The organism is Rufibacter sediminis, from assembly GCF_014269285.1.
In the GTDB taxonomy this organism is placed as follows: Bacteria; Bacteroidota; Bacteroidia; order Cytophagales; family Hymenobacteraceae; genus Nibribacter; species Nibribacter sediminis.
This window is the reverse complement of record NZ_JACOAF010000026.1, coordinates 1-114,351: the sequence shown is the minus strand read 5'-3', so window position 1 is coordinate 114,351 and position 114,351 is coordinate 1. Positions and strand designations below refer to the sequence as shown.

Genomic DNA, 114,351 nt, shown 5'->3' with positions numbered 1-114,351 from the left:
AAGTTCTCTTTGCTGCCCCCTGATAACGCCACTGGTAACTTCGTGAAAGTAGTACAGCGGGTGCCGGTTAAAATCAAAATAAACGCTACCCCAGAACTGATGAAAAGACTGCGCCCCGGCATGAGCGTGAAAACATCGGTGCTTATTCAGGATTAACCGATGGCAGAAACTGGTTTAAAAAAATGGGCCATCACCATTACGGTGATTGCGGCGGCGCTGCTGGAGCTGATTGACACCACCATTGTGAACGTGGCCATGCCCCAGATTCAGGGGAACCTGGGCGCTACGCTGGAAGACGTGGCCATGATTGTGACAGGCTATGCCGTGGCGAACGTGATTATTCTGCCCATGTCGGGATGGTTGGGCAGTAGGTTCGGGCGGAAGAACTACTTCCTGTTCTCCATCATCGTCTTCACCACCGTTTCCTTCCTGTGCGGAAACGCCACCAGCTTAGAGGAACTGGTCATCTTCCGGATTCTGCAAGGTTTGGCCGGGGGCGGTTTGTTATCCACTTCTCAATCCATCTTGCTGGAAACCTGGCCCAAAGAACAGGTAGGAACCGCCACCGCGTTATTCGGACTTGGAGCCGTGGTTGGACCAACTCTTGGACCAACTATCGGCGGCTACATCACCGACAACTACTCCTGGCCCTGGATTTTCTACGTGAACATTCCCGTGGGTATTCTGGCGGCTATTGCCACGTACCTGTTTATTAAGAAAACTCCGCGAGAGCTGGGCGGCAAACCGGTGGACTGGTGGGGAATTGCCTTGCTGGCCATTGCCGTAGGAAGTCTGCAGATTGTACTGGAGAAAGGCGAGACCGAGGATTGGTTTGCGGCTACCTACATCATTGTGCTGTCAGCCACCGCGGTTATTGGTACGTTGCTGTTCATCTGGCGCGAACTCACCTTTGAGTACCCCATTGTGAATTTCAGGATTATGCGCCACCGGAGTTTCTCGGTGGGAATGTTCACGTCCTTCGTTCTAGGCTTCGGGTTGTACAGTTCCATGTTCGTGTTCCCGGTGTTCACGCAGGGGCTGCTGGGCTTCACGGCGCAGCAATCCGGCAAACTGTTGCTGCCGGGCGGGGTGTTCACCATCATGATGATGCCGTTCATCGGGAAGATGTTGCAGAAAGGCGTGCCGGCCCAGTTTATGGCCACCGGCGGCATGTTGCTGTTCTTCGTCTTCGCGATGATGATGAATCACTCCACCTTGCTCTCGGGCACCGGCGACTTCTTCTGGCCGCTGGCCATCAGAGGTATCGGGATGGCCCTGCTGTTCGTGCCGCTCACTACCCTGGCGATTCAGGACTTGAAAGGCGCCGAGGTAGGGCAGGGGACGGGTCTGAACAACATGATGCGCCAGTTGGGCGGCTCCTTCGGGATTGCGGCCCTGACCACGCTCATCCACGTACGCTCAGGTTTCCACCGCAACAACCTGTTGGTAAATATCAATGAGTACAATCCAGCATTTTCGCAGCGTTTCCAGGGACTCATGCAGAACTTCATCAGCAAGGGCTACACGTTCATGGATGCCCAGAAAGCTTCTTATAAAGCGATTGAGGGCATGGTCATGAAACAGACCGCGCTGCTGTCGTACACCGATGCGTTCTGGGTATCGGGTATGATTATGCTGTGTTCCATTCCGCTGCTGTATTTGCAGAAATTCAAGAAAAATACCAATGTGCCGGTAGACGTCCACTAAGGTAACATCCATAGATTAAGAATGCTGTTTAGGGCCTGGTTTTGAGAAATCAGGCCCTAACTGCTTTTCAGCAGGACCGCAATCTGACAGAGCGCCCGCGCAGAGGTCAAAGAGGCGGGGTGCGTTTTGGGCTTGTTTCTGGGAAATAACTCTAAAAACCCGAGGCACTTTCCTGAAACGCGTGTACTTTTGCTTTTTCTATCATCTCTCATTCCAGTACCCATGACCCTTTTAGACGGAAAGAAAACCTCAGAAGCCATCCAGAGCGAGATTGCGGCCGAGGTAGCCCACATCAAAGAACAAGGAGGAAAGGTACCACACTTAGCCGCGATTCTAGTAGGCCATGACGGTGGTTCAATGACGTATGTGAACAACAAAGTGTTGGCCTGCGAGCGCGTAGGGTTTGAATCAACGCTGCTCCATTACGAGAACGACATCACAGAAGAAGCCCTGCTGGACAAAATCAGGGAAATTAACCAGGATGATGCCATCGACGGCCTCATTGTTCAGTTGCCGCTGCCCAAGCACATCAACCCGAACAAAGTGCTGGAGGTGTTGGATTACAAGAAAGATGTAGATGGTTTCCACCCCGTGAACGTGGGCCGCATGGTAGCCGGTTTGCCCGCGTACCTGCCCGCCACGCCGTACGGCATTATGCAATTGCTGGAGCGCTACAACATAGAGACCAAGGGCAAACATTGCGTGGTGGTGGGCCGCAGCAACATTGTGGGCACGCCCATCAGCATCTTGATGAGCAAATGCACCATCCCCGGCGAAGCCACCGTCACCATCTGCCACCGCAACACCGTAGATTTGGCGCACCATACCCGTCAGGCCGATATCCTGATTGTCGCAGTCGGAAAACCCGGCCTCATAACCGAAGACATGGTGAAAGAAGGCGCCGTGGTCATTGACGTAGGCACCACCCGCGTCACCGATGCCACCCGCGAACGGGGCTGGCGCCTGCGCGGCGATGTAGACTTTGACAACGTGGCCCCCAAGTGCAGCTACATCACCCCGGTTCCCGGCGGCGTAGGTCCCTTGACCATTTCCATGCTGTTGAAGAACACGCTTCGGGCGGCTAAAAAAGAAGTGCACGCGTAACATATCCTAGGAGCAGAGTAGCCTCACCTTTCTATAAAGTGAGGCTTCTCCGTTTTTGAGGTGTTTTCCCGAAAACAGCCCTAAAGTAGCCGCAACGTTTCCAATTACTGGCGCGAGTCTCCAGATTCATGCCAAAAGATGAGGGGAGTCTCCAGACTCCCTCCCTACGCATGGCTGGAGGTGCGCACTCTAATCGTGGTTCTCGGCGAGTCTTAAGACTCGCGCCAATAAAGGGAAAGCCTCATCTAAGCTATAGATGAGGCTTTTCTGCTTTTGGGCTGTTGTCTGTAAAAAGGCCTCAAAACGCTTTACAAGGTTCCTTCTTTGTGTTCCTGCATCAGGAGCAGTTTGAAAATGGCGAAGTCGTTGGGTAAATCAGTGACTTGTTTCTGTTTTCCCAGAAAGGCTTGCAGCTGTTCCGGTAGTTCTATTTCCTGACCCAGCACTGCTTCCATGCTTTGCTTGAATTTGGCCGGATGGGCGGTTTCCAGGAAAATGCCCGGGGTTTTCAGCTCCGGAAGTAACTGGCGCAAACTCAGGTACCCGATGGCGCCGTGCGGGTCCAAGGTGTAGCCTTTCTCCTGGTGTACCAGTTTGATGGTGCCTTTTATTTCCTCGTCATCGGCCCAGAAGCCTTTCACTACTTTTTGCAGGTTTTCCAGATGATGCCCGTAAAGCTCCTGAATGCGCGGGAAGTTGTTAGGGTTTCCCACGTCCATGGCATTGGCAATGGTCGCAATGGAAGGGGCAGGGGCGTAGTGACCTGTCTCCAGATAATCGGGTACCATGCGGTTGCGGTTGGTGGCCGCCACGAAGTAGGTGACCGGCAGTCCCATTTGCTTTGCCAGCAAACCAGCCGCCAGATTCCCGAAGTTGCCGCTGGGTACGGAGATGGTAATTTCAGTGGCCTCGGGGTGCTGCTTTTTCCATTGGCCCCACGCGTGGAAGTAGTACACCATCTGCGGTAACCAGCGCGCCACGTTGATGGAATTGGCCGAGGACAGGTTCTTCTTCTGGTTTAACTCTTCGTCTGAAAAAGCCTGTTTCACCAAGGCTTGGCAATCATCAAAGGTGCCTTCAATGCCCACGGCGCTGGTGTTCTGGCCCAGCGTGGTGAACTGCATCTCCTGGATTTCGCTCACGCCCTGCTGCGGATACACCACCACCACATCAATGTTGTCCAGGCCCAGGAAACCGTTGGCTACGGCACTACCCGTATCGCCGGAGGTGGCTACCAGCACCGTCACCGGTCGGTCCGGCTCCGCAAACAATTGCAGGCAGCGCGACATAAACCGAGCCCCTACATCTTTGAAGGCGCAGGTAGGTCCGTGGAAGAGCTCTAGGGCGTAGATATCTTTTTCTACCTCCACCAATGGAATAGGGAAGTGGAACACCTCACCGCAAATTTTGCGGAGTTCCTCGGGCGAAATATCTGGGCTGACGTACGGTTGCAGCACTTCAAAGGCAATCTCGGGCAGGGTGAGGGAGGGGAGCGACTCAAAAAAGTCTTCGCCCAAGGTGGGAATCTCCCGCGGGAAGAAGAGTCCTTTGTCCTTCGGTAGGCCTGTGATAACGGCTTCCTTGAAACTCATCTCCGAAGAGTAATCGTTGGTGCTATAGTAGTTCATAGGGGAAGTGCGGGTTGAATGGTTGAGGGTGCCACCAGGCGAACACCTTGTTCCGGCACCTGTGCTACATACGTTTTCGTGTCGATGCCGCTGCCTGCGTACACCGCTTCCATGGCTTGTCTTACGGCATACGCCTGTTCTTGGCTAGCGGATAAGGCAAAAATAGAAGGGCCGGAACCCGAGATACCGGCCCCTAAGGCTCCCGCCTGCAAAGCGGCTTCTTTCACTTGCTTGAACAAGGGAATCAGCACGGAGCGCTCCGGCTCGAAAATTTCATCGTGCAGACTGCGGCTGATGAGGTTATAGTCCTTTTTAAGTAAACCGGCCATTAAACCCGCCAGGTTCCCCCACTGCCGAATGCCTTTCTTCAACGGAATTTCCTGCTTGAGAATACTGCGGGAAAGCGAGGTTTTCAGTTCTATCTGCGGATACAGAATGGTGCAATACAACTCCAGCGGCACGCCCAACGGTACCACGTCCAACGGCTCGTAATCACGCACCAGCACAAAACCGCCCAGCAGGGAAGGGGCCACGTTATCGGCGTGCGCGGAGCCCGAGGCTTTGCGTTCGCCTTCCATGGCATACACCACTAACTCCTGAACTGTGAAGGGTGAGCCCAACAGCTCATTCACCGCGAACGCGGCGGCGGCCGAGCTGGCTGCGCTGCTGCCCAGGCCGCTGCCTACGGGCATTCCTTTGTGAAGCTGCAACTCCAGACCGTGGGTGACTTGCAGCGCCTCCAACATCTTCTGGGCTACCACGCCAATCACGTTTTCAGCGGGATTTACGGAAAGTCCGTCAATTCCGTGAATGGCGGAAATGGTGATGCCGGGCTGCTCGGTTTTCCGGGCCCATACTTCATCGCCGGGCTGGTCAAGCGCAAACCCGAGCACGTCAAAACCACAGCAGACGTTGGCCACAGTAGCCGGGGCGTAGGCTTTGACAAAATCGTTGTTCTCCATAAATAGGGGGTTAGGCCACCGGGGCCGCTGAGGATTCTGGGACAGTTACAAAGAAGTGGTCGTGGAGCAGGTTCACGGCGCGGTGCGCATCGTTGGTGTTCAAAACCACGGAAATAATCCGTTCCGTGGCGCCTTGGGCAATGGCCCTGATGTTGATGCGATGATCGCCCAGCAACGAAAAGGCTTTCCCGGCGATGCCCGGTTGCTGAATCATGCCGTTGCCCACAATAGCCACAATGCTCATGGGCGTTTCCAGGCTCACCGGGTTCAGTAGCTGCTGATTGATGTCCTCGGCAAATTCCTGGGAGATGGCCTGCACTGCTTTTTCCCCGTCCACTTCGGCCAACCCGATGGTGATGCTCTGCTCTGAGGACGACTGCGTGATGAAGTAAATGTTGATACACTCCACGGCCACGGCTTTGAACAACCGCATGGCCACACCGGGCACGCCCACCATGCCGCTGCCGCTCACCGTCAGTACGGCAATGTGATCTATGCAGGAAATTCCTTTCACGTTCTGGGGACTGGGAGCAGGGTTGGCAGATATCAGCGTGCCTTTGTGCCCGGGGTTGAAGGTGTTCTTGAGCACCAGCGGAATTTTGGCGGCCACCAACGGAGCGATGGTGGGCGGGTACAGCACCTTCGCCCCGAAATAGGCCAGTTCCATGGCTTCCTCGTAGCTCAATTCTTCAATGGAGTAAGCGGCGGCGGCTTTGCGCGGGTCGGTGGTGTACATGCCGTCCACGTCTGACCAGATCTCCAGCAAATCAGCCTGTAAGGCGGCGGCGTAGAGAGAAGCCGTGTAATCAGACCCGCCGCGGCCTAAGACCGTGGTTTTGCCATCGGCGGAGCGGGAGATGAAACCGGGCGCGACAATGAGATTCGCCTGCGGAAGGTTCTCCTGCATGAGCGCGTACGTGGCTTTCAGATTGACTTTCGCGTTCAGGTAGTTGTTGTCGGTTTGGATGTAGTCGCGGCTGTCTACCAGGGTGTTAGGCAGCTGGTGGTGCTGGAATGCCACTGAGACAATCTCTGAGGACAGGCGTTCACCGTAGGCCATCACGCGGGCTTTGGTGCCGTCACTCAGTTCATCCAGCAGGTACACGCCGCGGCAAACGTCCTCCAGTTCCCGGAAAATCATCTTGATGCGGCCTTTGATGTCAATTTGCTGGCTCATGGGCACCAATTGCTCAATGGCTTCCATGTGTTTGGTTTCCAGTTGGGTGAGCAGGTCCAGGTACGTGACATCATGGGCCGCAGCCTTCTGGTAAAGGCTAATCAAAGTATCCGTGACTTTGGACATGGCGGAAACCACCACCAGCATCCGGGGTTGCTTTTTCTCCAGGAGAATGGAGATCAATTGACGGATGGCGTCTGCATTGGCCACAGAGGTGCCTCCAAATTTCAAAACCAGCATGGGTTCAGGCGTTAAGGGAAACGATAAGTAGTACGATGGATTCTGGCCGTAGGCCGAAAAGGCCAAATAGGATTTGGCCATGAGAACGGACGATATGTGTTGCTATACCCCCGGAGGGGTAATCGTAATAATAGTCGTAGCAACGGAAATTGCAAAAACAACAGTAGCCGTTTCTTCCTGGGAAGAAGAAAGTACCGGGGTTGCTATGTTGTGAGTTTTTGCCATTGGTGCCGGCAATATCTGAAAAATATTCAGAGAACAAACAGAAACAGTGGAAATTTTTTAATGAGCCAGAGAGAGGCGGGCTGAAAAGGCGTTCTGCGCTTTCTGGTCAGGAATGGTTAACTTTGCACCGCCCAACAGGCGCATTACCGTGAAAGCCCGTCTCGGCGGCAACTTATCACGGTGAATGCATGTTGCAGTACTACAATATTTTCCGTTGTGGCGGTGTTTTAGAGAAACCAGCCGTAAAACGGGTCAGTTTATTTAGAGAAATTGGAAGCTTCATTCGATATAAAAATTGCCTCCGTGCACACCGTACCCAAAGATGGCACCAAACTGCCCTTGATGGAACATTTCTACACCATTCAGGGCGAAGGGTACCACACCGGCAAAGCCGCCTACTTTATCCGGCTGGGCGGTTGTGACGTGGGATGCCACTGGTGCGATGTGAAAGAGTCCTGGGATGCCAACCTGCACCCGCTCACCGACACTGACTGGATTGTGCAGCAGGCCGAACAGTATCCCGGCAAAGCCGTGGTGGTGACGGGCGGCGAGCCTTTGATCTATAACCTGGATTACCTCACCTCAGAACTGCAGAAGCGCGGCATCCAGACGTTCATTGAAACGTCGGGCGCGTATCCATTGAGCGGGCAATGGGACTGGATTTGCTTGTCTCCTAAGAAATTCAAGGGGCCGCAGCCCAGCGTACAGCAGCATGCCGGGGAGTTGAAGGTCATTGTGTTCAACAAAAGTGATTTCGCCTGGGCTGAGGAACACGCTGCCCAGGTGGGCCCTGAAACGCGCCTGTACCTGCAACCCGAGTGGAGCAAAGCCGATCAGATGATGCCGCTTATAGTGGAGTATGTGAAAAACAACCCCAAATGGCGCATTTCCCTGCAAACCCATAAATTCCTGAATATCCCCTAACCCATGCAGCGTCTCCCGCTTCTTCCACTTCTCCTGCTGGCTTTTTTGCTCGCAGCCAGTCCGGTGATGGCCCAAATTTCCTCAGGTGGTTCTTCCAATAAGAAGGCGCAAAGCGCTTTTGACGAGGGAATTAAGAACATCCAGGGAAGGAATTTTGAGAAAGCGTTGGAGCTGTTCCAGGAGGCCGTGAAGCGCGATACCACCTTCGGCGAAGCGTATGTAGAGGCGGCGGGCTTATACCGGATCTTGCAGAAAGAAGAAGAAGCGTATCAGTTCTACCGCCGGGGGCTGTCTAAGATGCCGGACAAACCCGGCCGCTCCGCGGATTATTACAATTACGCCGAATTGGCCTTCGCCCGCGGTCAGTACGACCAGGCCTCCACCTTTTACCAGAAATACCTCCAGTACGGGAAGAAAAACAGCCGGCAGGCCCAACGAGCCAATCAGCAGCTGGTAAACGCTACGTTCGCCCAAAAGGCCATGGCCAATCCGGTGAACTTCAACCCGCAACCGCTGGGGGAAAAGGTGAACATGTTCGGGTTGCAGTACTCGCCGGTGCTCACCACCGACCAGCAGGCGCTGCTGTTCACCGCCCGCAACGGGAGCGGACCCCTAGACGATGAAAACCTGTACCTGGCTTCGCGCAAGGATGGGCAGTGGCAAGCACCGGTTTCCGTCTCTGAGGCAATCAACACGGAACTGAACGAGGGAGCCGCCTCTCTATCTGGCGACGGCCGGGTGCTGGTCTTTACTTCCTGTAACCGGCAAGACTCCTACGGCTCCTGTGACCTGTACATCAGCTACCGCGAAGGAAACGAGTGGAGCAAACCCAAGAACATGGGCCGCAACGTGAATACCAGCTCCTGGGATTCCCAGCCCAGCCTTTCGGCCGATGGCCGCACCATTTACTTCGCCTCGAACCGCAAAGGCGGGCAAGGAGGCGAAGACCTCTGGATGACCCAGCAACAGGAAGACGGCACCTGGAGAATTCCCGTAAACCTAGGCCCGAAAGTCAATACCCCGGGGCGCGAAAACTCTCCCTTTCTGCACGCCAGCGGCAACACCCTCTATTATGCCACCGACGGGTTGCCGGGCATGGGTGGTTTGGACCTGTTTAAGGCAAACCGGGAGAAAAACGGCTGGGGCACGCCCGAGAACATGGGCTATCCCCTGAATACCCACCGTGACGAAAGCTCCATTTTTATTTCCCCCGATAACAAAACCGGCTATTACTCCGGCCAAGCGGGTAGCGGCGGGAAAGTAGAGGTGGCGCTGCTGCAGTTTGAGGTGCCGGAAGTATGGAAAGGCAAAACGATCTCGTCCTTTGCCCAAGGCCGCGTGTTTGACGCGCAAACCAGAAAACCCCTGAAAGCCACCGTGCAGGTGTACGACCTGGACTCAGCGGGCGTAATTTCGCAGCAGGTGAGCTCAGACAAAGCCTCCGGCGAATACACCATCGTAGTGAACCAGAAGCAACGTTACGCGCTGTATGTCACCGCGCCGGGGCACGTGCTGGAAAGCCGGCATATCTCGGCTAGTTCTACCAGCGCTCCGCTGGCGCTTGATTTCTATCTGCAGCCTTTAAACAAGGGTGCGAAAGCCGTGCTGAGCAACCTTTTCTTTGACACCGGCAAAGCAGACCTGCGCCCTGAATCGCAGACCGAATTGGATAAGCTATTCCAGTTTCTCAAGGCGAATCCTAAAATTCAGGTGGAAATAGCCGGCCACACCGATAACGTAGGCCAAGCCGCCGCGAACCAGAAACTCTCCGAAGCCCGCGCCAAAGCCGTGGTGAAGTACCTGGTCTCCAAAGGGGCACCGGCCTCCATCTTCCAGGCCAAAGGCTACGGACCTTCTCAGCCGGCCGCGCCCAACACCTCCGAGGAAAACCGCCAGCTCAACCGCCGGATAGAATTGCAGATTCTTTAAAGATATTTTTCAGTCAGGACTAAACAAATGGCTTCACTGCGGGTTGTGTAAGTAGTGAAACAAGAGGTTTAGTTGTTTACTTGTTAAGTAGAGCCAAAAAGTCGCCCGAGGATTCTTCGGGCGACTTTTCTGTTTTGGGCTTGTTTTAGGGCGTGTTGACAATTAGTGGAGCAGGATCATTGCCGAAGCAAAGAAAACGAGTGCTGAGAAGCTATGGGCAGTTTTCTCGTATCTGGTTGCCACACGGCGGTATGCCTTTAGCTTGTTGAAGAACCTCTCGACTTTGTTCCGTTCCTTGTAGAGGTTTCGGTCGATGTGCCGCTGCCGCAGGCGGTTCCTCTTGGAGGGGATGACCACTTCGGCGCCCGACTCGCGGATGGAGGCGATGAAAGCGTCGGAGTCGTATCCGCGGTCGGCCAGCACGGCCCCTGCCCGGTATCCCTCCAGCAGCCTTTCCGCCTGGGTGGCGTCGCCCCGCTGCCCCACGGTGAGGGCGATGCGCAGCGGGTTGCCCAGCGCGTCCACCGCCGCGTGGATCTTGGTGGACCAGCCGCCGGCCGACTTACCCAGGCACTCCCCTGCGGGGCTGCTTTTTTTGCCCTGACGCGTGCTGGTGCGCCCTCACCACGGTGGAGTCGACCATCACCCAATCCAAGTCCGGGTCCTGCAGTTGCCCGAAGACCCGCTCCCACACGCCTTTCTTCGCCCAACGGCGGAAGCGCACGTAGGCTGAGTTCCAGGGGCCGAACCGCTCGGGCAAATCCCGCCAGGGAGCCCCTGAGCGGGCGACCCACAGCACAGCGTTCAGGAACAGGCGGTTGTCAGAGGCCGTGCGGCCCACGTCTGATGCCTTGCCCGGCAGCAGATGGGCAATCTGTCCCCATTGCCGGTCATTGATCTCGTAGCGACGCATAGGTTTTTAACCAGGAAACAAATCCCACACCAAAACATTCAATAATTGTCAACACGCTCTAAGATAATCAGGCAAAAAACAGCCTGCAATTGAATGGCTTCTCTCTAGCGCAGAAATTACTTCCGTGGCTTCAGATCACGGCTGTAAGGCACGGAAGTACATCTCGCGTCATCATAGCTGCATCTCCTTGGAGTAAAGTAACTAGAGTGAAGGGGAACTGGTTTGCACGGTTTCCGCCACCTGGTGATCCAGCGTTTGTAATTCTGGGGACCGGGGTTGGGCCAGGGCGGTTTCCAAGTCCTGCTCCTCAATTTGCCGGGTCACTTCGCGGGCTTTCTGCACCAGCGCCTGGAAAAGGTGACGCTGCTCCTGCCGACGGGGTAAATATTCAGGGTGCCACTGCACGCCTAAGATGAATTCGTGCCCCACGTGCTCAATGGCCTGGACCACGCTATTCGCTTCGCGCGCTACAATCGCCAAGCCTCTGCCCGCAATATCCACCGCCTGATGGTGCAAAGCATTAACTTTCAGCTTCTCTGCGCCGATGATCTGCGCCAGTTTACTGCCGGGTTGCAGCGTGATCTTCTTCACCGGAAAAATGCTGGACGGATTGGGCTCTTCTTTGTACAAGCCGCTGATGTCCTGGTGCAAGGTGCCCCTGAAGTAGACATTCAAGAGCTGCGAGCCCCGGCAGATCCCCAAAACCGGCAGGTTTTTCTTTACGGCTTGGTCAATCAGTTGGAACTCCAGGTGGTCACGGGCCTGGTCTAACGACCACTGCGGCTTGCCGCTGAAAAGTTTCCGGACGAAGAACAGGGCAGGGTAGTACACCCAACGGGTGAAGCGCCAGATCCGCTGAAAGAGGTTCTTTTTGGAGTTCTGCAGGGTGCGTTTCAGGTATTCCTGGAAGACGGCATCCTGCTGGTACGTATCGGGATCTACATCGGCTCCGCCGCCCACAATGAGTCCCTGCAAGCCATCAGCGGTCCGCGGGTTGGAAGGCGTAATGTGCACCGGTTTTCCGCCCGCCAGCAGCACCCCGAAGGCCGTGAATACCCACGCCACCTCGCCGCCTTTGTCAGGGCCGGTGACCCCGATGGTGGGGCGGTTTCGGTTGATCTTGTTTGCTTTCTGCCTTAGGTTAGCCACTGTTCTGTCTGTTTGCACCATTTGGTTTCAAAGCCCATGAGGGTGTTTTTCTTCAGTTGAAGGTACTCGCGGCTCATCTCGGTGATACGCTCCGGTTGGTTCGCCAGTTCTTCTATGACCACCCAGTTGTTCCATTCCTGCGCCAGGGTCCAGTCAGGATCAGAGACGCAGGAGTTGGGCAGCCGGTAATGAAAGGTTTTACGGGCTTTGACGCTGCCCAGGTTGGTGAACGCGTTTACCTGCTCTTTTCGCAGAAAGGCAAACAAAGGATACATGTCCAGTGGCCGGTTCCGGTCTGGGTTGTACTGGTGGTAATCCTCAATGAGCTGTTCCAGGTTGGGAGCGTAGGAGGGGTTCAGCACCAGTGCATTGTACTCCGCCGGAAACGGGTTGATGAACGAGGTCAGGTTTTTACGGGCGAAATCCGTGGCGCCGGCTTCCAGCAGCCAGGGGTAAAGCAGCAGAAAGGCCCGGATGTACCGGAGAATGGTGGCCGGTTCGGTATCCGGGAGCTCCACGTTGATGTGCGTCCCGAAGGCGTTGGTGATGAAAGCCTCGGTTCCTTTGGCCTGATGCTCATACAAGGCCTGCCGCAACTGCTCCAGCTGCTCCAGCTGGTTGAAAGGCAGCGGCGGCACCCCAATCTCGTATGGAATCACCTTTTTGATGACGCTTTCCAGGGCATCGTCAATTTTCTCCTCCAGGGTTTCCTGCCCCAGCTTGGTGTGCTCTATGTCCAGGTTGAGTTTCTCGAAAAAGGGCTTGTACTGCTTTTCGGTGAGCAGCTTCAGGTCTATCTCCACGCTGAAATCGCCCAGCCGCGTTTTCACGACTTTCGCGGAGAACCGGTTTTCCCATTGCACCTCACCGCCGTACAGCTGCTGCACAATGTCAATGCATTCGGTGATGCCCACATTGGCGAACTCCAACTCAAAGCCCACGGTACGTACTTCTCCCTCTGAATTCTTCTCTATAGGTAGTGGCTTGAAAGACATAGTTTTATGGTCTACACGTTTTTTCTAAACCAACGTGTAGAAACAAGAAGCGTTACAGGCTTTTGTACTATTTCTGTGGCAAGACCTACTTAGGAGCGGAAACAAAGAAGCGTTTTGGGCTACTTTCAGAAAAACAGCTCCAAAACAGGAAGCTGCCTATGCAAAGACACTCGTATGACCTCCGGACGCTACGAAGTCTCGAAAGTGGATGGCTTTACCTGCTTTGACGAGGTACCTCAAGAGGAGAAAGGGAAATGGCCGTTTCAAGCTCGTTTTTAGAAAACGAGCCCGAAACGGCCAGGGAGATGTAGAAGGGGAGATGTAGAAGATTGCTTTACAGTGAGAACCTTTCCAGAATAATCTTCATCCCATACAAAAGGGAGACGGTTCTTCTTTAACGTGTTTGCTCAGTAGACCTCGTAATGTCCCGAGGTCCTACTTATGTCTAATCTAAGCGATCATCTGGTTGAATTCCTCCTCACTGACTATTTTCACGCCCAGCGTGGTGGCTTTCTCCAGTTTACTCGGGCCCATTTTGTCGCCGGCTACCAGGTAAGACAGCTTTTTGGATATAGAGCTCACAATTTTGCCCCCGTTGGCCACAATGGCATCCTGCAGTTCTTCGCGGGAATAACCCGAGAAAATCCCGGAAACAACGAAGGTGAGTCCCGCCAGTTTATCGCTTTGCGGCTCTACCACGGCTACTTCGCCCAGGTCGAGTTGCAGGCCGTGTTGACGCAGGCGTTCTACCACGTGCACGTTGGCCACGTCCTGGAAGTACTCGCGCACCGAGGCGGCGATGCGGCCCCCAATCTCCGGTACCGCAATCAGTTCTTCCTCTGAGGCAGCGCGCAGGGCATCGATGTTTCGGAAGTGCTGGGCCAGTTTCTGCGCCACGGTGTTGCCCACAAACCGAATGCCCAGGGCAAACAGCACGCGGTCAAAGGGCGCTTCCTTAGATTTCTCCAGCGCTTTCAGGATGTTCTCTACCGTGGTTTTCTGAAACGTGACAATACGGCTTTTGCCGGTTTCCTCGTTTACAAACGTCTTCTTCAGCCCGAATAGCGTGTCATAGGTGAGGTCATACAGGTGATCGGGGCTGGTCACCAGACCCTGTTCCACCAGCAGCTCAATCTTGCCTTCGCCCAGACTCAGGATGTTCATGGCTTTGCGGCTGATGAAGTGCTCCAGCTTGCCTTTCACCTGCGGCGGGCAGCCTTTCTCGTTGGGGCAATAATGGTTGGCCTCCCCCTCGGTGCGGATGAGGGGCGTGTTGCAGGCGGGGCAAATGGTAGGGTACACAATCGGCTGGGCGTTCTCGGGCCGAAGCTCGGTTTTCACGGCCGTCACCTTGGGGATGATTTCGCCGCCTTTCTCCACCATCACCTGGTCGTGGAGCATGAGCCCTAAGCGTTCAATCTCGTTGGCGTTGTGCAGCGAGGCGCGTTTAACCGTGGTGCCGGCCAAAAGTACGGGTTTCATGAGCGCCACCGGCGTCACGGCTCCCGTGCGGCCCACGTTGTATTCAATGCCCAGTAGTTCGGTCACGGCTTCCATGGCTTTGTACTTGTAAGCCATGGCCCAGCGCGGACTCTTAGCGGTATAGCCCAGTTCTTCCTGCTGCGCGTACGAGTTCACCTTCACCACAATACCATCGGTGGCGATAGGCAGTTCAAAGCGCTTGGTTTCCCATGCATGAATGAAGTCCATCACTTCTTCAATAGTGCTGCACTTCTTCCAGGTAGGCGATACGTTCAGGCCCCAGCGCTGCAGCGCCTCCAGACTCTGCGAGTGGCTCTCAAACAGGGTTGGGGTGCTCAGTAAACTATAGGCAAACATGCTCAGGCGACGGCGGGCCACTTCTTTGGAGTCTTGCAGCTTCAGGGTGCCGGAGGTGGCGTTCCGTGGGTTGGCCATCAGGGCTTCGCCGATTTCCTCGCGCTCTTTGTTCAGCTCCTCGAAGACGGTGAAGGGCATGAACACCTCGCCGCGTACTTCCACCTCGGCCGGTACGTCATCGCCGTGCAGGTGCAGCGGAATGGTCCGGATGGTGCGGACGTTGGGCGTGATGTCATCGCCGCGGGTTCCGTCGCCGCGGGTTACTCCTGCGGTCAGAGCACCATTGGTATAGGTGAGGCTCATGGCCACGCCATCAAATTTGAGTTCGCAGACATATTCCACGTGGTCACCGGTCACTTTGCGCACGCGCTTGTCAAACTCCCGCACCTCGTCCTCTGAGTAGGTGTTCCCCAGCGAGAGCATGGGGTATTTGTGCCGCACCGTGGGGAAGTTCTTGGTGATGGTGCCGCCCACGCGTTGAGTGGGGGAGTTGTCTGAACGTAAAGCGGGGTGCTGCTCTTCCAGTTTCTGCAACTCCTGCAGCATCTGGTCGAACTCATAATCAGTTACTTCTGAGACGCTGTTCTGGTAGTATTGATAGTTGAGGTAGTTCAGGCGTTGGGTCAGCTCCAAAATGCGGGCTTCAGGGTTCTGCTCAGGCATGGGCGAATGGGTTAAACTGCCGGTAAAGGTAAGAAAAACGAAGCTTGTCTCTGTACCGTTAGGCGTTGAAGTTAACTAGCCCCAGTGCTGAAGTTCACCGCAGTTAACCACCCCCAGCCCCTCCTAAATTAGGAGGGGAGCTTTCTGCTAGCACCGTTTTTTACTTGATTTAGATGGCTGAAGTGGAAACTAGCTCATGGAGAAGAGAAGGGTTTTGGGGCTGTTTTCAGGAAATAGAGCAGAAACGGATATAAACAAGCGTTAGCAGTATTCAACACCATCAGAACAATGGTATCCTATCAACTTTCAAACATGCAGCAGCTGAACTTCTCCTGAATTACGGATCTTAGAAAAAAGCTCCCCTCCTAATTTAGGAGGGGCTGGGGGTGGTTAATCTTAGGGCTAAGGCTGGTTAACTTTCAAGGTGAGGGTGGTTAACTTCTGGAACTGTAGGTGGTTACATCTGCTTCTTGAAGTTTCTTCTAATCTCCTCCAGCACTCCTTCAGTTTGTTCAAAGACCTCCTTGTTTTCAAACCGGAGTACCTTGATGTTCAGGTTCTCCAGAAAGCTGGTACGCTCTTGGTCATTTTCTGTCCCGGCATCGGTAAAATGGTGCGCTCCGTCTAACTCGATGGCGAGCATTTCTGAAGGGCAATAGAAGTCAAGGATGTAGGGGCCCACACTGTGTTGTCTTCTGAATTTTCTCCCGTCCAGTTGGCTCCTTTGCAAGATCTTCCATAAAGCAGCCTCGGCGGGCGTCAGATTGCTTCTGAGCTTTCGTCTGTTTTCTTTTAAAGCAGGAATGTTGTGCAGGTGAGAAGGCATCTTGCGGGAATATTTACTTCGATGAACTTGCAGAAGGAAGACGATGGTTCCCATCGTTAAGCTGTACCTGCTACCTGTTATACGGATATTCATTCACCCAATGGAAGCCCCGGCTAAGCAGGGGCAATTTCTGGAGGTCAATTTTCCGGAGGCGCATTTGCACGGAGTCCTGGCTGAGGCGGCCGGTTAAGGTAAGATGGGTGCTATCGGGTTGATGATAGCGGAGCCGGGAACTTTGGGCCGCGCCGGTGGAGGAAGTCCAGGAGATGAACTTTTGAACAGTGTCGGTGTGCACGTATAGGCGCTGAGTGGAGTCATTCATCAGTTTCGCAGAGATAAAGCCATCAGAGTTTACCAGCATCAGTTTCCAGCGGGTGGTGTCAGTGGCGAGGGGCGGAAGGGTGTCTCCGTTCAGCACAAACGTGTCTACCTGATAGGCTCCGTATAAAGCGTACTGGCTCATGCTCTTCTTGTACCATTGGCTTCTTTGATACCCCTGCACCAGCGTCATGTAGCCAAAGAAGCAGAGAAACGCCAGTTTGAGCCAGAAACGGGTGGGTCTCATCCACTTCTTCGGTAACGTTGGAACGGGCGTAGCGGCGGGTACCGGTTTATTCAGGAAGAAAAAGGTAAACAGCCGTTGTAGATCTGGAGCCGCGACAAAGGCCGCCATCAGCAGCAAGTGCGACGAGTAGAGCTTCACGGGAACATCAAAGAAGAAATTAAGCGCCACAATGTTGGCCATCACGCCAAACGAGAGCAACGCGCCAAACGTGCTGGTGCGCCGCGAGAAAAGGAGAACGCCGCCCAGCGCCTCGGCAAAGCCGGTGAAATAATTGTAACCCGTAGAGTAGCCCATAAACTTCCAGACCAGGCCCATGGGAGTGCTTTCCACCAGGGGTTGAAAGAGGGAATGAGGAAACGGGAACGGAAACTGAGTCTTGTAGATTTTCGCGAAGCCGTAGCCGATCATGGCCGTACCCAAGGCATACCGAACCAGCACCAGCAACCAATACAGCAACGCGTCATAGTTTCTGGGCCGGCGGTCTAGAATCGACCAAAGGATGGTTCCCAGCGAGGCCAGTAGGAAAACGCCCAGCAGCTGCATGTAATGGAAAAGCGTGTCGCCGCTGCCGGTTGGTTGATATTCTACCGGGTTTTCGAATTTCAGCACATGATCGGCTAGAAAAGCCACAATGGGTCTCCACCAGGAGAGAAAGAGGGTGGCAGACACATAAAAGGTGAAGTAGAGGGCAAAGAACCGGAAGAGCGTTTTCTTCCAAAGGTTCCATGGGGAGGGGGCAAGTACTTCAGTTGGTGGGGGAGTGGCAGAAAGAAGCATAGAACATCGGTTTATTAAATATAGCTAACTTTCTATTTAATAAGGAAGAAGGGATTTGTTTCTTGCACAGCATGCGATTACCTGTCTCCTTTATTAAATCAGCACATGTGATTTTCTACCGGGTGGGCATCCGTAGAAATAACACATTGGGCTGCCCCGCGTATGTAGAAAGTAACCAATAAAGGAAAAGCGATGTCGTACATCATCATGGGCGTGTCAGGGAGCGGCAAGAGCACGGTGGGCAAGTTGTTGGCCCAGAAACTCCAACTGCATTTTATTGACGCAGACGACCATCATCTGGCCCCCAGCATCGCGAAGATGAGCCAGGGCATTCCGCTCACCGATGAAGACCGGGCAGAATGGCTCCGCAAACTGAACCACTTGCTTAAACAAGCGGAAGCAGCGGGGCAGGAGGTGGTGATGGCGTGTTCGGCCTTGAAAGAGCAGTACCGCCTGGTTTTACAGCAGAATCTGGGAAACGAGCTCAAAATCGTTTTTCTGGACGGCGATGAGGCCTTGCTGCGGAGCCGCTTAAGCAACCGGACTGGTCACTTCATGCCGGGTGCCCTGCTGGCCTCTCAGCTGGAAACGCTGGAGGTGCCTGCCAATGCTTTGAAATTGAACGTCATCCAGACCCCGGAGGAGCTGGTGCAGGAGATTATTCAGCACTATCCCGCCCAGGGTTCATCCATCCAGACTAGCGGAAGAACCGGTCTCACCTAAAACCCGCTGGAAAGGCGTATCTTTGGCGTTTCAACGTTGTTTCACCAGCAGAATCAGTATGTCTTTTTCAGAGCTAGGCTTATCGCCTGCGGTCCTCAAAGCCGTGGCCGCCCAGAATTTCCCCCAACCAACCCCCATCCAGCAAGCCGCTATTCCGGAGGTGTTACGAGGGCGGGATTTGCTGGGCATCGCGCAGACGGGCTCGGGGAAAACGGCGGCGTACGCATTGCCGCTGCTGGACAAACTGCAAACCAACCGGGCCTTCCGGAACCGCTACGTGAAAGCGCTGGTGCTGGTGCCCACCCGTGAACTGGCCTTGCAGGTAGGGGAGGTGTTCCTGTCGTTCAGTGCGCACATGCCCATCCAGATCAAGACCCTGGCGGTGTTCGGGGGCGTATCCATCAATCCGCAGATGATGAAGTTGCAGGGCACCGATATTCTGGTAGCTACCCCCGGCCGTTTGCTGGACCTGGTGGAATCCAAGGCGGTGCATTTATCTGAAGTGGAAACGCTGGTGCTGGACGAGGCCGACAAGATGCTGAACCTGGGTTTTGAGGAGGAGATGCGCCAGATTTTGGCTCTTTTACCGAAAAGACGCCAGAATCTGCTGTTCTCGGCCACGCTGGACAGCAAGGTAAACACCATTCAGGAAACGCTGCTGCACGAGCCCATGGTAGTTGAAATCAAGGAAGAGGAAAGCACCGTTCCGTCGCTGATCTCGGAACTGGCGTATCTGGTGGAGACCGAACGCAAAGGCCCTTTCCTGCGCTACCTCATCAAACACCACCAGATGCAGCAGGTATTGGTATTTGTCTCGGCCACGCAGCGCGCCGATCACCTGGTCACTAAACTGGCCAACAACGGCATCAAGGCGGTGGCGCTGCACAGCGGTAAAAGCCAGGGAGCGCGTACCGAGGCGCTGGCCTTGTTCAAGAAAGGAAAAGTGACGGTGCTGGTGGCCACGGATATCGCCTCGCGGGGCATTGATGTGCAGTCTTTGCCCACGGTGATCAACTATGACCTGCCGCGCTCCTCTAAAGATTACATCCACCGGATTGGCCGCACCGGCCGCGCCGAGGCCACCGGCGAGGCAATCACGCTCGTTACCCCCGACGATGCCCACCACTTCAAGATCATCCAGAAGCAAACCAAACGCGTCATCCCCACCCAGGAAACCAAAGACATCGACCTGAAAGGATTTTAGCGAGTCCCTTCAAAACCGGAGAAGAGCTTACCTGAGAAATCGTTTCGGGCCTGTTTCCATAAAACAGGCCCGAAACGATTTCTGCTTTTGATGGTGATTTCACCCAAAAACCAAACGATGGTAATTTCCGCTTTTGGATAAATTAGTCGATAAAGGTTTAGGCTAGTCGATAAAAGTTTAGTCTTTCTGCGTCGCGCTCGTAGCCCTTCGCCTTCGTTGCCATCGTCGCCCTTGTTGGTGTTCTCACCAACAAGCCGAACTTCGGTTCTTCCCGCGATCTGGTAAAACACGTTGCAACTGAAGAGGTCTAAACAGAAACTGTTCTACACACATAACTAAAAAAGCGTTTAGGGCCAGTTTTCAAGAAACAGGCCCTAAACGCTCTTGTATCTAAAACGAAGGAGAAGCTTACGGATTGGTGGACCACAGGCCCGCTTCCTTCAGGAATACCCGGCGGTTGAGTTTCAGTTGGGAAACCACCAGCTCGGCGAAGTCCTCGGGTTGCATCACTTTCTCGGGGTTGCCGTCGGTGAGTTTGAGATCGATGGCCAGGTCCGTGGCCACGGTGCTGGGGGTAAGGGTAGATACCCGGATGTTGTGCTTCCGGACCTCTTGCATCAACGACTCAGATAACCCAATCAACCCGAATTTAGAGGCGCTGTACGCGCTGGTGACGGCGGAGCCCCGCTGCCCGGCGGTAGAGGAAATGTTCACAATATCGCCGGTTTTCTGGGAGATCATGGCGGGTAAAACGGCCCGGGTCACGTAGTACGGTCCCATCAGGTTCACCCGGATGATGTGTTCCCACTGCTCGGGCTCCAGGTCCAGGAACTTCCCGAAGGCGGCGGTGCCGGCATTATTGATCAGGATGTCAATGAACCCCAGCTCCTGCTGCACCTGCTCCACGGCCTGGTTGACGCTGTGGATTTGGGTCACGTCGGCGGTTACCACGGAGGTTTCCACGCCCAGCTTCTCAATCTCGGCGGCTACTTTCAGCAAATCACTTTCGGTGCGGGCCAGCAAGCCGATGTTCACGCCTTCCTGCGCCAGCGCAATGGCCAGAGCCTTACCTATTCCTTTTCCGGCGCCCGTAATCAGCGCCGTTTTTCCTTTCAAAGATTCCATACGAAGTACTAAATTACGATTCAAAACTAGCAGATCAGTCTCTGCCCACCATCGGTCATCCGGTTTCCCGCAGGAAACGAAGCTCCTGCCTAAGGGTTTAACGGGCAATCTTTCCCCTGGTTCTGTTTCTTTCCGGCGGAGAAATGCTTGAATGATGTCCATTTCTAAAGCTCAAGGTGGAAAGCTGCCGGAAAGCGCGCCCACCTGGCTACTGCTTACGGTTTAGAAAATTCTTACGCTTTCCTGTTTTAAGCCTATTTTCAGAAAAGTGCCTCAAAAACTGGACTCTATTGTATTGGTTTGTATCTTGTCCATTCTCCACAAGTGCTGGACATTTCCAATAGCATGCTTCACCCCCTCCGCATGAACCCGATCATCAGAAACAATGTACAAATCAAAGGCAAGGGCGTAAAACCCATGTTATTTGCCCACGGATACGGCTGCGACCAGAACATGTGGCGCTATATCACCCCGGCTTTTGAGGAAGAATACAAGATTATTTTGTTTGATCACGTGGGCTTCGGGAAGGCAGATACCTCGGTGTACACCCAGGAACGGTACGCTTCCCTGCAATCGTACGCGGTAGACATCCTGGAGATTTGCGAGGAACTAGAGCTGGAGGAGGTGATCTTCGTGGGTCATTCGGTGAGCGCCATGATCGGGTTGCTGGCGTCCATTCTGGACCCGGACCGTTTTTCAAAGTTGGTGCTCATCGGCCCCTCGCCGCGCTACATTGATGAGGACGGATACATCGGCGGCTTCACCCAGGAAGGCATTGAGGATTTACTGAATACGCTGGACAGCGATTACCTGAACTGGAGCCAGGCCATTGCGCCCGTCATTATGGGCAATCCACAGAAACCGGAGTTAGTCCAGGAACTGGCCCAGAGCTTTTGCCGCAGCGATGTGGAAGTGGCCAAGGACTTCGCCCGCATCACCTTCCTTTCTGATAACCGCGCCGATCTCGGCAATGTCCGGGCAGAAACCCTTATTCTGCAGTGTACGGATGACGTGATCGCCCCCCAGGCGGTAGGCGAGTACATGCACCAGCAACTGCCCGGCAGCACCTTTAAACTCCTGAACGCCACCGGTCACTGCCCCAACCTCAGCGCCCCCGAAGAAACCATTGCGGCCATTAAGGAATTTCTGATGCACTAGCCTCTACCTGATAGCCGCGATCAAGCCCAGTTAAGCGAATATACCGTTATGCATTCAATGGATACCAAAGAACTTAAGAAGGCAAACGGCGATGTGTACTTTGAGGCCCGCCGACTGGCGCATAACGATTACCTGTTCGTGAACTGGATAGGCATTCAGTCTTTGGAAACCATGGTCATGGGAAGCAACCACATCTTGGCTTTGCTGCGGGAGCGACCGTGCCGGGGTTTACTGAACAGCAACCGCGAACTCATTGGGCCCTGGGATATGGCGGTCAGTTACCTGGCGCACCGCTGGGCACCCGCCGCAAATGCCCTGGGTCTGCGCTACTTCGCGCATGTCTTATCGCCGGGTATTTTTGGGCAGCGCTCGTTTGACCAGTTCAGTAAGCAGCTGAAAGACCAGTTGATTTTAAAATCCTTCGAAGAACAGAGCCAGGCCGAGCAGTGGCTTCAGCAGCAATTAGCCTGAGAATCTTCCTCTTCTTTCCTCCGCAACCACAGGTATAATCAATAAATGCGAAAGCCGTTTTAGGTCTACTTTTCAGAAAAGGCACCTAAAACGGCTTTGATGTAAAACAATTTTCTGACGTCTATTCTTTGACCTGAACGCCCGTGGCGATGAACGTGATGGAAGGTTTGGGAGCGGTGATGGCGGCAATTTCCTCTTTGCTCTTAACGGCATCTTCGGCAAAGTGGCGTTGGTCTGCCACGCTCACGGTATCTTTCAGCGCCACTCCTTCAAAGACCACTTCTTTGCCCACTATGTCTTTGGGCATGAAGAACCCGTAGTTCTTGAAGGTCACCCGCATGGGGTTCTGGCCCTTGACGTCTACTTCCATCCAGCAGCCTTTGGCCTGGCACACTTCCAGTACTTTGGTGGCGACCTTCGCCTGGGCGGAATCCTGGTTGACCAGGAGCTTGGGCAGTTCGGCGGCATCTATGGCTCCTTTGGCCTCTAGGGTATCGCCGTAGATTTTGACCTTGGCAGGAGGAAGGCTGGCGGTTGCTTTGGGTTTCTCACTGTTCTGGGCACAGTTGCCTAAAAGTACAGAGAAAGCCAAAGCGGCCGGAAACAGAAGCTTTTTCATGGTGGTGAGGGGCGTTTCTGGCGTTAAAGCTACTGAACTTTGTGAAAGCACAAAAAGCCCCCATCGTTATTTCTTGAGGGCCTGCGAGGGGTCGCGTTTGGAGATGAGTTCCAGGCCTTTGGCTTTTTTGCCCCGTTTGTTCATGAACTGGGCTTTGATGAGGCCGTGTTCCAGCGAGAAATACTCCTCCACCTTGAAGACATCGCGGAGGGCCATGCCCATGGCGTCCAGTTCCACCACGTAGTTGTAGGTGATTTTGTAGGCGTCAAAGGTGCCGGCCGGGGTAGTTACTTTTTCCAGGGCTTCCACTTTCCGGTCAGTTGCCACCATGGAAATTTCGGTTATATTTACGGTAGAGGAGCGGACTTTTACGCCAAGTTTTCCGTCGGGTAGTTTCTGGCCAACCTGCATCTGCTGCGGGTAGGCAATATCAACGGGAGCGTAGTCAAAATCTTTCCCTTCAAACGCTTTCAGGGCCTGCTCTCTCAGCAGAAGCATCGCATCAAGATAGAGGGTGTCGCCGGAGCACCTGATGTGGTATTCGTCAGAAGTTTCGGGGCGGTTTTTTTCACTGCGGCGGGCGCTTTTGAACGTGGTCACGTACATGCCGTCTTTGTCAATGCTTTGCTGGACCACTTTGTTGTTGAGCGTGCCCTTGTTGCGGCCCTTGTCCGTTACCTGAAAGACAAACTCGGTGTTTTTAGCTAAACCCAAAGGATGCTGGCAGTTTTGGGCATACGTAGCACGGGGCACCACGCCAGAAGCCAACAGGACCACCACCCCCAGTGCATAGAAGTATTTTTTTATCATATAGGAAGTTACCTCCATTCTTTGGAAGTAAAGTGCTTGTATATACGTAGTAGCCTCCCTCCGGGATATATTGTACTTTTTAAATTATAATCAAAAAGGAAACGGAGCGTTACTACCAGCGTATTTCTTTTTCTGACACCTACACTTATCACTATGGAAAACTCTTCTCAACCTGTTCAAAAGCTGTCTGATCTAGCGGCCCTTCTCCTGGAGAAACTGCAAGCTGACCAAACCAACCTGACCCTGGATTTCCAGGACCTCACGGTGCAGGGGCCCGGCCCCCAGGGGCAGACCGGCCAATGGAAAATCACCGGCCAGCTCTCGCTCAAAACTAAATATACCGGCGCAAACCAATCCTGAACCATGGGCAAGTTTCCGTTTGAGATATCGGGTAAACTGGTGCTGACTGTGTTGCAGGACCAGGTGTTGGTGGTGGCAGAACAGAATTACGTGATTGTGAACTTCAGAGACCATGCCGCCATGGAGCGCGTGTTGGACAACATTCTGCCGCCGTCTCCCTCGGGCAAGAGCAGCGGGGGAATAGCGGCCAAACTCGAAAAAGCGAAAGATCTGAACCAGGATCTGGTCAAGGCCGGTTTGGTGCTGGATGTGCGCGTAAACAACAAAACCTACGTTGAGTTTGGCACTGGAAGCTCTCCCCGCATTACGGCTAACGCGGTGTTTGGGCAGGTGGGGTCCTGGTTTAAAAAGAGCTAGAACAGATCCCAGAAATATCCAGTAGGAGGCCCCAAACTGGATTATTTAATATAAAAATAGGTAGAAGCAACGTTCTTGTAGAAAAGAGCATCAAATATGAGGAAAGCTGTAAACATTCTACTGATTTTCAAGGTAGTACATAAGAGAAAACCACTTAGTTGAATCAGACCGGTAACGCATGTTGGGCCAATGAATATTCTGCATCATGAAATCTGAGAATCAAAATAAAATAGGGGCTGGGAAAATGTCCAGCTTTGAAAAAATAGAGAAGGTCCCCCCCTTAAAGATGTTGCTGTACGTGAGCATGGCCGGGATGGCGATGCTGTTTTTTATGCTGACGGCCATGTTCCTCTTCAGAACAGGAGATGCCGTAACCCCTTCCTCTTTCAGTCTGCCCAAGCTTTTCTCCGTGAGCACCATCCTGATTCTGGTGAGCGGCTTTTACATGCAGCAGGTACCCGGATATTATGCCCAGGATGACCTGACCAGCATGAAGAAAGGATTGATGTGGTCTTTGTTGCTGGGCGTTCTCTTTGCGGTGGCGCAGATTGTGGCCTGGTACGAGATGGCCTCGGCCAGAGTGTTCTTTGACGGGCACCCCGCCGGCACCTTCCTGTACCTGCTATCCGCGCTCCACCTGCTGCACATTGCCGGCGGACTGGCTTTTGCCTCTTACCTGTACGTGAAAGTGAACCGCGCCGCCGGTGACCCCATCCGTTCCCTCATTTTCATCCGAGATCCTTACCGCCTCATGCAAGTCCAGATGCTCCGCAGCTACTGGCAATTCCTGGACGTAGTCTGGATCGCGCTCTACTTCATCTTCCTGTTCGCGCTATAAGTGTTGAGAGATAAAGTGAAGGATTGATGAATAGATTGTATGCAAAAGAAAGAGCCCGTTAAACACTGTTTAGCGGGCTCTTTTGTTAAAATAGGATCAAAACGACTTCTTCAGAAATCACGCTACAGCTTCTCAGCTTTTTTCTTCTCCAAACTTTCACGAAACAATTAGTCGCAGAAATGGAGGCTGTAGAGGTCGAAGTTGCGGTGGTTGAAGAGCGCATCAAAGCGGTAGCTGAAGCCCACGCCGGTGGGTTTCTTCCCGAACTGCACGTGCCGGATGTACGTCCGGAGGATTTCATGCAGTTCAGAATCCAGGAGAAGTTCTCCCCACACGGTCACCGCATCCTGGTCGGGGTTCATCTTCTTTTCCTGCAGCACAAACAGCACGTAGTAAATGAAGTCCTCAGACGAAGTGAAAAAGAAGGAATTACAGAACTCCAGTTTCAGCCCTTGCAGCACCACCAAAGTGACGTAATTCTTGTCTACGTAGATGAACAGGTGGGGACGCGCGCTCCGCTCGGCCATGTGCAGCATCCCTTCCATCAGCGCCGAAGTCTGGTGCACAAACTCCACCGGGCTGTTCTTAAACTGCGGAACAGACCACTCGTGCAGGGCGGCCGGGAGCGTAAAGACATTGATGAGTTCTAGGCGCGGATGCTCGTGGTGGTGTACCATTTCGTGCTCCGGTTCTACCACGGCGTTGAGCCGGAGGTATTCTTCCCGGGCATTCAGGTCAAAGAGCGCCTCGGGAATGAGCGTGAACTGCTGGTTTTTGACCCCGATGCGGACCTGCTGCCACTTTCTTTCCTGCAGCAAAGGATTGGAGACGCTCTGGGTTTGCAGGAAACTAATCGCGTTTTCTACCGTGGAAGGCCTTTCGACCTCATAATCTTCCAGGGCGACAAACTTATTCCGCTGGGCATCCAAAACCCCCATTCTGATGCGGTGGGCTCCAAAACTGATGTAAAGGTGGGCGCTGGCACTATCGCTAGGGTCAAAAGCGTCGTCATGGACGCGTTGTGTCTGTTTGAAAGCCGGCACGGACGTAGTTAAATTTGGAGGTCTAGTGAGAATCGAACTACAATATTACTCAATTTATGCCTACTCCCCATGCCGCCCGGGCAGATTGGTGCGGATTAGATCCGCAAAGCGGAAATGCCGGTGAGCAAAGCCCAGAGTGATTTGCCTCAATTCATAACAGTTGTCCAGCCACAGGAGCAGAACCGCGCAATCCCTTTAACTCGCTTACACTGGACCTGTTGTTTTCTGTTTTGAGGCCTTTTTTGTTAAAACGGCCTCAAAACGCAAGAGACGGTTCGCAAGCAGAAAATTCATTCCTTCCTCAAAAGTCAACGGAATAGATTTTCTCCAGCTGCTTGTCATTGATCCAGGCGGGGAGGTGGCGCAGGGCGAAATTCCGGGCTTTCATGTAAAGAGGGTTCTGCGACTGGGCTACTTCCCCCAGGAACCGTGATTGGCGCGTGATCCACTGGGTACGGGGAACGCGTCGTTTCTCGAAACGTTGGGCGGCTTGGTTGAAATCGAAGTCCTTTCGCAGTTCATCGGCGAACACAACGGCATCTTCCACAGCCTGGCAAGCGCCCTGGCCCATGTTGGGGGTAGTGGCGTGTCCGGCATCGCCTAGCAGCAGCACATTGGAGAATGCGAAGGAGGAGAGCGGCGCCAGGTCATAGAGGTCGTGCCAGAGCAGTTGCTCTTGTTTGGTGTGGCGGAACAGGTCTGGGATAGGAGCGTGGTAATGGCTGAAATGCCGTTGCAGATCTTCCACCCGCATGGCTTGCATGACCGGGTCATGCTCCGGCGCATTGATGCAGGTGAACCAGTAAATTTTGTTTCCTTTCAGCGGAGTCCAGCCCACGCGGCCCGCTTTGCCCCAGGTCTCGGAGGCGTAGAGGCTTTCCAGGCCGGGGTTTTCAATGATGGCGCGCCAACAGGTGTACCCAGCGTAACGGGGAAGGGATTGCGGCACCAACTGTTTCCGGATGGCGGAATGAAGGCCATCGGCCACCAACAGATGATCAATGGTCGCGGAAGAGCCGTCTTGAAACTGTACCGTAACGCCGGTGGAGGAAGAGCTGAGGCCCACGGCTCGCTTGTTGGCGTGCAGGGCAGGGGCTGGCAGTTGCCTGACCAACACCTGGTGCAGCGCGGCCCGGTGAATCACGAAGTTGTCTAAGCCGTATTTGGCGCTGATGGAACGGCTGTCGGTGCGGTTGATGAGGCGGCCGTGCTCGTCAAAGATGTGGAAGCCGTCCAGGCAATTGCCTTGCGCCATCACTTCGTCCGCTATGCCCAGCCGCTGAAACCCTTTTATGGCGTTGGCGGCCAATGCCAGCCCGGCGCCCACCGGTTCAAACCGCGGCGCGGCGTCAAACACCTGCGCGTTAATGCCTATTTTCTGTAAAGCGATAGCCGTGGTTAAACCGGCAATGCCACCGCCAATGATTCCTAGGTTCATGTCCGTTTTCTCTCCTTCTGGTGAACGTCAAAGGACCCTAAATTGTGCCCGGTTCTTCTCTGCTTAGGGAATCCGGTAGACGACCACGTTGGCGTTCATTCCGGCACCCACTGAGGCAAACACCACGGCATCGCCGCTGTTGAGGGCATGGCCGGCCAGTTCTCCGCGCGCCACCATATCATAGAGGACCGGCAGCGTAGCCACCGAGTTGTTTCCCAGCGTGGAGATGGTCATGGGCATGATATCCGCCGGGATATTCTCCTCTCCATAGAGCTTGAACAGACGCTCCAGCATGGCTTCGTCCATCTTCTCGTTGGCCTGGTGAATGAGTACTTTCTTGATGGCACTCAGCGGCAGCTGGGCTTTGTCCAGGCAGTCTTTGATGAGTTGCGGCACCGTTTTCAGGGCATATTCATAAATCTTGCGCCCATCCATCTTGATGAAAAGATCTTCCTGCGGTACCGCCGGGTTGTAGGAAGGGGAGGAGTGCAGCCAGAACGTCTGGGTTAAGGTGTCTGAAACGGTCAGGTGCTGCAACACCCCAAACTTGTCTTCCAGAGATCTGGCTTCCAGCACCACAGCCCCCGCGCCGTCAGAATAAATCATGCTGTCGCGGTCATGGGCATCCACCACGCGGGACAAAGTCTCGGTGCCGATGACCAGAATGCGTTTGGCATCGCCGGACTGCAGATAATAATGCGCCTGGATCATGCCCTGCAACCAACCCGGGCAGCCGAAGGGCAGATCATAGGCCACGGTGTAGGGGTTGGCGATCTGCAGTTTGTGCTTGATGCGCGACGCCAAAGGAGGCATCATGTCCACGCGGCGGTGCACGGCTTTGACATCACCGAAATTGTGCGCCACAATGATGTAGTCCAGGGTCTCGGGGTCAATGCCGGCGTTCTTGATGGCTTCCTGGGCGGCCAGAAATCCCATGTCTGAAGCGACCATGTCCTGCGTGGCGTACCTTCTCTCCTGAATCCCGGTGATCTGCTTGAATTTCTGGATGATGACCTGGTTGTCGTTTGGCAGCTGTTTTCCGGAAACGTCATAAAAAACGTGCTGCAGGAAATCGTCATTCGAAACTACTTGGGACGGAATATATCTTCCGGAACCAGTAATAACCGTGGAAAGGGTATGTGCTGACATAAAGTGTCTGGTGGATAAATAAGGTATTCTGATGGCTGAAACGAGCGGCTTTCTCCTGTTCAACAGTAAGCTTTTTCCAAGATACTAAATCGTTTCATTTGATCTAAACCGTGCCGGCAAGGTACAGATTTATATTCAGGATGGCTAAGCGCGGGTGAGGGGAACCGCATCGCCGCATAACCGTTTTACCGCCGATTTTTGGAAAACAGCCCTTAAACAGGCGAGAAAAATAGAAGCGGAAAGCGATGGAAATCGACTTCGCTTTCAGGAAAACCTGAGCGGAAATCTTAATCAAAGAGAAGCTTGGCCCCACCCAAAAAGATAAAAATCCAGACCAGGCCTTTGATCAGGAAAAACAGGAAACCGGCAACGCCAATCCGCTTTAGATACTTTTTCCAGTTAGACATCATCTTGCATCGGGGTAAGTGGGTGTACGATAAAGCCATTCCGAAGAAATAGGTTTTAGGGCAGAATTTCAAAAATCGGCTTAAAAACAGCAGGGCCGAGTTTGAAGGGGAGGAGCCGGTTTATAAAGAGGGGCCACTAACAAGTTGCCGCTCTAAAAGGATGAAGCTGGTGTAGCCGGTTGATCTATTTCAAAAACGCAGGAGGAGGAGGCCGCATGTCGCCAACCTGGACGACTAACAAAGCAGGCACGATTCCTTCTTCTAAAGACATACAAACTAACTACCAGTTTAGAGACATTCCAAATAAGTGTCGTTTTAAATGGAAATTTTTAGCTGAACAAGCTGGTGGTGTTTCAAGGCTGTTTTTGGAAAAGAAGGCCTGAAACGTGGGCTGGCGCTGTAGAATGCTAGAAAGCTATCGCTAAACCGCGCCTAAAAGCTGATGGTAAATTGCCGTGCGGCGAGGGGAGCGTCAGCAAGGCGATCAGAACTGGTGTTTAGGTTTCTGGGCGAAGTTCGCTTACAGCAGGCCAGCGGTTTTACGCTCCTTTTTGGAAAGTTTGCCTGAAATGAGTTGGTAAGACTGTTTCACCAACTGTTCCGTTCTTTCCAGCGGAAGAGCCAGCGGGTTCTCCAGGAAAATCCATTTGTACCGGGCTAGGTAAGGAGCCGGAACGATGCCCGGCAACGCGATTAGCTCCTCAAATTCCTCTTCGGTTACTTTCAGGGAAAAGGTGAGCGGCGGCTCCAGGCTGGCCACGCAGAACATCTTGCCGCCCACCGAGAAACAAAGGTCATGCTCCCATTTAACGTCTTCGGTAACGGCCGGAAATGAGAGGCAAAGCTCCCGTAAACTTTCTAAGTGCATGGCGGTCGGTTCGGTTTCTACCTTTAAAGGTAACTCGTTTTGAAGCTATTTTGGGAAAAGAGGTGAAAACGGCGGTTTACTTCAGGTTCACCAACTGGTGCCCGCAGTTGGAGCAGTAATTATCGGTGGGGCGTGCTTCCCGGGCGCAGTTCCCGCAGACCTTGGTGGGGCCAGCGTCTACATCGGGGGCGGCTACTTTCACCTTAGACAGTTCTACGGTGACAATGCCGGTGGGCACGGCAATGATGGCGTAACCCATGAGCATCACCAGCGAGGAAATCACCTGGCCTACGGCAGTCTTCGGGGTGATGTCGCCGTAGCCCACGGTGGTGATGGTGACAATGGCCCAGTAGATGCTCTGCGGAATGCTGGTGAAGCCATTTTCCTCGCCTTCCACCACGTAAATCAACGTCCCGATGACCAGCACCAAGCTAATAACCGTCATGATGAAAACCGTGATCTTCTGCATGCTGGCCATGAGGGCGCTCTTGATGATCTGGGCGTTCTCAATGTAGCTGGTGAGCTTGAGAATCCGGAAAACGCGCAGTAAACGCAGAATCCGGATGGCCATGATGTAGCGGAAACTGGGAATGAAGAACGCCAGAAAGGTGGGAATCACCGAAAGGAAATCGATGATCCCGAAGAAGCTGAACACGTACTTCAGCGGCCTGGGGTTGCTGTACACCCGCAGGATGTACTCCAACGTGAAGGCGACGGTGAAGATCCACTCCAACACCCGGAAGAACAGGCTTAACTCCCGCCGATACGTGGGGACACTTTCCAGGCAGACGGTGAGGGTGGAGAGCAGAATCATCCAGAGCAGCACAACGTCAAACCGGCGACCGGCGGGCGTGTCGGTGCCATGGATAATAACGTAAATCTTTTTCCTCAGCGCGGCATTTCCCATGAAGTAGAAGCGAAGTGATCTGGCAACAAATGAAAGTAAGCAGGCACAAGAAAAGTAAAAAGCCGCACAGTTGCGGTGAATCCCTCCCTGTTTTCTTTGCCGTTTACGAAAACTACGCCCAAAACGCGATCACCGGTAGGGGAAGGCTCCGGTAAATTTACCCGGACCCCGGTATTTAACTGCCTTATCCTTACCTTTGTAGACCTTTTTCCAGAACCCAAGCCCTGCGCCAACCCTTTACACCGCTTATGCTGAAGCATTTTTGTCACCTGCTTGCCCTTGCCTTTCTTCTTTCTTTCCAGACGGTATCTGCCCAGGAATTGCCCAACCGCGAGTTCAGGGGCGTGTGGGTAGCCACCGTGGCTAACCTGGACTGGCCCAAACAGGGCGCCTCGCCGGAAAGCCAGAAAGCGGCCCTGCGCCAGATGTTTGACAAAATCAAGGAAGCCAACCTGAATGTGGTGTTCTTCCAGATCAGGACGGAGTGCGATGCTTTTTACCGCTCAAGCTATGAACCGTGGTCAAGGTTCCTGACCGGCACCCAGGGCAAAGACCCCGGCTATGATCCCTTGGCTTTTGCCATTGAAGAAGCCCACGCCCGCGGCCTGGAACTGCACGCCTGGATGAATCCTTACCGGGTGGGTACCGTCTCTAATCCGGCGGTGTACAATGCCCAGCACGTGTCCAAGTCCAAGCCCGAGTGGCTGCTGAGTTTTTCCAACGGCAAAAAAATCCTGAACCCGGGCTTGCCCGAAGTGCGCCAGTACATTGCCAACATCATCTGGGAAGTGACCCAGAACTACGCCATTGACGGCATCCATTTTGATGATTATTTCTACCCGTACCCCGAAGGGACGTTCACCGGCATTGGGCAGGAAGACGCCCAGACGTTTCAGCAGCACGGCGCGGGTTTTGCCAACATCAAAGACTGGCGCCGGAACAATGTGAACGAAACCATGCGCCTGGTGCATACCCAGATCAAGAACCTGAAGCCGCAGGTGCGGTTTGGGGTGAGTCCGTTTGGTATCTGGAAAAACGGGCAACCGGCCGGTATCTCGGGGATGGACGCCTATAATGCTATCTACGCCGATGCCCTGCACTGGCTGGACAATAAATACGTTGATTACCTGACGCCGCAGCTGTACTGGGCCATTGGCGGCCGACAAGATTACCGTAAGCTCCTGTACTGGTGGTCAGACAAAGCAGCGGCGGCGGCACGGCACCTGTACCCGGGCCACATTGTGGTGCAGAACGGCTTCACCAGCGAGGAGGTACCCCACCAGATTGAGATCTCCCGTTCCAATCAGGAGAAAAACGCGTTGGGCAGCGTGCTGTTCCGGGCGGCCAATCTGGTCAACAATCACAACTTCATTGCTACCTCGCTCCAAGCTGCCACGTTCCGGCTGCCGGCCGCGCCGCCCGTGATGCCCTGGATGTCCGGCAAAGCCCCGGCTGCCCCCTTGGATGTCACCGTGACCCTGAACGAAGCCACTGGTACCTACCAGGTGCGCTGGACCCGCAACCCGGAAAATACGCAGGCCTTCAAACGGTATCTGGTGTACGCCACCACTACCATGCCCGCTACCGGCGCGCTCATTCCCGATGGATCGGTTCGGGCATTTACCTCGGCGGAAACCGCTACCATTGCCGCCGCCGATGTTCCTTCGCCCACTTCTTTCTGGGCCGTTTCTGAAATTAACCACGCCAACCAGGAAAGCGAATTAAGTAACGTGGTGGTGTTAGGCAATGCTCTGCCGGTGCTGGCGCAGCAGGAAAAACCAATTCTGACCGTAGAGCAGCTGGGTAACCAAAGCAGAGGAGAGATTCCAACCAACCTTCCATCAACCGAGGCCCCCACTTCTGCCACCTCCGGCAACGTCTACGTGGCCATCAACCTGACCAAAAAGTCTGGTGTAAAAGCCGATCTCTACACCATGGACCGGAAAAAGAAAACCCGCGTGCTGAAAGAGAAGTACAAAGCCGGCAGCCACACCTTGACCATCCAAAGAGGAAAACTAGCCCCCGGAACCTACATGCTGGTGCTGGAGTACGGCGACAAGCGTAGCGTGCAGAAGGTAGAGTTTAAATAATCTATAAGCGTTTAGCGGCTGTTTTAAGAAAAATAGGCTGAAAACAGGAGCTTTCAAAAATAGGCAATAACTGCTGAAATCGATTTTCTAGAGCTCGTTTCCGCTACTTCTTTGGAGGAAAGCTTCTGTTTGGATAATCAGTTCCGGCGCAAGTTTCAGCTTTGCCTTGGATGCTCCTGATTTTCGTTGGTTTTGGAAATGCAGCTCAATTAACATGAAGAAACACGCTAGGTTTGCACTAGAAGAACTGCTGTAAAGCAGGAGAGAGAAATCTGTTGAGCTGTATCTGAATAACCATTCTGTTCTGCCAAGCTCGTGCTTTTACGCCTGCCGGAGAATCTTCTCCAGCTTTTTGCCTTTCGCCAGTTCGTCTACCAGTTTGTCTAAGTACCGGACTTGTTTGGTTAAGGTGTTTTCGATGTCTTCAATTTTGTAGCCGCAGATGGTTCCGGTAATCAGGTGGGCGTTGGGGTGGAGGTTGGCCTCCCGGAAGAAGGTTTCAAACGTCACTTTGCTGTCCACCAGCTCTTGCAGTTTTACGTCATCATAGCCCGTCAGCCACTGGATGACTTGGTGCAACTCCGTTTTGGTGCGGCCTTTGCGCTCCACTTTGGTAACGTAATGCGGATAGACGGACGCGAACGTCATGCTTGCCATCCGGGCATCGTGCTCAGGAGAGGTGTTCATGCTATTTCAATCTTTCCAGTTGGCCTTTTCTCTTCACCAGATTCTTGTAATCCCACTGGATCTCCCGTGACTTCTTCAGCCAGCGCTTCACCTCAGCCAAGTCTACCTGTTCTGCCGAGGTGTAGCTCACGGAGGCATCCTTGAACTTGCCCGAACCGGCTTTCAATTTCTCCTCCCCGAAATCGGCCCCGCTCCAGAACATGAGCCGGATGTCGCTCTTCAGTTTGCTATACCCCACCGTGGGGTTACCATCAAGGAACCAGACCGGGTGGGCGTGCCAGATTTTGCTTTCCGCTTCGGGGAGCTCCGCTTCAATGGTGGAAGCCAGCCGATTGCAGATTTGCTGATCGGCCGCTGACTGACGTTGGTGATAAGCAAGAATTTCCTCTTTCATCGTGGTCTTCTTTCGTGTTAGCACAAGATAATAGATAACTGAATGAAGTAGAAGAGGTTTTCGCGTTTAGAGGCTTATTTTGAAATACAGCCTCTAAACGCAAGCTAATCCATCTGCATAAAATTAGAGCTTATCTTCATGCCGCAATGTGGCTATTTGGTTTGCCGGAAGTTTAGGTATTTTGTTTTCAACAAGATAATAAATTCAACTTATTGCACCCCTCAAAAAAATAGTGCAAGTTAAAAGCCTCATATGAGTGGACTTTTAACTTGCGCTAAGGTGAAGCAGATTCAAATCAATTACTGATTCAAAACCGGCTCAATACTGCTTTTTACTTGATTAAATTCTTAAACGCTGACCCAAAGATCAGGTAAGCGGTGTTCCCGCCAATGGTTCCTTCGTTCTGCCCCCACAGAAACGGCCAGTCGTCGTAGTTCTCAAAGTGGTCGGGTTTTCTGAACAGGATACCGGGGGCCACGTTGCCTGGGATGAAGGAGAAATCGGCCCGGTTATTCCCGTAGAAGACAGCTTTGGGACGAGTGGCGCCCACGGTGGCCACCAGGGAATAGTTGTGGTACGGATGGGCGCCAAACAGATAGTTAGTGGCTTTGAAGGCGTGCTGCCCCTCAATGATCTCCGGGAAGTATTTGCTGGCAAAGCAAACGGTGGTACCAAAATTCATCACGTCTCCGCTACCGGCCCAGTTGGTAAGGCCAATGGGCACGCCGTAAGGATTGTTCTTTTCAAGGCCCGCAATGTATTCTTTGTACTTCACCACGTAAGGTCGCAGCTTTTCTTTGTAGGAAGCGTCCAGGTGCGGGATCGCATCCAGGGCCGTTAACAGGTTGCCGCTCACGTTCCGCTCCAAGGCAGGCCATAACAGCTCCTGGAATCTGTCCAGATACTGTTTCTCGCTGGTGGCGATGTACAGCTGAAGGTTGGTGGCCATGTTGGCGGCGTTCCCCCGGCCAGATGTATCCTGCTTCTGATTAGCGAGTAAGGAGGTGGCCTCTTTCAGGAGTCTTTTGGACTGGGTCAAGGCTCTGGCGGAAAGGTCATCGTTGTAGCCTTTCAGGGCCCGGCTGGCGGCGGCAAACATGGTGGCGGCCCGTAGGTCGAGCTCGGGCTCGCGGCTGGTAAAGGCCCACAGATCATCCTTCACGCCGCTGGACCGGCCGTCCTTGGCGACTTCATAAGGACCAAGCTTGGAGTTGTAAGGAAGGCCGTCGGTGAGGGAAGCGGCATCCCCCAGGTGGTGGTAATTGTCCAGCACGGAGTTGGAGAGGGTCTGCGCCATGTGGCCGATGATCTCTGCCTGCGCTACCAGGTTCAGGGTGCCATGCTCAATGAACTGCAACACGTCTGGTTTGCCATCGGGGCGGTGCAGGTCTACGTAGCGCTGCTGCTGGTCAATAAACGTCTGGTCGCGCTGGGGTTTGAAGCTTTCCCAGGTTTTAACGAAGTTCTGCACCACGCTGATATTGGATCCGGTCTCGATGTCAAAATCTCCGGCATCAAAGAAACCGCCTACGTTCAGGCCAGGAATCACTTCCAGGGGTTTGTACTTGGTATCGGTGGTGGGGCCTTGGGCGTGAAGGTCGAAGTGATCGGTGTTGGGCGGAGCCTGGCGGTAGCCTTCCTTGAACGGCTCGCCGTGCCACACGCGGTACGCCTCGTTCACGAACATGTGATTCATGTGGATGGGGATCCAGATGTCGCTGGTGGCATCGGTGATCTTGCTGTACACTTGCTCGCCAATCAGGAAATTGTTGGTCTTGGTGTCTCCGTACTGAATGTAGTAGATGCCGGGCGTCTTCACCGCGGAAAAATCGAACTTCACGTAGTAGTACTTGAAGTAGTCGCCCCAGGGGGCAATTTTGCCGGTGAATACCTTGGTGGCCTTGCCGTCATCGCCTACTCTGAAGATGGAGGCGCTTTTGGCGGGCTTGTCTTTCTTGTCTAGTTCAATGACGGATACTTTGGGTTGCGCCGGGAGATAGCCTACCTGGGAGAAACCGATGTTGGGGTCTCTTACCCAGCCTTTGATGGCGTTTGGCTCCACGGTCCAGGTCAAGACTTTGCCGGTTTTCCCGGCGGGAAGCAGACTGCGCATCACAAACCAGCCGTTCTGGGCCAGCATCCGGCCGTCAAAAAGCATGAGGTCAGCATCTGGAGAGGTGATTTTCACCATCCGTTCCGGGGAGTCAGGGGCGAAAAGGAAGGTACGGCCGGTTTCCAGTGGAAGGGGATCAATGAATTTGCCGGTCCCCCGGTCATCGGAAGTGACGTATCCTTTGTATTGCTTCGGTTTCTGGCTGTTGGGTTTGGTCACGGTGTTGCCCACCACATAGCGGGGGAAGAGATTGGGACGACCATCCACTAGATAATTCTTCGCCCAATACTGCGAGGGCAGAAACTCCAGATTGAAGCCGGCGCTTCCCTCCAGCTCCTTGGGAACGGGTTTGTCCAGGTAAACGGAAATCTCCACGCCTTTGCCCTTGGCCGTCACCACTACCCGTGAATCGAAATTGTACTCTTTGTAGCGTAAGGTCGCCTCAATGGTTTTCGCGGCCCGGTCTATTTTTCGGTTGAGGATGTCAGGCACCAGATCCCACTGCTCCGGCGTGTTGGAGAGCCGCACCGCGCCGCCTTGGGCGGTTCTCACGCCGTGGTGAATGAGTTCAATACCGGCGTTTTTCTCATCGTTGAAACCGCCGGTAAACAGGTTGCTGTACACCAGCACATTGGCGCCTTGCGTTTCAAAGTACTCCCGATCATTGAGTTTCAGGTCCTGACCTGTGACATAATGGAAGGAGCCCAGTAGGAGGGCTGCTACTGGCAAAAGTATTCGTCTCTTCATGTGTATTATTAAAATCCTTAATGAAACCGATTGCAATTCTATAAAGATAGAACAAACAGCCATAAACCCTACTGAAATAATATAGAAATTGTAAAAAGCTACCTTATTATCCGGGCTTCTCCCTAGCGGTGTTGGTGAGGAATTTTCATTTCTTATTCCACTTTGAAAAATTTATTTGGAATGGTCGTTCCAAATAATTTACGTTTGCGGAACAATCATTCCAATATAAAACTGAGAAGAAAATCATGAGAAAGTTAGAAAACAAAGTAGCGGTGATTACGGGCGGCAACTCGGGGATTGGCTTTGCCACGGCGCAGGAACTTGTCCAGCAGGGAGCCATGGTGGTGATTACCGGGCGCAACCAGAAGACCCTACAGGATGCGGTGGAACAATTAGGCAGCAATGCGCTGGGCATTCGATCTGATGTGGCCCAGATGAAGGACATAGAAGCGCTGGTGGAGCAGGTAAAGGCCACCTACGGCACCGTTGATGTGCTTTTTGTGAATGCGGGCGTGGCGTTGCAGGAACCCATTGGGCAGGTGACCGAAGAAACCTTTGATACGCTCATCGACATCAACTTCAAGGGGGCGGTATTTACCACCGAGAAGTTTATCCCTCTGCTGAAGGACGGCGCGTCTATCATTCACATGACCTCGGTGAGTGCGTTTGTGGTGGCTACCGGAACCGCTATTTATGGGGCCAGCAAAGCGGCGCTTACCGCCTATAGTAAGTCTGTCGCGGTGGAGTTATCCGACAGAAAAATCAGGGTAAATATTGTGGCCCCCTCTATGACCGAGACGCCGATCATTTACCAAGGCCAGTTCGCCAACGAAGAGATTCATACCTACATTAAAAGTAAAATGCCGTTCCGGCGCTACGGCAAACCCGAGGAAGTAGCCAAGCTGGTTTCCTTCCTGGCTTCGGATGATGCTTCCTATATTTCCGGGGGAGAGTTTACCGTAGATGGCGGAGCCTCGGTGAATGCCATCCGCTTATAATTTTTTTGATTAAATCTGGAACATCCGTTCCGTATTCTGTATCTTTGTGGGGCATTTTTGTCTCACAAAGATATTTTTATGGCCAGAACGAAGGTATTTGACGAAGATCTGATCTTAAACAAGGCCATGCACTTGTTTTGGGAAAAAGGCTACACGGCTACCACGGCCCAGGATTTGGTGGACCGGCTGGGCATTAGCCGCTCCAGTTTGTATGACACCTACGGCGACAAACACTCGCTGTTTGTGAGAGCCCTCAAAAAATACCGTCTGGAGCGTATTGACCACGTTATTCAGGAAGCGGCCACTGCCCCGGATGTGGAGAAATACCTCCGGGATATGTTTGAATACGTGAAGAACGAAGCCCTTCAGGAAAATTATGCCCGAGGCTGCTTTATCGTCAACTCAGCGGTGGAGTTGGCCCCGTGTGACCCCGAGGTAGCCACTATTGTGCAGTCGATTACCCAGGACATGGAAGATGCGGCGTGTAACGCCATCCAGCGAGGGCAGGAGCAAGGCGTCTTTACCACGCAATTCTCGGCCCTGTCGCTGTCCCGGTTCTTCCTCAACACCTTGAACGGACTGCGGGTTACGGTTAAGGTGGAAACCCGTAAACAAGCCTTCGATGATATTATCAACGTATGCTTAGCTGCTTTAAAAGCTTGATTTTTTAGATAAGAGCTTTGCTCTCTGGTTCCGTTTCTTCTGGAGGTACTTCATGAAAAAGCATGTTGTGGAGTGGCGTTCGCTGAACAAAAGCCATCTTAAAAAAACAGTGATAAAGTTGACACCTGCTTAAAGACCATTCACCTGAGTCAAAAAATAAACTAACGTGAACTCGGTAATTATTTGGCTCCTTTAGCCAACCTTATCACAGGTTAAGCGAGCGGATTCTCCCCTTGAGGGGAGATAAAGAGGAGTGTTTACACAGGGGACACACATCTCAGAGTTAATCACAACAGGTAACTTCTTATAATAGAAGAAGAATATGGGAAGCAATGCGTGTCCGGCAGGTGTAAACACCCCATTAACTCCCCTCAAGGGGAGAATTCGCCTGTATTAGGCGATATTGGGGGTTCCGAGGATACTGATCGTTTCTAAAGCCTTTTTCAGTTCCCGAGTTTACGTTAAATTTCAGTTTTAGCTTAGATTCATAAAAACGGCCCCAAAACGCAAAGTTGTTTTGGGGCCGTTTTTATGAAGTACAAAAGAAAATAAGGAATTATAAGTAGTTCTCTCGTTGCCTGATAGCTTCCAATCTCATTAAAACGTAGAGCCCCCAAATTTATTTGACAGCAAATTGTCCAGTTGGTTCAGTTCAGCTCTTAACGCTAAATGGTCTTGGGTTGCTAATAATTCAGCCCCGCTATGGAGTAACAACTTATTCAATTCAGCCATTTGAAAGTAAAAAGATTGCGAGTGCAGCTTGATCTGCAGAGAATCTAACCTTTCTTGTAAGGCGATTTTCTTTTGTTTCACTTCCTTGGTGATTTCAACAGCAGCATTAAAAGCCAGTTCTTTTTCATCCAGGGCTTTTAAAAGAGCGCACTCATACTTGGCGCATTGTTTCGGCCTATTGGTGTAAATAGTGCAACCATCGCAGAACTTTTTACAGGGCTGAAGAAAAAAGCCTTCCCCATTGGAATTCTCCACATCCATCATATCCCGGTAGGCAGGCAATTCTTCCCGGCCCAGCTGCACAAAACCAATCACCGTGCCGTCACAGCATAATCCACAAGCTAAACAAAGATTGGTTGAGTCTTCCATATTCTCCAAATGTAAGGCTTTTGTAACGGAAACTCTTAGAGAACATTTGCATTTGGGTGCTACTGTTTCGTAGATGCCAAGCCCATCGCGGAGCAAGTTCTTTCTATACTAGACGTGTTTACCATCAAGTTTATTGGTGGAAGCACACCTTTTTTATAATTGCTTGCCCCAAACCTGACCTAAACGTAGATAAGTTTTTATTTGACGCGATGACCTGTGTGAGGTGAAAAGCAGGCTGGTACTCGGTTATGATATTTGGTGGCTGTGTCCACCCAATCAGGCTAAGCTTTTTCTGTTTTGAGGCCGTTTTAAGAAAAAGAGCCGCTAAACATTGGCCGATAGAATGACCCGCTTTTCAATACTGAGAATCTCCTTCCACCTGCCGCTTTTCAGCCTCTTGTTTAATCACTTGTTCGGCTTAGTAAGTAAGCAGAAAGACAAATTAAAGTATACATTTTGTCATCCTGAAAGGATCTTGGTGACGAACTAGATAGGCTCTTATAAACCGCTACTGCCGTTCGCCACCAAGATCCTTTCAGGATGACAGAGAGGAGAGGAATGTTTCGTTATTTCTGCCCAAGTACTTAGTTACGCTGGCCTCAAGAATTACGATGCAGTTTTGTCTTTTAGAACTTCAGGACCACTTTCCCAATGGCTTTGCCACTTTCCAGTAAACGATGCGCTTCTTTCAGGTTTTCGGCGGTTAAGCCTTGCATAGTGGTATTGAGGGTTGGTTGTAAGGTGCCCTCATCCAGCAGTTGCGCAACTTTGTTTAGAATGTGGTGCTGCTGTACCATGTCTTCTGTTTGAAACATAGAGCGGGTAAACATCAGCTCCCAATAAAAGCTGACGCTCTTTCTTTTGAGCTGCTGTAATTTTACTGGTTCAGTCGGGTCGCTGATGGAGCCTACCTTTCCCAGCGGTTTAATGAGTTCTACTAAGGCCTCCCAATATTGATTCAGGTCTACAAAGTCTACAATATAGTCTACCTGTTCAAAGCCGATATTTTTTACCTCACGCACCAGATTGGTGTGGTTGACTACATGGTCAGCACCCATTTTTTTGCACCAATCAATGGTAACGTCTCTGGATGCGGTGGCGATAACCGTTAACCCCAGCAGCTTTTTAGCCAGTTGGATGGCCACGGAACCAACACCTCCTGCCCCGCCAATAATAAGCAGGGTTTTACCTGCATCTTTCTCTTTGCTCAATCCAAAATGGTCAAAGAACAGTTCATAGGCCGTAAGGGAAGTAAGCGGCATGGCGGCAGCCTGTTCCATGCTGATGTTTTTCGGGGCGAACCCTACAATGCGTTCATCCACTAACTGATACTCCTGGTTAGAGCCTTCTCTTGTCAGGTCTCCTGCATATAATACCCTGTCACCTTTCTGGAAGAGGGTCACCTCCTCGCCGGTAGCTTCTACGGTACCTATTGCATCCCAACCAATGACCTTCGGGGTATCTTGTTGCTTGTCTTTGAGGCTGTTTCTTCTTATTTTATAATCTACAGGGTTGACCGATATGGCTTCCACCTTTACCAGAATGTCTTTTCCTTGCGCAGTTGGTATTTCTTTTTCAAACTCAAGAAAGCTATCCGCTTCCTCAATGGGTAATGACGTTTTAAATCCAATTGCTTTCATAAGATCTGTTTCTTTGGTATTAGATAGAAGTTCTAGAAACTGTTACCGATAAATTCCTGTGGGGTTGTCAGGAGTTCTTCTTTCCCCTATCTCTATCAGTTCTACTTTTCAGGATGCTTACAGCACCGCCTACTTTTCCATAGCGAGAACCTCCTGCCACTTGCCGCTTTCCGCCACTTCTTTGATTACCCGGTTCCGCTCCAAAAGCAGGTGCGGCCTATACTGCTTTAGAAACAGGTAATCTGCCAGCTTGCCCAGCACACCCAAGGGCGAGGTATAGTGAAACACATCTATCATGTGAGTAGTCCCTCCGGCTAAGGCCTCAAACCTGTGCTTATGCCTAAAACTTTTGAACGCGCCGGTGAGCATTTCATCTGCAAAGAAATAGGACAGCTCAAATGCCGTAATGTGGCTGCTCAACTTATTATTTTTTGCATTTGATATTTATCTCCTTTATTAATTCAGTCATTTCAGGAGTTTGAAATTTTCTTACCTTATTAATTAACTGATCTGCAAATTCAGCGGTTTTATTACCTGCATACCAAGATAATGTTCTTGCGTCAGGAAATCTACCATCATAAACAGTGTCAAAATAAAAATTTCTGTATTCCCAGCCAATTGTTTGAAAGTCGCTTCCATCTATTCTGTCAAAACAAGTTTGTAATATGCTGAATTTAGGATCTTTCAATAACTCACCTACTTTAGACATGTCTAGATAACCAGCATTTGAAAAAAGTCTGAAAGCGTCACCATAGAAGTGAATCATAAGGCTTTGAGGGTTTTCATTTCTAATACTCCATTTCATATCCCAATGATTCCAAATGGTTATATCCCAGTCAGGATTGCCATTTCTCTTTTCTCTTTGATATACTTCTGTTTGTAATTTTTTCCACCATCTATTTTGGATTTCTCCATTTCTGTTCATTAGCTCGCAAAAAGAATTCCATTTGTCAGGTGAATCAAAGAGATCCATTGCTCTTATTATAAGTTCTTCATTCATTTATTTAAAACTAAAGATTGTTGCATAAGTGTTGATACTGAATTATATATTCTCTAATCCTATGGTTGTCTGCAGGTAAAACACTTAAACAGTTAGTTAACCATCTTTGAATGTGCTCATCAAAAGACACTATAGTTATTTGTATTGGTACTATATCAGGAAGGTCATGATATGATGAGTATGGGAGTTCTTTGGGCTTTGAAATGCTTTGATATTCCAGCTCTTTATGTGTGTTTGGAACTAAATAAAGGATTTTATAATTGTTAACATTTCTTTCATAGAAGCTTGTGCTATACTCTTTTGTTTTTAAGAATATAGCATTGTACCAATACTTATACAATTGGTTTTTTTGATCAATAGCCCAATTTGACTTATTCTCAATTATAATAATGCTATGTGGAAGCTTCCTTGTAATTAAAATATCAATTCTACCAATTTCTGCTGTTACATCCCAAACTCCTTTTTCAGGAGATTCAACGTTTAACATTTTAAGAAATTCTAAAAGGAATTTCCCGCCTTGACCATGTGTTTCATTAGTATCTAGTAAAAACTGTAAAAGCTTACTATGCATGGTTTCTTGTATACTAAATCCAAACTTGTCCTTCAGAAGATTGAATATATTAAAATTATGGCCAGCTTTATAATGTTTTTCATTATCAGTTAGGACATTTCTATACCATAATATAATGTTATCAAATGAAATTAAATTATAGTCAGCTGTAGTTCTTTTAAAAAGTTGACTAATTGAAAAGACTACTGATTTATGCGAAACTATTGATTTCCTATTTGTATCGTTTTGAATAAGGGCCCAATCATCAATGATATCTTGGTTTATAGAAAGAAATTTATAATTTTTGTTCTGTATAGCTGTTAAATAGCAGTCAAGCACTAATTTCATGTTTAAACTAAATTCATATAACGAAAAATGCCTAGCCTCCGATTATAAAGTTAAATCAATATTAGGAGTTATGTTTAATAATAAGCTTCGCGCCATATCCTTTTACTTCTCTAATGCGATAGCCAGTACAATTTTTATTAAGAATGGAAATTAATTTTTGGTTTAGATCTTTTTTTGCATCGCGATAAGGGGTTCTAGTATTTTTCGATTCATGTAATTCAAGTAACATAGTATCTTCATTGAATTTTAAGACTAATGAATCTATATCAGTCACTTTTCTTTTATCTGGGGATTTGGAATAGTCATATACAGTAATTCTAGATAAACAAGCTATTGTGGTTCCTTTAAATTTTCTTTTAATTGATTGCAATAATTGTTTTAGTTCATGTTTTCTGTCATTATCAGTAGTTGTAGAAATTGCACGATCTACTTCAATAGTAAGTAGGTCTTCTTCATTGTTTCGGTTAACTCCAAAAAATTTATAATCTTTTGATGTGTGATGATCTATGTCAAAATAGTAGTTATCTTTTATATGAAATCTAAGGACTGCCCATAATATATTTCTGAATGCTGGTATATTATTTTCTATTATTTGTTGAAAATATTCAGATGAAATACTTTCAAATATTGAATCACGAAGAATTGTTTCATTGTCTTCAGATAAACTTATATTTTTTATTCCTTTGTTTAAGCCGTCAAATATGTGTAATTTATTGTGTATTAAGTTTATTAAGGTGCCTCTAATCTGGTTTTCTAAAATTCCGTTTATATTAGTTAAGAATTTTGGTAAATGACTTACATCAAAGTGATTATCTACTATGTAAAAGTCTATTACTCTAATTGAAGTGAAAGGATTGAAGTCCAAAGACGCTTCCACGTAATTATTTATGCCTCTTTTTACTGTTAAGCAGTTTCTAAGTGCTTTTCCTAAATGAATTTCATCAACATTATTAATATGCAATTCTATACGCAAAAAGTGTGTGAGATTACATTCATTTGGATTTGCAAGCCCATTATTAAACGCTCTCTCGATACAAGTATTGATATTGTCCTCTAAAGAGGAAAATGCATTAATTTCATATGCCCTTTGTCGTGTCTGGCTTTTTATATTTAAATAAAGCGTATCGTAAAGAAGAGACATCATAGGATTAAAAATCTGACTTGCCCTTGTTTGTTGATATCTGTTCTCATAAAAATCAAAAGATAGAACAGTTGATAATATATCAATTGAAATAGGTAGAGATGAATTTCTAGAGTCAAGTGCTAGAATAGAAAGGTCTCTGATGTTATTGTAAATTATCTTTAACTGCTCAACTTGTAATTGGTTGGCTATTGTAGTAGTTAATGACGAGTCAAGTAATAATAATTTATATACAGATATAATTTTCTTTTGAATATCAAGTTTTCTAGGTATAGATTTGTATATTCTTCTAATAGATAAAATGTGATGAAACTTAATATAATCAAAATTGTCTATTGTATTATTAGCCCAAATCTTAAGTTCATCGTCCTTTAATGAGTTTATTAATTGAGATCTGAAGCCTTTTTTTTGATTTGCCTTTAGAAGAAGTGCTTTTTCATCACCTACTGTATTTTTGCAATGTCCAAAGTTTGAAAGAAGAAACCACATTTTAATAACATCATTTCCAAAATAGCTTTGTCCATTTATTTTTATATTACCCTGTGCACTTGTAGTTCCCTTAAAATTATTATCTGCTAATTCTGAAATAACACATTGTATTATAAGGTATTCATATCTAGAGTGGTTTACACCCTTAAATGCTCTAGCAATTAAGCCAAGGTGAGGGATGTTTTTTTGTCTTGCTATCTCATTCTCTTTTTCATATAATTCAAAAACTATAGAGGCTAAATTAACAAAGTTAACATATACTTTGCCTAAAATTGGAATATCCTCTTCAATTCTTCTTTCCATAATTGAATTTAATACCAGTTGGTTCTCTAATTTTATTTGTTTTAGTTTGATCAAGTAAATTGAATTATAAATAATGAAAAAGGGCTAAATCTAAATTAGCCCTTTTTACTATAACCACCCATTACCTCAACGCTTCATACAAAACCTCAATAGGGTGCTGGGCGTCTCTGCCGGTGCCGTCGTGGATTTGGTGGCGGCAGCTGGTGCCAGGGGCGGCGATGATGACCTCGGCGGGTTGTTGGCGGACGGTAGGGAAGAGCACCAGTTCGCCTACTTTCATGGAGACCTCGTAATGCTCGGCTTCATACCCGAAGGAGCCGGCCATACCGCAGCAACCCGATGGAATGACTTCTACCTTGTAGTTGGCCGGTAAGCTCAGCATCTGCTGGGTGTACAGCACGCTGGAAAGGGCCTTCTGGTGGCAGTGGCCGTGCAGTTTAATCAGGCGGGCCTCGGTTTTGAAGAGATCCTTCTCAATGTTCTTGTTCAGGATTTCACGCGCAATGAACTCATCAAACTGAAGGCAGTGGATAGAAAGCTTTTTGGCGTCTTCCAGTTGGTCTTCGTCTACCAGATCAAGGTATTCATCACGGAAGGAGAGAATACAGCTGGGTTCAATGCCTATGAGCGGCGTCTCAGAAGAGATAAGTTTGTGCAGCAGGGCCACGTTTTTCTGGGCCAGTTTCTTGGCTTCGCGCACCAGACCCTTAGACAGGTAGGTACGGCCGCTTTCCTCATGCTCCGGTATTACTACCTCATAGCCCAGTTTCTCCAGCAGCAGCACCGCTTTGATGCCAATGGGCGTGTCATTGTAGTTGGTGAACTCGTCGCAGAACAGGTACACTTTCTTTTTAGGCGCGGCGCATTCTTTCACTTTCTCGGCTTGGTGCTTCTTAAACCAGCTGCGCAGCGTGGTTTTGTGCAACAATGGCAAGGTGCGCTCCGGCGCGAAACCTACGGCTTTCTTGAAGGCTTTTGCCGTGAAATCGTTTTTGAAGAGCAGGTTGTAGGCACCCGGCAGGAGCGAGGCCAGTTTGTTCGCGTTGTTGAAATTACCAATGAGGCGCGTACGGAACGGAACGCCATTGGCATCATAGTAATGCTGCAGGAACTCGGCTTTCAGCTTGGCTACGTCTACGTTAGATGGGCACTCAGACTTGCAGCCTTTGCAGGAAAGGCACAGGTCCATGGCATCCTTAATTTCATGGTGGTCAAAGCGATTGGCTTTGGGCGAGCGAGTCAGGAACTCGCGCATCACGTTGGCCCGTCCGCGGGTAGTGTCTTTCTCATTGCGGGTGACCATGTAACTAGGGCACATGGTACCGCCGGTAAGGTGCGTTTTGCGGCAGTCGCCGGAGCCGTTGCAAAGCTCAGCGGCTCTGAGCACACCCCCCGCCTGGCTGAACTTGAACACCGTGTCAAACTCCGGGGTCTCCTGTCCGGGTTCATAGCGCAGGAAGGTGTTCATAGACGGCGTGTTCACAATCTTGCCCGGGTTGAAGATGTTGGCTGGGTCCCACACGCGCTTCACTTCATCCAGCAGCTTGTAGTTTTCTTCGCCAATCATGAACGGGATAAACTCACCGCGCAGACGGCCATCGCCGTGCTCGCCGCTCAGCGAGCCGCGGTATTTCTTCACCAGATGGGCAATCTCGGTGGCAATGTCCCGGAACAGCTTGTTGCCTTCCTCGGTCTTCAGGTCAATGATTGGCCGCAGGTGCAGCTCACCGGTACCCGCGTGGGCATAGTGCACGCAGTACAAGCCGTACTGCTCCAGCGTGAGGTTAAACTCCCGGATGAACTCCGGCAAATCTGCTACATCTACTGCCGTATCTTCAATCACGGCCACTGGTTTAGCATCTCCTGGGATGTTAGACAACAACCCAAGGCCTGCTTTTCTAAGGGTCCAGACTTTCTTGGTGTCGGTGCCCAGTACCAGCGGATAGTGGTAGCCCAGTTTATTTTCTTCTAAGTCTTTGATCAGCGCATTGGCTCTTTCCTGAATAGCGGCCTGGGTATGGTCGGTGAATTCTACCACCAGAATGGCGCCCGGGTCACCCTGCACGAAGAAGCGGTTCTGGCTCTGCTCAATGTTGGTTTTGGTACACTCCAGCACGTAGTGGTCCATGAGCTCACTCGCGCTTGGGTTATGGCGCAGCGCCACCAAATTCGCCCTGAGGGATTCATCTACGGTCTCGCAGTGGATACACAGCAAACCGATTTCCTTCGGTGGAAGCGGATCGGCGTGCAATTTAATTTCGGTGAGGAAGGCCAGCGTACCCTCAGAACCGGCAATGAGTTTACAGAAGTTGAACGGCTCTTTGCCTTGGGTAAACGGCTCGGTTTCCAGCAGCAGGTCAATGGCGTACCCGGTGTTCCGGCGCTGGATGCTGGGCTTCGGAAACTCCGCCCGGATGTTCTCCTGCGTAGGCCCGTGGCTCAGCATGGCCTTGGTGGCCTGGTAAATGCGGGTCTCTAGATCACCCGAGGTGTTCTCACCGCGGCACTTGGCCTCAAATTCTTCCAAGGTCAACGCCCCGAACTCCGCCTCGGTGCCATCGCTCAGAATGGCTTTCACGCTCAGCAGGTGTTCGCGCGCACTGCCGTACACAATAGAGTTAGATCCGCAGGAGTTGTTGCCCACCATGCCGCCAATCATAGCACGGTTCGCCGTAGACGTTTCCGGCCCGAAGTACAGGCCATGCTGCCGCAGGAACATGTTCAGCTCATCACGTATCACGCCCGGCTCCACGCGCACCCAGCCTTCGGCAGGGTTTACTTCCAGAATCTTGGTGAACGTTCTGGAAACATCCACCACAATGCCGCTGCCCACCACCTGGCCCGCCAACGACGTACCCGCCGTGCGCGGAATCAGCGACGTGCCTTCCAGTTTGGCAAACAAGATCAGGGTTTTCAGGTCTTCCACCGAGGCCGGAAATGCGACGGCCAACGGCTTCTCACGGTACGCCGAGGCGTCGGTGGCGTACAGGGTGAGGTAGGTATTATCGTAATGAAGTTCGCCTTCCAGTTTCTGGGCGAGGTACAGTAATTTCTCCGGACTCATGAAAGTAGGGCGGGTCCGCTCGCAACCGGAGCAGAGGGGCCGCTTAAAAAAGCTGAAAAAGCGAGAGGGAAGATCCGCGGGGTTTCTGGGGAGAACGTAAATGCAAACAAGTACTCGCGCCAACCGGGGCTTCCATCCTCTCTAATTCCCGAATGTAAGGGCTCTAAAGGGAAAGTCAAAAGGGATTTTAGCCCGTCTTACAACTTCTGGCTCTATCTCTACAGCTGGCAAGGCGTTTCACGGCCGTTTTTCCGAAATCGGGGCCAAAACACTCGTTAGCGCTGAGACACGCATTCCGTCCCGCTTCGAATGGGGGGTAGGGGGATGATGACTCATGCTGATAAAACATTCCAGAGATTCATTTTCTCAATCATTTTAGCTGAAGTTAATGGTTCTTCTGCCGTCTTGGTCATCCCCCTACCCCCTTCAAAGGGGGACGGAATGCGTGGGAATAGTCTCTGCGTTTTGGGCTGGTTTTAAAAAACGGCTTGAAAATGAACTCATATTTTCTCTCTTTCTGGCGCAAACCTCGGTGAACGATGAAACAGAAAGTCCTAAAAACAGTTTCGGGCCTCTTTTCTGAAAAAGAGGCCCGAAACAGGAAATGGTCAGGAAAAGCTTAGAAGTTGCCGCCCGGGCGACCACCGCCGGGGTAGCCACCTCCCGGGTAACCGCCTGGGGTGGCTGGAGGGGTGTTGCCGCCGCGGCTTGATCCAAACTGGCGCAGGTTGTAGTTGAAGCTTAGCATGAAGTAACGCTGCAACACGGTGGTCTGTACGTCTTCAATGTAGTTGGCCTGGTAATTCCGCTGAATGCTGGTGTTTTCACCTAGTAAGTCAAACCCTGACAACCGGATTTCGGCTTGCTTGTCTTTCATGAACTTGTAGCCAATGCTGCCGTTCCAGAGCATGAACGTCTTGTCTATGCCCGCAGATAGCCCGCCGTTGTATTGGTGGTTCACCTCGGTGGTGATGTTCAACCCTTTCCAGGCGAGCCAATTCAGGCGCACAAAGCTGCTTTGGTTGTAGTTGTTGTTACCCTGCTGGGTGAGGTAGGTATAGTCTACTTTATTGTAGGTGGCATTGGTGGATACCAGGAAGTCAAAGTTCTCGCTGATGTTGCTGCTCAAAACCACGCCCCCGCCCAAGTTCGTGCTTTTGGTATCGTTGTTCACGATCCGATAATCACTTTCCGTATCGGCGTACAAGGCAGGGGTGAAAGAGTAAGTCGCGTTGGCGTTCAGGTTCAGGTTTGACTTGATGAAACCTAAAGGTAAGCCATAGTTGAAGAAAGAACGGAGCGAGTACTGACCTGATAAGTTAACCGGAGAAGAAAGCTGTACTCCGCTCCTTAACACAATACCGGAAGGAGTGGTGTAGGAAGGGGCGTTTTCGCCTCGGGCGTTGTTTCTGATGGTCAATCGCCCAATGTAATCCTGGCTCACAGAACCGCCTAAAACCGCAAAGAAGTTAGATGACTTGCCGGGGTTGGCGGCGGAGTACCGGATGTTGAAGTTATGGCTGAAACTCTGGCCCAGGTTGGGGTTTCCTTGCGTGATCAAAGTAGGGTTAGACACGTCTACCGCGCTCTGCAACTGGTCTACCGAAGGAGTCTGTGAACGGCCCATGTAGAAGATCCGGATGTTACGGTCCTGGTTGAAGTTGTAACGCAGCATGGCAAACGGTAACACATTGTGGTAGTTGCGGGTGGTGTCTATGGCGGTAGGGTAGAGTTGATCGGTGGAAAGCTCTAACCACTGGTAACGGGCACTCAGCATCAACTGGAAGTTGCGTGTATTGTAGCGCCAGCCTCCGCCAAACTCCTGCGTTCTGGTCACATTATCTACCGTGCTGGACTGGTTGGCCACCAGGCTGTCATAGAGTTCCGACACCGGGCGGAACTGGTAGGTACGTCTGTCGCCGTCTGAGTTGCTGTAGTTGGTGGCGTACGTCAATTGCAACTGGGTGTTCTGGGTGAGAGGTTCCGTATAGTTCAGGCTTCCTCCCACAGAGTAGCCTCTGTTGTTTAAGTTGGAGTTCAAATAAACCAGCGAGTCATCGCCCTCGTTGTTCCGGTCAAAGAAGTAAGAGATGTCTGATCTGTTGTCTCCCTTGTTCTGGTTATAACCATTAGATACATCCAAACTGATGGTGCGGCCTCTTTTGGCAAAACTGTGGCGGTACAAAATATTGTTGTTAAAGTTGATGCCCTTTAAATCTGACCGGAACAGGTTGTCAAAATTATTGATGAAGATGTTTCTTGATTGCCCATCCAGGTTCCCCAGCAGGTTAGATTCTGTAAAGCTGTCTCCGTTGTTCTGCTGCACACTCAGCCTTGGCCGCACAATGATGGAGTTAGCCGAGTCTATGTTATAAGTTAACCTCAAATTGAATCTGTGATTCTGGTTTATGCCGTCAGAGTTACCATTCTCCCTCACCTGGTAGCCGTCGCGTTCAAAGTTTCTGAATGAAGAATAGGTATAGTCATTGTCTGTGTGGTTGAAGAAGTAACTGCCCTGCACGTCTACTTTCTTGCCCCATTTGTCCAGGTAGTTGATGCCTATGGCGTTGGTTTTGGCAATCCCGTTGTTGGTGTTCACCAGGAAGTCGCCGGTGTTGTTGCCGCCGCCAAAGCCGCCACCTCCGCCACCGCGGGGACCACCACCGCCTCCGCCGCCCCGGTTTCCGCCGCCGCCCCGGCTAGAGGCGCTGGCTACGCCCACCAGGTCTTCGGAGGAGAAGTTCTGCTCGTTCACGTTATTGCTCAGGCCCACAATGGAAATGCGGCGGTCACCCTCAAACTGGTTGATGTTCCCGCTGATTCTATAGCGACCATCGGTTCCCGCACCCGCACTGATCCGCCCGAAACGGCCGGTCCGGAACTCGGGTTTGGTCACGATGTTGATCGTTTTCTGCTCGTTGCCGTCGTTAAAGCCGGTAAACTGGGCCTGATCGCTCTGGCGGTCGAAAACTTGAATTTTGGAGATCACCTCGGCCGGCAGGTTTTTAAGCACGGCATTAGGGTCTTCCCCGAAGAATTCTTTCCCGTCTACCAGAATCCGCTGCACGCGCTCGCCCTGGGCCTGTACCTGTCCGTTCTGGATGGTAATGCCCGGCATTTTCTGGATGAGGTTCTCGGCGTTCGCGTCGCGGTTCACTTTGAAGGCAGCGGCGTTCATCTCAGAGGTATCCTGTTTCTGAATCACGGTGGCGGCGCGGCCCACTACTTCCACTTCGCGGAGGGTGGTGGCGCCGGCGCTGAGGGTGAGCGTACCCAATTGGATGGGAGCACCGGTAGCCGTCACAGAACGGTAGAGCGTCCCGAAACCTAAGTAGGAAATCTTCAGGACAAAGCGCCCGTTCTGAATTCCGGCAATCTCAAACCGGCCTTCCACGTCGGTGGCGGCTCCTTTGTACACACTGGAATCCTGCGCGTTCAGCAGCGCCACGGTGGCTCCAATCAGGGGAGAACCACCTCCCACGGCCTGGCCACGCACGGAGGTTGACTGACCATATCCTGCAACGGAGATGGCTAGAAACAGAAAGAAGAGTAAAGATATTTTTCTCATTGAACATTGATTTGTGCTTAGACCAAGCAATCTTCAATAAGTTTAAAGGACCTTGAAATTATTCTGTTTAGGGGCTGATTTCCGAAAAAGAGCCCCTAAACAGAATAGTAAAATGTGTTGCGATGCGGAAGCGGAGAACTTGACTATTATCCTTTCAGAAAAGCCAGAAACGGCTGGATAAATCGATCATACGCCTCAATGTGCGGCAGGTGCCCCACGTTGTCCAGCTCTATCAGTTTGGCATTGGGTATCTTCCGGGCGGTTTCTTTGCCCAGGGCCGGGTAGTTGCCCAGTTTCTCGCGGGCGGCGGCGGGCGCGTTCGCTTTGCCCAAAGCCGTGCGGTCGCGCTGCCCGATGATCAGGAGCGTGGGCATTTTGAGCTGATCGAACTCATACACCACCGGCTGCGTGAAGATCATGTCATACGTGAGTGCGGCGTTCCAGGCGACTTTGGGGTAATCGGGTCCAATGGTCCAGCCGGCCAGCAGGTTCACTCCTTTGTCATAAGCGGGTTTCCATTGGCCGCCGTAGTAGTTGTCCAGCTGGTACTTCTTAATGCTTTCCTGCGTCTGCTTCAGCTCGCCGGCGTACCATTTCTCCACGCTCTGGTAAGGCACCCAGCGTTTCCAGTCCTCTAGCCCGATGGGGTTCTCCAGCACCAGTTTCTCAGTCGTTTCCGGGAACATGAGCGCAAAACGGGTGGCCAACATGCCGCCCATGGAGTGGCCCAGCACCGTGGCTTTCTTTACGCCCAAGGTATCCAGCAGGCTTTTGGTGTTCTGGGCCAGCATCTGGAACGAGTACTGGATGTTCTGCGGCTTAGACGATTTCCCGAAGCCAATCTGATCTGGGATGATGACCCGGTAACCGTTCTTAGACAGATCCTTGGCGGTTTGCTCCCAGTAAGCCCCGTTGAAGTTCTTTCCGTGCAGCAGCACCACAGTTTTGCCGTTGGCTTTCTGCGGTTTCACGTCCATGTACGCCATTTTGAACGCCTGCTGCTGTACTTTCACCGGGTGGAAAGCCACCGGGAAGGGGTATTGGTACGTGGTCAATTCCGCATCCAGCGGCTGGAGCTGCGCGTGAGAGGAAAGGGTAAGCAGTAAAAGACTGAAGAAGAGGAAGATCTTTGAGTATTTCATAGGTAAAAGGTACTTGACAGATAGAAAACGGGGCATCCGTTTAGCTTGTGTTTTACGCAAAGTAGCCCCAAAACGTCGGTTCCGGGGCTATAGGTTGTCTTTAATGAGTGTACGTTATTTCGCGGCCACCCGCCAGATGGTGTTTCCTGAATCATCGGCCACCAGCAGGGAACCATCAGGGAGCACTGCCAGCCCCACCGGACGGCCGTACACTTCGTTCTTGGTGGAATCTGCGATGAAGCCGGTCAGGAAATCCTCGGGCGGACCGGTGGGTTTTCCGTTCTGGAACGGCACGTACACCACTTTGTAGCCCACCAGATCAGACCGGTTCCAGGAACCGTGTTGCCCGATGAAGGCACCGCCCCGGTATTTGCCCGGAAACGCCGATTTCTTGTAAAAGGCCAGTCCCAGCGAGGCCGTGTGTGCGCCCAGTGAGACCTCGGGCACCAGGGTTTTCTTCACCAGATCGGGGCGCTGGCCTTTCATGCGGGGATCTTCGTTGGGCCCGAAATAGGCATACGGCCAGCCGTAGAAACCGCCTTCTTTCACGCTGGTCAGGTAATCGGGTACCAGCTCATCGCCCAGTTCATCGCGTTCGTTCACCGCCGCCCACAGCACGTTGGAGCCGGGTGCCCAGTCAATGCCCACGGGGTTCCGGAGGCCGCTGGCGTACACCCGCTCACCCGAGCCGTCGGGGTTGATCTCCAGGATGTTGGCGCGCCGCACCTCGTTCTCCATGCCGTTTTCCCCGTTGTTAGAGCCAGAACCAACGGCGATATAGATTTTGGAGCCCTGGGCGTTGGCCAGCAGGTTGCGGGTCCAGTGGTTGTTGTAGCCGCCGGCGGGCAACTCCAGGATTTTCTCGCCTTTGCCGGTGATGCTGGTCTGGCCGGCTTGGTAGGGGTAGCGCCACAGGCCATCGGTGTTGGCCACGTAGAAGTAGTCGTTGAGCACCAACATCCCGAAGGGTTGGTTCAGTCGCCGCAAAAACGTATACCGTTCCTCCGGAATGCCGTCCTGGTTTCTGTCCCGGAAGAGGGTGATGCGGTTGGCGCTTTTGCCCATGTTCTGGGACCTGGCCTGGCCGGTGACTTTGGCCGCCACTTTCTCGGCTCCTTTTTTCTCCGTCTCGGCCTCAGAGACAAAGATGTTACCGTTAGGGGCTACGTAAATCCAGCGCGGATTGCGTAAGCCATCGGCAAACTTGTTGACGGTAAAGGAGGGTGGCGCCTGCGGCAGTTTGTCTGCGGGCCAGCCGATGACCTTGCTGTAGTTTTTAACCGATTCGGTGGCGTAAGGGGCCGGTAATTGAGGAGCGGTAGACGTATTGGCCGAGGTTGCTGTACCCGCGTCGGTTGTTTGCTCTTTGCTGGAAGGGGAGTTGCAGGCATACAAGCCGCTCGCCATCAGGAAACAAGCCACGGGTATCCGTATTCTTTTCATAGTCTGGGGTAAAACGGTAGGTATTTATCCCCGGTTATACGCAGGGGAGAAGAGAAGTTGGCTCTATGAAAAGCGGATCAAAGCGTTCTAGCCCCGTTTTCCAGATACTGGCGTTAAAACGTGAACTGGTTCCCGCTTCTTTATAAGAGATTGTTTTTCGTTTGCCGCGAAAAAAAGGGTTTGTTCTCTATCAAAGGCTATCTCCCGTTTTAGTCCTGTTTTTCCAGAAAGGAGCTGAAAACGGATGCTCTTTCTAGGGGCCATTATGCCGATGTTATGTTCTGATCCGCTACCCTTGCAGGAAAAAACAAGGGCTACCGTTCCGTTGGAAGAACGATAGCCCTGGCTGGAGGAATCAAGCAAATGCCTACGCTTCGCCCATGATAAGCCCCTCAATGGTGTGCGCCTGCACGATGGGTTCCAGCGAATCCACCAGCCGGTAGGTGAGGTGCTGCCGGACGTTTTGGGGCAGTTTTTCATAAAAGGCCCGTGAAATCTGCAGGTCGTGGCGTTCGGCATTGATGCCACCCGGCGCATCCACGCCCAGCACCAGCGCCGGACGGGCTTTGTCTGAGTGGTTGGCCGTGCCCCGGTGGATGGTGAGTGCCGAGCGCGCCGAGATGTCGCCCATCTGCGGCATCTTGCGCTGCGCCCGCTCTTCGTAGCGGGCGTAAGCTGACTTCGGCGGAAACATGCCGTGCTCAAAGCCTTCCGGATAATCCCACTGAGTGCCGGGCGCAATCTCAAAAGGCCCCATGTCTTCCTGCACATCCACGGTAGTGAGGTTGAAAGCCAGCGAGTTGATGCGCCGGCCCCGCAGGGTTTCTTCGGGCGCGGGGAAGTCCCGGTGCCAGGGCTGGTTCATGGCCCCCGGATTGGGCACGTCAAACCCGATCTCCACAATCTTATAGTCGGGTCCCAGCACGGCCTCGCACACGGTGGTCACCCACGGGTGCGTGACCAGCTCCAGAAAGACTCTGATGTTTTCGGGGTGAATCTCTACGTAATGCCGTTTGGGGCCTCGGCCCACCGCTCCACCGGGTCGCTGCAGCGCCTCCGCGTACAGCGCCAGAATGTCCTGGTGAAGTTGATGCGCCCAGTCGCGGCTAAAAGCGCCTTTCAACCCGATGATGCCTTCGCCGTAAATGCCGCCCATGATCTGGGCAATGTCATAGGTGGGCTGCCCCGATGTTATCCTCTGCTCCGGTGCCGCGCCAGTAACCTGGCCTGTCTGTTCATTCCCGCTGTAGTTCATCGCTCTTTCCTCTTTTCGTGTACAAACTCCGGCTGTTGCCGTGACTAGTTAAAACGACAGGCGAGGGGTTTTGTTTTGGAGGCAAGGAATGCCCAACTGGTGCTTGCCGGGGAAAAACGTTCGGGTGAACGTAGCGTTAAATCTGCCCGAGTGTAGGGTTAGAAGGCCTTTCCCGTTTTAAGCTCGTTTTCTGAAAACAGGCTTAAAACCACCTGCAAAAAAGAAAGCTCCCAAGAGGAGCCTTCTTTTTACCTAATCCTATAATCCTATTTATACTACTCTTGTAATCTGTTTCTTTAAAGCTTAAGTTTTCACCTGCTAACTGAAAGGCACCTGTGTCTTGCTTGTTGGTGAGAACACCAACAAGGGCGAAGGTTCTCTATTCATGCAAGGGCGAAGGTTCTCTATTCATGCAAGGGCGAAGGTTCTCTATTCATGTTTTCCTAATCTTGTTCCATACTAAACAGATTCAGGAAATTTATTTCAAGATCATCGCTTCTTCAAAGCTAAGTCTGGTTGGTCGTGGTCAATTGAAGTCAGCCTAATGGTAGAAAGCAATTTACTTTTTCTTTAATCAAAGGTACTCTTCACCGCTGGTTGGAAGGTGGCATGATGCTACAACATTACTACATCAGGCTTCTGAAACGCACTACGTCAATTCCTCACCTCGTTCTGCTTTTCCTTTCCTTTAGAATAGAATGTAGCCGAATGGGGTATGATTTGTTTTCGATGTTTTTTCCAATAAATGGTTTAGAAATAAGCGAGTTACTATTGAAATGACTGTGTCTCTTAAAGATTCACTCATCAGCGGAAGCAATGTTTAAGTTGTGCCATATCTAGGTGTGCCATATTCGAAAGTGCTGAGGGGAGAGGTTTGATCTTAGTGGACACACGCAGAAAGATCATTTGTTCACATAGGCAAAAACAGATAACCCCGACCTGAAGGGCCGGGGTTATCTGGGGTGTGTTTTGAGGCCCTTCTCAGGAAAACGGCCCAATATCAGGAGAGGGTTACAAGGCTACTTTGGTGGTTTCGGCAGCGGCCTGCACGTGCAGGGAATGCTGGTGAATTTCCTGGAAAATGGCTTTCACGAATACCTCCTCCAGTCCTTCGCGGGCGGCGGCTTTCAGGCGGTGCTCCATCACCTGCTCCCAACGGCCGGTTTGCAGCAGGTTCATTTTGTTTTCTTTTTTGAGGATACCAATCTGCTTGGCCACCGATGAACGACGCGCCAGCACGTTGATCAACTCGTTGTCCAGGTAGTCAATCAGGTTGCGAAGTTCGCTCAGTTCTTCTTCGTTTTGGGTGACGGAGGAGGTAACGCGTTCCACTACCAAAGAAGCCAACAGGTCTCTCAAGCCTTCGGGGGTTACCTGCTGGGCGGCATCGCTCAGGGCTACGTCTGGGTTGCAGTGGGTTTCAATCATGAGGCCGTCTGCCTGCAGGTTCAGGGCCTCCTGGCTGATCTGCTGCAACAGCGAGCGTTTCCCGGCAATGTGGCTGGGGTCACAGATCAACGGAATCTCGGGCAGCAGTTTCTTGAACTCGTACGCCATGTTCCATTTGGGGTGGTTCCGGTACGGACGGCTGTCAAATGAGGAGAAGCCCCGGTGGATGGCGGCCAGATCGGTGATGCCGGCGCGGTTCAGGCGCTCCAGGGCACCCAGCCAAAGTTGCAGATCGGGGTTTACCGGGTTTTTCACCAGCACCGGTACGTCCACGCCTTCCAGCGCATCGGCAATTTCCTGCACTGAGAACGGGTTCACGGTGGTACGGGCTCCCACCCACAGCACATCCACGCCTTGTTTCAGGGCGTCGTTCACGTGCTCAGCGGTGGCCACCTCGCAGGCGGTGAGTAGGCCGGTTTCCTCTTTCACGGTTTTCAGCCATTTCAAGCCCACTTTGCCAATGCCCTCGAAAGCACCCGGACGCGTACGGGGTTTCCAGATACCGGCCCGGAAAATAGTTACTTCCGGTACCGCTTGCAACCCGCGGGCCGTGGCCAACATTTGTTCTTCACTTTCAGCGCTGCAAGGACCAGCAATGATCAAGGGTTGTCCGTCTGCGCGTTTGAAAATGGTTTTAGGCGCCAGGTTTAAATGCTTCGTACTCATAAGGAGATTTCGGTTTTGGCCGAGGTTAAATGTTTTGAGATTCTGTTTGTTGCTTCTTCAATCTTGTCTTCGGGGAGGCAGAGGGAAATTCTTAAGTAACGCTCGCCTTGGGTTCCGAATATTTTACCGGGGGTCAGGAAAACCCCCGCTTCGTAGAGTATTTCGTCTAAGTAGGCCTCCACATCGGTGACCTGCTGCGGTACTTTTGCCCAGACAAACATGCCCACCGCATTCTCTTGGTAGGAACACCCCAGGAGCTCCAGCAGTTCATACACTTTCTGTCTTCGTTGGGCATAAACGGCGTTGCGGGCCTCGTGCCAATCATCTGAATTAGACAGCGCCTGGATGGCGGCGTGCTGCACCGGCAGAAACATACCCGAGTCCAAGTTGCTTTTCACGCGCAGCACGCATTGCAGGTAATCCTGGCGGCCCAAGACCATGCCCACGCGCCAACCCGCCATGTTGTGGGATTTGCTGAGCGAGTTAAACTCCAGGCAGCACTCTTTGGCCTGCGGCAGCGCGAGCAAGCTAAGCGGTTTCCCGTGGGGAAGCACCAGGCTGTAGGGGTTGTCATTGGCCAGCAGAAACTTGTGGGTAAGGGCCAGTTGCACCAGTTTCTGCAGCACCTCCGCGGTGGCCTGGGTTCCGGTGGGCATGTGCGGATAGTTCACCCACATCAGCTTCACGTCTCCGGTTTGCAGCAGGTTTTCCAGTTCCTGAAAATCAGGGAGCCAGCCATTTTCCTCCTTCAGGGTATAGTAGACTGGTTCAGCGCCCACCAGTTTCGCGGCCGCGGCGTAGGCCGGATAGCCGGGGTTAGGCACCAGCACTTTGTCGCCGGGGTTCAGGAACGCCATGGACACGTGGAAAATACCTTCCTTAGAGCCCATCAGGGGAAGAATCTCCTGGTCGGGGTCCAGCTCCACGGCGTAGGTGCGCTGGTACCATTTGGCAATGGCCTGACGAAGCGGCGCAATGGAGTTGTACGGCTGATAGCCGTGCACCCCCGGCTGGCGGCTGGTGGAAACCAACGCATTTATGGTTTCCTCGGAAGGGGGCATGTCGGGGTCCCCGATGCCCAGGTTGATGATGTTGCGGCCCTGGGCGTTTAAGGCCCGAACTTCGGCCAGCTTGCGGGAGAAGTAGTACTCCTGCACGTGCTCTAATCGTTGGGCGCTGGAGATAATCATACCAGTTCAGTTTGTTCGGTGAGAATAGGAGACAGACAACCTGCCTGCCGATCCTGCGGAAGCGGTGCCTCAGCTTTGGGATACAGGCCCAGCACCTTGTAAGAAGGCGCCACCGAGGAGAGGGCGGCCAGCGCCTGCGTAATGCAGGAAGCTTTGTTGCCTTCCAGTTCCAGCACCCACTCCTGGGGTTGGCCGGGGTTCACCGACGGCAGCGGCTGCAGCATGGTTAATTCCAGCGTGCCCTGGTTTAGTTGCCCCAGCAGGTTCTCTAAGGAGAATTTCACCACCGGATAGGGCAGGAGCAGCGTAGCTTTGTTGGCGGTATTGGTTTGTTTCTCGCGGGAGAGCACCACAAAGCGGGTGTAGTTCTCTGTGTCATTGGCCACGTTGGAATTCAGCACCTCCAGGCCGTACAACTCAGCAGCTTTGCGGCTGGCGATGGCCGCCACGCCCGAGATCTGGCCTTCCTTGATCATCCGGGCGGTGTCTGCGGTATCAGAGGTTTCTTTGGTGCTGACCTGGGGCTGGCTGTTGAGGTAATCACAGCACTGCAGCAGGGCAATGGGGTGGGACCAGATTTCCTGAATGTCTTCCATTTTCTGGCCGGGTAAGGCCATCAGGGTTTGATCTAACAGCAGCCACCGCTCTGCCAGCACAGAAAGTTTGTACTGGTCCATCATGCCGTAGTTGGGCAACAGCGGGCCCGCCAGGGAATTCTGTACGGCCATGACCGCAAAGTCTACCAGGCCCGACTGCAAGGCTTCGCACAGCTCGGGGAAGGAGGCGCAGGAAAGCGTGCTGATGGTAGACGCCGGGAACAGTTCTTTGGCGGCAGTTTCATGGAAAGAGGCGGGGCCTCCCTGGATGGCGATTTTTAAGGCTCTGGTCATAATGAAAAAAGCCCCGCTTTTGGCGGGGCTCTAAGGTTTCTTATTGTTTTCTTAACGCAAAGTCTTACCTGTTGAGCCCCGGTTGAGGTCCAAAAAAGTAAAAACCGTAAAAGTAAGAATTGCGCTGAATCATTGTCTTGCTGTAAAGATGCTCAAACATACACGGTCAGATTTTCTCATCCAAATCTTTTAACTGAAAATGTTTAAAATTCTTAATAAAACACTTGTTAGTTTGAGGATTTTACGGTATAAGCAAACAGTTGTTAGTAGTTTGTAAGTAGTTTTTCCGGTTTTAAGGCTCTTTTCAGGAAAACAGCGCTAAAACAGCAGGAGGGGCTATGGAGTTAAAGAAGGCTCCTTCTGCCTTTGCGTCAAGGCATTTCTCAGGTTCTGGAAGGTTTTCACCGGCCCGATGGCCACGGTGGCATTCACCATCCAGGCCGGGATAGCGCCGCCCGGATTCACCCTGAAGGTATAGTCTATCTTCGTCCTGCCTCCTGAAACGGGGCTGATGTCCCACACGGCCAAGGAATACGGTATCCTGACAAACCCCGGCTTTTCGGAGACTATACTCGTCACGCTCTTTACTTCCACCCGAGCTACGTTCGGCTTGTATGCCGGCATGAAAACCGCTTCCACCACCATGTCTCTGTCGGTCAGGGGCCAGGGCATGTCTGCCTCGGTGTAGTAGAGGAGCCGGTGCTCGCTTTTGCGCTTGATCAGCTTGGTTTTCCGGTTCAGGTACACCCAGTCAGAATGGTGCTCTACGTCTTTCAGGAGGGAAAAGAGGTCGTTGGGCGTGCCCGGCAGATCACAGACTACCCGTATTTCCTTGAACTGCGTGTCTTTCACCTTACGGGTGTACACTTCAATGCCGTCTTCGTTTTTCTGCAGTTCCCATTTTCCCTGGGCCAATGCCGGTGCCATGACCAGGCCCCACAAGACCACCAGAACTGCCAATAACTTTATGCGTTTCATTAACTTCTATTTCAACTCACCTCTCGCCATCTCCCAACAAAAACCTCCCCTCAGCCTTTTTATTGCCCAATGCGGATTCTCTTTTAAGCAAAACAAGCCGAGTGCTGGATATTATTACATCAATTATCCGCCGTTTTCCTTGGCCGAGGTGCTTCTCCTCATAATCCGTTTTACGAGTAAAATCAGGAAAACACTCTTAAAACGCCTGGGCTCCAGCTTTTGACCTCGACTTAATTATCATCAAAACACACGACGGAAGAACAGGGATTTACAGTATATAAAAACCATTCGGCTGAACGGGCTGCGGGAGGTCTGTTTCGTTGAGCAATTGTCTGAGGTTGATTTCAATGGTTCTGGCGATAGCGGTCACCGAGGTGTCGCTGGGCCGGTTCCGGAAGGGGTCTTGCAGGTGGTAAGCCGTTTTCTCCAGCAGAAAGAACACCGACGAAAGAACCACCAGCAGGGGCAACTCAAAGATCAGCGGTATCTCGCTCAGGGAGAAGGAAAGCGTGATCACAAACAGGTAAATGGCAAAATGCAGGAACACCCGGTACGTGACCGGGAAAACGGTTCCGTTGATCCGTTCGGCCTTGCCCATGGATTCCACTAGCCGTACCAGCGTGGCGTCTAGCTGCACGTGCCGGTAAGCATCCAGCTCCTCCCGCCGGATGAGGTTTTTGATATCCTGCGCATTCAGTTGGATGATGGCCAGCGGTTTGTTTTTGTGGGTAGCCAGGTGCTGGAGTTCGCTGGCGGGCAGAAAAGCCTCCAAACCCTCCAAGGGATCTAACCCCCGCAGCGTCTGGCCCAGCGAGTAGCACCAGGCCATCTGGCGGTAGGCCAGCGTTTTCACCATAGGGTTGGTGCTTTCCTTGACAAATGATTGAAGCTGAAGCACAAAGCTCCGGGAATCGTTCACAATGGCGCCCCACACTTTCCGGGCTTCCCACCATCGGTCATACGACTGGCTCATTTTGAAAGACAGCAGCACCGAGATGGCCGTACCCAGAAAAGCGGGGATGTTGCTGGGCATCTGCGGGATTCTGTTGATGTAATACGCGGAGATGTAATGGACCGCTAACCCGATCAATATGATCACCAACGCATCTTCTTTCAACTTTTTGAAGACGTAGCGAAGCGGGATTCTGGAGTGTATAAGCATGGCAAGTACTTCTGGTGGATAGATGCGTTCAGTTGCGCCGCTCTTCAGAAGTAAGCTGCGCCGCCTGCTCCCGCAAAAAGGGGAGACCGATGCCTATATACGCACCACGTAAAGTTTTTTTGCCCGTTTTACAGGTTTCTTTTAGAAAACAGGAAGAAAAGAAGAGGAGGAAGGACAGCGGAAAATAAAAAAATCAATGAGCCTGTAAGCCGGGTTTTGTCCTCCGCCAGATGGCAGATGGCTTATCATTTATCTAGGCCCGTCCTCACGGAGGGGCTCCATCAACCTACCCACTGACATCGGACGAGCAGTCCTTAGCTCCGCCCGAAGGCGAGGCGCTGTCAGCCTATTTGGTCTTTCAACTCCTGAGGTTTACCCAGCCGGACTAGTCGCCTAGCCGCTGGTGCGCTCTTACCGCACCTTTTCACCCTTACCCAATACTAGTTATCAGTTGATAGTTGTTGGTTATCAGAAAAACTGACAACTAAAAACTAATGACCAACAACTAAACTGGGCGGTACTTTTCTGTGGCACTGGCTGTCACCTGGCCGTCGCCCGCCAGGTGCCTTCCCGTTAGGAAGCAGGATGCTCTGCGTTGCCCGGACTTTCCTCCCCGCCCGAAGGCGCAGCGATAAGCCGGCTCACTGATTTCCTGCAAAGATAGCGCTTTCTCCCCGAAACTGAGTTACTGCCTACCCTACGTTTAGCGGCTGTTTTCCCAAAAAGAGGCGTAAAACAGCAAAGCGTGAAAACTTCGTCCTTCCGTTTTAAGCCCGTTTTCCTGAAAATGCCGCTAAACCAAAAGTTCTCCTCTGCAAAAGTTCACCGGTGGCAAGAACAGGGAGAGCCATTTAAGAGAGAAACCGTAAGGAAAGAAAGCGCCTGCTCGTGCTGCAATCTACCTGCCTTGTACAAGAACAGAAACTGGTAAACAGAGGCCGGGCCGGTGACGGAAACATTGAAACAGACCAACCTTATGGAAAACCTGACGGAAAGCACCCTGCACCACCTGATCAGCCAGCTAGAAGCCTTGCTGCAAGAGGCCGAGGCGCTGGAGCGGGAATATGCCCCCCAGTTGGAGCAGGTGCATCCCGCGTTTAAAGAAGGCAGTAGAAATCTGCTGCATTACCTGGCATTCCGGAGCCATGACATCAGGTCGCTACAGACGGAACTGTCGCGTATGGGGCTCTCTTCGCTGGGGCAGGCCGAAAGCCACGTGCAGGCCACCTTGATGGCCGTCCTGAACCAGTTACGCCTGCAGCTGGCCTATCTTACCAACACCAAACCCCAGATTTCTCCTTTGCCATCCGGCGGCACCAACCTGAAGTCCCATATCACCGCACTGCTGGGGGAGCCCGCCCCTGAGAGAGAAGCCCGGATCATGATCACTTTTTCCGCCGACATGGTGGAGGATTATGAGCTAGTGCGCGATCTGCTCAAAGGAGGCATGAACTGCGCCCGTATCAACTGTGCCCATGACAATGCCCGCGTCTGGGAGAAAATGGTGGCCCAGATCCGAAAAGCCGAGCAGGAGGTAGGCCGCCGCTGCATCATTCTGTTCGATCTCATGGGCCCCAAGCTCCGCACCGGTTCCCTGAAACCCGGCCCCAAAGTAGTGGCCATTCATCCGCAGATTGACGAACTGGGCGAGGTGGTGGCTCCGGCCAAGGTATGGCTGGCCCCCAAAGGCGTACCCGCGCCGGAACGGGTGCAGGCTACCTTACGGGTCTCGTCTGCCTGGTTAACCCACGCTACCCAACAAACAATCATCACCTTTAAAGATACCCGCCGCCGAAAACGCACCTTTACCCATCTGGAGCGGATTGGCAAGGGCGTCCTGGTGCACCTGCGGCAGTCGGCGTACGTGAGCAGCGGCACAGAACTGCAACTGGTGCTGCCCACGGGCGAGGTGCACCGCGAAGTGCTGGGCAATTTGCCGGCCATGGTGAAACCCCTGAACCTGAAAACCGGGCAGGAGCTGAGAGTGAACCGCCCGCCCATTCCCGGGGAGCCCGGCCAGTATGACGAGGAAGGAAACCAGGTGAAGCCCGCCCATATCTCCTGCACCTTGCCCGAGGTGTTCAGCCGGGTGAAGGCCGGGGAGCCCATCCTGTTTGACGATGGCGAGATTGAAGGCGTCATTGAGGAAGTCTCGCCCGATTTCCTGCGCGTAAAGATCACCGCCGCCGATGAAGACGGCAGCAAACTCCGCCCCGACAAAGGCATCAACCTCCCCGAGAGCGATCTGCAGCTGCACAAACTCACTTACAAAGACCGTGAAGACCTGGCCTTCGTGGTGAAACACGCCGATGTGGTGAATCTTTCCTTCGTGAACCATCCCGAGATGGTGGAGGAGCTGCAGCAAGTGCTGGAAGAGCACCAGGCCGGGCACATCGGGATCATGCTGAAAATAGAGACGAAGGCCGCCTTCCGCAATCTGCCGCTGCTGCTGCTTACCCTGCTGCGGAAACATCCCGCGGGCATCATGATCGCGCGGGGCGATCTGGCCGTGGAACTGGGCTGGCAGCGGCTGGCCGAAGTGCAGGAAGAAATTCTCTGGATCGCGGAAGCCGCCCATCTGCCGGTGGTCTGGGCCACGCAGGTGCTGGAGAAACTCACCAAGAAAGGCCGCCCGTCCCGCGCCGAGATCACCGACGCCGCCATGGCCCAGCGCGCCGACTGCGTCATGCTGAACAAAGGCCCTTACATCCTCAAATCCCTGTCCTTCCTAGATGACATCCTCAAACGGATGCAGGAACACCAATACAAGAAAACATCCCTCCTCCGGATGCTCCGCGTTTCTGACCTGGACGGCAAGCTGGGACATGAGTAAGGCAGAGTGTGATTGGATGATTGCGAGATTGAATGAGAGCGGAAGAAAGAGCGGTTGATAGACTGGAGAAGAGTGAGATTGTATGAACAGCTAGTTAATCAAAGCTGCCACTAATGTTTTGTAATGATCTGTTTGCATAGAATTGCCCACCCCTTGCTACTCAAGGGAATAGGGATGTTATGTTCTCTTTCAATGTTTTGGTTCCTTTGTGAAGGCATTGCAGTTACTACACAGTTTGAGCCTCACGGCTCACTGAAGTTGCAAACTTCAGCTCATTCCTGGTCCAAGTTGGAAACTTGAACCAGGAATATTTTGTGAACGTAACGGCCCTAACTCGGAGGAAGGTGCTCACGTTAGGCAAAACTCCCCTCCTCGGAGGGGGAAGGGGTGGGTTCAAAAGCTGTGATAATCACAACCTGCGTTCGTGCATGGAAAGTCACTCTATTGAAAGCAACTCCACCTTTATCCCTCTATTGTCATCCTGAAAGGACCTTGTGGGCGAACCACAAACCCGTAGCTCCTTGTCATAACTTGCTGCACAAAAAGAGAAGCGTTTCAGGGCTGTTTTCACAAAACTGGCCCTGAAACGCTTCTCGCAATATGTTCATTACCGCCAACGCAGCAGAAGCAACTTACTTCAGCTGCACCTTGGTGGCGCCGTAGCCGAACTTCTCTTTACGGGCATCCTCATAGAACTTGATGTGCGGGTTCCGGCTGAGGACCTTCTGGATTTCCTTTTTCAGGACGCCGTTGCCGGTGCCGTGGATGAAGATGATCTCGTGCATGTTGGCCGCCACCGCCCGGTCCAGGTTGTCCTGGAAAACGCCCAGCTGGTGCCGCAGGATCTCAGAATTGCTCATCTGCTTGGGGTCCTTAGACATCCACACCTCCATAGAGCTGGCGCCGTTTATCCCCAACGAGTTCGTAAAGGTGTCAGAGAGCGGGTTGAGCGAGGCGGCCAGTATTCTGGAGTTGCGCCAACACGGTTTTGAAGGCTTTCTGATGGGCGAGACGTTCATGCGCCAGAGCCATCCGGAGAAGGCCTGCGCCGCCTTTGTGGAGGAACTGAAAAAGCTGCACGTGGTGAAGAACCTTTCCTTCTCTTTGTAGGCAGTTTTCAGAAAACAGCTCCTAAACTCAACGGGCCAAGCTTTCCTGACAAAGAATGCTGGCTTTGTGCCCCGATGCCGTTTCGGGCTCCTTTTTAGGAAAACAGGCCTGAAACGTAACCTCGCAGCGAATGAGTTTTGCTCTTTCCTTGCTACCCCAGATTAGACAGACAGACTTAATACAAAATAGAATGCCATATAGAAACCTTAAAATAAAGGTGTGCGGCATGAAGTACAGCGAGAACATTGCCGAGCTCCTGTCTCTTCAGCCAGATTACGTCGGGTTTATTTTCTACGAGAAATCGCCGAGGTACATTTCCACGCAATGGGCGGTTTTCTCGTCCGTTTTCCCGAAGGGAACCATCAAAGTGGGCGTGTTTGTAGACGAGGAACCGGAGGTGATTCTGCAGAAAGTGACTGATCTGAGCCTGGAGATGGTGCAGCTGCACGGGCAGGAAACGCCACAAGTGTGCTCGCAGTTGAAAGATGCTGGCCTTACGGTCATGAAGGCCTTCAGGATAGGCGATGGGTTCGATTTCGAACAGCTGCGGGCCTATGCCAGCTGCTGCGACTATTTTTTGTTTGATGCGAGTGGCGCTCACCCCGGCGGAAACGGGGTGCGGTTCAACTGGCAGATGCTGGAGAAATACACCCAAGAGGTTCCGTTTTTCCTAAGCGGAGGCATTGACTTGGAGCATCTACAGGAGATCAAAGCGCTGCGTCTGCCGCAACTTTATGGCCTGGATTTAAACAGCAAGTTTGAGATACAGCCCGGCCTGAAAGATATCTCGCGGCTAAAAGAATTTATTGAAGAACTAAAGGCATAAGCTTTAAAAGATAAGAAGTTACAAAACAATTTACAGGTTTTCTGGCTTCTTGCACTAGACAACAGAACGAATGGAATACGGAGTAAATGAACGCGGCTATTATGGCCAATTTGGCGGGGCTTTCATCCCGGAGATGTTGTACCCCAACGTAGAAGAACTGCGGGAAAAGTATCTGTCCATCATCCAGGAGCCAGAGTTCCAGGCGGAATTGCAGGAGCTGCTCCGCGACTATGTGGGGCGGCCCACGCCGCTGTATCACGCCAAACGGCTCTCGGAGCGGTACAACACCAAGATCTACCTGAAGCGAGAAGACCTGAACCACACCGGTGCCCACAAAATCAATAACACCGTAGGGCAAATTTTGCTGGCCAAACGCCTGGGCAAGAAACGCATCATTGCCGAAACCGGCGCGGGGCAGCACGGCGTGGCGACGGCCACGGTCTGCGCGCTGGCCGGGCTGGAGTGCATTGTGTACATGGGCAAGATTGACACCGAGCGGCAGCGCCCCAACGTGGAGAAAATGCGCCTGCTGGGGGCCACGGTTGTGCCGGTGACCTCCGGGTCGCAGACCCTGAAAGACGCCACGAACGAGGCCATCCGGGACTGGATCAACCACCCCGAGGACACGCATTACATCATCGGCTCGGTCGTGGGGCCGCACCCATACCCCGATATGGTGGCGCGTTTTCAGTCCGTTATTTCAGAAGAGATCAGAAAACAGCTGCTGGAGAAGGAGGGACGCGAATTACCAGATTATGTGGTAGCCTGCGTGGGCGGCGGTTCCAACGCGGCCGGTGCTTTCTACCATTTCCTGGATGAGCCGGAAGTGAAACTGATTGCCGTGGAAGCGGCGGGCCTGGGCGTAGACTCCGGGCACTCGGCGGCTACCTCGGTGCTGGGTAAAACCGGCATCATCCACGGCAGCAAAACCCTGCTCATGCAAACCGAAGACGGCCAGATTACCGAGCCGTACTCCATCTCCGCCGGACTGGATTATCCGGGCGTAGGACCGCAACACGCGCATTTGGCGCAGACCGGCCGCGCCCGTTTCATCGCCATCACCGATGCCGATGCCATGGAAGCCCTGCGGGAACTGAGCCGATTGGAAGGCATTATTCCAGCCATTGAAAGCTCGCACGCATTGGCCGCCCTGAAGGAAATCAACGCCGGTCCCGAGGACGTGGTGGTGCTGAACCTCTCCGGCCGCGGCGACAAAGACCTCAATACCATTCTTACTTACTTTGAACAACAAGATGGAGCACAATAGACTCACGCGCCTGTTCCGGGAGAAAAGCGGAAATCTACTCAACATTTACTTCACGGCCGGTTACCCCAAACTGGAGGACACCGTCACCATTCTGGAGGAACTGGAAGCCGCCGGGGCCGACCTGGTGGAGATCGGCATGCCGTTCTCTGATCCTTTAGCGGATGGTCCTACCATTCAAGCCAGCAATCAGGTGGCCCTGGAGAACGGTATGTCCATCAAGATGTTATTGCAGCAACTGGAGCAGGTGAGAGAGAAGGTGACGCTGCCCATTATCCTGATGGGCTACCTGAATCCGGTGATGCAGTACGGGTTTGAGCGGTTCTGCGAAGACGCCGCCCGCGTTGGCGTTGACGGCCTCATTCTGCCCGATCTGCCTTTCGCCGAGTACGAGGAAGAGTACAAGCCCATTCTGGAGAAACACGGCCTCAGCCTCATTTTCCTGATTACGCCGCAAACCTCTGAGGCCCGCATCCGGCAGATTGACGCGCTCACCAATTCGTTCATCTACATGGTGTCCAGCGCCAGCACCACCGGCAGCCAAGTACAAGCCAGCGATTCGCAGCAAGCCTATTTCTCCAAGGTGCAGAAGCTCGGCCTAAAGAATCCGCTGCTCATCGGGTTCGGGATCAGCGACCGGCCTTCCTTTGAAATGGCCTGCCTTTCGGCGCACGGCGCCATCATTGGCAGCGCGTTCATCAAAGCCCTGCAACAACCTCAGGAAGTGCGGCAGAACGTACGTTCCTTCTTGCAAACCCTGAGATAGTTTTGCCGATGTGTAGATGGGGAGATTAGGAGATTTGGAGATTTGGAGATTTGTAGATTTGTAGATTAGGAGGGGGATGATGGAAGGGATGCTTCTCTACTAGTGGTTCCCGGCGAGTCTGGAGACTCGCATCATCCTTTGTCACGAGACCGGAGTCTCGCGCCAGGTTGAGTTGGAGGCGATTTGGGCCTGCTTTCTGTAAAACAAGCCCAAAACACAACTACTTAACTTCCCTCTCCTGCGGCGAAGTTTAGCCTTTACTAAATCATCTCATCACCACATCCTCTCATCATCACATCTTCAAATCTCCTCATCTTCACATCTGCAAATCTCCCAATCTTCACATCTCCAAATTCCCCAACACCACCTCTTCAAATTACAGAAACCATGCTTATTCAGTTACGATCAGATATTCGTCCAGAGGACAAAGCGGCTATTGTTGACAAGGCCAGAGAATTGAAGTACAAGACCACTGAGGTGCTAACCCAGGCCGGGCATTACCTGGTGGGCACCGGCAAGGCAGAGTTTGACGTGCGCGCCATCGGGCATTTGCCGGGCATCAAGGACATCCACATCGTGTCAGACGATTATCGGTTGGTTTCCCGAAAATGGAAGGTAAACCCCACGGTGATTGATTTCGGGGACGGGCTGCGGGTGCAGGAGGGGGAGTTGACCATCATGGCCGGTCCGTGCTCCATTGAGAACGAAGACCAGATTGAGAAAACCATCCAGCACCTGGTGGCCAACAACGTGCGCTTCATGCGCGGCGGCGTGTTCAAGCCGCGTTCCTCGCCTTATTCTTTCCGGGGGTTAGGGTTGGAAGGCCTGAAGCTGTTCTATGACATGTGCCGCGCCCACGGCATCAAGATTGTGACCGAGGTGATGCAGGTCTCCCAGATTGCCCCCATGGAGCCGTACACCGATGTTTTCCAGGTAGGTGCCCGCAACACCCAGAACTTCAACCTGCTGGATGAACTGGGCAAAGTTGACAAGCCGGTGCTGCTGAAGCGAGGCATCTCCGGCACCATTGATGAGCTGCTGTACTCCGCGGAATACATCTTCTCCGGCGGAAACGAAAAGCTGATGCTCTGCGAACGCGGCATCCGGACGTATGAAACGGCCAGCCGCAATACCCTGGACCTGAACGCCATTCCCATCCTGAAGGAGAAAACGCACCTGCCGGTGATTGTAGACCCCTCGCACGGCATCGGCATCCGGGAGTATGTAGAACCCATGGCCCTGGCTGCCATCATGGCCGGAGCCGATGGCATCATCTATGAGACCCACGAAAAACCCGAGGAGGCCGCCTCAGACGGAGCGCAGACACTCAGCTTCACGGAGTCTGAACGCATGATCAAAAAAATGCGGAAAGTGTTTGATCTTCGCCAGGAACTGGTGTAGGCATTGGTCAGTAGGGGCAGGGCGTTCCCGTGGAATTGGGTTGCTGCTCCACCAGATACTTCATTCCGTTCCAGGGCAGTTTAAAGAAAAACGGCTGAAAACAGATTGGGGATAAAAATCTTGTTCTCTGTTTCTGGCCTAGTTTTTAGAAAAGACGCTGAAAGCGAATCAGATAGAAAACGCCTGTTAGGATGAAGGCCGAAAACCTTGCTAAAATGCCTAAAAACGGCCTTTCTGATGCATCCATTTTTTAGAATCACCAGTATAAGGCACTAGAAAGCCAGGGTGAGACTTCGGTTAGAGAGCGGTTTTAACCTAATCTGGTGAAAACTGCCCGAAAACGGAGATGATAAAAAGATATAAAATTTCTTGTTTTGAATATTGAAGTTTTATATATTCGTTCCAGTTATGAAAACATTTGCCCAATATCTCATTATTGTCAATTGCAAACCGTTCGCGATGCGAACCGGAGCGGGTACAATATGGGCAAAAACTAACTGATTCCGTTAGAAAGTAATCAACCTCATATGAAGCCTGGCTCCGGTAACCCGAAGTCAGGCTTTTTTTATTGTCATAAAACCATGTATCAGCAACAGTATCACCACTACAGTATCAGGCAACAACAGACCTGGAACATCTTGTACACGAAACGGGCAGAAGCTCTTTCTGCAGTGGTCTCCGCGCCCTTTTGGCAAGGAGTGAATGCACTGGAACTGAAAGCATATTTTATTCCGGAGTTCCAGAAGGTGAATTTCCTTTTGCAGCGCCTCACCGAGTGGGAAGTAGTGGCCGTGGAAGAACCGCTTCGGCCGCGCCAGGTGCTGAGCCGCTGGGCCAAGCAGAAGTTTCCGGCGGTGACTACGCTGCGGCAGCACCCCGAGGTGGATCTGCGTCTGCTATCGGGCAAGGATCTGTTCCAGGACATGTTCGGGCAATTGCCCTGGATTCTGCAACCCGAGGTTGCCGATTTCATGCAGCGGTTGGGCGCGTTGTCGCTGCACTACAAAGACCCTGCGGCTACTGACTTGCTGTGGCGACTGGCGCAACATGTGCTGGGTAACGGCCTGTTGCGCGATGCCCAGGGGGTAGTCACGTTGTTTGGTGCCTACCTCATCTCCAATGCCGCCGAATCTGCCTTGGCTTTGCAAAGCGAGAATGCCTGGCACCCCATCGTGCTGGATGAAATACTGGCCCTGCCTTACAAAGCGGGAGAAACCCCGGAGGCCTATTTCGTGCTGGAAAGCCTTTCTTATCTTACCCGTTTGGTGGAGCAGCTGGAGAAAGAAGGCATCCCGGTAGCGGACATCCCGGCGCAGTGGCAAATGCTGGCCGGTTAACCAGTGTCAGTTTCAGGCCTATTTCCTGAAAAAGAGGCCCAAAACGGATGCTTTATCGGGAGATGAGAATCCATCGGTGATTGGGTTATCTTTCAAATTGATTGAAATCAAGAAGCGCCCCTGGGTGAAGAAACTGCTGTTTTCTTCGCCCGGGGGCGCTTCTGCTTACTCCACTTGTCAAAAACTGAGCTGATTACCCCACGAAGACACTCAATGCCAGAACTCCCAATAGCCCTACCACAGAAACAATGGTTTCCATGATGGACCAGGTGGCAATAGTGTCTGGGATGCTGAGGCTGAAGTATTCTTTGAACATCCAGAAGCCGGGGTCATTCACGTGCGAGAACATGAGGCTGCCCGCGCCCGTGGCCAGCACCATCAACTCGGGGCTCACGCCGGTGGCGGCAATCACCGGCAGCGTGATGCCAGCGGTGGTAATGGCCGCCACTGTAGCCGATCCTAGGCAAACCCGCAGCAGCGCCGCAATACTCCAGGCCAGCAGCAGGGGAGAAAGGGACATATCCTTTACCAAGGTGGTGATGTAATCTCCTACGCCACTGTCTACCAGCACCTGTTTCAGGGCGCCTCCGCCGCCAATAATCAGCATGATCATGGCGATGCTGCTGATGGAACCCGTCAATAGCGCCATGATCTCGTCCATCTTCCGGCCGCGGCTGATGCCCAAGGTGTAAATTGCCAGAAACACCGATAACAGCAACGCAATGGCGGGGTCACCCACTACCTCCAGCACGCGCCGCAGCGGCGAGTCTTCTGGCAGCAGCGCGCTGGCCAACGTTGCCATAGCCATCAAAATCACCGGGAAAACGGCGGTGAACACGCTCACGCCGTACCCCGGCATTTCCTCATCGGTGAAGATTCTGGGAGCGGCCAAGCCAGCCGGAGGACTGGCGTTGAACCGGCCCAGGAAACGGGTGAAGAGCGGCCCCGCGATGATGATGGCCGGAATAGCCACCACCAGTCCATACATGAGCGTGAGCCCGATATCGGCCTGGTAGATGACGGCGATGGAGGTGGGGCCGGGGTGCGGAGGCAGATACCCGTGCGTCACCGAAAGCGAGGCGGCCATGGGAAGGCCCACGAACAAGAGCGGTAAACCCGTAGAGGCGGCCACGCTGAAGACCAGCGGAATCAGCAGTATAAAACCGGCGTTGTAAAACATGGGCAACCCCACCAGGAAACCCGTCAGGATCATGGCCCACTGAATGTAGCGGATCCCGAATTTACGGATGAGGCTCAATGAGATGCGCTGGGCCGCGCCGCTGTCAGAGATGAGCGTCCCCAGCATAGACCCGAACCCGATGATCAGGGCGATAGACCCCAGGGTGCTGCCAATCCCGTTCTGCACGGAGTTGATGGCCTCTTTGACGGGCATCCCTTCGGCCACGCCTAAACAGAGGGCCACCACAATCAACGATAAGAAGGCATTCAACCGAAACAGAACCATCAACACTAACAACGCTAAAACGGCGGCGGCAACAAGGAGGAGCGGCATAGGGAAGACGGTATCGGTTTTAAGGCTTCTTTTAAATAAACAGGGTTAAAGTAGTCGCGATGGTAAAATCAGTTCTTAGGAAAGGAATTGAGGTGCTAGAAGATAGCTTCTGTAAGGTAATAAAGTTTTACGTTCCGGTGCAACGCTGCCCAAATTTGGTAGTATCGTAATTGGATGCACGTTCGTTTTGCGCCTCTTTTCCAAAAAAGAGGCCTAAAACCGCTGCAAAAAGAAAGGTCTTCCTTTTAGGGCCGTTTTACAGAAACTACCCCAAAAGGAAGACCAGAAAAGAATCAGCGGGAGGCTACAGAACTCCCTTTAGCACCTCCCACACGTTGGATGCCAGGATCTTCTGACCTTCGGCCGTGGGATGGACGCCATCGGCCTGGTTCAGGGAACGGACTCCGCCCACGCCCTCCAGTAGGAAAGGAACCAGCGCCATGTTGTTCTGCTCGGCCAGCTGCCGGAAAATCACCCGGAACTCACTCGCGTAAGCCCCGCCCATGTTGGGGGGAACTTCCATGCCAGCCATCACCAGTTTGGCCTCGGGGTACTTCGCTTTCACCTTGTCTACAATGGCTTGCAGGTTCTTCTTGGTCTCGGTGGGCGGAATGCCGCGCAAGCCGTCATTAGCCCCCAGTTCCAGGACAAACACATCTACGGGTTGGCGCAGGAGCCAGTCAATGCGGTTCTTGCCGCCCGCCGAGGTTTCGCCGCTGAGCCCGGCGTTGATAGCTTTATAGGGCAGATTCAGGGAATCTATTTTTTTCTGGATGAGGGCCGGAAACGATTCTGACGGGTTCAGGCCGTAGCCAGCCGTGAGGCTGTTTCCGAAGAAGAGAATGTTTTTCATAACGGGGGGCGCTTTTTTAGCGGTTTCACTTTCCTGGTCTGATTTCACCTCGTCCTGACTTCCGTTTCCGGAGCAGCCAGTACCCAACCAGACGAAGAGCAGCAGGTAGAGGATTGGATGTTTATACATGTTGTATCGGTTTCTTGTTCACGTGCAAAGAAAGTACTTATACCTTATTTCTGGCGTTTGAGGTTTAAACAATGGATTTTAAATCCTGTTCTGTAATTTACCGCTGGCGGAAACGCCCGTAAACCTATTACCTTTCAATGAACCCTTCGCCCGTGGCTTCCATACTGCACATCCAGGATCTTACCAAAACCTACCAAAGTACCGGCAAAACCTTAACGGTGCTGGACAACATCAATTTCACTGTGGAAGAAGGCTCCACCAACGCCATTGTGGGTCCCTCCGGCAGCGGCAAAACAACCCTGCTTGGCCTTTGCGCCGGGCTGGACCGGTCCAGCTCGGGCATGGTGGAGCTCAACGGCATCCGGCTAGATTCCCTCAACGAAGATGCCCGGGCGCAGGTCCGGAACCAGTACGTGGGCTTCATCTTCCAGAACTTCCAGTTGCTGCCCACCCTTACCGCCCTGGAAAATGTGATGGTTCCCCTGGAGCTGCGCGGCGAGAAGCACATCAAACCCCGGGCCCTGGAGCTGCTGGACAAAGTAGGCCTCGCCGACCGGAGCCACCATTATCCGGCCCAGTTATCCGGGGGGGAGCAGCAGCGGGTATCGCTGGCCCGGGCGTTCTCCAATCAGCCCAAAATCCTGTTCGCCGATGAGCCCACCGGCAATCTGGACGCCGAAACCAGCGAGAAAGTGGTAAAACTGATCTTCGACCTAAACCGCGAAGCCGGAACCACCCTGGTGCTGGTGACCCATGACGCTGAACTAGCCGCCAAAACCCAACGCATTCTGCGCGTGAAAGGCGGCAAACTCATTTCAGACGAAAGAACCTTGGGTTAATGTGCTAATTGATTCATGTGCTGATGTGCTATTAATGAAAAGCGATGAAGCTTTGATTCTGTAAAAGGCAAATGAAGCTTAAACTCACCATCCCGTAAATACTGCTTTTTAAACAATCTACTTCAAAGTAGCATATCAGCACATCACCTTATTAGCACATCAGCACATTAAATAATTAGCACATTAGCACATCACCTCATTAGCACATAAAAAACAGCACATTAAATAAATGAACAATCTTAATTTCCCGTGGCTGGTGCAGATGGCGTGGCGCGATAGTCGGCGGAACCGCTCACGGCTGTTTCTTTTCATTTCGTCCATTATTCTGGGCATCGCGGCGCTGGTGGCCATCTTTTCCTTCGGCTACAACCTGCGGGCAGACATTGACAACCAGGCCAAAGAACTCATCGGGGCCGATCTGGTGATCACAAGTAACCGGCCCGTGAACCCAAAGATGCTTCCCTTGCTGGACTCGCTGGGAAACCGCCGCTCCAAAGAACGTAGCTTTGCCTCCATGATTCTGTTCCCCAAAAACCAGGGAACCCGATTGGTGCAGATCAGGGCGCTGGAAGGACAGTTCCCGTATTACGGGGCACTGGAAACGGTGCCCGCGGCGGCGGCCCAGAGCTTCAGAGACGGACAGCAGGCGCTGGTAGACAAAACCCTCATGCTGCAGTTCGATGCCCGCATCGGCGACTCCATCAAGGTGGGGGAGGTCACGTTTCAAATTGCCGGCATTCTGAACAAGGCCCCGGGCCAGACGGGCATCTCGGCTACAGTGGCACCGGCGGTTTACATTCCGTTGCGGTACCTTCCGCAAACGGGGCTTGAGCAGAAAGGGAGCCGCATCAATTACCTGTTCTACTACAAGTTCGCCCCCAACACCGATGTCAAAAAGCTGGTGGAGCGTTTAGAGCCCCGTTTGGAAAAAGAGGCCCTAAACACCGAGACCATTGAAACGCAGCGCGAGGAGATGGGGCGCTCTTTCAAAGATTTGACCAGTTTCCTGGCCTTGGTGGGTTTCATTGCCTTGCTGCTGGGCAGTATTGGCGTGGCGAGCGCCATTCACGTGTACATCCGGGAGAAGCTACGCTCCATTGCCATTCTGCGCTGCCTGGGCGTGAGCGGAACACAGGCTTTTCTGATTTACCTCATCCAGATTCTGGGCATCGGGTTGCTGGGTTCCATCATTGGGGCGGCCTTGGGCACGCTGGTGCAGCAACTGTTGCCGCAGGTGTTACAGGATTTGCTACCCGTGGAGATTACGGTGGGCGTGTCCTGGCTGGCCATTCTGCAAGGCATCGGGCTGGGGCTGATCATCTCCTTCCTGTTTGCCTTGCTGCCGCTGGTGAGCATCCGTAACGTTTCTCCCCTGAATACCTTACGCATCTCCTATGAAAGTACCAGTTTATTTAAAGATCCGGTGAAATGGGGCGTGTACGGCCTAATTCTGCTGTTCATCTTCTCTTTCACCTATCTGCAAACCCAGAAATGGAAAGAAGCGGGATACTTCACCTTAGGCGTTCTGGTCGGCTTTCTGGTATTGGCGGGCATCGCCTGGGCCTTGATGTGGGCCGTGCGGCGGTTCTTCCCGGAGTCGCTGAGTTACACCTGGCGGCAGGGACTGGCCAATCTGTTTCGGCCGAATAACCAGACGTTGATCCTGATCATCTCCATCGGGCTGGGGACCGCTTTTATCAGCACCTTGTACTTCGTGCAGGGCATTCTGCTGAACCAGGTGACCTTGTCAGCGAGCGAGAACCAGCCTAACATGGTCTTGTTCGATATCCAGGGCGGACAGCGGCAGGCGGTGGCCCAGTTAACCAAACAGCAGGGATTGCCGGTGCTGGACGAGGTGCCCATCGTGACTATGCGGATAGAAGAGATCAACGGCAGAACCGCCGAGGATGTGAAGGAAGACAGTACCTCCGGTGTCTCGCCGCGGGCCTTCCAGCGGGAGATCAGGTCTACCTTCCGGGGCCAAATCACTGAGTCTGAAAAGGTGGTAGAGGGCAAATGGCGCGGGAAAGTAGCCTCGCCCCAAGATACCGTGTACGTATCTCTGGATGACCGGTACGCCGAGTGGATCAAGGTGAAAGTTGGGGATCAGATTGTGTTCAACGTGCAGGGGGCGCTCATCCCCACGGTGGTGGGCAGCCTGCGTGAGGTGGACTGGAACCGCATCCAGACCAACTTCCGGGTCGTGTTTCCGGAGGGAGTCCTGGAGGAGGCGCCGCAGTTTCATGTGCTCATCACGCGGGTAGGCTCGGCCCAGGAATCGGCTAAGTTCCAGCAGGCGGTGGTGCGCCAGTTCCCCAACATCTCCATCATTGACCTGGAGCTGATCTTGAGCGTGATGGACGAGTTGCTGGACAAGATTGGCTTTGTGATCCGGTTCATGGCGGCGTTCAGCATCATCACCGGTCTGGTGGTGTTGATCTCCTCGGTGCTCATCAGCAAGTACCAGCGCATGCAGGAAAGCGTGCTGCTCCGGACGCTGGGTGCCAACCGGAAGCAGATTTTCGCGATCACGGCCCTGGAGTACTTCTTCCTGGGAGCCTTGGCCGCCGGAACGGGTATTGTGTTGTCGTTGGTGGGCAGCTGGGCGCTGGCCAAGTACTCCTTTGAGACCATCTTCACGCCAGAACCGCTGCCTATTCTGGTGCTGTTCCTGGTTATTTCCACGCTGACCGTGATCATCGGGCTGTTTAATAGCCGGGCCGTGGTGAACCAGTCTCCGCTGGAAGTGCTGCGCTCCGAAGGGTAAAGAAGGAAACGTTTGCTGGTGCGCCTGCTTTGGGGCTGTTTTCTGAAAAACGGCCCCAAAGCAGGCGTTGTGGTTTAGTACCGTAGCCCGATTTTCTGGTAGATGAAACTCAGCAGCCACACCGGCCCGATGAGCAGAAACTGCAAATCTTTCAGAAAGGACGGTTTCTTGCCCTCAATCTTATGCCCGATGAACTGCCCGATCCAGGCCACTACGAAAATGATGAGGCACAAAGCCCAGAGCGGCAGTTGTTGCACCTGGTCCAGCTGGTACACAATCCAGAGGAAAAAGGCCGTGACCAGCACCATGCCCACCGCCAGGCTGGGTGACAGGGCGAAGTAGTAGAGCATGCAGAGCAGCACGAATAGAATGCCCCAGTTGAAGATGAAAGGCAGGTCCCGCAGGAAGGCCGGCACGGGTATGGCCCAGATCAACCCCACCAGGCTGATCATGATGGCGGGCACGCAGATCCAGTGGATGAGTTTGTTTGTGCCGTTGCGGTGGCTCTCGGCGTACTCTTCTAGCAATTGATGAATGGCAGCCATGGCTCTTTTTTATAGGAAGATACAGCTTTTAAGAAAGGAAGTAAAGAGGCTGAATAGGGGAAAAAGCCAGAAAAAAGCAGTTTCTCATATGCGGTGGGTTTTTATTTGCGCCGGATGGGTTCTGGGAGCCCGCACGTGGGAATGGAGTTTCGCTGCGTTGCTGCGAGGGTAGTCTGGAGACTACCCGGCATCCGGAGGCACGAGTCTGGAGACTCGCGCCAGTTCCTACAAGTTACAATTTACAACTCAGGACTCAGGACTATCGACTCAGAACTCAACCGTCTGTGGTGGCTGGATTTGAGGGTGTTTTTAGAAAAGGGGCTTAAAACGGGAAAGCGGGCAGAATGGGGCAAGACGGTGCGGTTTTTGCCTTACAGCGGCTAAATGCCTACTTTTGGACGATATTACCAATCAGGATCACATGAAGAAAACACAGATATCAATACCGGCGCTGCTGCTGGCGGCTTTGCTGGCCGGCAGTTGTTCGCAGAAAAATACCCCGGCCGCGTCGGCTTCGGCCGCTTCTATGATGCCCGGCGAGGCCAGCGTGGTGAAGAACCAGGAACTGGGCACCGTGAGCCAGACTTCGCCGCCGCAGGTGATACAGGGAGATTCGGCCTTTAACTACGTGACCGAGCAGTTCGCTGATCTCCGGATTCTGCGCTACCGGGTGCCGGGTTTTGAGAACCTTTCCGCCAAACAGAAGGAATTGCTGTATTACCTCTACGAGGCGGCGCTCTCCGGGCGCGACATCATCTACGATCAGAACTACAAGCACAACCTGCGCATCCGCCGCACCCTGGATGCATTGGTGCAGAACAAGCGCGACCGGTCCACGTCGCCGGATTGGGAGAAGTTCATGGAGTACACCAAGCGCGTGTGGTTCGCGAACGGCATTCACCACCATTACTCCGCGAACAAGATCATGCCGGAGTTCAGCCAGGAGTACTTAGCGGCCGCTATCCGTAAGGTTCCGGCGGCCAAGTTGCCGTTGACCAAGGGCGAGAGCGTGGAGAGTTTCATCAAATGGATCACGCCCATTCTCTTTGATCCGAAGGTGGATGCCAAGCAGGTGAACAAAGCCGCCGGCCAAGACTTGATCAAAACCTCGGCCGTGAACTTCTACGAAGGTCTGACCCAGAAGGAAGTTGAGGCGTTCTACGCCAAGAAAGAAAACAAGAACGATCCGCAGCCCGTCTCCCACGGCCTCAACTCCAAAGTGGTGAAGGAAAATGGCCAAATCACCGAGAAAGTCTGGAAAGTGGGCGGCATGTACGGCCCCGCCATTGAGCGCATTGTGTTCTGGCTGGACAAAGCCGTGACCGTGGCCGAGAACGACAAGCAGCGCCTGGCCCTCCAGAAACTGGCCGAGTTCTACCGCACCGGCGACTTGAAAGCGTTTGACGACTACAACATTGCCTGGGTGAAAGACGTGGATTCCCAGATTGACGTGGTGAACGGTTTCATTGAAGTCTACGATGATCCTTTGGGGCTGAAAGGTTCCTATGAATCGGTGGTGTCGTTCCGCGACGAGGAAGCGACCAAACGCATCAAAGCCATCGGTGACCAGGCGCAGTGGTTCGAGGACAACTCTCCGTTGCTGCCGCAGCACAAGAAGAAGAACGTGGTGGGCATCACCGCCAAAGTGATTACCACGGTGGTGGAAGGCGGCGATGCGGCTCCGGCCACGCCCATCGGCATCAACCTGCCCAACGCCAACTGGATCAGAAAAGAGCACGGCTCCAAATCAGTGAACCTGGGCAACATTGTGCACGCCTACAATGAATCGGCGAATACGGGTGGCAGTGCGCTGAGTGAGTTCGCGTTCAGCCAGGAGGAAATCGACCGCGCTAAAAAATACGGTTCTCTGGCCAGCGACCTCCACACCGATATGCACGAGGTGATCGGGCACGCCTCGGGGCAGATCAACCCGGGCGTGGGCACGCCCAAGCAGACCCTGAAAAACTATGCCAGCACCATGGAAGAAGGCCGCGCCGATCTGGTGGCGCTGTATTACGTGATGGACCCTAAGCTGGTGCAGATTGGCGTGATGCCTTCCCTGGATGCCGGCAAAGCCGAATACGATGCCTACATCCGGAACGGTCTGATGACGCAGCTTTCCCGCCTGGAGCCTGGTGAGAAGATTGAGGAAGACCACATGCGCAACCGCCAGATGGTGGCCGCCTGGGCGTTTGAGAAAGGCAAGAAAGACAACGTGATTGAGCGCGTGACCCGCCAGGGCAAAACGTATTTCAAAATCAACGACTACCAGAAACTGCGGGAACTCTTTGGGCAACTACTGCGCGAGACGCAGCGCATCACCTCAGAAGGAGACTTCAAGGCGGCTCAAAATTTGGTGGAAACCTACGGCGTGAACGTGGATCAGGCGCTGCATAAAGAGGTGCTCCAGCGCTACAGTAAGCTGAATATTGCGCCGTACAGCGGCTTCATCCAGCCCAAACTTACCCCGGTGGTGAAGGACGGCAAAGTAGTGGATGTGCTGCTGGTGTACCCAGACAACTTCACGCAGCAGATGCTGGAGTACGGCGAGGTGTACAACTTACTGCCGCATTATAACTAGAAGCTCCGTTTTAAGCTCCTTTTCAGGAAAACAGCCCTAAAACAGAATTGCCTGACGTAGATCAGGCAATTCTGTTTTAGGGCTGTTTTGGTAAAAGAAGGGCTAAAGCGAAGTGTTCTGCGGAAGAAGGCCTGTCTGCAAGATGCGGGCCGTAACCAGCAGTTGGCCCACGTGGCGCTGGGTGTGTTCAGCGGCATGGAAGAGCAGCCCGGCCACGGTAGACGGAATCTGGGCCCGGCCCACGCCTCTGGCCTCGGTCAGCGTTTCCTGATCGGTTGCCTTGATCTGGAGAAGGGCTTTGTCTACCTGCGCCTCAAAGTTGGCGATCAAATCCTGGACGGTGGCTCCGGCGGCGGGCGGAGTTCCTTCCTGCCGAAGGTAGGCGAGGGCCTCGGGGGAGAGTGCCTCTGCCCGGGCGTACGTCAACAGCCGCTCCAACACGCCCGTGAGGTGCTGCAGGTGAAAACCCACCGAGGCGACTCCAGCGGGCTTTTCCCAGAGCAAGTGGTCCGGGAACCCCTCCAGATGGTCTCGCACCTCTTCACGGGCCTGTAACAGGGCATGCGCCACCGGTTGCAGCAGGGCGGGCACCTCGGGGAGTGGTCCTCTGAGCCAGACTTCCAGTTTCGGTTCGTTTTGCATGTGTTTTTCGTAAAAATGCTTTAAAACAGAAATGCCCGGTCATGTGACCGGGCATTTCTTCTAATCAGGAGTCTCTACTCCGTTACTGGATGAAGAGACGGAACTCAGCGCGACGGTTTCTAGCACGGCCGGCGTTGGTGGTGTTTGGTGCCACTGGACGCTCTTCGCCGAATCCTTCGGTGATGATACGGTCAGAAGCTACTCCTTTGGTGTTGGTCAAGTAAGACTTAGCGGCGTCTGCTCTGCGAACTGACAGCTCCTGGTTGTACTCGTTTGAACCAATGTGGTCAGCGTGGCCAGAGATACGCAGGTTGTAGTGCGGATACTTAGACAACATGGTTGACATTCTGTCCAGAGTTGGGTAAGAAGTTTTCTTCAGAACGGCTCTGTTGAATTCAAACTCAATCTTAGGAACGCGGGCCATGTAAGTGCTGTCAGCGGCATCTAAGCCTGGGCAACCCATGTTAGAAGCTGAACCAGCTACATCTGGGCAACGGTCAACGTCATCGTTTACACCGTCATTGTCACGGTCAAGTACCACTGGGCAACCGTTCGCATCAACGCGGGTACCGGCTGGAGTGTTAGGGCAAGTGTCGTTTTTGTCAGCAACACCGTCACCGTCTGCATCTGGACAGCCTCTGGTAGCTACTGGACCAGCTTGGTCTGGGCACTCATCTTCTGAGTCACGTACACCGTCGCCGTCTTTGTCAGGGCATCCTTCCAGGGCGGCAGTACCAGCCTCAGTAGGGCATTTGTCTTGGTAATCTGGAACACCGTCACCGTCACCGTCTAATGGGCAACCGTTTTTGTCTACCTGAACGCCCGCTGGGGTGTCAGGACATTTGTCACGACGATCAGAAACACCGTCACCGTCTGTGTCAGTGGCTTTTCCTAATCCGAAGGTGATACCAAACTGGTGTTGCAGATAACGGTCGTTCAACTCGTCCTCAGAGCGAGGGTTTGAAACACCGTCCAGCATGTTGGTGGTAGGGTAGTTGAGGGTAGTCTGGGCGAACAGGCTGATTCCGTCAGTAAGTTTGAAACCGATACCGGCACCACCGAAGTAGTTCATGCGCAGTTGGCCTTCGTCATACTTTTCTTGTCTCACGCCACCGGGTTGGCCAGCAGCAGGAACAGGCAGATACGCCTCTACGCTGGTGTAGTGCGCCCCGATACCTCCAATCAGGTACGGCTGCAGGAAGGCAGTCTCGCTCAGGATTTTGCCATTGTTCAGCTTAAGTTTCAAACCTAAGTTGGCAGTTCCTACTTCGTTGTCAAATCTGCCGGGTCCGTAACCTGTCACGTTGTACGTCACGGTTCCAGACTCCTGCTTCATGTTGAAGTAGTTTAACTGCAACGCCACGTCAAAGGAAGGGGAAAGATATCTGTTGATACCTAAACCTCCACCCCATGTAGAGTTACTCATGTCCCAGATATCATTTCTGATGTTGGTCCGGGCCTGAATAGCGTTAGCGTAGACCGACAAACCCCAAGGTCTGTCAGCCGACTGGGCTAATGTTTCTGATGGAGCAACCATAGACAGCAGCCACGCGCCGAGTACAGAAGCTTTAAGTACTGTTTTTTTCATAGTTTTTAGGAGTAGTAATATAGTAATCTGCACATATTTACAGGTTTTGCGGCAAAATGTTGCCTCTAATGAATAAAAAGAAATTCTAATATAAGTTAACCTTCAAAAGATCAGACGATTAATTTTTGTAAAAGTTCTTATAATTCTACTGTAGATGCGAAGTTTACCCGCCATTTTACTTCCTGCTACAACCCGTATTTAGCAGATTACAGAGATGGCAGTACAAAAAAAGGAGAGCTGTAGGCTCTCCTTCGTAAGTTAAAGTACTAGTAATCAACTAGACGTTGAATCTAAAGTGCATGATATCACCGTCTTGCACCACGTAATCTTTGCCTTCCAGAGACATTTTGCCGGCCTCTTTGATTTTAGCTTCGGTCTTGTACTCCACGTAATCCTTCAGCTTGATCACCTCGGCTCTGATGAAGCCTTTCTCGAAGTCGGTGTGGATGACTCCGGCGGCCTGCGGTGCTTTCCAGCCTTTCCGGATGGTCCAGGCGCGTACTTCCTTCACGCCGGCGGTGAAATAGGTCACCAGGTCCAGCAGGGCGTAGGAAGCTCTGATCAACTGGTTAAGGCCAGACTCAGTCAAACCATACTCGGCCAGGAACATTTCTTTTTCTTCGGCCTCAGAGAAATCCGCGATCTGGGCTTCGATGGCCGCTGAGATCACCACCACCTGCGCATTTTCGTCCTTCACGTGCTCTTTCAGAGCATCCAGGAACTTGTTCCCGGTCTGGATAGACTCTTCGTCCACGTTGGCCACGTAGATAACGGGCTTGATGGTGAGCAGCTGCAGGTCCTCTACGGCCTCAAGGTCCTCTGGGGTGTAGTCTAGGGAGCGGGCGTTCTTGCCGCTCACCAGATGGTCTTTGAAGCGCTGCAGGCTCGCGAACTCTTTTTTCGCCTTAGCGTCACCGGATTTGGCAGTCCGCTCCACCTTGGCTATTTTCTTGTCGATAGACTCCAGGTCTTTGATCTGCAGCTCGGTGTCGATCACGTCTTTGTCAAACACCGGGTCTACGCCGCCAGCCACGTGCACAATGTTTGGGTCGTCAAAGCAGCGCACCACGTGAATGATGGCGTCTACCTCCCTGATGTTGGCCAGGAACTTGTTTCCCAGCCCTTCGCCTTTGCTGGCGCCTTTCACCAGACCGGCAATGTCCACGAATTCCATCACGGTAGGCAATACCCGCTCCGGGTGCACCAATTCCTCTAGAATCTGCAACCGCTCATCGGGTACCGTGATCACCCCCACATTGGGCTCGATGGTACAGAACGGGTAATTAGCCGATTCGGCTTTGGCGTTTGACAAGGCATTGAACAGCGTAGATTTACCTACGTTTGGCAAACCCACTATTCCACAACGAAGTCCCATATTAATAAGGTTGGTCTATTTTCAGGTTGATGTTGGCTCCTCAGCCGGGGCGTAATCCCGTTTTAAGGCTGGTTTTTAGAAGCGGGTGCAAATATACGCAAACTTAGGGGACTACCTTGAAAATAGTAAACCCCTTCTCCTGAAGAGGTAAGCAGTAGGTTCTGCTGTGAACGGGAAGCAACAGAGTGGAGCCAGTTCAAGGCTAAGAAAGGAGGTGGCAAGCAAAAGAAGTGATCTGGAGATGATGCAATGCTGGTAGCCAATTCCTGTTTTAAGACTGCTTTTCGGAAAACACCCACAAAACAGGAAGCACCGTAAAGCGAGAAGAGGGATGCTCGCAGGAGCACCTATAAAACAATATATAAAAATCATGGAAAACAGAGAATTAGGAAATCAAGGCTTGACCGTATCGGCGTTGGGGTTGGGCTGCATGGGCATGTCTGACTTCTACGGCAACCGCGATGACCAGGAATCCATAGCCACCATCCACCACGCGCTGGATCTGGGCGTCACTTTCCTGGATACCGCCGACATGTACGGCGTTGGGGCCAACGAGGAACTGGTGGGCAAAGCCATCCGGGACCGGCGCGACCAGGTGATCCTGGCTACCAAATTCGGGAACGTGCGGGATGATAAAGGCAATTTCCTGGGCATCAACGGCACCCCGGAATATGTCAAAAAAGCCTGCGAGGCTAGCCTGAAGCGCCTGGGAGTAGATTATATTGATTTGTATTACCAGCACCGGGTAGACAAACAAACGCCCATTGAAGAGACGGTAGGGGCCATGGCCGAGCTGGTGAAAGAAGGCAAAGTGCGGTACCTGGGCCTGTCAGAAGCCTCGGCTGCTACGATAGCCAAAGCCCATAAGGTACACCCCATCAGTGCGCTGCAAACGGAGTACTCGCTCTGGAGCCGGGACGTGGAGGACGAGATCTTGCCCACCTGCCGCGAACTAGGCATCGGTTTTGTGCCGTACAGTCCGCTGGGGAGAGGTTTCCTGACTGGTCAGTTCAAAAAGCTGGAAGACATTCCCGAAGACGATTACCGGCGACACTCGCCGCGCTTTGAGGGCGAGAACTTCCAGAAGAACCTGGACCTGGTGAAAAAGATTGAGGAGATGGCCGGCAAGAAAGGGTGTTCCGCTTCGCAGTTAGCGCTGGCCTGGCTGTTGGCGCAGGGAGAAGACATCGCCCCCATTCCGGGAACCAAGCGCCGGAAGTACCTGGAGGAAAACGTGGGCGCTCTGCAAGTGTCCTTGTCTCAGGAGGAATTAGCCGAGATTGAGGAAATCGCCCCGAAAGGAGTGGCCGCCGGACAACGGTACGCCGCTCCGCAGATGGGCAGTCTGAATCTTTAACAGTTCACGCGTTAACAAAACCTTAAAAGCAGAAGAGGCCTGATTGGTCTGGAAGCTACGGCAGCCTTTGGGTTTTCCGGTGTAGAGCTGGAACAACCCAAAGGCTGTTCTTCTCCCGTTTCACATACTATAACATACTATAAGAAAGAAGTCACCTAATAATAAATATACTGCCCATGCCTGAAGGTCCTGAGATGGTTTTCCTGAAAGAACAAGCCGAGCAATTCGTTGGGCAGGTGGTGCTGGAGGTGAGCGGGAGAACCAAGCACATTCCGTTTGACAAAGTTCAAGGGCAGGAACTCACGCAGATCAAGACCTTCGGGAAAGAAATCCTTTTCTGCTTTCCGGGGTTTGCCCTGCGCGTTCACCTGATGTTTTTCGGAAAGTACGCCCTAAACGGAGAAGTGAACCGGCCTCTGGAACTCGGCCTCACCTTTGAAGACGGGTACCTCAACTTCTACGCCTGTGATGTTCGGTTTCTGCCCGAGCCCTGGGAAGGAAGGTATGACTGGTCCGCTGATGTCCTGAACGAAGCCTTCGATCCGAAGAAAGCGCTGGAGAAAATCAGGCGGCAGCTCGGGCAGCTCATCTGCGATGTGCTGCTGGACCAGCAGCTTCTGGCGGGCGTGGGAAACGGCATCAAGAATGAGGTGCTGTTCCGGGCGCGCCTTCACCCGGAAAGCCAGGTAGACCACATACCAGACGCCGTCCTGAAAAACCTGCTTCAGGAATGCGTGAGGCAAAGCTTCCGCTACCTGGACAGCCTCCGGACCGGAACCGTAAGGGAACACTGGTTGGTGTACCAGCAGAAGGAATGCCCCAGAGACAGAATCCCGCTACGGAAAGAGAAAATAGGGAAGGGGCAACGGTCTGGCTATTTCTGTGAGATGTGCCAACTCCTGTACCATCCGGCCACGCTGTAACGCAACCGGAAAGCGCAATTAGTAAAAAAATAAGAAACAACTCCAGGACTGAACGCCTGAAAAGGCGCAGATACTTGGCTCTGAAGAGGAGATCAGGCCAACGGAACAGGGCAGAGGTTATAGGGCCGTTTTAGGAAAACAACGGCAAAACGGAAAAGAGATAAAAAAAGCTCACGCGAGGCATGAGCTTGAGGAGAATTGCGGAGGGATTATTCCCACTTCAGTTCTTCATCCACAGCAGCTTCTGAGGGAGCATGTTCTAAACGCTCAAGTTCCGCCAGTGCCTCTTCAGACAATAACTCACCTTTTACATGGTTAACGGTATCCTGCAACGCTTCCATGAACTTGGCAAAGTCTTCTTTGTACAAGAAAATCTTGTGCTTCTCGTAAGAGTAGTTGTCGTCCTTGAATTTCCGCTTGCTCTCAGTGATTGTCAGATAATAATCATTGGAGCGGGTTGATTTCACATCAAAGAAATAGGTGCGCTTTCCTGCCCTTACTCTCTGCGAGTAGATTTCTGCTTTGTCGTTGTTCTCTTCCACCATAACTTGAAGGTTCCTTATTTATTTGAAGTAGCCAATTTAAAGCAACAGATTCACATCTAAAAATTTTTTATGATTAAATTTAATAGTTAAATTAGAATGTACTAATGTTTGTTCTGGACAAAAATACATGAGAATAAAACTATTCTTTCTTTTGATATGCCTTCTCCCAGGGGGTAGTTTTGCCCAAGTTGCACTTCAAAAAGGAAAAGCCACCTTCTACGCCAAAGCGCACAACGGCCATAGAACCACCAGCGGCGAACGGTACAACCCAGAGGAACTCACGGCCGCCCACGCCACGCTGCCCCTCCACTCGTATGTGCAGGTGCATAATCTGGAGAACGGACGCAGCGTTGTGGTACGGGTGAATGACCGCATGAGCCGCAAATCACGTTACATCATTGACGTATCCAAAAAAGCGGCTCAGAAACTGGGTATTGTGGGGGCGGGAATGGGCCAGGTGAAACTCATCCAAGTAGACAAGCAAACGGCCCTGTCTCTCCAGAAGGCGGCAAACAAAGAAACATGAGCAGAATAACCGTTGATTTAGACAATGTCCGGAATGTCCAGAACCTTGAGTTCCTGGCCAAACGGTTGGTGGAAGGGTTTATCACCGGTCTGCATAAGTCGCCGTACCACGGGTTCTCGGTGGAGTTCTCAGAGCATCGGCTGTATAATTCCGGCGAGAGTACCCGCCACATGGACTGGAAAGTCTTTGCGCGGACCGAGAAGCTGTTCGTGAAACGCTACGAAGAGGAAACCAACCTGCGCTGCCAACTGCTCCTGGATGTGTCGGGCTCCATGTATTACCCCACCAACAACTACGGGAAACTTTCCTACGCCGTGTTAAGCGCCGCCGCCCTGGCTACTTTGCTGCAAAAGCAGCGCGATGCCGTGGGCCTGACTACTTTCTCAGACCAGATTGAAATGCAGACGCCCATCAAATCAACGGGGGCGCACTTGCATACCATTCTGTTGGCGCTTCAACAGCAACTGCAGAAACCGGCTCCGCCGCAGAAAGAAACCCGCGTGGCCTCCATGTTGCACCACGTGGCCCAGCAGTTGCCCAAACGGTCTTTGGTAATTCTCTTCAGTGATTTACTCAGCCAATATGAGCAGCTGGACGAGATTTTCCTGGCCCTTCAGCACCTGCGCCACCAGCAGCACGAAGTTCTGTTGTTCCACCTCACCCATGCCGAGACGGAAGAAGAATTCAATTTCCCCGATAAGCCTTTCATGTTCCAGGGGCTGGAGAACGGCGAAAAGATCAAGGTACAACCCGCCGAGATCCGGGAAGAATATGTCAAAGCCATGAAGCAGTTCAAAAACGAACTCAAGCTGCGCTGCGGCCAGTATCGCATTGACCTGGTCTCCGTGGATCTGCGGGAGCCCATTGACAAAGTCTTGCAGGCCTATTTAGTCAAGCGGCAGAAAGTGCGGTAGCGTTTAGAGCCTGTTTTCAGGAAAGTACCCCTAAAACGCCTTTTCCGAAATCAGACTCAGAATTCAAGACTCAGAACTCTTCAAAGGTGCATTGTCCAGTGATTGCCAGAGGTACCGGCAAGCCAGCGTGCGGTTAGGTCGCCAAAGTTCTGAGAGGGCCAGCATTTTGACTTTGGCTGATTTATGCGGAGCATCCAGGCCGTACAGCCGGTTCATGGCGTTGTAAATTCCCAGATCATCCAGCGGCATGACATCCGGACGGTGCAGGGCGAACATCAGAATCATTTCGGCGGTCCAGCGACCAATTCCTTTGATGTGCACCAGGCGGGAGATGAGTTCCTCATCGGGTAGATGCGCCAGCTGCTCATCCTCCAGCTGACCGGCGGCCTTGTGCTCGGCGATGTTCTGGAGATAGCTGATTTTCTGGCGCGACAAACCCACCGCCCGCATCTCCTCCGGAGGCATGGAAAGTACTACCTTTGGATCGGGGTAGTTTTCGGGAAAAAGGGCCAGAAACCGGGCTTTGATAGTGGCCGCCGCCTTCACGGAGAGTTGCTGCGAAATCACCGAACTGAACAAAGCCTCGTAAATAGGTCTGGTCACCCGGGAGGCTACTATTCCTGGAGCCTGCTGTACCAACTGGTGCAGCACCGGGTCTGCGGCAAAAAGGAAGGCGTGGGCGTTCACCATAGGAGCGGAAGAAAGGAAATATTATTCGTATTTACTGAGCCAGCCGCCCCGAAGTTGGCCGAACCTCGTTTTACGCCTTAAAAACCAAAGATAACCCAAAACGAAGAGGAGGCGCTTTTACGTGCCCGAACGAAACAGAACCACATGAAAATCATAGAATGTCCCCGTGATGCCATGCAAGGCTTGCCCGAGTTTGTGCCCACGGAGTTAAAAGTGCGTTACCTGCAAGCACTGCTGGAAGTTGGGTTTGATTCCCTGGATTTCGGGTCGTTTGTGTCGCCCAAGGCCATTCCGCAGATGCAGGATACCGCCCAGGTGCTGGCCCAGCTGGACACCTCCGCCTCCCAGACAAAATTGCTGGCCATTGTCGCCAACGTGCGGGGAGCCGAGCAGGCCATGGCGTTTGACGTGATCCGGTACATCGGGTTTCCATTATCTTTATCAGAAGAGTTCCAGAAACGCAACACCAACAAAAGCATCGCCGAGGCCCTGCAAGAAGTAGCCCAGATGCAGGAACTCTGCCTGAAACACGGAAAGGAACTGGTGCTGTACCTGTCCATGGGGTTCGGGAACCCGTACGGCGAGCCGTGGGAACCCGCTCTGGCCGGGCAGATGACCCAGAAATTAGACGCTTTGGCCATCAAGACCATCTCCTTGTCAGACACCATCGGGGTTTCTACGCCCGCTACCATCCAGGCGCTTTTCTCAGAATTGATCCCGGCCTTTCCGCACATAGAATTTGGGGCGCACCTGCATACCAACCCCGCCACCTGGCGCGAGAAAGTGGCTGCGGCGTATGAAAGCGGCTCCCGCCGGATGGATGGCGCGCTGCTGGGTTACGGGGGGTGTCCCATGGCCAAAGATGAGCTGGTAGGCAACATGCCCACCGAGAAAATGCTCTCCTATTTACAGGAGAAAGGCGTACCTTTGAACCTGAACCAGGAGGCGCTTTCCAGGTCTCTGGCCCTGGCGTCCCACGTTTTCCATTCGCTTTAGACCCATGCCACAACCGGTAGTTGATATCTTCATTCCCTGTTTCATTGACCAGCTGTTTCCGCAGACGGCCTGGAACATGGTCAAGTTACTAGAGGCCCTGGACTGCAAAGTTCGGTACAACACCAACCAGACCTGCTGCGGCCAGCCCGCCTACAACGCCGGTTTCCAAAACGAGTGCCGCCAGGTAGCTGATAAGTTTCTGGAGGATTTTTCCTCGGAAGACAGCGACTACATTGTGGCCCCTTCGGCCTCCTGCGTGGGCATGATCCGGAACGCCTACTCCAACATCTTCATGACCTCTTCCAATTTTGTGAAGTACCGCACCATGGAGCGGAAGGTGCTGGAGTTGACCGAGTTTCTGACGGATGTGTTGCAGGTGAAGGAAATTCCCGGAGCCCGGCTGAACGCCAAAGTCACCTACCATGATTCCTGCAGTGCCCTGCGTGAGTGTGGCATCAAGGAAGGTCCGCGCAAACTGCTGGAGATGGTGGAAGGCCTGCAACTCACCGAGATGCGCGAAAGCGAGACCTGCTGCGGCTTTGGCGGTACCTTCGCCGCGAAATTCGAGTCCATTTCCGTGGCCATGGCCGAGCAGAAGGTGGAGAACGCCCTCAGCACGGGAGCCGAGTACATCGTCTCCACCGACACCAGCTGCCTCATGCACCTGGAGGCCTACAGCAAAAAGCAGAACAAGCCCATCAAAGTCCTGCACATCGCCGATGTCCTGACCAGTGGTTGGTAACTGAGGTTTGGCTTAATGATTGGTGAGAGGCTTTTCCTCCGTTTTGAAGCCATTTTAGTAAAACCAGGCTTAAAGCAGAAGGTAACTTCTACGCAATATGGTCACCTGAGGCAGCGAACCACCCCCAGCCCCTCCTTAGCCAAGGAGGGGAGCTTTTCGGCAGAACCTTATTTGCATCTTCGAAAAAAGACCATTAATTCTAAAACAAATAGCTGGTTTAAGTTTACAACTTGGACCTAAAATGAGCTGAAGTTTGAAACTTCAGTGAGCCGCGGGGCTCAAGATATGCGACATGCCAGTGCAGCAATGATATGCCTTTCCTAGGTACTAAACCATTGAAATAGAACGTATCAGACCAGCCTTACAAGAGGGAAGTTCTGCCTTAGATAAAAAATTCCCCTCCTCGGAGGGGCAAGGGGTGGGTCCAAACGCTTTAGATAATCGCAACCAACACAACAGAGTTGCTTCTAAAAGCTGATGCCCTTTTTGAGGCTCTTTTCTGGAAAAGAGCCTCAAAAAGGGCATCAGCTTTATTAAGAGATTCGCTACTTGACAGACTTCACGAACGACACCAACGCGGGCATCAGGGCAGGAGCCAGGGGAAGCGTGGGGTTGGAGTACGCGGCAATGTTGGCCGAACGGTCTGCGGAAGTTTCTTTGAGCACGTGGTTCATGCGGTCAATCTCCTCCAATTTAGCTTTAGGAGCCGCGGCGGCCAGCAACTGGATTTCCCGTCCACTCACCTGTAAATCTTCTTTCCCTTGCACCAACAGGACCGGAACGGTGAGTTTCCGGAGCTCCGCCTGCGGGTCATACTTAAACCACGAGATCAGGTATGGCTGGATGCTGGGCCGAAACAGGGAAGCCAACATAGGGTTGACTTCCGGAACGGCTTTGCCCTGCACCAACTGATCCAGGATGGGCAAGGCGGCATCGGCTACCATGGGAGGCTGGGCCAGCAACTGTTGTCGGATTACCTCATCGGCTGATTGTCCGGGACCGGCCAGCGAGATGAACCCATCGGCTTTCGCTTGCCGGACGGCCAGCATGCCTAGCAAAGAACCTTCGCTGTGGCCCAGCACAATGACTTTGCTGAAGCGCGGGTCTTTCTTCAGCTGCTGCACCCAGGCGGCTGCGTCCTGCGCGAAATGATCGAAGCGCATGTCAAACTCAGAACCGGCGGCGTCTTTGCTCTGGGCAATGCCGCGTTTGTCATACCGCACCGAGGCGATGCCTTGCGCGTACAGTTCCTCGGCCACCATTTTCAGGCTGTTGTTTTTCATGACCGGGTTGTTCCCGTCGCGGTCGGTGGGGCCAGAGCCGGAGATGAGCAGCACGACGGGTACTTTCCCTTTGGTGGCAGGCAGCAGGAGTGTGCCTTTTAGGGTGCCTTTTTCAGTCTTCAGTTCGGTGGCTTCACCCGAGGAAGGGGCGGGAGTTTGTGCCTGGGCAAAGTGCCCCAGCACCAAGAAAGCGAGTAGCAGCAGTCTGTTTTTCATCTGTTTTCTGAAAAAGGGCCTCAAAACAAAATTTAAGCGAGCAATGGAGCGGCAGCGGCTTTCACCCGCTGTACCAGGCTATCTGACGCGGGTGCCAGCGGCAAGCGCACAAACGGAGCGCAGATGCCTGCTTCCTGCAACGCCAGTTTAATGCCCACCGGATTGGCTTCCTCGTACATCAGCGGGTTAATTTTCCCGAAGGAGCGTTGCAAAGCGCCCGCCTCCTGAAAATTGCCTTCCAACGCCAGGCGGGTCATCCGGCTGAAACGCTCCGGAAACGCATTGGCCAGCACCGAGATAATGCCATCGCCGCCCACCGAGATCACCGGAACCGTGTGCATGTCATCGCCGCTGATCACCAGGAAACCCTCGGGCTTCTCGTCGATGAGCGCCATGTACTGCTCCATGTTGCCGCTGGCGTCCTTCGTCCCGATGATGTTGGGGTGCTGCGCCAGCCGCAGGGTAGTAGCCGCCGTCATGTTGATGCCCGTTCTGCCGGGTACGTTGTAGAGAATCACCGGCACCGGAGAAGCATCTGCGATGGCGGTGTAGTGCAGGTAAATTCCTTCCTGCGACGGTTTATTATAATAAGGGCATACCGAAAGAATGGCGTCAATGCCGGTGAAGTCCAGCTTCTTGATCTGCTCCAGCACGTAATTCGTGTCATTGCTGCCCAGGCCGTAGACCAGGGGTTTCCGGCCGGTGATCCGCTCTTTGGCGAAGGCCAGCAGTTGGGCGCGTTCCTCGGGAGAGGTGGTCACGGATTCACCCGTGGTGCCGTTCACCACCACGTAATCTACCCCGTTGTCCAGGTTGAAATCAATTAATCGGCCGAAGGCGTCAAAATCTACGGAAAGATCGGCTTGAAAAGGAGTTACCAAGGCCACACCTGTTCCTCTTAATGCTTGCATGTCTGTTGTTTTGTTGAGAGTATCTTGGCCAAAGATACAGATTTGCCTTCACAGTACAGACGGCCCACGAACGTTTGTTCTGTAATCTGCTGATCCTGTTTTCAGGTTATTTTTCAGAAAAGAGGCCGAAAACCCAACTGCCCGGAAAAAGGCAAATGCGTGGCTACAGGTTTTTACTTTCCACCCAGCGCATGAAGCCGTCCTTAAAACTGTCTCCGATGGGGATTTCCTGCTCCTTTATTTTGAGGCGACCCTTCTCAATACACTCAATGTGCGCCAACGAAACGATGTACGATCGGTGCACCCGCGCGAAGTCCTGTTCGGGCAGTTTCTCCATGATCTTGCTCATGGATAAGAGCGTGATAATCTTGCGGGTAGTAGTATGGAGTATCACGTAATCCTTCAGGCCTTCAATGAAGAGAATATCCTTTAAATTCACCCGGATGGTTTTGTAATCGGCCTTCACAAAGATGAAATCCTCGTTGTCTGAATGAGCCGTCGGCGGAGCCAGAACGGGTTGAGTGGCTTGCTGCAATTGGGCGCGCTCATAGACTTTGTTCACGGCCTTGAAGAACCGGTCAAACGGGATGGGCTTGAGCAGGTAATCCACGGCATCTAGGGTGAAACCATCTAGGGCGTACTGCGGGTAAGCGGTGGTGAAGATGATGGCGGGCCTATGCGAGAGCGACTGCGCAAACTGCACGCCCGTGATCTCGGGCATCTCAATGTCCAGGAACAGCAGGTCTACCGGCTGGCGCTGCAGAATGGACATGGCGTCCAGCGCGCTGGAGCAGGTCTGGATGAGCTTTAGAAACGGAATCTTGCTGATGTAGGAGCGCATGATGTCCAGCGCCAGCGGTTCATCATCAATAGCGAGACAAGACAGTTGCATCTGGTGAAGGTACGGGTTTGGAAAGGTTTGTCAAGGAAAGCTCGGCGATAAAATCCTGGTCCTGCTGCCGGGTGGAGAAGGAGAAGGCCTGGGGGTAAAGCAATTCCAGCCGCCGGCGCAGGTTCTGCAACCCAATGCCCCCGAAAGAGCCTTGCGGGCCGCTGCCCTTCAAGCGGTTCTTGGTGGTGAAGGTGAGGCTGCCGGGTTCAGAAGATAGCGTCACTTCCATGGGCGCCGTGGTGAGGCCGTGCTTGAACATGTTCTCCACCAAAGGCATCAGCAGCATGGGAGGAATTGAGATGCCGTTTATGGCCCCGTTTACCTGAAAGGTGAGCAAAGCAGGGTCGGTGAGGCGCAGGCGGTGCAGGTCCAGCAAATGCTCCAGATATTCCACCTCGCGCTCCAGCGCCACCACCGGCGTATTGGTTTCATACAGCTGGTACCGCAGCAGCAGCGACAGTTTCAGGATGGCGTCTGGGGTGGCAGGAGAGTTTTGATAAGCAAGTGAGTAAATGTTATTTAGCGTGTTGAATAGAAAGTGCGGGTTTACCTGGGCTTTCAGCAATTCCAGCTCGGTGCTGGTGTGCTGCAGTTCCAGTTCTTTACGCCGCCGCTCATTGCGCAGGTACTCCCCGGTCACTCTCAAGGACGAGCTCAGAAAGACATTCATCAGGCCCATCACCAGCAAGGGAATCATGACATTCTTAAGCTCCACCTGGTTGGGATGCTTTCTCAGGACTTCGGCAGCTTTGGGGCTGACACTCGCCTGCTTTTCTATTTGAAAGATTTCTATGGGGCTGCGGACCGCGGCGAAAAGGACCAGGCTCAGGAGCACCGCCAGGGCATAGCCCAGCACGTTGCCTTTGGCCAGAATCCGGAGCAGGATAAACCAATTGAGGTAGAAGAGCACCAGATGGAAGGCAAAGGTCTGCGCCACGTCCAGAGCCACCCAGCTGAGCGGCATTTCCGTTCTGTCAATGCCGAAGTGCACCCAGAGCGCCAGCGCCAGCAGGCCGAGCCACAGGAGAAGATGCAATAAAAGGGGAAGGTGTTTTTTCATCGTTTTCCGGAAAACCTGCCCAAAACTAACCATTCACGCGAGCAATAAACGCGGAATGGCCGGGATTTAGACCAAGCCGCCAAATGTATCGACGAACGGGTTAAGAGGAGGGAAAGCGGGGTTGGTCCGGATGAAATGGGCGTTGGTATAGTTTAGTTGCGGCAAGCGGATGGAACCTGTTCATTTGGGGCATCACTTCTCTACGGCTATGAAAGAACCCCTCATCAGTACGCACCAACTTACCTACCGCTACGGTCCGCGGGAGATTCTCCAAGGCTTGGACCTGCAAATTCCGCAGGGCTGCATCTATGGCTTTCTGGGACCTAACGGCGCGGGAAAGACCACAACCATCCGGTTGCTGCTGGGCTTACTAACTCCCACTTCCGGGAGCATCCGGCTGTTTGGGCGGGAGTTGCGGGAGCAGCGAATCCCCATTCTTCAGCGGGTGGGTGCCCTGATTGAAACGCCCAGTCTGTACCGGCACCTGTCCGGGCACGACAACCTGGAGGTGATGCGCCGGATGCTGGGGGTGGAGAAGAAGCGAATTGCCGAGGTGCTGCAGATTGTCCGGCTACAGCCAGACGCCCATCGGCCGGTGAAACACTACTCCCTGGGCATGTGCCAGCGGCTGGGCATTGCGTTGGCGCTGCTCTCAGACCCGGAGCTCCTGATCCTGGACGAGCCCACCAATGGCTTAGACCCCAGCGGCATCCGGGAAATGCGCGAACTCCTGAAAGACCTGAACCAGGAGCACGGCAAGACCATCTTCCTGTCCAGCCATTTACTCAGTGAAATAGAGAAAACCGTGTCGCACGTGGGCATTCTGCACCAGGGGCAGCTGGCATTTCAGGGAAGTGTGCAGGAGTTGCAGCAAGCGACTTTATCTGCTGCCTACGTTGAGGTGGAAGTAGATAATCCGCTGATGGCAAAAGAGATATTACTCACCAACGGCTATTCGGTGGAGAAGCTAGGGCAGAATGTGATACGGGTGACAGTACAGGACAAAGAAGAGGCGGCGGTTCTGAACCAGTGCCTGGTGTTGGGCGGCGTAGCTGTGTCAGGCCTTGCTTTTTCCACCCAAAGCCTGGAGGACGTGTTCCTTTCCTTAACCGATGCCGCGCCAATGAAGACCCAAACCTCAATCCCTGAACCTATCTCTTTCGCCTGATTTATGAGCACTTTTCACCTTTACCTCCGCCGCGGAGTTTCGGCGGAAGTTTTGAAACTGAAACACACCTGGGCCTTGTGGCTGTCTTTGCTGGCCCCGCTCTCCATTGTGAGCATGACGTTTCTGGTGTTCTTTTTCAAAGGGCACCTGTTTCTGAAACCGGGCAGTAATCCCTGGTTTACCTGGGCGATGAACAACATCTCACCCACAGCGCAGTTGCTGGTGCCTTTGTTTTTGGCGCTGCTCACGGCTCTGGTGAACGGCACCGAGCACCAGTCAGGCGGCTGGAAGCAGTTGTATGCGCTGCCGGTGCCCCGGTGGTCGGTGTTTCTGAATAAGTACCTGCTGTTGCTGGGGCTGGTGGTGCTGAGTTATGCCACCTTCTGGCTGGGGCTGTTGGTCGGTGGTTACCTGCTGGGCCTTGTGCGCCCCGGCCTGGGGTTTCAGGACTATCACCACGTGCAGGGCATCAGCCTGGGCACGTTCCGGGTGCTGGTGGGCTCGCTCTTCATCTTCACCCTGCAGTTCTGCTTGAGTTTCCAGTTCAGAAGCATCGCCCTGAGCATGGGTCTGGGAATCCTGTTCACCATGGCCTTTCTGATCGGGTCACGATGGGAGCACATCGGGTTCTATCCTTACAGCTGGCCTTACTTTTCAGCGGCAGTTTTTCAGGCTAAAAACGCGTCAGTATTCGTGCCCCAGATGTGGTACAGCCTGCTGGGGAGCCTGGTGCTGCTAGTCCTCGGGGTGTGGACATCTTCCCGAAAAGACATCCAGTAAATTTGGAAGTAATTTTGTAAAAACGTCTCGATAACAATTGATTATGAAAATATTATTTACCCTGATCCTTGGTGCGTTGCTGGGTTGGGCCTCGGCCTGTTTTGACCCGAAAGGGCAACTCGCTTTGGAGCGGCATCAGCACTTAGTGGAGCGGAATGACCTGTACCAGACGGCCGCCCAGGAGGTGGAGGAAAGCAAACCGGCCGCTTCAATTTTCTATGCCTGGCCTTGAGCACGCCCGGGTTAGCTCAAGGTGTAGAACGGCTCCTTCTCCTTGTCGTGCATCCTGATCTGACCCTGCAGCACCATGTACACCAGCAACCGCCGGGCTCGCTGTTTGGAGAGGTTGGCCAGGTGCATGAAATCCTTGAGGGTGAGTTTGCGGTATTTGCGGAGCAGTTCCAGGATACGTTCCTGCAGCTGGTCAACTTTCTCCTCTAACGTCTCGGTGGCGGGTTCCAACGTGAGCGATTTCTCCACCAGTTTACTTGTCTGCACGCTTTCGTCCTTCACCCGGATGTAGCTGCGCCAGTCGTCTTCTTTTACTTTGGCCAGGTGTGGTTTTGTGTCGCTTTCCGGGATGATGACCCGCAGCACGGTGCCTTCCTCCATGTCCACTTCCTCGTAGCGCACCTGCACCGGCGGCTCACATAACGTCTGGATGGCTTTGTCCAGCGAATACTTTTCCTCCTCTGGATCGGCCCCGCAGATGGAACCATCGTCCTGAACGCCCACTAGGATCTGTCCGCCGCGGGTATTGGCGAAGGAAACCAGGGTGCGGGCGATGCGAGCCGGATGGGTGATGGTTTTCTTGAACTCCAGCGTTTCGCCTTCTCCCTGAAGAATCAACAGAAGCATTTCCTGCCTGTGCATAGGACGTGCGTTTTAGGGGTACTTTGGTGAAAACAGCCTAAAAACCGGTTTGTTCGGCGCTGATGTCCCAGACCCGGCGGGCCACGTGCGCGTTGTTGGAATCGGCGGCGGAGTTGGCCTGCTTGCTGTTCTTAAAGTATTTTCCGCTGACGAGTTTAACGTAGGGCGAGGTAGCCAGATACACCGAGGTCGCGGCTCCTTTCGCGGGCGATTTCATGAAAAACCCGGCCAGCCGGAACAGGTGCCGGATAAAGAAATTGCTGTTGCTCCCAAAGTTACTGGCCACTACGCCCGGGTGCAGGCAATTGACCGTCAGATTGGTGAACTCGGTGCGGCGGGCCAGCTCGTAGGTGAAATGGATATTGGCTAGTTTAGAATCGGCGTAGGCCGTGATGGCGCTGTATTTCTGGGGCCGGCCGGCGTGGTCAAAATCGATCTGGCCCAACCGGTGCGCCTCAGAGGTCACGTTGATCACGCGGCCCTGCTCAGAAGTCAGCAAAGAGTCCATGAGCAGGTTAGTGAGCAGGAATGGAGCCAGGTGATTGGTGGCCCAGGCCAGCTCCCAGCCGTCTACGGTGGTTTCCTGATGGCCCGGGATCAGGCCCGCGTTGTTGATGAGCACGTCAATGACGGGGTACTTCGTTTTCAGCTCATCGGCAAGCCTTCTTACTTCCTCCATAGAGGACAGATCGGCGAGGTGCAGTTCCAGCTGGGCATCGGGTACGTGCTTTTGGATATCGGTGATGGCCTGGCGGCCTTTCTCGTTGCTGCGGCACACCATCACCACCTGGTTGCCTTCTTTGGCCAATGCCTCTGCGGTTGCTTTTCCAATGCCCGAGCTGGCGCCCGTTACCACCATCACCTTCACGTCTTTGTCCTTTATCATGTCTTGTATCACACCAGTTCTCCCGGCTAAGCTGCACTACGCAAAAACCGGGCATTTCGCTGTCTTCAAGGCAATGTTTGCCTGAAACAAAAAATGCGGCCCTGGTCAAGGGCCGCATTTCATTTTATTGCAGAAAGATCAAGCTTAGAAAGGAAGATCGTTGTCCATGTCATCGCTGATGAAAGACGAGCTGGATTTCACCGGCTGCTGGGCAGCGTAGGGGTTGCCAGATGCCTGTGGCTGAGCCGCGTTGCCGGCGTGCTCTACTCTCCAGGCCTGCAGGTTGGTGAAGTACATGGTGGTGCCGTTCTTGGTGAAGGGTTTCCCGCTCAGGTTGAAAGCAACCTTCACTTCATCGCCTGTTTTGTAGTTGTCAAGAATACCGCACTTGTCTTGGGTAAGCTGAAACTTGGCGTATTGCGTATAAGAGCCGTCTGGGATTTCCAAAACGAATTCACGTTTACGGAATTTGTCGCTCACTTGGGTTTCGTCAAAGATCTCGTGCAATCTTCCTTGTACATCAAATGACATAGGTGATATATTTAATAGATTAGTAAAGTAAACTCTACAAATATACAAAGAATAGAGGGTTAAGATTCCCCCAGCCAGACTTAAATTTATCAACCAACCGGGCCCGTTTTTCACCTGTGTGAAGGCCTGCTTGAAGGGGTTGAATTTAAGTGGCTCGGGAAGAAGCCCGTAGAAAAAACAGGTAAAGTATGGAGAATCAGCATCGTTTTGCCCTGGCCCTGCACGGGGGCGCCGGAACTATCACCCGCACTTCTTTAACCACAGAAATGGACCGGGAGTACCGCCAGGCGCTGCAGCAGGCGCTGGCCACCGGGTTCCAGATTCTGCGCCAGGGCGGAACGGCCCTGGCGGCTGTAGAAGCCACGGTGGTGTCACTGGAAGACTGCCCCTTGTTTAATGCAGGAAGGGGATCGGTGTTCAATAAGCGGGGGCGGCATGAGATGGACGCGGCTATCATGTGCGGAAAGACGCTGGGTGCCGGCGCGGTGACCGGCGTCCGGAACGTACGCAACCCCATTCTGCTGGCCAGCCAGGTTTTGCACCACTCAGACCACGTATTTCTGGCCCAGCCCGGCGCCGAGGAGTTTGCCCGCAACCACGGCATCACGTTTGAACCGGATGAGTATTTCTACACGCCGCAGCGCTACGAGCAGTGGCAGGCCCTGCGTGATTCTGATGTCTACATGCTGGACCACTCAGAAACCCAGGAGAAGAAGTTTGGCACAGTAGGGGCGGTGGCGGTAGACCTGCAGGGGAACTTGGCGGCGGCCACCTCCACGGGCGGCATGACCAACAAGAACTTCAACCGCATCGGGGATTCGCCCATTATTGGTGCGGGCACCTACGCCAACAACCGCACCTGCGCCATTTCATGCACCGGCCACGGCGAGTTTTTCATGCGCCACGTGGTGGCCTATGATATTTCGTGCCTCATGGAGTACAAAGGACTTTCCCTTACTGAAGCGGCAGATCTGGTGGTGAACAAAAAGCTGAAGGAGCAAGGCGGCGAAGGCGGGTTGATTGCCGTGGATGCCACCGGCCAGGTAGCCCTGCCGTTTAACTCAGAAGGCATGTACCGCGGCAGCTGGGTGCAGGGGCAGGAACCGGTAGTCGCTATTTACCAGGAGTAGGGCTGTTTTGGGGCTGATTTCAGAAAATCGGCCCTGAAACGTCTTTTCGACTATTCAATCACGGGGAGTTTCTCGCCCACGCAGAATTTCCGTTCCCGGATGTCATAGTAGTTTCCGAAGGCCAGCACGTGCAGCTTGAAGTTCTCGATGGAAAGCGGCGTGCCCGGTGGTGCGTACGGCGTGTTGTTGTGTTTGATGTGGTGCCCGTCTACCACAATGACTAGGTTAGAGCCGATGGTTTCAATGAAATTTCCCCTGGTGATCATCACCCCGGTATCCTCGCCCAAACCGATTCCTATTTTGAAAGGGTGCGTGGCCACGGCTTCCATCAATCGTCCGAAACGGCCGCGTTTTACGAAATGGGAGTCAAAGATGACGTTTTCCTGAAAAGCCAGTCCGCGGTCCAGTTTCACGGAGCCTTTGAGCAGCGAATGCTGGCTGCTGCCGCCTTTGATCATGATGTCAGACATGGCCATGGCGCCCGCGCTGGTGCCGGCAATCACAAAGCCTTCCTCGTGGTGGTAGCGGTCCAGCAGGATCTGGTGAAACGCCGTGCCGGAGAATATCCGGAATAGGCGGGACTGGTCGCCGCCGGTGAACATGACGCCGCTGGCTTGCTTCAGGCGTTCCAGGTACTCGGGTTTCAGGGCATCGGCCTCTTCCCGGATATCCATGATACTAACCTGCTTGCAGCCCAGCACCTCAAACGCGTGCAGGTACAAAGCGCCCAGTTCCTCGGGAATCATGGAAGCCGTGGTGATGACTTCCACGCGGGCCTGGCTGCCGCCCATGGCGTCAATGATGCGCCGGAGAATGCCTAGTTCAAAGAAATTCAAGTGAAACTGCTTTTTAACCCGCGGGAAAGTGCCTTTGTCTTCGTTTCCGCCCACGGCGATGAGAATGCCCTTGGGGGCCAGCTCAAGTTTGGTCATGTATGCTACTGGTTTACTGGTAAGCTTCTTCCTGTGCTTATACGGCGCAAAAGCTCATTACGGGGCAAGAAGTTGTAGATTGATAAAATACGCATTTTCTGCGGTTTTCTCCTGACCTACTCCGTAACGCACTCGTATAGAAGAAATACCCTTGATTTTCAACTAAATAACCATCGCTATGAAATTAACATCTTTGAACGATCTGTTCCTCCACCAGATGAAAGATCTTTATAACGCCGAGCAGCAGTTGCTGAAAGCCATGCCCGACATGCTGGAGATGGTCTCCAGCCCTGAACTGTCTAGTGCCATCCAAACCCACATGCGGGAAACCCAGATGCAGATCCAGCGCTTGGAGCAGTGCTTTCAGATTTTGGGCATGAACGGCAACGGGGAGAAATGCATGGCCATGGAGGGAATCTTGAAAGAAGCCAAAGAATTCATGCAGAACGATGCCGATCCGGAGGTGATGGATGCCGGGATCATTGCCTGCGCCCAGCGGGTGGAGCATTACGAGATTGCCGGCTACGGCACGGCCTGTACCTACGCCAAGTTCCTGGGCCATACGGAGATTTTAGGCCACTTGAAAGAAATCCTGAGCGAAGAGAAAATGACGGATGAAAAGCTTACCATGATTGCGGAAACCACCGTGAACCGGAAAGCCGAGAACCACTAAGAGTTTCCCCATCAACGGAACGGCCCGGTAGTTACAGACTGCCGGGCCGTTCTGTTTTAATGCCATTTTCAGGAAAGTGGCTTTGAAACATCCTTTAAGTAAGCATTGCGTCCAGGGTGCTAGTGGAGACGGCGTGATAGTTGGGCCGGGCTTTCTGGTAGATCTCACGGGCCAAAGCGGCTCCCGCCTCCGTTTGCAGCAGAGCTTTGTAAAGAGGCAGGAGGAATTTCCGGCGGCCCACCCGCACCAGGAACGCTTCCAGGGCGGGGTACGCCTCCTGGTACTGGTGGTGAATGGCGTGTTTGAACCACTCCGCCTGGATCTCCGCGTTGCCCGAAGCGGTAAACCCAAAGGCGGTGTCCAGTTCCTGCATCTGGGTTAGCTGCAGGCTTTTGGGCAGATTGCTCAGAAAGTAGAGCCATTCATGGGTGCTCCAGTTGGCCGTGGCAAGCTCCTTTGCTGGGGTGCCATTTTCCCATTTCTGCCGTTCCTGGTCTACTTTCTCAAAAAGAGCGGCTTTGGGCGGCGTGATGCCCGTCGGAATACCGGGCGAGTGAATCCAGCCGTGGGCGTTTACTTTCTGCCGGAGCGACTCGTCGCCGTTTAGCAGCCGTTTTTCCAAAAACTGCTCAAAACGGGCGGTGTCCATGGACGTGAACTGGAAGGTGCTGAAATACTCATTTACGAAGGCATCGAACCGTTCGCGGCCCACCAGACTCTCCAGATGGCGCAGGAACAGGTTGCCTTTTTCATAGGCAATCTCAGTAAGGCCTTCGTCGGGGTCGCGGTTTTCCAGGTTCAGGTGCAGGCAGGTGTCCAGTGGCTTCTGGCGTAGCTCGTCTAAGGTGTGCTGCAGATCCTGATAGCCCAGCGTGTGCAGCATCTCGGCGTACTCGGTTCCGTACAGGGCTTCCATGATCCGGCGCTCAAAGTACACGGTAAAGCCTTCGTTAAGCCAGAAGTCGTTCCAGGTGGCGTTGGTGACCAGGTTGCCGGACCAGGAGTGCGCCAGCTCGTGCGCGACCAAACTGGTGAGGGAGCGGTCGCCGGCAATGATGGTGGGCGTGGCGAAGGTGAGTTTGGGGTTCTCCATCCCGCCGAAGGGGAAACTGGGCGGCAGCACCAGCAGATCATACCGGCCCCATTGATACGGACCGTACAGCTTCTCCGCGGCCAGCAGCATCTGCTCGGTCTCGGCAAATTCATTTGCGGCCGCTGAAATCATGGAAGGCTCGGCGTACACACCGCACCTTTCGCCCAGCGAGGCAAACACCAGATCGCCCACCGCCAACGACAGCAGATAGGAGGGAATGGGTTGGTTCATCTGGAAGAAGTATACGCCGCTGGGGTCTTTCTCCTGTGGACTGTCGGCACTCATGAGGGGCAGCAGGTGCGCCGGAACCTGCACGCGGGCGGTATAGGTGAACCGTACGCTGGGGCTGTCCTGACACAGCAGCCAGGTGCGGGCCAGAATCGCCTGCGATTGGGTGAACAGGAACGGCTGCGTTTTGTCGCCGGTCTGTTCCGGGGCCAGCCACTGCAACGCGGCGGAAGAGGCGGTCGTTTCAAAGCGAATTTTGACTTTGCGCGTATCGGGGGTGAGTTGGATGTGCAGTCCCTGGCCCAGAAACGGTTTTTCCTCCGATAGAGTGAAACGTGCTTCCTGCTGTTCGTCCTCCAGCCACACCTGCTGGATGAGCAGATGGTGACTATCCAGCACAATCTCCGGGGCGCCTTGATGCGCAATATGGTACACGCCGGTGCCGTATATCTTCTTTTGCTCAAAATCGACTGCCAGATCCCAGTCTACGTGGTGAACGCGCGCTTCCTGGGGCTGGGCGAAGCTATGCGGATCTTGGGGGAAGTCAATTTGTGGGGTGGTGCTGTGCTCCATTTTTATATCCGTTTTAAAGGTCTTTTTAGAAATAGGGGCTAAAAACGCCCGTGTGGTGAAACGAGTTGCAAATAAGAAAAGAACCCCGTCAAGGGCAAGTTTGAACGAAGTCAGCTCCTGGTAGTGGCACGGCTCTTGCTTGTTGTAGAGCTATCAGCCACGTTGTGAAGTTAGCCGATGGTTTGTTTGTTAAATGCAATTTTGCCATCGGTTCTTCTCTTAACTTTTTAAGCTGATTCATAGTATAAGTACCACATCTAAATGACAGGGACCACCTTTATGAAGTTAAATAAACAGAATCATCCTTTTATTCTGCTTTTCTTGTTGACCTTGGTGCTGATTTCAGCGTGTGCCAAGTCAGGTGACAAGCAGAACAAAAAAGAGGCGCTTGCCGCCGCCCGAGATTTTCCTCAGCAGACAGACAGTGTATACGTGGTCACTTTCACCAAAAGCGATCCTGAGTTCAAAAAACACTTAGACCTCATGAAGCTCTTCTACCGGGAGCGCCAATACCGCTTTGCCTGGTTTAAAGACGGAGATCTGGTGCCGCAGGCCTACAAGTTTGTGGAAGTGCTGAGCAAAGCCCACGAAGAAGGCCTGGACCCGAAAGACTATGCCCGCAAAGATTTACAGGCGATGTTCCAGAAACTAGAGCAGACGAAAAGCGATTCGGCCCGCTACAAACTGCAGGAAGAGCTGGACGTGACCTTGACCGCTTCCTATTTCAACTATGCCAGTGACTTCTACCGGGGAACCGTTGACCCCAGAAGCCTGGACAACATTGAGTGGGAGGTGAAGAAAAACAAGATCAAGCTCCACAAGGCCTTGCAGACCATCTTGAAGGAGCGCGAGAGCCGCTACCCGTACTATGAATTTGAGGCGTTGCACCCTAATTACATCCGCTTGCGGGATGCGTTAAAGCAGTACCGGCAGATAAAGCAGCAGGGTGGATGGCCTAAAATTGAACTTGCCTCGGCCAAGAAACTCAAACCCGGCGATTCATCTGAAGTGGTGTTAACCATTCGGCATAGATTATTGGGTAAACCGGCGGAGAATCTTCCGCAGAACAGAATTTATGACCAGGGATTAGCCGCCGTGGTGAAGAACTTCCAGATCAGGCACGGGTTGAAACCCGATGGCGTGGTAGGCGGAGAAACGCTTCGGGTCATGAACGTGCCCATTGAACAGCGAATCGACCAGATCATCATTAACATGGAACGGTGGCGCTGGGTGCCCAAACGTTTCGAAGACAAATACGTGTTTGTGAACATTCCGGAGTACATGCTGCACGTGTATGAGAAAGACAAAGAAGTGTTGAACATGAAAGTGGTGGTTGGAAAGGAAATGCACGCCACGCCGGTTTTCAGTGACAAGCTGGAGTACATCGTTTTCTACCCGTACTGGAACATCACGCCGCAGATTTTAGAGGAAGAAATTGCGCCTGCCCAGGCAGCAGATCCCAATTACTTGGCTCGGAATGACATGGAACTGGTGAAAGACATTGGGAACAACAAAGTGGAAGTGGTCTCGCCAAGTTCCGTGGATTGGTATTCGGTGGATAAGAACTTCAAATACAGAGTGCGTCAGCGCCCCGGAAAAAGGAACCCGCTGGGTTTTGTGAAGTTCATTTTCCCGAACGAGCACAACGTGTACCTGCATGACACGCCTTCTGACCACTTGTTCAACCAGACCGAACGTGGGTTCAGCCACGGCTGTATCCGAATTGAGAAACCTTTTGAAATGGCGCAGTACCTGTTGAAGGATCAGAAACAGTGGACTCCTTCTACCATCAACGCTGCCATGCACGGGGGAGAGGAAAAATACGTGAACCTCTCAGCCAAGGTGCCGGTGTACATCGTGTATTTCACAGCCTGGGTTGATAATGCCGGGGCGGTACATTTCAGGGAAGACATCTACAACCATGACCGGGATCTGGAAATGGCTTATTTTAGATAATCTTTAGAAGTTTCCTTTAAGCGTAAGCTAAATAAAGCCACCGATCTGCTACTACGATAGCGGGTCGGTGGCTTTTTACTGTCTGGCATTTTCTGGTTCTGACGTTACTAGCTGAACTGGATCTGAGTTGGTTAGTAAATAGACCCACTTTCTAGAATCTCCGAATGCAGGGATGTGCTTGTCTGAAACTGCTTTGCCCTTCTTCTTACATTAACCTTCTCCTTTCATCAATAAAGGAATGTAGGCCTCAGATTATTTCCGTTTAATCCATCTTCCTACTTTAAGTCTGTTTTAAGAAAAACAGCCTCTAAACAGAAGTCTAACTAATCGTCTTATCGGAAGTGATGATCCATCGTCTTTAGTGAAGATGTACGAAGTAAAAGCAACGGGGCAATTTAGCTGCTTGTTTACAAAAGTAAACTGTAATTGTAAGTGTTTACTGATGTAAATAGAGTTTACTTTTGTTTATTGGTTTAGATTTGTAAATTGATGCTTAGTTTAGCTGTAGATGTATGTTATACTCTGCTAACTGTTTAAACATGAATTTATATTTGTTACATGTCTGATTTGCTTACCAGAATACAGGAGATCATCAGTTGGAGTGCTCTAGGTCCTACAGCTTTTGCGGATGAAATAGGCGTTCCTCGTCCAGTCATAAGCCATGTTTTGTCGGGTAGAAATAAGCCTAGCCTGGAGGTGGTGCAGAAAATATTGAGTCGTTATACAGAGATTGCTCCTAAGTGGCTTCTGTCAGGAGAAGGTGATATGCTAACCTTGTTAGCCGAAAAGGATGCCACTTCTCACGTTGAAGACCAGCCATCAGACCCAATAAATAGAAATGGTATTATCTTAGGAGATGTGCAAAAAGACGGGAAAGTACCAGAATTGATTGTGAGTTCTGGTGAAAGTGCCACTTCTGAAAATGAGAATAAGAAGAAAGTAGTAAAAGTTATTCTCCTGTATTCAGATGGGAGCTTTGAAAGCTACGATTCCTGATTTGACCCAATCATGTCTGAAACCCAAGGTTTGGATCTTCTCTCTATTAAATAAAGAAAGTGACTAGCTGAGAAACTGCTAAGGAGCATTTATTTATTAATAGGAGAGCAGTTCATTGCTGTGAAAAATTTAGCCCAATTGAGTTTCCATACCAGCCAGGGCTTTGCCAAATCTGTAACTTATTACTTGTAGACAGATCTAAATAAAATGATCGTGAGAATAATAGAAGCTTCTGCTTTGTCACATAGACTGTGGAATCAAGAATATCCTGAAAAGCTATGCTATCATGAAATGGAAGAATTTGAATCGTACCTCAGTGGTGTTCAGGCGCAGCGTCACTTTCTATTGGTAGATGAAGTAGAGGAGGTGCATGGTTGGGGAGTTACATTTGAGAGAGAGGTAGAGAAATGGTTTGCGATCATCCTGGACAACAAACTACATGGCCTGGGTTATGGGGCTTTACTTTTGAAGCAGCTTCAAGAAAAAGAAGATAGTCTCTGCGGTTGGGTCATTGACCATGCCAGGGACCTGAAGCGCAATGGCGAGACGTATAGCTCGCCCCTGGCTTTCTACCTAAAGAATGGCTTTAGAGTGCTTCCGGGCGTTAGGTTAGAAACCGAAAAGATATCAGCTGTTAAGGTAGAGTGGTCTCCTAGAGAAATTGATGCTGCCAGGTGGCAATAGAAGTAGCCTGATTCTGAAAGGCGTCTACAGGTTATTTATTTCTGAAACCGTGTGAAAACAAAAAAGCCTGTAAGATTTCGCTTACAGGCTTTCTAAACTGCGGTCCGGACGGGACTCGAACCCGCGACCTCCGCCGTGACAGGGCGGCATTCTAACCAACTGAACTACCGGACCAACATCTTCTGGAGATCTGCTGTCCCCGTTTGATGCTGCAAATATGTAGAGTTAATTTTTATGATGCAAATGAAAAAGAGGGAAAGCGCTAAAATTTATCTCAAATGCGGATTTCGTCTTTTTCAACTCGTTTCGTAAAAACACCTTTAAAACAGGAGAGAGAAGGGGTAAGCTTTTAAAAGAGAAAAGTTTATGCTTGACTTCAGCAGGGTAGTAAAGGGCGCTTGGTAGCGTCACGTCAGAGAAAGAAAAGTTTTGCCTCGTCTATTCGTTTAGAACAAATCTGTTTCCTCGGCCATTTCCAGCAGGGAGGTTTCTTTGAGGAAATAGACAATAACTGATTTAGTAAACTTCAGGCCTTCTTCCACTTCTTCGTTCTCAATCTGCTTTTTGGCGAATTCCAGCTTCATGATGCAGTAATTGATGACGTGGCTGGGCTGCTCTTCGGTGTAGCCATTCCGGAACATGTACCGGAATACATCCAGCGCTTTGTGCAGGTGTTCTAATAGGAGCGTGGCAGGATCTTGCTGCTCAATATCTACTAACTCCAGATTAAACAGAATCTGCTGCAACTCCTCCAGGCTTTTCTCCTGTCTCTTCATTTTGGTATGTAATAACGTATAGCTACTTGCCTGAAAGTAAACCTATCTGCAGGAGATCGGCTGGTATAATAAGGTAATGAAACAGGGGAGGAAGCAATACCAGATATTATTTAACAAAGATAAAGGATAATAGCAGATCCACGTAAAGGGGCAAACAGATTTATTGCCTTTACTTCTGAATTTATTTTTTCCAGAGACCGTCAAGGAAGCGCCCCCACCAGAAATAAGTCTGGGCAGACCTGAAGTTGTTTTAAGACTTTATTTCTAAAAACAGCCCTAAAGCAAACTATAACGGTTATATCAGAGTGGAGTGCTTGAAACGAAGGAGGAGTTCCTTTCCTAATAATAATTGAGTCTTTGCCGCGTAAGTCACCTTAGAATTCCTACTATTTCACTAGGGAAAGCATTAAATCAGTAAAGAGCAAACCTGAGTTTGATGACTGAGTAAGATTTGAAATATTTTAGGAAAGTGCTGCCGGAGTGGGAAGGCCTAACTGATCACGCATTCAAAGGATGGCGCTGTTGATAATCTTACTCCTTATAATAGAAGACTTCGGCCGGAAGGGCACAAGGCCTGAAAACACAAGAGTCCCTCCACCAACGGTGAAGGGACTCTTGTAAACTGCGGTCCGGACGGGACTCGAACCCGCGACCTCCGCCGTGACAGGGCGGCATTCTAACCAACTGAACTACCGGACCAACATCTTCTGGAGACCTGCTGTCCCCGTTTGATGCTGCAAATATGGGGGGCAGATCTTTACCACACAACTCCCAACCCTAAAAAACAGGCCAGAAACCCAGAGAAAAAAGGTAAAGGGTTCATTCTCAAACCGAAAATTTTCCTAAAAACTTGAAAAAACTCCCACTACTAAACTTTGCAAGTTTCGTTTACCTTTGTAGTCACACATAAGCTAAACGTAAGGGGCATTACTATGCTGTTAGATTTTGAACAACCCATTGCTTCTCTGGAAGGAAAACTAGCCGAAATGAAGAAACTGGCCTCTGAGAGCCAGGTGGACGTGAGCGACGCGGTGCTGGCGCTGGAGGAGAAAATAAAATCCCTTAAAAAAGAAACCTATGCCAACCTGACCCGGTGGCAGCGCGTGCAGCTTTCCCGGCACGTGGAAAGACCATATACCTTAGACTACATCAAAGGCCTTTCGCCCACGTTCATAGAATTACACGGCGACCGCAACGTGCGCGATGACAAAGCCATGGTAGGAGGGTTTGGAGAGATCAACGGCAAGACCGTGATGTTCATTGGCCAGCAGAAAGGCCGGAACACCAAAGAACGCCAATTCCGCAATTTCGGGATGGCCAACCCAGAAGGGTACCGCAAGGCCCTCCGTCTGATGAAGCTAGCCGAGAAGTTCAACAAGCCCATCGTTACCTTTATTGATACCCCCGGTGCTTTCCCGGGCCTTGAGGCCGAGGAGAGAGGACAGGGAGAGGCCATCGCCCGCAACCTGAAAGAGATGTTCATGCTCAAAGTACCGGTGATCTGCATTGTAATTGGTGAAGGCGCTTCCGGCGGAGCTTTGGGCATTGGCATCGGTGATAAGGTATTCATGCTGGAGAATACCTGGTACTCGGTGATTTCACCAGAAAACTGCTCCACTATCCTTTGGAGAAGCTGGAACTACAAAGAACAGGCGGCAGAGGCCATGAAACTTACCGCCAAAGACATGCTGGCCAATAAACTCATTGACGGCATCATCAAAGAGCCACTGGGCGGCGCGCACGTGAATCCCGAGAAAATGATCAAGACTATGCAGAAGAAAATACTCTCTACCCTGGAAGAACTGGAAGCGTTCTCACCAGAAGAACGGATCATGCAACGCATTGAGAAGTTCGGAGACATGGGCGTGGTGACCGAGTAGTTCTGTTTTCCGGCCTTTTTTACCAAAACACGCTTAAAACGTAGCGCTGCATGGCACTTACTTTACATCCCATACCTACCGGTAATTTCAAGTTAGACGGCGGCGCCATGTTTGGCGTGGTACCCAAATCCATCTGGCAGCGCACGAACCCCGCAGACGAGAATAATCTCTGTTCCTGGGCCATGCGCTGCCTGCTGGTGGAATCTGGTGACCGGCTGGTCTTGATTGACAACGGAATAGGGGATAAGCAGGACGCCAAATTCTTCAGCCACTATTACCTGCACGGCGATGATACCCTGGAGAAATCCCTGCATAAAGCGGGATTCGGATTCTCTGATATCACCGATGTGTTCCTGACTCACCTGCACTTTGACCATTGCGGCGGCTCCGTGCGCTACGGAAAAGATGGAAGCAGCCTGGAAACCGTGTTCCCTAATGCCCGCTACTGGAGCAACCAGGACCATTGGAGTTGGGCCACTGAGCCCAATCCCCGCGAGAAGGCCAGCTTCATCAAAGAAAACATCCTTCCTATTCAGGAAAGCGGCCAACTGGAATTCCTGTCTGCCGGTCAGGAACAGTTTCTCCCGGATTTCGACGTGATCTACGCCGATGGTCATACGGACAAGATGATGCTGCCCGTGCTCCAGTACAAAGGGCGCACCCTCTGTTTCACCGCCGATCTGCTGCCCTCCGTGGGCCACTTGCCCTTGCCGTACGTGATGGGTTATGATACTCGCCCGCTACTCACCCTTCAGGAGAAAGAGCATTTTCTGAAGAAAGCGGCCGACGAGCAGTGGGTATTATTTTTTGAGCACGACGTCCAAAACGAGTGCTGCACCGTAAAGCACACCGACAAAGGAGTACGGGTAGACCAGGTTTTCCCTTTGTCCGCTTTATAGAGCATGCAAAAAATCGGTTTATGTTTATCTGGCGGTGCCGCCAGGGGAGTAGCACATTTAGGCGTTCTGCAGGCCATGCAGGAAATTGGAGTTCCCATCCACGCCATCTCAGGAGTTAGTTCCGGGGCCATTGCCGGGGCTTTTTTTGCCGCAGGTTTCCCGCCCGAAGAAGTGTTGCGCTTGGTTTGTGATCTGCCTTTGCCCAAGCTGCTGAGGCCCGCCATGAACCGGGGAATTCTGCACACCCAAGCCCTGCACAAAATCTTTGAGGAACACCTGCAGAACCGCACCTTTGAAGAACTGCCCATCAAGTTGACCATCTCCGCGCTGGATCTGGTGGAAGGCTGTACCGTTTATTTCACCCAAGGCTCTTTGGTGGAAGCATTGAAAGCCTCATCGGCGGTGCCGGTGCTGTTCAAACCCATGCAATTGGAGAAAAGGATGTTGGTGGATGGGGGCATCGTGAATAACCTGCCTGTGGAGTGCATTACCGGAGAATGTGACAAAATCATTGGGGTGCATGTTAACCCCACCCCCCATAACGCGGAGATCAACAGCATCAGGCAAGTTACGGAGAGGATCTTCCACCTGGCCCTTCATGCCAACATTCAGAGCCGGATAGCCCTTTGTGACTTATTGCTGGAACCACCTCGCCTCACCGAATTCCACGTTTCTGACCTGAAACGGGCAAAAGAGATGTATACCATCGGCTATGAGCATACCATGGACCTGGCACCCGAAATAGAAGCACTGGCAAAGCCGGTGATTTAGTTCTTCTATATAGGATAAGTACTATGACATAGTTTGAATAGTGCTTACCCTTACAGAGTAGGAATCGTATTAGTCAAAATAATAGAGGGGTTACACCGTTATTTGACTATATGAGAAAGTTGCTCTACCTAAGCATATTCCTTCTGGCATTCACCAACGTGCGAGCGCAGGAAAACAGGGGAACGTTAGTACCTGCTAAAATCTTCCAGCGGACCTTTATGGTGGGGGGCGGCGTCTCAGGCTCTTACCGGAGAATCAATACCACGGTGAACAAAGAATCCATCTCGGGGTACCGCCAGCAGTATGACCTGGATGCCAAGTTGGGTTATTTTGTCTGGAGCGATGTGGCCCTAGGACTCCGGGCATCCGCAAACCATTACCGGGAGAAAATGTCGGGGCAGGTGCCTACGCAGGCCACCAACATTCTGGCGGGTCCGTTCGTGCGCTATTACCTGGACAACGGTATTTTTGGCGAGGCCAGTGCCGCCGCCGGGATAAACAACCGGGCCAACCGCGCCAAAACCGATTTGATGGAGTTCAGGGGAGGCGTGGGGTATGCCATTTTCATCAACCCCAAAGTAGCCGTTGAACCAGCCGTGATCTTTACGTATTACCAGGAGAAAGTACCCGCTGAGCAAAACAAGAAACTTACGGAATGGGGCCCATCGGTGAACATCGGCTTGCAGGTCTACCTGTTCCGGGAACGGAAGTTCAAATTAGCCTCGCGGTAAACCTAACTTGATAAACATAATAAGAGGAAAACCAGCTGAAAGGCTGGTTTTTTTGTAATATTGTGGTTCGACTCACGTAGACTTTATGTTTGGAAAAGCATTAGCAAAGGTAATTTTCAAAGTTGCCGGTTGGAAGTTAAAAGGAGGGATGCCTCCCGGTGTAAAACAAGCCATCATGATTGCGGCGCCCCATACCAGTAACTGGGATTTCGTGTATGCCCGGGCGGCCTTTTACCTCATGGATGTTCCGGTGAAACTGACCATCAAAAAAGAAGCGTTCTTTTTCCCGATGGGGGCGCTGCTCCGTTCCATGGGGGCTGTGCCGGTAGACCGCAAGAAAAACAACAACCTGGTAGCCGCCATGGTAGACCTTTTCAAAGAGCATGAGGAGATGGTGATGATGGTAACCCCTGAGGGAACCCGAAAATACCAGCCGCGCTGGAAGAAAGGTTTTTACCATACCGCCGTGCAAGCCGGAGTGCCCATCTTATTAGGCTACCTGGACTACGCCAAGAAAGAAGCCGGCATTGGACCAACCATTCACCCCACCGGTGACTTTGACGCCGACATGCAGAAGATCCTCGGCTTCTACCGCACCGTCACCCCCAAATTCCCCAGCCAGGGAGTTCGGTAGATAATATTGAAGAATTGAAACGTGTTTTGAGGCTCTTTTCCCAAAAGAAGTCTCAAAACACGTTTTTGTTTTAGTTACCCGATACGCTGAGAAGTTTCCTATAGAGCAATTTCTACCGGAGGAAAAAAGGCGCACTGCCCCGAGGCAGCATTAACCAAGCATCTGTAGAGACAAGGAACGCTTTGTCTTTAGCCTCCCCACGCATAAAACGGTAAACTAAATGTTGTGGTAATTACTTGTGGTCACCCCTGCAGGCGCCATTCTGATTGTTGGTGAGAACACCAACAATGGCGGAAGAAGTTGCGGCTAGATACTTCCCCTTTTTGTCATTCTGAAAGGATCTTGTGGGCGAACGGTAGTAAAGGTTAATCATTGTCTTTCTAGTTTACCCACCAGATCTTTCCAAAATGACAAAGCGAGAAGAAGAAGGATGAGAGGAAAACAGGAAGCATTCATTTACTAACTCCTGTAAAAAAGCCTCTGCCGTTTGGGGCCTGTTTTTAAGAAAACAGGCCCCAAACGGCAGAGGCTTTTACTTTAAATATATCCCTCTAAGCTGTTA

At 52.4% G+C, this 114,351-nt stretch carries 101 protein-coding genes, 2 tRNA genes and 1 other RNA gene (1 of these 104 only partly in view); 44 read left to right on the top strand and 60 right to left on the bottom strand.

Translation table 11 applies throughout. The features are described 5' to 3' along the window. The 3 genes from H7U12_RS11400 to H7U12_RS11390 form a co-directional block, all read left to right on the top strand. Positions 1-156, top strand: partial view of an HlyD family secretion protein gene (locus H7U12_RS11400; protein WP_186637684.1) — the final stretch only. The gene continues 891 nt to the left of window position 1, outside the view; the window shows 156 of its 1,047 coding nt (coding positions 892-1,047); the start codon falls outside the window, past its left edge; its stop codon occupies positions 154-156. Positions 157-159: 3 nt separating this feature from the next. Then, positions 160-1,707 carry a DHA2 family efflux MFS transporter permease subunit gene (locus H7U12_RS11395; RefSeq protein WP_186637682.1) on the top strand — a complete coding sequence of 516 codons (1,548 nt, stop codon included), beginning with the start codon at positions 160-162 and terminating at the stop codon, positions 1,705-1,707. A 222-nt stretch (positions 1,708-1,929) separates the two neighbouring features. Continuing rightward, the gene (locus H7U12_RS11390) at positions 1,930-2,811 is read left to right on the top strand and encodes a bifunctional 5,10-methylenetetrahydrofolate dehydrogenase/5,10-methenyltetrahydrofolate cyclohydrolase (RefSeq protein ID WP_186637666.1); all 882 of its coding nucleotides are present in this window, start codon (positions 1,930-1,932) and stop codon (positions 2,809-2,811) included. Positions 2,812-3,119: 308 nt separating this feature from the next. Here H7U12_RS11390 and thrC read toward each other — a convergent pair whose 3' ends face one another. The 3 genes from thrC to H7U12_RS11375 are packed head-to-tail and all read right to left on the bottom strand — an operon-like array spanning position 3,120 to position 6,899. Beyond that, a complete protein-coding gene (gene thrC / locus H7U12_RS11385) occupies positions 3,120-4,439 on the bottom strand; it encodes a threonine synthase (protein ID WP_186637665.1) in 1,320 nt (439 codons plus the stop codon). Then, positions 4,436-5,401: a homoserine kinase gene (locus tag H7U12_RS11380; protein WP_186637664.1), complete on the bottom strand. Its 966-nt coding sequence runs from the start codon at positions 5,399-5,401 to the stop codon at positions 4,436-4,438. Before H7U12_RS11380 ends, thrC begins: the two co-directional genes overlap by 4 nt. 10 nt (positions 5,402-5,411) lie before the next feature. After that, a complete protein-coding gene (locus tag H7U12_RS11375) occupies positions 5,412-6,899 on the bottom strand; it encodes an aspartate kinase (RefSeq protein ID WP_186637663.1) in 1,488 nt (495 codons plus the stop codon). Positions 6,900-7,385: 486 nt separating this feature from the next. Here H7U12_RS11375 and H7U12_RS11370 point away from each other — a divergent pair, with 486 nt between their 5' ends. Together H7U12_RS11370 and H7U12_RS11365 are read left to right on the top strand one after the other, a co-directional pair. Next, a complete protein-coding gene (locus H7U12_RS11370) occupies positions 7,386-7,967 on the top strand; it encodes a 7-carboxy-7-deazaguanine synthase QueE (RefSeq protein WP_186637699.1) in 582 nt (193 codons plus the stop codon). 3 nt (positions 7,968-7,970) lie between these two features. Next, complete coding sequence (locus H7U12_RS11365; protein WP_241749318.1) at positions 7,971-9,896, top strand: OmpA family protein; 1,926 nt, start codon at positions 7,971-7,973, stop codon at positions 9,894-9,896. A gap of 162 nt (positions 9,897-10,058) precedes the next feature. Here H7U12_RS11365 and H7U12_RS11360 read toward each other — a convergent pair. From H7U12_RS11360 to H7U12_RS22660, 6 genes are all read right to left on the bottom strand, one after another. Next, positions 10,059-10,809, bottom strand: a protein-coding gene (locus H7U12_RS11360; RefSeq protein WP_241749316.1) for an IS5 family transposase whose coding sequence is annotated in 2 segments (ribosomal slippage) — positions 10,059-10,494 and positions 10,493-10,809 — 753 coding nt in all. Because the reading frame shifts where the segments join, the coding sequence is not laid out codon by codon here. A 201-nt stretch (positions 10,810-11,010) separates the two neighbouring features. Beyond that, complete coding sequence (locus tag H7U12_RS11355) at positions 11,011-11,958, bottom strand: gamma-glutamyl-gamma-aminobutyrate hydrolase family protein (RefSeq protein ID WP_317170764.1); 948 nt, start codon at positions 11,956-11,958, stop codon at positions 11,011-11,013. Then, complete coding sequence (locus tag H7U12_RS11350; RefSeq protein WP_186637661.1) at positions 11,946-12,953, bottom strand: amidoligase family protein; 1,008 nt, start codon at positions 12,951-12,953, stop codon at positions 11,946-11,948. The genes H7U12_RS11355 and H7U12_RS11350 overlap by 13 nt, the downstream gene beginning before the upstream one ends. A 450-nt stretch (positions 12,954-13,403) precedes the next feature. Then, positions 13,404-15,455, bottom strand: a complete 2,052-nt coding sequence (gene ligA / locus H7U12_RS11345; RefSeq protein ID WP_186637659.1) for an NAD-dependent DNA ligase LigA — start codon at positions 15,453-15,455, stop codon at positions 13,404-13,406. 457 nt (positions 15,456-15,912) lie between these two features. Beyond that, complete coding sequence (locus tag H7U12_RS11340; RefSeq protein WP_186637656.1) at positions 15,913-16,281, bottom strand: endonuclease domain-containing protein; 369 nt, start codon at positions 16,279-16,281, stop codon at positions 15,913-15,915. Between the two features lie 70 nt (positions 16,282-16,351). Next, entirely contained in the window at positions 16,352-17,623 is a 1,272-nt protein-coding gene (locus tag H7U12_RS22660) for a hypothetical protein (RefSeq protein ID WP_241749315.1), read from the bottom strand. A gap of 192 nt (positions 17,624-17,815) precedes the next feature. Between H7U12_RS22660 and H7U12_RS11330 the strand changes: the two genes are divergently transcribed. Both H7U12_RS11330 and H7U12_RS11325 read left to right on the top strand, forming a co-directional pair. After that, complete coding sequence (locus H7U12_RS11330; RefSeq protein ID WP_186637653.1) at positions 17,816-18,346, top strand: gluconokinase; 531 nt, start codon at positions 17,816-17,818, stop codon at positions 18,344-18,346. 58 nt (positions 18,347-18,404) lie between these two features. Next, on the top strand, positions 18,405-19,550 hold the full coding sequence (locus H7U12_RS11325) for a DEAD/DEAH box helicase (RefSeq protein ID WP_186637650.1): 1,146 nt from the start codon (positions 18,405-18,407) through the stop codon (positions 19,548-19,550). Here H7U12_RS11325 and H7U12_RS11320 read toward each other — a convergent pair. Together H7U12_RS11320 and H7U12_RS11315 are read right to left on the bottom strand one after the other, a co-directional pair. Then, positions 19,547-19,840, bottom strand: a complete 294-nt coding sequence (locus tag H7U12_RS11320) for a hypothetical protein (RefSeq protein ID WP_186637639.1) — start codon at positions 19,838-19,840, stop codon at positions 19,547-19,549. The genes H7U12_RS11325 and H7U12_RS11320 overlap by 4 nt on opposite strands. Before the next feature lie 118 nt (positions 19,841-19,958). Further along, positions 19,959-20,675 carry a 3-ketoacyl-ACP reductase gene (locus H7U12_RS11315; protein WP_186637637.1) on the bottom strand — a complete coding sequence of 239 codons (717 nt, stop codon included), beginning with the start codon at positions 20,673-20,675 and terminating at the stop codon, positions 19,959-19,961. 345 nt (positions 20,676-21,020) lie between these two features. On the opposite strand from H7U12_RS11315, the gene H7U12_RS11310 reads away from it, so the two are divergent. Further along, positions 21,021-21,833 carry an alpha/beta fold hydrolase gene (locus tag H7U12_RS11310; RefSeq protein ID WP_241749313.1) on the top strand — a complete coding sequence of 271 codons (813 nt, stop codon included), beginning with the start codon at positions 21,021-21,023 and terminating at the stop codon, positions 21,831-21,833. Between the two features lie 48 nt (positions 21,834-21,881). Then, entirely contained in the window at positions 21,882-22,304 is a 423-nt protein-coding gene (locus tag H7U12_RS11305) for a hypothetical protein (protein ID WP_186637634.1), read from the top strand. Positions 22,305-22,425: 121 nt separating this feature from the next. Here H7U12_RS11305 and H7U12_RS11300 read toward each other — a convergent pair whose 3' ends face one another. Next, the gene (locus H7U12_RS11300) at positions 22,426-22,923 is read right to left on the bottom strand and encodes a DUF4920 domain-containing protein (protein WP_186637631.1); all 498 of its coding nucleotides are present in this window, start codon (positions 22,921-22,923) and stop codon (positions 22,426-22,428) included. A gap of 66 nt (positions 22,924-22,989) precedes the next feature. Beyond that, the gene (locus H7U12_RS11295) at positions 22,990-23,733 is read right to left on the bottom strand and encodes a TapB family protein (protein ID WP_186637628.1); all 744 of its coding nucleotides are present in this window, start codon (positions 23,731-23,733) and stop codon (positions 22,990-22,992) included. A 153-nt stretch (positions 23,734-23,886) separates the two neighbouring features. Between H7U12_RS11295 and H7U12_RS11290 the strand changes: the two genes are divergently transcribed. The 3 genes from H7U12_RS11290 to H7U12_RS11280 all read left to right on the top strand — a co-directional run bounded on the left by H7U12_RS11290 (position 23,887) and on the right by H7U12_RS11280 (position 25,288). Next, entirely contained in the window at positions 23,887-24,093 is a 207-nt protein-coding gene (locus tag H7U12_RS11290; RefSeq protein WP_186637625.1) for a hypothetical protein, read from the top strand. Positions 24,094-24,096: 3 nt separating this feature from the next. Beyond that, a complete protein-coding gene (locus H7U12_RS11285) occupies positions 24,097-24,450 on the top strand; it encodes a hypothetical protein (protein ID WP_186637622.1) in 354 nt (117 codons plus the stop codon). 286 nt (positions 24,451-24,736) lie between these two features. Beyond that, positions 24,737-25,288 (top strand): cytochrome c oxidase subunit 3, encoded by a 552-nt coding sequence (locus H7U12_RS11280; protein WP_186637619.1) that lies wholly within the window; start codon positions 24,737-24,739, stop codon positions 25,286-25,288. Positions 25,289-25,455: 167 nt separating this feature from the next. On the opposite strand, the gene H7U12_RS11275 is transcribed toward H7U12_RS11280, so the two are convergent. From H7U12_RS11275 to H7U12_RS11250, 6 genes are all read right to left on the bottom strand, one after another. Further along, positions 25,456-26,331, bottom strand: coding sequence for a DUF3822 family protein (locus H7U12_RS11275; RefSeq protein ID WP_186637617.1), 876 nt, complete (start codon positions 26,329-26,331; stop codon positions 25,456-25,458). A 301-nt stretch (positions 26,332-26,632) separates the two neighbouring features. After that, positions 26,633-27,769, bottom strand: a complete 1,137-nt coding sequence (locus H7U12_RS11270) for an FAD-dependent monooxygenase (protein ID WP_186637615.1) — start codon at positions 27,767-27,769, stop codon at positions 26,633-26,635. A gap of 63 nt (positions 27,770-27,832) precedes the next feature. Further along, complete coding sequence (locus tag H7U12_RS11265) at positions 27,833-28,918, bottom strand: 3-oxoacyl-ACP synthase III family protein (protein ID WP_186637613.1); 1,086 nt, start codon at positions 28,916-28,918, stop codon at positions 27,833-27,835. Between the two features lie 287 nt (positions 28,919-29,205). Continuing rightward, a complete protein-coding gene (locus H7U12_RS11260) occupies positions 29,206-29,364 on the bottom strand; it encodes a hypothetical protein (RefSeq protein WP_186637706.1) in 159 nt (52 codons plus the stop codon). 481 nt (positions 29,365-29,845) lie between these two features. Continuing rightward, positions 29,846-30,193, bottom strand: coding sequence for an MmcQ/YjbR family DNA-binding protein (locus H7U12_RS11255; RefSeq protein ID WP_186637611.1), 348 nt, complete (start codon positions 30,191-30,193; stop codon positions 29,846-29,848). A 76-nt stretch (positions 30,194-30,269) separates the two neighbouring features. Then, the gene (locus H7U12_RS11250) at positions 30,270-31,100 is read right to left on the bottom strand and encodes an ion transporter (RefSeq protein ID WP_186637609.1); all 831 of its coding nucleotides are present in this window, start codon (positions 31,098-31,100) and stop codon (positions 30,270-30,272) included. 248 nt (positions 31,101-31,348) lie between these two features. Here H7U12_RS11250 and H7U12_RS11245 point away from each other — a divergent pair, with 248 nt between their 5' ends. Continuing rightward, on the top strand, positions 31,349-33,190 hold the full coding sequence (locus tag H7U12_RS11245; RefSeq protein WP_186637606.1) for a glycoside hydrolase family 10 protein: 1,842 nt from the start codon (positions 31,349-31,351) through the stop codon (positions 33,188-33,190). Positions 33,191-33,511: 321 nt separating this feature from the next. Here H7U12_RS11245 and H7U12_RS11240 read toward each other — a convergent pair whose 3' ends face one another. The 3 genes from H7U12_RS11240 to H7U12_RS11230 form a co-directional block, all read right to left on the bottom strand. Then, positions 33,512-33,877, bottom strand: a complete 366-nt coding sequence (locus tag H7U12_RS11240) for a DUF2200 domain-containing protein (protein ID WP_186637594.1) — start codon at positions 33,875-33,877, stop codon at positions 33,512-33,514. Position 33,878: 1 nt separating this feature from the next. Continuing rightward, on the bottom strand, positions 33,879-34,271 hold the full coding sequence (locus tag H7U12_RS11235; RefSeq protein ID WP_186637577.1) for a DUF1801 domain-containing protein: 393 nt from the start codon (positions 34,269-34,271) through the stop codon (positions 33,879-33,881). 331 nt (positions 34,272-34,602) lie between these two features. After that, a complete protein-coding gene (locus tag H7U12_RS11230; protein WP_206683916.1) occupies positions 34,603-37,131 on the bottom strand; it encodes a cellulase N-terminal Ig-like domain-containing protein in 2,529 nt (842 codons plus the stop codon). 245 nt (positions 37,132-37,376) lie between these two features. Here H7U12_RS11230 and H7U12_RS11225 point away from each other — a divergent pair, with 245 nt between their 5' ends. Further along, entirely contained in the window at positions 37,377-38,129 is a 753-nt protein-coding gene (locus H7U12_RS11225; protein WP_186637570.1) for an SDR family NAD(P)-dependent oxidoreductase, read from the top strand. Positions 38,130-38,207: 78 nt separating this feature from the next. Then, complete coding sequence (locus tag H7U12_RS11220; protein WP_186637568.1) at positions 38,208-38,792, top strand: TetR/AcrR family transcriptional regulator; 585 nt, start codon at positions 38,208-38,210, stop codon at positions 38,790-38,792. A gap of 597 nt (positions 38,793-39,389) precedes the next feature. On the opposite strand, the gene H7U12_RS11215 is transcribed toward H7U12_RS11220, so the two are convergent. From H7U12_RS11215 to rnpB, 17 genes are all read right to left on the bottom strand, one after another. Beyond that, complete coding sequence (locus H7U12_RS11215) at positions 39,390-39,893, bottom strand: YkgJ family cysteine cluster protein (RefSeq protein WP_186637565.1); 504 nt, start codon at positions 39,891-39,893, stop codon at positions 39,390-39,392. 626 nt (positions 39,894-40,519) lie between these two features. Continuing rightward, complete coding sequence (locus tag H7U12_RS11210; RefSeq protein WP_186637562.1) at positions 40,520-41,533, bottom strand: zinc-binding alcohol dehydrogenase family protein; 1,014 nt, start codon at positions 41,531-41,533, stop codon at positions 40,520-40,522. A 129-nt stretch (positions 41,534-41,662) separates the two neighbouring features. Then, on the bottom strand, positions 41,663-41,830 hold the full coding sequence (locus H7U12_RS22455) for an SRPBCC family protein (protein WP_206683915.1): 168 nt from the start codon (positions 41,828-41,830) through the stop codon (positions 41,663-41,665). Positions 41,831-41,957: 127 nt separating this feature from the next. Further along, positions 41,958-42,533 carry a hypothetical protein gene (locus H7U12_RS11200; protein ID WP_186637559.1) on the bottom strand — a complete coding sequence of 192 codons (576 nt, stop codon included), beginning with the start codon at positions 42,531-42,533 and terminating at the stop codon, positions 41,958-41,960. Between the two features lie 10 nt (positions 42,534-42,543). Continuing rightward, on the bottom strand, positions 42,544-43,431 hold the full coding sequence (locus H7U12_RS11195; protein ID WP_186637556.1) for a PD-(D/E)XK nuclease family protein: 888 nt from the start codon (positions 43,429-43,431) through the stop codon (positions 42,544-42,546). A 61-nt stretch (positions 43,432-43,492) separates the two neighbouring features. Next, on the bottom strand, positions 43,493-45,364 hold the full coding sequence (locus H7U12_RS11190; RefSeq protein ID WP_186637552.1) for a hypothetical protein: 1,872 nt from the start codon (positions 45,362-45,364) through the stop codon (positions 43,493-43,495). A 121-nt stretch (positions 45,365-45,485) separates the two neighbouring features. Continuing rightward, positions 45,486-48,428, bottom strand: a complete 2,943-nt coding sequence (locus H7U12_RS11185) for an FAD-binding and (Fe-S)-binding domain-containing protein (protein ID WP_186637550.1) — start codon at positions 48,426-48,428, stop codon at positions 45,486-45,488. Between the two features lie 619 nt (positions 48,429-49,047). Continuing rightward, positions 49,048-51,996 carry an outer membrane beta-barrel protein gene (locus tag H7U12_RS11180; RefSeq protein ID WP_186637539.1) on the bottom strand — a complete coding sequence of 983 codons (2,949 nt, stop codon included), beginning with the start codon at positions 51,994-51,996 and terminating at the stop codon, positions 49,048-49,050. 146 nt (positions 51,997-52,142) lie between these two features. Next, positions 52,143-53,138, bottom strand: a complete 996-nt coding sequence (locus H7U12_RS11175; RefSeq protein WP_186637536.1) for an alpha/beta fold hydrolase — start codon at positions 53,136-53,138, stop codon at positions 52,143-52,145. Between the two features lie 114 nt (positions 53,139-53,252). Beyond that, on the bottom strand, positions 53,253-54,581 hold the full coding sequence (locus H7U12_RS11170; protein ID WP_186637533.1) for a PQQ-dependent sugar dehydrogenase: 1,329 nt from the start codon (positions 54,579-54,581) through the stop codon (positions 53,253-53,255). A 367-nt stretch (positions 54,582-54,948) separates the two neighbouring features. Next, positions 54,949-55,836: a phytanoyl-CoA dioxygenase family protein gene (locus H7U12_RS11165; protein ID WP_186637530.1), complete on the bottom strand. Its 888-nt coding sequence runs from the start codon at positions 55,834-55,836 to the stop codon at positions 54,949-54,951. 1,011 nt (positions 55,837-56,847) lie between these two features. Continuing rightward, positions 56,848-57,951 carry a chorismate mutase gene (locus H7U12_RS11160; protein ID WP_186637514.1) on the bottom strand — a complete coding sequence of 368 codons (1,104 nt, stop codon included), beginning with the start codon at positions 57,949-57,951 and terminating at the stop codon, positions 56,848-56,850. Next, on the bottom strand, positions 57,948-59,141 hold the full coding sequence (locus tag H7U12_RS11155; protein ID WP_186637512.1) for a pyridoxal phosphate-dependent aminotransferase: 1,194 nt from the start codon (positions 59,139-59,141) through the stop codon (positions 57,948-57,950). Before H7U12_RS11155 ends, H7U12_RS11160 begins: the two co-directional genes overlap by 4 nt. Continuing rightward, on the bottom strand, positions 59,138-60,031 hold the full coding sequence (locus H7U12_RS11150; protein ID WP_186637497.1) for a prephenate dehydratase: 894 nt from the start codon (positions 60,029-60,031) through the stop codon (positions 59,138-59,140). The genes H7U12_RS11155 and H7U12_RS11150 overlap by 4 nt, the downstream gene beginning before the upstream one ends. Before the next feature lie 336 nt (positions 60,032-60,367). Then, positions 60,368-61,009 carry an START domain-containing protein gene (locus H7U12_RS11145; RefSeq protein ID WP_186637494.1) on the bottom strand — a complete coding sequence of 214 codons (642 nt, stop codon included), beginning with the start codon at positions 61,007-61,009 and terminating at the stop codon, positions 60,368-60,370. 268 nt (positions 61,010-61,277) lie between these two features. Beyond that, a complete protein-coding gene (locus H7U12_RS11140) occupies positions 61,278-62,171 on the bottom strand; it encodes a bestrophin family protein (RefSeq protein WP_186637487.1) in 894 nt (297 codons plus the stop codon). Positions 62,172-62,360: 189 nt separating this feature from the next. Beyond that, positions 62,361-62,819, bottom strand: an RNA gene (gene rnpB, locus H7U12_RS11135) — RNase P RNA component class A. Between the two features lie 328 nt (positions 62,820-63,147). Between rnpB and H7U12_RS11130 the strand changes: the two genes are divergently transcribed. Next, the gene (locus tag H7U12_RS11130) at positions 63,148-65,004 is read left to right on the top strand and encodes a pyruvate kinase (RefSeq protein WP_186637483.1); all 1,857 of its coding nucleotides are present in this window, start codon (positions 63,148-63,150) and stop codon (positions 65,002-65,004) included. 632 nt (positions 65,005-65,636) lie between these two features. Here H7U12_RS11130 and H7U12_RS11125 read toward each other — a convergent pair. Further along, complete coding sequence (locus H7U12_RS11125) at positions 65,637-65,864, bottom strand: Smr/MutS family protein (protein ID WP_186637703.1); 228 nt, start codon at positions 65,862-65,864, stop codon at positions 65,637-65,639. A gap of 4 nt (positions 65,865-65,868) precedes the next feature. On the opposite strand from H7U12_RS11125, the gene H7U12_RS11120 reads away from it, so the two are divergent. The 6 genes from H7U12_RS11120 to H7U12_RS11095 all read left to right on the top strand — a co-directional run bounded on the left by H7U12_RS11120 (position 65,869) and on the right by H7U12_RS11095 (position 71,708). After that, entirely contained in the window at positions 65,869-66,114 is a 246-nt protein-coding gene (locus H7U12_RS11120; RefSeq protein ID WP_241749311.1) for a beta/alpha barrel domain-containing protein, read from the top strand. Positions 66,115-66,304: 190 nt separating this feature from the next. Then, positions 66,305-66,940 (top strand): phosphoribosylanthranilate isomerase, encoded by a 636-nt coding sequence (locus H7U12_RS11115; protein ID WP_186637481.1) that lies wholly within the window; start codon positions 66,305-66,307, stop codon positions 66,938-66,940. A 70-nt stretch (positions 66,941-67,010) separates the two neighbouring features. Continuing rightward, complete coding sequence (trpB, locus tag H7U12_RS11110; RefSeq protein WP_186637480.1) at positions 67,011-68,207, top strand: tryptophan synthase subunit beta; 1,197 nt, start codon at positions 67,011-67,013, stop codon at positions 68,205-68,207. Continuing rightward, complete coding sequence (gene trpA, locus H7U12_RS11105) at positions 68,194-68,970, top strand: tryptophan synthase subunit alpha (RefSeq protein WP_186637479.1); 777 nt, start codon at positions 68,194-68,196, stop codon at positions 68,968-68,970. The genes trpB and trpA overlap by 14 nt, the downstream gene beginning before the upstream one ends. A 387-nt stretch (positions 68,971-69,357) precedes the next feature. Further along, complete coding sequence (gene aroF / locus H7U12_RS11100; RefSeq protein WP_186637478.1) at positions 69,358-70,371, top strand: 3-deoxy-7-phosphoheptulonate synthase; 1,014 nt, start codon at positions 69,358-69,360, stop codon at positions 70,369-70,371. Between the two features lie 581 nt (positions 70,372-70,952). After that, positions 70,953-71,708 carry a hypothetical protein gene (locus H7U12_RS11095; RefSeq protein WP_186637477.1) on the top strand — a complete coding sequence of 252 codons (756 nt, stop codon included), beginning with the start codon at positions 70,953-70,955 and terminating at the stop codon, positions 71,706-71,708. Between the two features lie 193 nt (positions 71,709-71,901). Here H7U12_RS11095 and H7U12_RS11090 read toward each other — a convergent pair whose 3' ends face one another. Then, positions 71,902-73,221: a gluconate:H+ symporter gene (locus H7U12_RS11090; protein ID WP_186637475.1), complete on the bottom strand. Its 1,320-nt coding sequence runs from the start codon at positions 73,219-73,221 to the stop codon at positions 71,902-71,904. 304 nt (positions 73,222-73,525) lie between these two features. Further along, entirely contained in the window at positions 73,526-74,203 is a 678-nt protein-coding gene (locus H7U12_RS11085; RefSeq protein WP_186637472.1) for an arylesterase, read from the bottom strand. 152 nt (positions 74,204-74,355) lie between these two features. Between H7U12_RS11085 and H7U12_RS11080 the strand changes: the two genes are divergently transcribed. Next, on the top strand, positions 74,356-75,042 hold the full coding sequence (locus tag H7U12_RS11080; protein WP_186637469.1) for an ABC transporter ATP-binding protein: 687 nt from the start codon (positions 74,356-74,358) through the stop codon (positions 75,040-75,042). Positions 75,043-75,271: 229 nt separating this feature from the next. After that, a complete protein-coding gene (locus H7U12_RS11075; RefSeq protein ID WP_186637465.1) occupies positions 75,272-77,809 on the top strand; it encodes an ABC transporter permease in 2,538 nt (845 codons plus the stop codon). 74 nt (positions 77,810-77,883) lie between these two features. Here H7U12_RS11075 and H7U12_RS11070 read toward each other — a convergent pair whose 3' ends face one another. Further along, positions 77,884-78,354: an Mpo1 family 2-hydroxy fatty acid dioxygenase gene (locus H7U12_RS11070; protein WP_186637454.1), complete on the bottom strand. Its 471-nt coding sequence runs from the start codon at positions 78,352-78,354 to the stop codon at positions 77,884-77,886. 421 nt (positions 78,355-78,775) lie between these two features. Here H7U12_RS11070 and H7U12_RS11065 point away from each other — a divergent pair, with 421 nt between their 5' ends. Beyond that, positions 78,776-80,935, top strand: a complete 2,160-nt coding sequence (locus H7U12_RS11065; protein WP_186637452.1) for a dipeptidyl-peptidase 3 family protein — start codon at positions 78,776-78,778, stop codon at positions 80,933-80,935. Between the two features lie 102 nt (positions 80,936-81,037). Here the strand turns inward: H7U12_RS11065 and H7U12_RS11060 are convergent, their stop codons facing one another. The 3 genes from H7U12_RS11060 to ychF all read right to left on the bottom strand — a co-directional run bounded on the left by H7U12_RS11060 (position 81,038) and on the right by ychF (position 84,540). Then, the gene (locus H7U12_RS11060; RefSeq protein WP_186637450.1) at positions 81,038-81,577 is read right to left on the bottom strand and encodes a DinB family protein; all 540 of its coding nucleotides are present in this window, start codon (positions 81,575-81,577) and stop codon (positions 81,038-81,040) included. An 82-nt stretch (positions 81,578-81,659) separates the two neighbouring features. Continuing rightward, positions 81,660-83,165 carry an OmpA family protein gene (locus tag H7U12_RS22880; protein ID WP_186637447.1) on the bottom strand — a complete coding sequence of 502 codons (1,506 nt, stop codon included), beginning with the start codon at positions 83,163-83,165 and terminating at the stop codon, positions 81,660-81,662. 277 nt (positions 83,166-83,442) lie between these two features. After that, complete coding sequence (gene ychF / locus H7U12_RS11050) at positions 83,443-84,540, bottom strand: redox-regulated ATPase YchF (protein ID WP_186637444.1); 1,098 nt, start codon at positions 84,538-84,540, stop codon at positions 83,443-83,445. A gap of 370 nt (positions 84,541-84,910) precedes the next feature. Here ychF and H7U12_RS11045 point away from each other — a divergent pair, with 370 nt between their 5' ends. Both H7U12_RS11045 and H7U12_RS11040 read left to right on the top strand, forming a co-directional pair. Beyond that, a complete protein-coding gene (locus tag H7U12_RS11045) occupies positions 84,911-85,897 on the top strand; it encodes an aldo/keto reductase (RefSeq protein WP_186637441.1) in 987 nt (328 codons plus the stop codon). 176 nt (positions 85,898-86,073) lie between these two features. Beyond that, entirely contained in the window at positions 86,074-86,820 is a 747-nt protein-coding gene (locus H7U12_RS11040; RefSeq protein WP_186637439.1) for a DNA-formamidopyrimidine glycosylase family protein, read from the top strand. Positions 86,821-87,029: 209 nt separating this feature from the next. Here the strand turns inward: H7U12_RS11040 and H7U12_RS11035 are convergent, their stop codons facing one another. Beyond that, a complete protein-coding gene (locus tag H7U12_RS11035; RefSeq protein ID WP_123125958.1) occupies positions 87,030-87,362 on the bottom strand; it encodes a DUF3276 family protein in 333 nt (110 codons plus the stop codon). 130 nt (positions 87,363-87,492) lie between these two features. Here H7U12_RS11035 and H7U12_RS11030 point away from each other — a divergent pair, with 130 nt between their 5' ends. Together H7U12_RS11030 and H7U12_RS11025 are read left to right on the top strand one after the other, a co-directional pair. Next, the gene (locus tag H7U12_RS11030) at positions 87,493-87,891 is read left to right on the top strand and encodes a septal ring lytic transglycosylase RlpA family protein (RefSeq protein ID WP_186637436.1); all 399 of its coding nucleotides are present in this window, start codon (positions 87,493-87,495) and stop codon (positions 87,889-87,891) included. Continuing rightward, positions 87,888-88,805 (top strand): DUF58 domain-containing protein, encoded by a 918-nt coding sequence (locus H7U12_RS11025; protein WP_186637419.1) that lies wholly within the window; start codon positions 87,888-87,890, stop codon positions 88,803-88,805. The genes H7U12_RS11030 and H7U12_RS11025 overlap by 4 nt, the downstream gene beginning before the upstream one ends. 63 nt (positions 88,806-88,868) lie before the next feature. Here H7U12_RS11025 and H7U12_RS11020 read toward each other — a convergent pair whose 3' ends face one another. Beyond that, complete coding sequence (locus H7U12_RS11020; RefSeq protein ID WP_186637416.1) at positions 88,869-89,495, bottom strand: DNA-3-methyladenine glycosylase family protein; 627 nt, start codon at positions 89,493-89,495, stop codon at positions 88,869-88,871. A 144-nt stretch (positions 89,496-89,639) separates the two neighbouring features. Between H7U12_RS11020 and H7U12_RS11015 the strand changes: the two genes are divergently transcribed. Together H7U12_RS11015 and H7U12_RS11010 are read left to right on the top strand one after the other, a co-directional pair. Next, positions 89,640-90,491 (top strand): hydroxymethylglutaryl-CoA lyase, encoded by an 852-nt coding sequence (locus H7U12_RS11015; protein WP_186637413.1) that lies wholly within the window; start codon positions 89,640-89,642, stop codon positions 90,489-90,491. 4 nt (positions 90,492-90,495) lie between these two features. Further along, positions 90,496-91,233 carry a (Fe-S)-binding protein gene (locus H7U12_RS11010; RefSeq protein WP_186637410.1) on the top strand — a complete coding sequence of 246 codons (738 nt, stop codon included), beginning with the start codon at positions 90,496-90,498 and terminating at the stop codon, positions 91,231-91,233. A gap of 545 nt (positions 91,234-91,778) precedes the next feature. Here the strand turns inward: H7U12_RS11010 and H7U12_RS11005 are convergent. The 4 genes from H7U12_RS11005 to H7U12_RS10990 all read right to left on the bottom strand — a co-directional run bounded on the left by H7U12_RS11005 (position 91,779) and on the right by H7U12_RS10990 (position 95,595). Further along, positions 91,779-92,732 carry an alpha/beta hydrolase gene (locus tag H7U12_RS11005; RefSeq protein ID WP_186637407.1) on the bottom strand — a complete coding sequence of 318 codons (954 nt, stop codon included), beginning with the start codon at positions 92,730-92,732 and terminating at the stop codon, positions 91,779-91,781. Between the two features lie 32 nt (positions 92,733-92,764). Next, the gene (gene dapA / locus H7U12_RS11000) at positions 92,765-93,643 is read right to left on the bottom strand and encodes a 4-hydroxy-tetrahydrodipicolinate synthase (protein ID WP_186637404.1); all 879 of its coding nucleotides are present in this window, start codon (positions 93,641-93,643) and stop codon (positions 92,765-92,767) included. Between the two features lie 163 nt (positions 93,644-93,806). Next, the gene (locus tag H7U12_RS10995) at positions 93,807-94,535 is read right to left on the bottom strand and encodes a LytR/AlgR family response regulator transcription factor (protein ID WP_186637400.1); all 729 of its coding nucleotides are present in this window, start codon (positions 94,533-94,535) and stop codon (positions 93,807-93,809) included. Continuing rightward, the gene (locus H7U12_RS10990; protein WP_186637397.1) at positions 94,510-95,595 is read right to left on the bottom strand and encodes a sensor histidine kinase; all 1,086 of its coding nucleotides are present in this window, start codon (positions 95,593-95,595) and stop codon (positions 94,510-94,512) included. Before H7U12_RS10990 ends, H7U12_RS10995 begins: the two co-directional genes overlap by 26 nt. Before the next feature lie 208 nt (positions 95,596-95,803). Here H7U12_RS10990 and H7U12_RS10985 point away from each other — a divergent pair, with 208 nt between their 5' ends. Genes H7U12_RS10985 through H7U12_RS10975 form a run of 3 tightly spaced genes read left to right on the top strand, consistent with a single transcriptional unit; the run spans position 95,804 to position 97,775 of the window. After that, positions 95,804-96,763 carry an ABC transporter ATP-binding protein gene (locus H7U12_RS10985; RefSeq protein WP_186637395.1) on the top strand — a complete coding sequence of 320 codons (960 nt, stop codon included), beginning with the start codon at positions 95,804-95,806 and terminating at the stop codon, positions 96,761-96,763. A gap of 3 nt (positions 96,764-96,766) precedes the next feature. Further along, positions 96,767-97,543 carry an ABC transporter permease gene (locus tag H7U12_RS10980; protein WP_186637394.1) on the top strand — a complete coding sequence of 259 codons (777 nt, stop codon included), beginning with the start codon at positions 96,767-96,769 and terminating at the stop codon, positions 97,541-97,543. Between the two features lie 43 nt (positions 97,544-97,586). Further along, entirely contained in the window at positions 97,587-97,775 is a 189-nt protein-coding gene (locus H7U12_RS10975) for a hypothetical protein (protein ID WP_186637388.1), read from the top strand. 11 nt (positions 97,776-97,786) lie between these two features. Here the strand turns inward: H7U12_RS10975 and H7U12_RS10970 are convergent, their stop codons facing one another. The 3 genes from H7U12_RS10970 to H7U12_RS10960 all read right to left on the bottom strand — a co-directional run bounded on the left by H7U12_RS10970 (position 97,787) and on the right by H7U12_RS10960 (position 99,833). Continuing rightward, entirely contained in the window at positions 97,787-98,416 is a 630-nt protein-coding gene (locus H7U12_RS10970; protein ID WP_186637385.1) for an RNA-binding domain-containing protein, read from the bottom strand. A gap of 37 nt (positions 98,417-98,453) precedes the next feature. After that, a complete protein-coding gene (locus H7U12_RS10965; protein ID WP_186637382.1) occupies positions 98,454-99,302 on the bottom strand; it encodes an SDR family oxidoreductase in 849 nt (282 codons plus the stop codon). Positions 99,303-99,446: 144 nt separating this feature from the next. Then, positions 99,447-99,833 carry a DUF3127 domain-containing protein gene (locus tag H7U12_RS10960; RefSeq protein WP_123125709.1) on the bottom strand — a complete coding sequence of 129 codons (387 nt, stop codon included), beginning with the start codon at positions 99,831-99,833 and terminating at the stop codon, positions 99,447-99,449. Between the two features lie 188 nt (positions 99,834-100,021). On the opposite strand from H7U12_RS10960, the gene H7U12_RS10955 reads away from it, so the two are divergent. Then, a complete protein-coding gene (locus H7U12_RS10955; protein ID WP_186637378.1) occupies positions 100,022-100,963 on the top strand; it encodes an isoaspartyl peptidase/L-asparaginase family protein in 942 nt (313 codons plus the stop codon). Positions 100,964-101,013: 50 nt separating this feature from the next. Here the strand turns inward: H7U12_RS10955 and H7U12_RS10950 are convergent, their stop codons facing one another. After that, positions 101,014-101,895: a cyanophycinase gene (locus tag H7U12_RS10950; RefSeq protein WP_186637376.1), complete on the bottom strand. Its 882-nt coding sequence runs from the start codon at positions 101,893-101,895 to the stop codon at positions 101,014-101,016. 178 nt (positions 101,896-102,073) lie between these two features. On the opposite strand from H7U12_RS10950, the gene H7U12_RS10945 reads away from it, so the two are divergent. After that, positions 102,074-102,568, top strand: coding sequence for a YciE/YciF ferroxidase family protein (locus H7U12_RS10945; RefSeq protein WP_186637373.1), 495 nt, complete (start codon positions 102,074-102,076; stop codon positions 102,566-102,568). A 94-nt stretch (positions 102,569-102,662) separates the two neighbouring features. Here the strand turns inward: H7U12_RS10945 and H7U12_RS10940 are convergent, their stop codons facing one another. After that, a complete protein-coding gene (locus H7U12_RS10940) occupies positions 102,663-104,462 on the bottom strand; it encodes a M1 family metallopeptidase (RefSeq protein WP_186637370.1) in 1,800 nt (599 codons plus the stop codon). Positions 104,463-104,741: 279 nt separating this feature from the next. Between H7U12_RS10940 and H7U12_RS10935 the strand changes: the two genes are divergently transcribed. From H7U12_RS10935 to H7U12_RS10925, 3 genes are all read left to right on the top strand, one after another. Beyond that, complete coding sequence (locus H7U12_RS10935; protein ID WP_186637367.1) at positions 104,742-106,418, top strand: L,D-transpeptidase family protein; 1,677 nt, start codon at positions 104,742-104,744, stop codon at positions 106,416-106,418. A 558-nt stretch (positions 106,419-106,976) separates the two neighbouring features. Beyond that, complete coding sequence (locus H7U12_RS10930; RefSeq protein WP_186637364.1) at positions 106,977-107,414, top strand: helix-turn-helix domain-containing protein; 438 nt, start codon at positions 106,977-106,979, stop codon at positions 107,412-107,414. 291 nt (positions 107,415-107,705) lie between these two features. Continuing rightward, complete coding sequence (locus tag H7U12_RS10925; protein WP_241749310.1) at positions 107,706-108,098, top strand: N-acetyltransferase; 393 nt, start codon at positions 107,706-107,708, stop codon at positions 108,096-108,098. A gap of 100 nt (positions 108,099-108,198) precedes the next feature. Here the strand turns inward: H7U12_RS10925 and H7U12_RS10920 are convergent. The 3 genes from H7U12_RS10920 to H7U12_RS10910 form a co-directional block, all read right to left on the bottom strand. Continuing rightward, positions 108,199-108,272, bottom strand: a tRNA-Asp gene (locus H7U12_RS10920). Between the two features lie 272 nt (positions 108,273-108,544). Next, positions 108,545-108,874: a hypothetical protein gene (locus tag H7U12_RS10915; protein WP_186637358.1), complete on the bottom strand. Its 330-nt coding sequence runs from the start codon at positions 108,872-108,874 to the stop codon at positions 108,545-108,547. A gap of 625 nt (positions 108,875-109,499) precedes the next feature. Beyond that, positions 109,500-109,573 (bottom strand) — tRNA-Asp (locus H7U12_RS10910). A gap of 233 nt (positions 109,574-109,806) precedes the next feature. On the opposite strand from H7U12_RS10910, the gene H7U12_RS10905 reads away from it, so the two are divergent. From H7U12_RS10905 to H7U12_RS10885, 5 genes are all read left to right on the top strand, one after another. Beyond that, on the top strand, positions 109,807-110,754 hold the full coding sequence (locus H7U12_RS10905) for an acetyl-CoA carboxylase carboxyltransferase subunit alpha (protein WP_186637355.1): 948 nt from the start codon (positions 109,807-109,809) through the stop codon (positions 110,752-110,754). A 50-nt stretch (positions 110,755-110,804) separates the two neighbouring features. Then, positions 110,805-111,653: an MBL fold metallo-hydrolase gene (locus tag H7U12_RS10900; protein ID WP_186637352.1), complete on the top strand. Its 849-nt coding sequence runs from the start codon at positions 110,805-110,807 to the stop codon at positions 111,651-111,653. A 3-nt stretch (positions 111,654-111,656) separates the two neighbouring features. After that, positions 111,657-112,424 (top strand): patatin-like phospholipase family protein, encoded by a 768-nt coding sequence (locus H7U12_RS10895; RefSeq protein WP_186637349.1) that lies wholly within the window; start codon positions 111,657-111,659, stop codon positions 112,422-112,424. Positions 112,425-112,534: 110 nt separating this feature from the next. Further along, positions 112,535-113,155, top strand: coding sequence for a hypothetical protein (locus H7U12_RS10890; protein ID WP_186637343.1), 621 nt, complete (start codon positions 112,535-112,537; stop codon positions 113,153-113,155). Positions 113,156-113,303: 148 nt separating this feature from the next. Then, on the top strand, positions 113,304-113,789 hold the full coding sequence (locus H7U12_RS10885) for a 1-acyl-sn-glycerol-3-phosphate acyltransferase (RefSeq protein WP_241749308.1): 486 nt from the start codon (positions 113,304-113,306) through the stop codon (positions 113,787-113,789). The last annotated feature ends 562 nt before the right edge of the window (positions 113,790-114,351 follow it).

Excerpts from the sequence above, each read along its gene's own strand:
- H7U12_RS11395 (WP_186637682.1), top strand. The coding sequence starts at position 160 with ATGGCAGAAACTGGTTTAAAAAAATGGGCCATCACCATTACGGTGATT.
- H7U12_RS11390 (WP_186637666.1), top strand. The coding sequence starts at position 1,930 with ATGACCCTTTTAGACGGAAAGAAAACCTCAGAAGCCATCCAGAGCGAG.
- thrC (WP_186637665.1), bottom strand. The coding sequence starts at position 4,439 with ATGAACTACTATAGCACCAACGATTACTCTTCGGAGATGAGTTTCAAG.
- H7U12_RS11380 (WP_186637664.1), bottom strand. The coding sequence starts at position 5,401 with ATGGAGAACAACGATTTTGTCAAAGCCTACGCCCCGGCTACTGTGGCC.
- H7U12_RS11375 (WP_186637663.1), bottom strand. The coding sequence starts at position 6,899 with ATGGCCAAATCCTATTTGGCCTTTTCGGCCTACGGCCAGAATCCATCG.
- H7U12_RS11370 (WP_186637699.1), top strand. The coding sequence starts at position 7,386 with ATGGAACATTTCTACACCATTCAGGGCGAAGGGTACCACACCGGCAAA.
- H7U12_RS11365 (WP_241749318.1), top strand. The coding sequence starts at position 7,971 with ATGCAGCGTCTCCCGCTTCTTCCACTTCTCCTGCTGGCTTTTTTGCTC.
- H7U12_RS11350 (WP_186637661.1), bottom strand. The coding sequence starts at position 12,953 with ATGTCTTTCAAGCCACTACCTATAGAGAAGAATTCAGAGGGAGAAGTA.
- ligA (WP_186637659.1), bottom strand. The coding sequence starts at position 15,455 with ATGCCTGAGCAGAACCCTGAAGCCCGCATTTTGGAGCTGACCCAACGC.
- H7U12_RS11340 (WP_186637656.1), bottom strand. The coding sequence starts at position 16,281 with ATGCCTTCTCACCTGCACAACATTCCTGCTTTAAAAGAAAACAGACGA.
- H7U12_RS22660 (WP_241749315.1), bottom strand. The coding sequence starts at position 17,623 with ATGCTTCTTTCTGCCACTCCCCCACCAACTGAAGTACTTGCCCCCTCC.
- H7U12_RS11330 (WP_186637653.1), top strand. The coding sequence starts at position 17,816 with ATGTCGTACATCATCATGGGCGTGTCAGGGAGCGGCAAGAGCACGGTG.
- H7U12_RS11325 (WP_186637650.1), top strand. The coding sequence starts at position 18,405 with ATGTCTTTTTCAGAGCTAGGCTTATCGCCTGCGGTCCTCAAAGCCGTG.
- H7U12_RS11315 (WP_186637637.1), bottom strand. The coding sequence starts at position 20,675 with ATGGAATCTTTGAAAGGAAAAACGGCGCTGATTACGGGCGCCGGAAAA.
- H7U12_RS11310 (WP_241749313.1), top strand. The coding sequence starts at position 21,021 with ATGCTTCACCCCCTCCGCATGAACCCGATCATCAGAAACAATGTACAA.
- H7U12_RS11305 (WP_186637634.1), top strand. The coding sequence starts at position 21,882 with ATGCATTCAATGGATACCAAAGAACTTAAGAAGGCAAACGGCGATGTG.
- H7U12_RS11300 (WP_186637631.1), bottom strand. The coding sequence starts at position 22,923 with ATGAAAAAGCTTCTGTTTCCGGCCGCTTTGGCTTTCTCTGTACTTTTA.
- H7U12_RS11295 (WP_186637628.1), bottom strand. The coding sequence starts at position 23,733 with ATGATAAAAAAATACTTCTATGCACTGGGGGTGGTGGTCCTGTTGGCT.
- H7U12_RS11290 (WP_186637625.1), top strand. The coding sequence starts at position 23,887 with ATGGAAAACTCTTCTCAACCTGTTCAAAAGCTGTCTGATCTAGCGGCC.
- H7U12_RS11285 (WP_186637622.1), top strand. The coding sequence starts at position 24,097 with ATGGGCAAGTTTCCGTTTGAGATATCGGGTAAACTGGTGCTGACTGTG.
- H7U12_RS11280 (WP_186637619.1), top strand. The coding sequence starts at position 24,737 with ATGTTGCTGTACGTGAGCATGGCCGGGATGGCGATGCTGTTTTTTATG.
- H7U12_RS11270 (WP_186637615.1), bottom strand. The coding sequence starts at position 27,769 with ATGAACCTAGGAATCATTGGCGGTGGCATTGCCGGTTTAACCACGGCT.
- H7U12_RS11265 (WP_186637613.1), bottom strand. The coding sequence starts at position 28,918 with ATGTCAGCACATACCCTTTCCACGGTTATTACTGGTTCCGGAAGATAT.
- H7U12_RS11260 (WP_186637706.1), bottom strand. The coding sequence starts at position 29,364 with ATGGCTTTATCGTACACCCACTTACCCCGATGCAAGATGATGTCTAAC.
- H7U12_RS11255 (WP_186637611.1), bottom strand. The coding sequence starts at position 30,193 with ATGCACTTAGAAAGTTTACGGGAGCTTTGCCTCTCATTTCCGGCCGTT.
- H7U12_RS11250 (WP_186637609.1), bottom strand. The coding sequence starts at position 31,100 with ATGGGAAATGCCGCGCTGAGGAAAAAGATTTACGTTATTATCCATGGC.
- H7U12_RS11245 (WP_186637606.1), top strand. The coding sequence starts at position 31,349 with ATGCTGAAGCATTTTTGTCACCTGCTTGCCCTTGCCTTTCTTCTTTCT.
- H7U12_RS11240 (WP_186637594.1), bottom strand. The coding sequence starts at position 33,877 with ATGAACACCTCTCCTGAGCACGATGCCCGGATGGCAAGCATGACGTTC.
- H7U12_RS11235 (WP_186637577.1), bottom strand. The coding sequence starts at position 34,271 with ATGAAAGAGGAAATTCTTGCTTATCACCAACGTCAGTCAGCGGCCGAT.
- H7U12_RS11230 (WP_206683916.1), bottom strand. The coding sequence starts at position 37,131 with ATGAAGAGACGAATACTTTTGCCAGTAGCAGCCCTCCTACTGGGCTCC.
- H7U12_RS11225 (WP_186637570.1), top strand. The coding sequence starts at position 37,377 with ATGAGAAAGTTAGAAAACAAAGTAGCGGTGATTACGGGCGGCAACTCG.
- H7U12_RS11220 (WP_186637568.1), top strand. The coding sequence starts at position 38,208 with ATGGCCAGAACGAAGGTATTTGACGAAGATCTGATCTTAAACAAGGCC.
- H7U12_RS11215 (WP_186637565.1), bottom strand. The coding sequence starts at position 39,893 with ATGGAAGACTCAACCAATCTTTGTTTAGCTTGTGGATTATGCTGTGAC.
- H7U12_RS11210 (WP_186637562.1), bottom strand. The coding sequence starts at position 41,533 with ATGAAAGCAATTGGATTTAAAACGTCATTACCCATTGAGGAAGCGGAT.
- H7U12_RS22455 (WP_206683915.1), bottom strand. The coding sequence starts at position 41,830 with ATGATAGATGTGTTTCACTATACCTCGCCCTTGGGTGTGCTGGGCAAG.
- H7U12_RS11200 (WP_186637559.1), bottom strand. The coding sequence starts at position 42,533 with ATGAATGAAGAACTTATAATAAGAGCAATGGATCTCTTTGATTCACCT.
- H7U12_RS11195 (WP_186637556.1), bottom strand. The coding sequence starts at position 43,431 with ATGAAATTAGTGCTTGACTGCTATTTAACAGCTATACAGAACAAAAAT.
- H7U12_RS11190 (WP_186637552.1), bottom strand. The coding sequence starts at position 45,364 with ATGGAAAGAAGAATTGAAGAGGATATTCCAATTTTAGGCAAAGTATAT.
- H7U12_RS11185 (WP_186637550.1), bottom strand. The coding sequence starts at position 48,428 with ATGAGTCCGGAGAAATTACTGTACCTCGCCCAGAAACTGGAAGGCGAA.
- H7U12_RS11180 (WP_186637539.1), bottom strand. The coding sequence starts at position 51,996 with ATGAGAAAAATATCTTTACTCTTCTTTCTGTTTCTAGCCATCTCCGTT.
- H7U12_RS11175 (WP_186637536.1), bottom strand. The coding sequence starts at position 53,138 with ATGAAATACTCAAAGATCTTCCTCTTCTTCAGTCTTTTACTGCTTACC.
- H7U12_RS11170 (WP_186637533.1), bottom strand. The coding sequence starts at position 54,581 with ATGAAAAGAATACGGATACCCGTGGCTTGTTTCCTGATGGCGAGCGGC.
- H7U12_RS11165 (WP_186637530.1), bottom strand. The coding sequence starts at position 55,836 with ATGAACTACAGCGGGAATGAACAGACAGGCCAGGTTACTGGCGCGGCA.
- H7U12_RS11160 (WP_186637514.1), bottom strand. The coding sequence starts at position 57,951 with ATGAGTACGAAGCATTTAAACCTGGCGCCTAAAACCATTTTCAAACGC.
- H7U12_RS11155 (WP_186637512.1), bottom strand. The coding sequence starts at position 59,141 with ATGATTATCTCCAGCGCCCAACGATTAGAGCACGTGCAGGAGTACTAC.
- H7U12_RS11150 (WP_186637497.1), bottom strand. The coding sequence starts at position 60,031 with ATGACCAGAGCCTTAAAAATCGCCATCCAGGGAGGCCCCGCCTCTTTC.
- H7U12_RS11145 (WP_186637494.1), bottom strand. The coding sequence starts at position 61,009 with ATGAAACGCATAAAGTTATTGGCAGTTCTGGTGGTCTTGTGGGGCCTG.
- H7U12_RS11140 (WP_186637487.1), bottom strand. The coding sequence starts at position 62,171 with ATGCTTATACACTCCAGAATCCCGCTTCGCTACGTCTTCAAAAAGTTG.
- H7U12_RS11130 (WP_186637483.1), top strand. The coding sequence starts at position 63,148 with ATGGAAAACCTGACGGAAAGCACCCTGCACCACCTGATCAGCCAGCTA.
- H7U12_RS11125 (WP_186637703.1), bottom strand. The coding sequence starts at position 65,864 with ATGAGCAATTCTGAGATCCTGCGGCACCAGCTGGGCGTTTTCCAGGAC.
- H7U12_RS11115 (WP_186637481.1), top strand. The coding sequence starts at position 66,305 with ATGCCATATAGAAACCTTAAAATAAAGGTGTGCGGCATGAAGTACAGC.
- trpB (WP_186637480.1), top strand. The coding sequence starts at position 67,011 with ATGGAATACGGAGTAAATGAACGCGGCTATTATGGCCAATTTGGCGGG.
- trpA (WP_186637479.1), top strand. The coding sequence starts at position 68,194 with ATGGAGCACAATAGACTCACGCGCCTGTTCCGGGAGAAAAGCGGAAAT.
- aroF (WP_186637478.1), top strand. The coding sequence starts at position 69,358 with ATGCTTATTCAGTTACGATCAGATATTCGTCCAGAGGACAAAGCGGCT.
- H7U12_RS11095 (WP_186637477.1), top strand. The coding sequence starts at position 70,953 with ATGTATCAGCAACAGTATCACCACTACAGTATCAGGCAACAACAGACC.
- H7U12_RS11090 (WP_186637475.1), bottom strand. The coding sequence starts at position 73,221 with ATGCCGCTCCTCCTTGTTGCCGCCGCCGTTTTAGCGTTGTTAGTGTTG.
- H7U12_RS11085 (WP_186637472.1), bottom strand. The coding sequence starts at position 74,203 with ATGTATAAACATCCAATCCTCTACCTGCTGCTCTTCGTCTGGTTGGGT.
- H7U12_RS11075 (WP_186637465.1), top strand. The coding sequence starts at position 75,272 with ATGAACAATCTTAATTTCCCGTGGCTGGTGCAGATGGCGTGGCGCGAT.
- H7U12_RS11070 (WP_186637454.1), bottom strand. The coding sequence starts at position 78,354 with ATGGCTGCCATTCATCAATTGCTAGAAGAGTACGCCGAGAGCCACCGC.
- H7U12_RS11065 (WP_186637452.1), top strand. The coding sequence starts at position 78,776 with ATGAAGAAAACACAGATATCAATACCGGCGCTGCTGCTGGCGGCTTTG.
- H7U12_RS11060 (WP_186637450.1), bottom strand. The coding sequence starts at position 81,577 with ATGCAAAACGAACCGAAACTGGAAGTCTGGCTCAGAGGACCACTCCCC.
- H7U12_RS22880 (WP_186637447.1), bottom strand. The coding sequence starts at position 83,165 with ATGAAAAAAACAGTACTTAAAGCTTCTGTACTCGGCGCGTGGCTGCTG.
- ychF (WP_186637444.1), bottom strand. The coding sequence starts at position 84,540 with ATGGGACTTCGTTGTGGAATAGTGGGTTTGCCAAACGTAGGTAAATCT.
- H7U12_RS11045 (WP_186637441.1), top strand. The coding sequence starts at position 84,911 with ATGGAAAACAGAGAATTAGGAAATCAAGGCTTGACCGTATCGGCGTTG.
- H7U12_RS11040 (WP_186637439.1), top strand. The coding sequence starts at position 86,074 with ATGCCTGAAGGTCCTGAGATGGTTTTCCTGAAAGAACAAGCCGAGCAA.
- H7U12_RS11030 (WP_186637436.1), top strand. The coding sequence starts at position 87,493 with ATGAGAATAAAACTATTCTTTCTTTTGATATGCCTTCTCCCAGGGGGT.
- H7U12_RS11025 (WP_186637419.1), top strand. The coding sequence starts at position 87,888 with ATGAGCAGAATAACCGTTGATTTAGACAATGTCCGGAATGTCCAGAAC.
- H7U12_RS11020 (WP_186637416.1), bottom strand. The coding sequence starts at position 89,495 with ATGGTGAACGCCCACGCCTTCCTTTTTGCCGCAGACCCGGTGCTGCAC.
- H7U12_RS11015 (WP_186637413.1), top strand. The coding sequence starts at position 89,640 with ATGAAAATCATAGAATGTCCCCGTGATGCCATGCAAGGCTTGCCCGAG.
- H7U12_RS11010 (WP_186637410.1), top strand. The coding sequence starts at position 90,496 with ATGCCACAACCGGTAGTTGATATCTTCATTCCCTGTTTCATTGACCAG.
- H7U12_RS11005 (WP_186637407.1), bottom strand. The coding sequence starts at position 92,732 with ATGAAAAACAGACTGCTGCTACTCGCTTTCTTGGTGCTGGGGCACTTT.
- dapA (WP_186637404.1), bottom strand. The coding sequence starts at position 93,643 with ATGCAAGCATTAAGAGGAACAGGTGTGGCCTTGGTAACTCCTTTTCAA.
- H7U12_RS10995 (WP_186637400.1), bottom strand. The coding sequence starts at position 94,535 with ATGCAACTGTCTTGTCTCGCTATTGATGATGAACCGCTGGCGCTGGAC.
- H7U12_RS10990 (WP_186637397.1), bottom strand. The coding sequence starts at position 95,595 with ATGAAAAAACACCTTCCCCTTTTATTGCATCTTCTCCTGTGGCTCGGC.
- H7U12_RS10985 (WP_186637395.1), top strand. The coding sequence starts at position 95,804 with ATGAAAGAACCCCTCATCAGTACGCACCAACTTACCTACCGCTACGGT.
- H7U12_RS10980 (WP_186637394.1), top strand. The coding sequence starts at position 96,767 with ATGAGCACTTTTCACCTTTACCTCCGCCGCGGAGTTTCGGCGGAAGTT.
- H7U12_RS10975 (WP_186637388.1), top strand. The coding sequence starts at position 97,587 with ATGAAAATATTATTTACCCTGATCCTTGGTGCGTTGCTGGGTTGGGCC.
- H7U12_RS10970 (WP_186637385.1), bottom strand. The coding sequence starts at position 98,416 with ATGCACAGGCAGGAAATGCTTCTGTTGATTCTTCAGGGAGAAGGCGAA.
- H7U12_RS10965 (WP_186637382.1), bottom strand. The coding sequence starts at position 99,302 with ATGATAAAGGACAAAGACGTGAAGGTGATGGTGGTAACGGGCGCCAGC.
- H7U12_RS10960 (WP_123125709.1), bottom strand. The coding sequence starts at position 99,833 with ATGTCATTTGATGTACAAGGAAGATTGCACGAGATCTTTGACGAAACC.
- H7U12_RS10955 (WP_186637378.1), top strand. The coding sequence starts at position 100,022 with ATGGAGAATCAGCATCGTTTTGCCCTGGCCCTGCACGGGGGCGCCGGA.
- H7U12_RS10950 (WP_186637376.1), bottom strand. The coding sequence starts at position 101,895 with ATGACCAAACTTGAGCTGGCCCCCAAGGGCATTCTCATCGCCGTGGGC.
- H7U12_RS10945 (WP_186637373.1), top strand. The coding sequence starts at position 102,074 with ATGAAATTAACATCTTTGAACGATCTGTTCCTCCACCAGATGAAAGAT.
- H7U12_RS10940 (WP_186637370.1), bottom strand. The coding sequence starts at position 104,462 with ATGGAGCACAGCACCACCCCACAAATTGACTTCCCCCAAGATCCGCAT.
- H7U12_RS10935 (WP_186637367.1), top strand. The coding sequence starts at position 104,742 with ATGAAGTTAAATAAACAGAATCATCCTTTTATTCTGCTTTTCTTGTTG.
- H7U12_RS10930 (WP_186637364.1), top strand. The coding sequence starts at position 106,977 with ATGTCTGATTTGCTTACCAGAATACAGGAGATCATCAGTTGGAGTGCT.
- H7U12_RS10925 (WP_241749310.1), top strand. The coding sequence starts at position 107,706 with ATGGAAGAATTTGAATCGTACCTCAGTGGTGTTCAGGCGCAGCGTCAC.
- H7U12_RS10915 (WP_186637358.1), bottom strand. The coding sequence starts at position 108,874 with ATGAAGAGACAGGAGAAAAGCCTGGAGGAGTTGCAGCAGATTCTGTTT.
- H7U12_RS10905 (WP_186637355.1), top strand. The coding sequence starts at position 109,807 with ATGCTGTTAGATTTTGAACAACCCATTGCTTCTCTGGAAGGAAAACTA.
- H7U12_RS10900 (WP_186637352.1), top strand. The coding sequence starts at position 110,805 with ATGGCACTTACTTTACATCCCATACCTACCGGTAATTTCAAGTTAGAC.
- H7U12_RS10895 (WP_186637349.1), top strand. The coding sequence starts at position 111,657 with ATGCAAAAAATCGGTTTATGTTTATCTGGCGGTGCCGCCAGGGGAGTA.
- H7U12_RS10890 (WP_186637343.1), top strand. The coding sequence starts at position 112,535 with ATGAGAAAGTTGCTCTACCTAAGCATATTCCTTCTGGCATTCACCAAC.
- H7U12_RS10885 (WP_241749308.1), top strand. The coding sequence starts at position 113,304 with ATGCCTCCCGGTGTAAAACAAGCCATCATGATTGCGGCGCCCCATACC.